This window comes from Pseudomonas sp. MWU13-2517 (genome assembly GCF_023242545.1).
Lineage (GTDB): Bacteria > Pseudomonadota > Gammaproteobacteria > Pseudomonadales > Pseudomonadaceae > Aquipseudomonas.
On the sequence record NZ_JALMFA010000012.1, the window covers coordinates 57,672 to 173,014 of the forward strand.

The following is a 115,343-nucleotide window of genomic DNA, read 5'->3' on the forward strand; positions in this document are numbered from 1 at the left end:
GCCTATGCAGTTGATCAAGGAGAACATGGACAAGCAGTTGGAGTGCTGCGACGAGGCGCCGTTCTACACCCTTGGCCCGCTGACCACCGACATTGCGCCGGGTTACGATCACATCACGTCCGGTATCGGTGCCGCGATGATCGGCTGGTTCGGTTGCGCCATGCTCTGCTACGTCACGCCCAAGGAACACCTGGGCTTGCCGAACAAGGATGACGTGAAGACCGGGATCATCACCTACAAGATTGCCGCTCACGCCGCCGACCTGGCCAAGGGGCATCCGGGCGCGCAGATTCGCGATAACGCCTTGAGCAAGGCACGCTTCGAGTTCCGTTGGGAAGACCAGTTCAACCTCGGTCTGGACCCGGACACCGCGCGCTCTTATCACGATGAAACCCTGCCGAAAGACTCGGCCAAAGTCGCGCACTTCTGCTCGATGTGCGGGCCGAAATTCTGCTCGATGAAGATCACCCAGGAAGTGCGTGAGTATGCAGCCAACCAGCGTATCGATGCGGTGGATGTAGACGTGGCCAAGGGCTTGGCCGAGCAGGCGGAGCGGTTCAAGCAGGAAGGCAGTCAGCTTTATAAGAAGGTATAGGCTGCAAGCTGCAAGCTTCAAGCTTCAAGCTTCAAGCTTCAAGCTTCAAGCTGCAAGTTAAAGGCAAAGGCGGATCTGCTTTTGCTTGAGGCTTGCAGCTTATAGCTCGTCACCCATGTCCTTTCCGAGATCTCTGACTTGAACACCTATTCTCCCGATATCGCGGTCCCCGCCGATAGGCGCGTGTTCGGCGCCCGCGATCTGTTTTCCCTGTGGTTCTCCCTCGGCATCGGCCTGATGGTCCTGCAGACCGGCGCCTTGCTTGCGCCGGGCCTGGGCTTGTCCGGTTCGTTGCTGGCCATCTTCCTCGGCACCCTGGTGGGCGTGTTGTTGCTGGCGGCTGTCGGCGTGATCGGCTGCGACACCGGCCTGTCCGCCATGGCTGCCCTCAAACTCAGCCTCGGCACCCAAGGCGCGAGCCTGCCGGCGTTACTGAACCTGCTGCAACTGGTGGGCTGGGGGGCGTTCGAGATTATCGTCATGCGCGACGCCGCCAGCTTACTGGGCACGCGGGCGTTCAGCGAAAGCAGCCTGTTGGCGAGCCCTTTGCTATGGACGTTGTTTTTCGGTGGTTTGGCGACATTGCTTGCCGTCAGCGGCCCGCTGACGTTCGTACGGCAAGTTTTGCGCAAGTGGGGCATCTGGCTGCTGCTCGCCGCTTGCCTGTGGCTGACCTGGAACCTATTCGCCAAGGCCGACCTCGCTGCGCTCTGGTCCCAGGCCGGTGACGGTACGATGCCCTTCGCGGTGGGCTTCGATATCGCCATCGCCATGCCGCTATCGTGGTTGCCGCTGATTGCCGACTACTCGCGTTTCGGCAAGCGCGCAAAAGGCGTGTTCGGCGGCACCGCGCTCGGCTTCTTTATCGGTAATTTCTGGCTGATGAGCCTGGGCGTGGCCTACACCCTGGCGTTTGCGCCCAGTGGTGAAGTGAATGCGCTGTTGCTCGCGCTGGCCGGTGCTGGCCTGGGGATTCCGCTGTTGCTGATCCTGCTGGACGAGTCGGAAAACGCCTTCGCCGATATTCACTCGGCGGCGGTGTCCAGCGGGATTCTATTGCGTTGGAAGGTCGAGCACCTGGCTTTGGCCATCGGGGTGATCTGCACCCTGATCGCCTGCCTTGCACCGTTGGCGCAATACCAGAACTTCCTGCTGCTGATCGGCTCGGTGTTTGCGCCGTTGTTCGGCGTGGTGCTGGTGGACCACTTCATCCTGCGTCGCCGAGGCCATGGCACCGTCACTCACCTGCACTGGCCGGCGCTGGTGGCCTGGTTGGGCGGCATCGGCGCGTATCACCTGTTGGCCAACCTGTATCCGAATGTCGGTGCGACCCTGCCGGCGCTGGTGCTGGCAGGGGGACTGCACTTCATCCTGGGCGGGGCCTTCAGTGGCGGGCGGGCACCAGCTCAGGCTTGATTACGCCGGTGAGACGGGCGTAGGGGATGGTCATTTCGATCAGCCCCAACGCGTACGGGCCGATGGTGGCCACGTTGTACTTGAGCACCACACCGTTGCTGGTCAAGGCCACGTTTGGGGTTTTCTGGAACGGCCAGTTCTTCACGAACTCCGGGTCACGGTCCATCTGCGAGTTGATCAGCCAGCTGTTATGGGCGACTTTCGCGGTGTTCCAGAATGCCTGTTCCTGGCCTGGCAGCAACATGTCGGTCAGGCTCAGTTCCTTGTGCAGCAGGCGCGAATAGTTGATGAAGCCACGGCCCGGCTCACCGTGGGCCGCGCCGGTGTCCAGGTAACTGGATACTTCGATGATCACCAGTCCGTCATGCTGCTCACGTACCTTGGCTTGCAAGTACATGCTGTTGCGGTCTGCGGATTCGCGCAGGAACTTATCCCGGTAGGCGTTCAACGTCGGCGGCACGCTCGCACCCGGCGTGGTGCGGGTCATTTGCAGCAGGCGCTGCTCCACCAGGCTGTCGAGCTGTGGTTCGGTGGGGAAATGCACGGTATCGATGTTGACCAGCGGGCAATCCGGGCTGTTACAGCCGGGCTTGATCTGTTCCGAGGTATCCGGCCGGGTGTCCAGCGGTTTGAGATAGCTGGGTTGAAACAGACTCTGGCAGGCGCCCAGAGTCAAGGCAATGCAAGCCACGGAGGCGATTTTTAAAAGCGACATGTGCGTCCTTCGTAAATCGATGGAAAGCGAAAAGAGTAGCGCTTGGACTGCCCACGAGGCAGTCAGTTCGCCACTAGACTGATGAGAGTGAGTTTGACGTCCGCCGTCTATCCCGGCAACTGGAAAGGGGCTGCATCCAGGGGCATGAGCGCGTTAGGATGGCGCCAATTGTACGGGGATAGCAGGAGTGAATATGACGGACATTGCGAAGTCGACGCCGAGCAAGATCGAAATTGTTCAGCACGACAATGCCTACCAGGGCTTCTACAAGCTTGATCGCGTGCAGCTGCGCCATGAGAAGTTCGACGGCGGCATGAGCCGGGTGATCAATCGCGAAGTCTTCGTTCGGCATGACGCGGTGTGCGTGCTGCCTTACGACCCGCAGCGTGACGAAGTGGTGTTGATCGAGCAGTTTCGCGTAGGCGCCATGGGCCGTACCGATAACCCCTGGCTGGTGGAAATGGTCGCCGGGCTGATTGACAAGGACGAGCAACCGGAGGAGGTTGCACACCGCGAAGCCGAGGAGGAAGCTGGGCTTACGTTCTCTGCGCTGTGGCCGATCACGAAGTATTTTCCTTCGCCCGGCGGCAGTACCGAATTCGTCCACCTTTACCTGGGGCGTTGCGACAGCGCAGGGGCCGGTGGCGTCCATGGACTGGAAGAAGAGGCCGAAGATATCCGCGTCACCCGCTGGGCGTTCGAAGATGCCTTGCAAGCGGTGCGCGACGGTAAGATTTCCAATGCAGCCAGCATCATCGCCCTGCAATGGCTTGCGCTTAATCGCGCGGAAGTGAGGGGGTTATGGCAGTAAAGGCACGTGAACGATATCGAGTTGACCTGATCGGGCTTCAAGCCGCGTGCGAGGCCAACTATGCGCGGCTGATGCGTCTGCTTCCCGACATGCGTCATGCGCCCGAAGCACGCCGCATTGCCGTGACCCATGGCGACCAGATGCTCGGCGTGTTGACCCTTGAAGTCATCGTCAACTGCCCCTACACCACCACCCTGCGCGTGCGTCAGGAGCACAGCCTGCCGTGGCTGCCGGTGCCGCAGTTGGAAGTGCAGGTGTATCACGATGCACGGATGGCCGAAGTGATCAGCGCCGAGCATGCGCGGCGCTTTCGCAGCATCTATCCTTACCCGAATGTGTTCATGCACCAGCCCGATGAGAAAGCACAGCTCAATGTGTTCCTCGGTGAGTGGTTGAGCCATTGCCTGGCCCTGGGCCACGAGTTTGAAGTCGTGCGGTAGATGTGAACTGCGTCTGCTTCCCCAGGTTTCCTCTTTGCGTCCTGCCCAGCATAATCGCGCCAATCGTCCATTTTCCTGTGACTGCCTTGGGAGAGCGCCTTGCCGAGCGTATCCACTGTGAACCCTGACGCACCGGCGTTGCTGGTGCAGCTGTCCGACAGCCATCTGTTTGCCGAGGCAAATGGCACGTTGCTGGGCATGAACACCCGCGAAAGCCTTCAGCGGGTGATCGAGTTGGTGCGCGCGCAGCAGCCGCAGATCGATTTGATGCTGGCGACAGGGGACTTGTCCCAGGACGGCACGCTTGAGTCGTATCAGCAGTTTCGTGACATGACCCGGCAGCTCGACGCCCCGGCGCGCTGGATTCCCGGCAACCACGACGAACCGCAAGTCATGGCCCTCGCGGCCATGCACAGCGATTTACTGGAGCCGGTGGTCGACATCGGCAACTGGCGGGTCACCCTGCTGGACTCCGCCGTACCCGGCTCGGTGCCCGGTTACCTGCAAGACCGGCAACTGCAAGTGCTTGCCCAGGCCCTGAGCGAAGCGCCGAGCCGGCACCATCTGGTGTGCTTTCATCATCACCCTGTGCCCATCGGTTGCGCGTGGATGGAGCCGATCGGCCTGCGCAATCCGGAAGCGTTGTTTGCCGTGCTCGACCGTTTCCCGCAGGTCAGGGCTGTGCTCTGGGGGCATGTGCACCAAGAGATCGATCACGAACGCAATGGCGTGCGCCTGCTGGCCTCGCCGTCCACCTGCATCCAATTCGCCCCGGGCAGTGAAGAGTTCCAGGTCAGCGAGCAGGCGCCGGGCTATCGCTGGCTGCGCCTGCATGCCGACGGACGGTTGGAAACGGGCGTAGAGCGCATCAAGGGCTTCACCTTTACCGTGGATTACGGCAGCAACGGCTACTAAAACCGGTAAACGCCGATCAAAATGTGGGAGCAAGCCCGCTCCCACACAGGTTCTGCCGAGCCTGGATGATAGGGACTCACACACCACGCCGATCCCTGTAAACTGCGCCTCTTTGGCTGAAGCACGGAGAGCCCGGCATGTCCGCTTCGATCTTGTATATCCACGGTTTCAATAGTGCGCCTGCGTCCAACAAGGCCAGTCAGTTGATCGCCGTGATGGATAGCCTTGGCTTGGCCGACCAATTACGTGTGCCGGCTCTGCATCACCACCCGCGTCAGGCGATTCCTCAATTGGAGGAGGCCATTGCGCAGTTGGGGCGGCCACTGCTGGTCGGCAGCTCACTCGGCGGCTACTATGCAACCCATCTTGCCGAGCGCCATGGCCTCAAGGCGCTGCTGGTCAACCCGGCGGTCAGCCCTCATCGGATGTTCGACGGTTACCTGGGCACCCAGAAGAACCTTTATACCGGTGAGACCTGGGAATTGACCCACGATCACGTCACGGCGCTGGCCGAGCTGGAAGTGCCGGCTCCCCTGGATGCCGGGCGTTACCAAGTGTGGTTGCAGACCGGGGATGAAACCCTGGATTATCGCCTCGCCCAACAGTATTACCGGGCCTGCGCCTTGCGCATCCAGGCCGGTGGCGACCATGGTTACCAAGGGTTCGCCCAGCAATTGCCGGCGATGCTGAGCTTTGCCGGCATCGGTGCGGATCAGTATCAATCCTTCGACTTTGCAGCACTGTAAAGTCGCAGGTCACTTTTTAATCGAACGACTCACGACGAGACCCCATGGCCACTCCCAGCGCTAGCTCTTATAACGCCGACGCCATCGAAGTCCTCTCGGGCCTCGACCCGGTGCGCAAACGCCCCGGCATGTACACCGACACCAGTCGGCCGAACCATCTTGCCCAGGAAGTCATCGACAACAGCGTCGACGAAGCCTTGGCCGGGCACGCCAAATCGGTGCATGTCATTCTTCACGCTGACCATTCCCTGGAAGTGTCCGACGATGGTCGTGGCATGCCGGTGGACATCCACCCCGAAGAGGGAGTGCCGGGCGTCGAGCTGATCCTCACCAAGCTCCATGCGGGCGGCAAGTTCTCCAACAAGAACTACCAGTTCTCCGGCGGTTTGCACGGTGTGGGTATTTCCGTGGTCAACGCGCTGTCCACGCTGGTGCGGGTCAAGGTCAAGCGCGACGGCAACGAGTACCAGATGACGTTCGCCGATGGCTACAAGGCCACCGACCTGGAAGTGATCGGTACCGTTGGCAAGCGCAACACCGGCACCAGCGTGTACTTCGCGCCGGACCCGAAATACTTCGATTCACCGAAATTCTCCATCAGCCGCCTCAAGCACGTGCTCAAGGCCAAGGCCGTATTGTGCCCGGGCCTGCTGGTCACCTTTGAAGACAAAGGCACCGGCGAGAAGGTCGAGTGGCACTACGAAGACGGCCTGCGCTCCTACCTGGAAGACTCCGTCAGCGACTTCGAACGTCTGCCCAACGAGCCGTTCTGCGGCAGCCTGGCGGGTAATAAAGAAGCCGTCGACTGGGCGCTGCTGTGGTTGCCCGAAGGCGGCGACAGCGTGCAGGAAAGCTACGTCAACCTGATCCCCACCGCCCAGGGCGGCACCCACGTCAATGGTTTGCGCCAAGGTCTGCTGGATGCCATGCGCGAATTCTGCGAATACCGCAGCCTGTTGCCGCGCGGCGTGAAGCTGGCACCGGAAGACGTCTGGGAACGTATCGCGTTCGTGCTGTCGATGAAGATGCAGGAACCGCAATTCTCCGGCCAGACCAAAGAGCGCCTGTCGTCCCGCGAAGCGGCGGCATTTGTCTCCGGTGTGGTCAAGGATGCCTTCAGCCTTTGGCTCAACGAGCACCCGGAGCTGGGCCTGGCCCTGGCCGAACTGGCGATCAGCAACGCCGGCCGTCGCTTGAAGGCCAGCAAGAAAGTCGAGCGCAAGCGCATCACCCAGGGCCCGGCGCTGCCCGGCAAACTGGCTGATTGCGCGGGGCAGGACCCGATGCGTTCCGAGCTGTTCCTGGTGGAAGGTGATTCCGCCGGTGGGTCCGCCAAGCAAGCGCGGGATAAGGAGTTCCAGGCGATCCTGCCGTTGCGCGGCAAGATCCTCAACACCTGGGAAGTCGACGGCAGCGAAGTCCTTGCCAGCCAGGAGGTGCACAACATCGCCGTGGCCATAGGTGTCGACCCGGGCGCAGAGGACATGAGCCAACTGCGTTACGGCAAAATCTGCATCCTCGCCGACGCCGACTCCGACGGCCTTCACATCGCCACCTTGCTGTGCGCGCTGTTCGTCCAGCACTTCCGCCCGTTGGTGGAGGCCGGCCACGTCTATGTCGCCATGCCGCCGCTGTACCGTATCGACCAGGGCAAGGAGATCTTCTACGCCTTGGACGACGCCGAGCGCGATGGCATTCTCGATCGTCTGGTGGCCGAGAAGAAGCGTGGCAAGCCGCAAGTCACACGATTCAAGGGCCTGGGTGAAATGAACCCGCCGCAACTGCGTGAAACCACCATGGACCCGAACACTCGGCGTCTGGTCCAGTTGACCCTGGACGACTTCGTCGCCACCGCTGAAGTGATGGACATGCTGCTGGCCAAGAAACGCGCCGGCGATCGCAAAATCTGGCTGGAATCCAAAGGCAATCTGGCCGAGGTCCTGGGCTGATGCGCACAGGTTTCGCCCTGGCGATCCTGATGTTGAGCGGGTTGGCGAGCACCGCAGTGATTGCCGCGCCCGTGGCTGAGCTGAAGCTGGTATCCGAGCATCCGGTGGACGGTATGCGCGGCGGTAACCTGTCGGGCCTGGCCATGTGCGGCAAGGAACTGTGGACGGTTTCGGACCGTGACGACGACCAGATCTATCGCCTGGATATCAGTGCGCCGACCTGGCAGGCCGAAACGGTAAAGATTGACGTGCCGCCAGTGCCTGAGTCCGGCTTGCCCTGGGGGTTGCGTTCGCGCACCAAGGCCGCGTCCTTCATACGCGGTGGCGACCTGGATTTTGAAGGCATCACCTGCGACGCCGCGGGCAATCGTTACATTGTCAGCGAAGCCCATGCGGCGGTGCTGCAGGTACCCGTAGCTGGGGCGGCCGAGTGGCTGAAAATTGCCCCGGGCATGGTGCGTGAAGCACGCGCCAGTGGCATGTTGCTGCACTTCAATGCCTTGTTTGAGGGCCTGGCGGTGAATCCCGAAGGCAATCAGATCTGGCTGGCTGCCGAGCGCGAGCGACGTGGCCTGATCTCCATCAAGCGCGGGCAAAGCGTATGGGATTGCGACGGCGCTTGCGTGTTGTTGAGCGAAGCGGGGCAGGAAGTGCAGCCGGCGCAGTTTGAACATGCCAAGGCGGTGTCCAAGGACTTCGCCGATCTGGCGCTGTACAACGGCAAGCTGTTTACCCTGGAGCGCAATGCATTCCAGATTTGCCGGCGCGATACGCTCACCGCCAAGGTCGAACTGTGCTGGTCGTTTGCCGACGAGGCCCTGACGCCCAACCGACGTTATCCCCAGTCCTATGGCCTGGCTGAAGCACTGGTGGTGGACGCCGACGGAGCCTGGGTGGGTATCGACAACAATTTCGGTCCACGTGCCGATGGTGAAAAGCGCCCGATGGTCTATCGTTTCGCCGCCCCGGCCGGTGGCTGGAGCGCCCAGCCATGAACCACACCTTTTTTGAATTGACTCAGCGCAGCGGCAGTTCCGCTGCGCCTTACCCGACATTGATGAGGCCCGCATGAGTGACATCCTCGCAGACAGCTTAGATGGCGTAGAACGCCGGTCGCTGGCTGAATTCACCGAAAATGCCTACCTCAACTACTCCATGTACGTGATCATGGACCGTGCTTTGCCGCATATCGGCGACGGCCTGAAGCCCGTGCAACGGCGCATCATCTACGCCATGAGTGAGCTGGGCCTGGACGCTGACTCCAAGCACAAGAAATCCGCGCGTACCGTCGGTGACGTGCTCGGTAAGTTCCACCCCCACGGTGACTCGGCCTGCTACGAAGCCATGGTGCTGATGGCGCAGCCGTTCAGCTACCGCTACACGTTGGTGGACGGCCAGGGCAACTGGGGTGCACCGGATGATCCGAAGTCCTTTGCCGCCATGCGTTACACCGAGGCGCGCCTGTCGCGTTACTCGGAAGTATTGCTCAGCGAACTGGGCCAGGGCACGGCGGACTGGGGGCCGAACTTTGACGGCACCCTCGACGAACCCTTGGTGTTGCCGGCACGTTTGCCGAATATTCTGCTCAATGGCACCACCGGCATCGCGGTTGGCATGGCCACCGACGTGCCGCCGCACAACCTGCGCGAAGTCGCGACGGCTTGCGTACGTTTGCTGGATGAGCCAAAAGCGACGGTTGAGCAGCTCTGCGAGCATATCCAGGGCCCGGACTATCCCACTGAAGCGGAAATCATCACGCCGCGCGCCGATCTGCTGAAGATGTATGAAACCGGCAAGGGCTCGGTGCGCATGCGCGCCGTGTACCACATCGAAGACGGGGACATCATCGTCACCGCGCTGCCGCACCAGGTGTCTGGCGCCAAGGTGCTGGAACAGATCGCCGCGCTGATGCAGGCCAAGCCGTCAAAACTGCCGCAAGTTGCCGACCTGCGTGACGAGTCCGACCACGAAAACCCATGCCGCATCGTGATCATCCCGACCAATAGCCGGGTCGACCACGAAGTGCTGATGCAGCATCTTTTCGCCAGTACCGATCTGGAATCCAGCTACCGCGTCAACGTCAACATCATCGGTCTGGACGGCAAGCCGCAGTTGAAGAACCTGCGCAACCTGCTGGTGGAGTGGCTGGAATTCCGCGTGCAGACCGTGCGCCGCCGCTTGCAATTCCGCCTCGACAAGGTGGAGCGCCGCCTGCACCTGTTGGACGGTTTGCTGATTGCTTACCTCAACCTGGACGAAGTGATCCATATCATCCGGACCGCCGAGCACCCGAAAGCCGAGCTGATCGCGCGTTTCGAGCTGAGCGAGATCCAGGCGGACTACATCCTCGATACCCGCTTGCGTCAGTTGGCGCGGCTGGAAGAAATGAAGCTGCGTGATGAGCAGGACGCACTGCTCAAGGAGCAAGCCAAGCTGCAAGCCCTGCTGGGCAGTGAAGCCAAGCTCAAGAAGCTGGTTCGCAGCGAGCTGATCAAAGATGCGGAAACCTATGGTGATGAGCGTCGTTCGCCAATCGTCGAGCGTGCGGAAGCCAAGGCGCTGACGGAAACCGAGCTGCTGCCGAACGAGAAAATTACCGTCGTTCTGTCGGAAAAGGGTTGGGTTCGTTCCGCCAAAGGGCATGATATTGACGCCACCGGGCTTTCCTACAAAGCCGGTGATGGGTTCAAGACCGCTGCGCCTGGGCGATCCAACCAGTTTGCGGTGTTCATTGACTCCACCGGGCGTAGCTATTCGGTGGCGGCCCATACTTTGCCTTCGGCGCGGGGGCAGGGTGAACCGTTGACGGGCCGCCTCACGCCGCCGCCAGGTGCGAATTTTGAGTGTGTGTTACTGCCGGACGATGACTCGCTGTACGTGATCGCTTCCGATGCCGGTTACGGTTTCGTGGTCAAGGGTGAAGACCTGCAGGCCAAGAACAAGGCGGGCAAGGCGCTGCTGAGCTTGCCGAATAACGCCAAGGTGATATTGCCGCGCCCGGTGGATGATCGTGAGAGCAACTGGCTGGCCTCGGTGACCACCGAAGGCCGTCTGCTGGTGTTCAAGATCAGCGACCTGCCGCAGTTGGGCAAGGGCAAGGGGAACAAGATTATCGGGATTCCCGGGGAGCGGGTGGCCAGTCGCGAAGAGTACGTGACCGATATCGCCGTGATCCCGGAAGGCGCAACCTTGGTGCTTCAAGCCGGTAAGCGCACATTGTCGCTGCGCCCTGACGACCTTGAACACTACAAGGGCGAGCGCGGTCGACGCGGTAACAAGCTGCCGCGAGGGTTCCAGCGAGTGGACGCTTTGTTGGTGGAAGCGCCGGTTTAAGGCGTACTAAGGCCCTCGATCTACGATTTAACGCGTAGATCGACGCTTTGGCGCTGGAGTCATGGCGCATATTCACGGATGATATGGCCTTTCCAGCGCCGGCGTGGCCGAGCGTGTTTAGGTTATTTTTTAGTATTACGTTGTGGTTCGCCTTGTGGCAGCCACCTGGATGGGATGATGACTGCTCCACGCCTTCCTCTATTTTTGATGCTCGCTGGCCTTTTGGGGTTGGCGGGTTGCAGCACACACCAGCCGGTGTCGCTGTACCAGCTGGACAGCGGAAGTCCGGCTCAGCCTGCCCAAGCCGCAGGCATGGCTGTATTACTGGGCCCGGTTATCGTTGCCGATTACCTGCAACGCGAAACACTGCTGCAACGTCAGAACGATGGCAGCCTGCGAGGTTCAACCGACGGGCGTTGGGCGGGCAGTCTGTCGTCTGATATCAATCAGTTGATGCTGCGCCAGGTGGCCGGTCAATTGGACAGCCAGCGCGTAGTGCTGGCCCCTGCGCCAACCGGTTTCACGCCGGATGTCCAGGTTTTGCTGACGATTACCCGACTCGACTCGGGTGCTTCGCAGCCGGCGATCCTGGATGCACAGTGGCGCTTGATCGACCGCCGTGGCCAGGTACGCGATAACCGCATCGTGCACCTGCAGGAAGAGCACGTCGGCACCACCGCGTCCCAGGTCCAGGCCCAGGGCGTATTGTTGCAGCATTTGGCGCAACAGTTGTCGGTGGCGATCAAACCGCTGGCTAATCAATCGGCGGTCGCCGAGGTGCCGCGCAAAACCGCCCCGGTACGCGCCAAGCCTACAGCGCCGGAGAAGCCGAAGATGCCGATGGCCACGCCAATTCGCACGGACATGGAAGTGTTCAGGTTCTGATCCGAATCGCAGCCAAACAAAAGGCCCGCTGAATAAGCGGGCCTTTTTTGTGGTGAGCGGGCTTGCCCACCTCAGGGCTTGGTACGGGTCTCATGCATCCGTGCCAGCTGCCGTTCCAGCATCGACGGGTACGGCTCCATCAGCCGTTCCACGCAGCTTGCGCCTTCGGGGCTGGCGATTGGCCGGATACGTGCGCGCTGGCGGATCAAGGTGTCTTCGCTGATCTTGCGCTCCACCAGCAGCAAATTGCGGCTGTGTTGGGACAAGGCCAGTGCATCCTGGGCTATTTCGGTCAGCAGCAAGTCGATCTGGCTCATGCCGAACAGGTCGTCGCCAACGGTCAGGCCCAGTTGCAGTTGCAAGGTAATGCCGCTATCGGCCACTTCGATCTGCAGAGCATGGCCCAGGGCGCGCAGCAGCTCACCGCAGCAGATGGCGTTGGTCAGGTAGTCTTCGCCGCTGTCTTCGCTGTGGAACAGCATCAGCGTGCTGCCATCGTTCAGGGTGTGCAGTTCGCTTTGATACAGCGAGGCCGCCTGGTCGAGGCAGTCACGGTAGCGTTCGAGCAGTTCCGTCAGGCGGGCGCGGGGCAGGCGACGCAGTTGGTCCTGGGCACCCAGCTGCACGGCCAATACCGCACTGTGCTGGGGCTCGGTGTTCTTCACTGGAACCGGCTTGAGTGCCGCGGCTGGCGCCGCGGCCGAGGTGTCGCGCAAGTCGGCGAACGGGTCTTCGTCGTCCAGTTCGTCTTCTTCGGCCTTGACCACGTGGCGGGGCGATGCCTTCAGTCCGGCTGCCGGGGCGCTGTCGTCAAAGCCTGGGTCACGCAGGTCGCGTACTTCAAACTCGGGCTCATCGGCGTCGTCGTATTCGGGCTCGGGGGCAGGCTCGCGTACCACCGGCTCCGGTGCGAAGCTGGCGTGGAGCTGGCGGGCGAGGTCGCCGATTTCGTCCTGGCGGTCGGTGGCGGGGGTGTGTTCGTCGATATCCCGCAGCCAGATGCGCAGTTGCATCAGCGGCGTGGAGATATGCCGACCGAGGCGCAAGCTCAGGGCCAGCGCCAGCGCCAGCAGGATCGCGCTGAGAATGCCCATGCTTTGCAGGCTGATGGTCATCGGCTGCTGGAATTGCTGCATGTCCAGGCTGATACGCAACTGGCCGGCCTTCACATCCTGGAACGTGATGTTGCTCTGATACAGGCCCTCGGCCTCACCCAGCAGGCCATTCTTCGGACGCTGCCCGGCTTCGGCCATGATCCGGTTATCCACGCTGTAGATAGCGGCATGAGCCACCAGCGGATTCTTGGTCAGGTTGTTGAGCAGCACGTTCAGGCTGAGGATGTCGTTGGACACCAGCAACTCAGTCGCCGACGTGGCGGTCTGGGTCGTCAGGCTCGCGCCCAGGGCATCGGCTTGTTCATGCATGGCCTGCTTGAACTGCAAACCCATCACACAGGCGTAGATCACCAAGGCCAGGGCGACCAGGATCACGTTATGGCTGGCGATGCGTAATGCGATCGGTACACGGCGGTGGCGCAGTGCCCGGAAGATCAGCAGGAAGAAGTTATCGGTTTTTACTGGCGTGGGCCGGTTCACTTGCGCTCGGCTCTTGGTCCGTGAAGTTGACGCGCAGTATAGCGATAGCCCTAGGGCCGGCAAAGCGCTGGCTGTGCCCGATGGTCACTGAAAGTGGGTAGAATGCGGTTTTTTCCAGCCTGGGGGTGCGCTTTGCGCGAAATTGTCCTGATAAACATCACCGGTGAAGACCGCCCGGGTCTCACCGCAGCCATTACCGGTGTGCTGGCCCAGGGTGGTGTGAACATTCTCGACATCGGCCAGGCGGTGATCCACGACACCTTGTCCTTCGGCATCCTCGTCGAAATCCCGAGCACCGAACAGGCGTCTTCGGTACTCAAAGACATCCTGTTCACGGCGTATAAGCTGGATCAACAGGTGCGATTCACCCCGGTGTCCGAAGAGGATTACCAGCATTGGGTCGACGGTCAGGGTAAAAAGCGCCACATCGTGACGCTGCTGACCCGCAAGGTGACTGCCGAACAATTGCAGCGCGTCAGTTCGATCACCGCCCACTATGGTTTGAATATCGACCATATCGACCGTCTGTCGGGTCGCATGCCATTGGACACGCCAGCTGACAAAGGCAAGGGCTGCATTGAGTTCTCTGTGCGCGGCGAGCCGGCTGATCCGCAGGCATTGCGCGCCGAATTCCTGAGCGTGGCCCAGGAGTTGAACGTCGATATCGCCTTCCAGGAAGATTCGCTGTTCCGCCGCAATCGTCGTCTGGCAGTGTTCGACATGGATTCCACGCTGATCGAGGCCGAGGTGATCGACGAGCTGGCCAAGGCTGCCGGTGTGGGCGAGCAGGTCTCCGAGATTACCGAGCGCGCCATGGCCGGCGAGCTGGATTTCCGTGCCAGCTTCAAGGAGCGCCTGGCGCTGCTCAAGGGGTTGGATGTGAGCGTACTGGACTCGATCGGTGCGTCGCTGCGCCTGACCGAAGGCGCTGAAACCCTGTTCGCTGAACTCAAGCGCCTGGGTTACAAAACCGCGATCCTGTCTGGCGGCTTCACCTACTTTGCCAAGCAATTGCAGGCCAAGCTGGGTATCGACTACGTGTTCGCCAATGAACTGGAGGTGGTGGATGGCAAAGTGACCGGCGTGGCCGTGGAGCCGATTGTTGATGCACAGCGCAAGGCCGACCTGCTGAAAGAGCTGGCCCACAAGGAAGGTTTGCGTCTGGAACAGACCATCGCGGTCGGGGACGGCGCGAATGACTTGCCGATGCTGGCAATTGCCGGGTTGGGTGTGGCGTTCCGCGCCAAGCCGCTGGTCAAGCAGTCGGCCAAGCAGGCAATTTCAACCCTCGGTTTGGACGGCGTGTTGTATCTGCTGGGTTTTCGCGACCGTGACGGTCAGTTGTAAGTCGAGATCGCTGTAGCTATGCAGTAAAAATGTGGGACGGGGTAAGCCCGCTCCCACATTTGATTACCGTCAGCTTCGGATCAGGCGTTCGGCAGGGCGATGCCTTGGCCCATCTGCACCGGGGTGCCGGCTGTCAGTGCTTCTGCCCACTTCACCTGACCTGGCCCGAACAGCACGATGGCGGTCGAACCCAGTTTGAAGCGACCCAGTTCTGCGCCTTTCTCCAGATGAATCGGTGCCCGCGCCGCTTCGTCATAGCGGAAGGTCTTCAGCTCACGCTTGGGCGGCGTCACCAAGCCAGCCCACACGGTTTCAATCGACGCCACGATCATTGCACCTACCAACACAACAGCCATCGGGCCGCGTTCGGTGTCGAACAGGCAGACAACGCGCTCGTTACGTGCAAACAGCTCCGGCACGTTTTCAGCGGTGGTCTGGTTCACCGAGAAAATCCGCCCCGGCACATAAACCATCTCACGCAGCGTACCGGCCAAAGGCATGTGCACGCGGTGGTAGTCTTTCGGCGACAGGTAAATGGTGGCGAAATCACCGCCCATGAACGGCGCCGCCAATGCCGCATCGCCACCCAGCAACTCCAGTACGCTGAAGCTATGGCCTTTAGCCTGGAATACCCGGCCGTGTTCGATCGGGCCCAGCTGGCTGACGGCACCATCGGCAGGACTCAGCACGGCGCCTGGTGTTTGATCCAGCGGGCGTGCACCGTCTTTCAGTGCGCGGGTGAAGAAGGCGTTGAAGTGCTCATAGGCGGTCAGGTCTTCAACCAGGGCCTGTGACATGTCCACTTGATAACGCTTGGCGAACCAACTCGTGAAGGCGTTCTTGAACCAGCGCACGCGGCACTCGGCAACGCAGCCGGCCAGGCGCGACAGCAAGTGGTGCGGCAACAGGTACTGGCTGAGGATAAACAACTGCTTTTTCATTTACTGTCCTTAAACCTTAAATCTCAACGGGGGTGTCGGGGTGGTTGCCCCATTCGCCCCAGGAACCGGCATAACCTTTGACTCGCGGATAACCGAGCGCCTTGGCCACCAGGTAGGTGAAGCCAGAGCGGTGATGAGTCTGGCAGTGGGTGATGATTTCTTTGTCGCGGGTCAGCCCGAGGTCTTCGAGGATCTGTGGCATGTCACGGCGGATGCGCAGGTTGCGTGCCTTGTCCATGCCGGCGGTCCATTCGAAGTTCACCGCGCCGGGGATGTGACCACCCTTGGCCGCGAGGACTTTCTCGCCGGAGTACTCCAACGGGCCGCGTGCGTCCCAGATGCCCAGGTCGGCCGCGCCCAGACGGCTTTGCAGGTATTCGCGGGTGGCGGTAGGGCCGTCGTGCAAGGTCAGGCTGACCGGGCCGCCGACGGGGGCGGGCACCTCGGTGGACAGCGGGTGCTCGCCTTCCAGCCAGGCGAGCAGGCCGCCATCCAGATAGTGGTATTTCTGGTGGCCGATCACGTCGAGCATCCAGATAAAACGCCCGGCCCAGCCACCGCCTTCGTCGTCATAGACCACGTAGGTCGCGTCCGGGGTGTGGCCCAGCTCGCCGAACAGCTTTTCCAGGTCGGCCTTGCTCGGCAGCAAGCCCGGCGCTGGAGGCTGGCCCAGTTGAGTGCGCTTGGGGTCAACGAAATGCGCGCCGGGGATATGCCCTTCGGCGTAGCGGGCTGCGCTGGTGAGGTCCACCAGAATCAGGTGTTCGGCATCAAGGCGACCTTGCAGGTCGCTGGGTTCGATCACCAGCGGCAAGCCAGAGAAGTCAGGCATGTGAGGTCTCCTGGGCACAAATGTTGGCGATAAAGGACCGCGATTGTAGCGCAAGCATCAAGCGCTGCGGTTGGTAAAGCTGTGCAGCGCTTTCTCGATGCATTGAGCGGTTTTGCCGAAGGCCTGCACTGTGGTTTCAGAGAGTGGCCCGCCGCCCTGGTCAGCGATCATCAGCATGACCACTCGGCCATTGCAGCTCAGGGAGCGCAGCAATAGATGTTCGCCGGTAAACAAGCGACGCAGCACTGGCGGCAGCAGCGCGCAGAACTGTTCATGGTTATCGGGTGTGATGCGCACCTGCGCGGATTTTTCCAGAAGGCGCTGCAACAGCGTGCTGTTGACCACGTCCAGGCTCAGATTCGCGGCGTCCTTCGGCAAACCATCGGCTTGATGCACGCGCAATGTGCTCAAGGCTCGATCGGCCATGAACAACAGCACCCTTTGCATGCCGCTGGCCACCAGGGCTTCCCGTGCGCAGGTGGTCAGGTGCATGGCGTTGGCGAAGCGGCTTGGTTCAACCAGCAACTCGGTACACCGATTGCGCCACACGGCCAAGGACTCGGCAGTGGGGGGCGGCGCGGGCAGCAGGCCGCGATGGATCTTCTGCACATGCCACGGCCAGATCAGCGACAACGCTGGGTGCCAGAGGTCGGGCATCAGGGTGTGGCGGGCGCTGGTCACAGCTTGTTGGTGAACCTGTTGCTGCACTTCACCGAGGGGTTCTTGCAGGTAGAGCGCAGTCAGGTATTGCCAGCGCTCGGTGTGCGGGCAAGTCCAGGATTCCTGGGCCGACATTGCCAGGCCGTTAGCCAGTAATACCGTGTTGGCCGGCTGGTTCAGCCAGCGGCGCAGGTTGGGTTCGGCATCGAGCAACTGCTGGTGGCGCAGTGCGTCGTCTTCGCGGGCGATATGCAGCGCCTTGACCAGCAAGCGCTGTTCGCTCAGCAGCAGGTGGTAGCCTTGGGATACCCAGATAGGCAAGTGCCAGGCTTCGGTCAAGCCAAGGCACAAATCCAGCAGGCGTATGCCGAACAAATCCTGCTCGACCTGACGTGCCGGCTGGCCTTTGTGGATCACCCGTAACTCCCATTCTTCCAGGAGTTTGGGGTAGGCAATGGCCATCGGCCAGAGCGGCGACAAAAACAGCAGGCTACCCCAGTGAATGTCTTGCCACAGCCGCGCAAGGCGGCTGCCGAAGAGGCCGTTGGCTTGCTGCGAAGCGTGCTGGCTCACCAGCAGCAGTTGCCGAAAGGCCACGGGGATTTCATTGGCCGGCACTGAGGGCAGGCGTACCAGCAGTTCTTCGGCGCGTTTGAGGCCGAGGCGGTTGAGCGCCACTTCGAGGTTTTCCGCAGGTGCCGCCATGCTGCCGTGGGTGTGGCTATTGGCCTCGCGCATTACGCCGAGTACCAGCGCCGGGCTGTTTTGCATCAGCTCGGCAATATCTCGTAATGAGCTGCGGCTGTCGCGAATGGCTTTGCACACACGTTCGTGGCTGGCTTGCGGGACGGGCAGCAGGACGTCATCCAGGCGCTTGATCCAAGCCGCGAGGGTGGTCGGTTTTGCAGTTGGGACTGTCGTTTCATTAGCCATGATTGGGGCGCGATCATCACTTGCATTCAACACGCCCGGAGTGGGCTGAATTGGCTTTTCGCCTTAACGGGCTATAGTCTGGCGCAGTTTTGCCGATAAGTAGAACAAGAGTTTTTCAGCTGCACCTACTATGTCCATGAACCCGACGGCGCAAGTACCAATCTCCTATGGCTAAAATTATCGGCATCATCGTCGTCCTCGCAAGCGTGCTCGGTGGGTACGTCCTGTCCCACGGTAAGATTGCCGCACTGATCCAGCCTTTCGAAGTGCTGATTATCGGCGGCGCCGCATTTGGCGCTTTTCTGCAGGCCAACCCCGGCTACATGACCATGCATGTGATCAAGAAGTCGCTGGGCATGTTCAGCTCGCGCTTCTCCCACACCTTCTATCTGGAAGTGTTGGGATTGGTCTACGAGATCCTCAACAAGAGCCGCCGCGAAGGCATGATGGCCATCGAAGGCGACATCGAAGACGCCGCCGCCAGCCCGATTTTCGCCAAGTACCCGGCGGTGCTCAAAGATGAGCGCATGACGGCTTACATCTGTGATTACCTGCGCATCATGTCCTCCGGCAACATGGCCCCCCATGAGCTGGAAGGCCTGTTCGACATGGAACTGTTCAGCCTCAAGGAAGAGCTGGAACATCCTTCCCACGCCGTCAGCGGCGTCTCTGACGGCATGCCCGGTTTCGGTATCGTTGCGGCGGTACTGGGTATTGTGGTGACCATGGCGTCCTTGGGCGAAGGCGACCAGAAGGCCATCGGTATGCACGTGGGTGCGGCGCTGGTGGGGACCTTTTTCGGTATTCTCGCGGCCTACGGTTTCTTCGGCCCGCTGGCGACCTCTCTGGCGCACGACGCCAAGGAAGAGATCAACCTCTACGAAGCGATCAAGGCGTGCCTGGTAGCTTCGGCCTCCGGTATGCCGCCGTCGCTGGCGGTAGAGTTCGGGCGCAAGGTGCTGTACCCGAAACATCGCCCAAGTTTTGCCGAGCTGGAACAAGCGGTGCGCGGTCGCTAAGCCATGGAAAACAACCAGCCGATAATCATCAAGCGCGTCAAGCGCTTCGCTGCGGGGCACCATGGCGGCGCCTGGAAAATCGCCTTCGCCGACTTTGCGACGGCGATGATGGCGTTCTTCCTCGTGCTGTGGCTGATGTCTACCGCCACGCCGGAACAGAAGATCGCCATTGCCGGTTACTTCAAAGACCCCATTGGCTTCTCGGAAAGCGGTACACCTTTCGTCATCGACCTTGGTGGCTCACCACAGTTGGCGCCTGAGCGCACCATCAATCCGGAGGTCAAGACCGAGGCGCCGCAGGAAAAAATCCCTGTCGAGCGCGACACTGTCGAGGCCATGGCTGAACAAGTCGAGCAGGAACGCCTGGAACTGCTGTTGAAGGAATTGCAGACCAAGGTTGAAGAAAACCCGCAACTGCTGAAGTTCAAGGATCAGATCTCCTTCGAAATCACGCCTGAGGGCCTGCGCATCCAGATCACCGACGCCGCTAACCGGCCCATGTTCGACTCCGGCAGCGCGCGCCTGAAACCGTACTTCGAAGATATTCTGCTGGCCATGGCCGACACCATCAAGGCGGTGCCGAACAAGATCAGCATCAGCGGTCACACCGACGCCAAGCCGTATGCGGGCCAAGGCGACTTCGGCAACTGGGAGCTCTCGGCGAACCGCGCCAACGCCGCCCGCCGTGCGTTGGTGGCAGGCAGCTACCCGGACCCGCAGGTGGCCCGCGTGGTGGGTTTTGCTTCCTCGCAATTGTTTGATCCTGCGGACCCGTTCAACCCGGTCAACCGCCGGATCGATATCGTGGTGCTGACCAAAAAGGCTCAGCGCGCGATCGAGGGTGATCACAGTGGGGCACCTGCGCAACCGCACCAAAGCGAAGGCGCGCCAGGAGAAGCGCCGGCTGATCCGAACGCCATTCCTCCAGGGCAGGAGCCGTTACCGGCCCATGAGCTGCGACAGAAGCTGAACTTGTTTGACGATGGCGGGGTGAAGGATCCTACGGCACCTGCCCCCAAGCCGTAATCCCCATGCAAAAAGGCCGCGATGATCGCGGCCTTTTCGTTGGTGCAGGTTAGTAACTACTCTCCGGCAGACTTGCAATGATCGAGCGATAGCTGTTCATCCGCTGCTGCTGCACGCGGCCATCTTCCAGCGCCTTGAGCAGCGCACAGCCCGGTTCACGATCGTGTTTGCAGTCTCGGAAGCGGCAGGTGCCGATCAGGTCGTTGAATTCGATGAAGCCCGCTTCCACATCGCTGCGGCTGACGTGGCCGAGGCCGAACTCACGGATGCCCGGGGAGTCGATCAGCTCGCCGCCACCAGGGAAGTGGAACAGCCGCGCGGTGGTGGTGGTGTGGGTGCCCTGGCCGGACAGCTCCGACAGTGGGCCCACGCGGGTCTCGACTTCCGGCAGCAGGCTATTGACCAGCGATGACTTGCCCACGCCCGACTGTCCGACGAACACGCTGATGCGCCCGTCCAACTGCCGTTGCAGCTGTTCCATGCCATCGCCGTGATGCGCCGAAACTTCCAGCACCGGGTAACCCAGGGTGCGGTAGACCGACAGTAACGCGTTGAGCGCCGGAGCGTTCTGTTCGTCGATCAGGTCGAATTTGTTCAACAGCAACAACGGGCGGATGCCGGCATGTTCGGCCGCCACCAGATAGCGGTCGATCAGGTTGGCATGGGGCTCGGGCAACGGCGCGAACACAATCACGATCATGTCGACGTTGGCGGCCACCGGCTTGAGCTGGCCACGGCTGTCGGGGCGGCGCAGTTCGGTGGTGCGCGGCAGTTGGGCGACGATTACGCCGATGCCCTGGTTGCCGGCACGCCATACTACTTTGTCGCCGGTGACCAGCGCAGGCAGGTTGGCGCGCAGATGGCAACGGGACACCGAACCTGCGAGTTCGCCTTCCAGCGCCTCGACTTCGACCTGTACGCCGAAGTGCGCGATCACCAGGCCCGTTTGTTCGGGGCCCAGGTCGCCGCCCTCAAGTGCTTCCACTGCGGAGGATTCACGTTTGGCGGCGCGAGCGGCGCGCTCACCCTGAATCTTTTCGATGCGCCAGTTTTGGCGGCGATTGAGCTGGCGTTTGGCCATTGGTGTTCCGTGTCGATAATGCAAAGGATAGGTGAAACGGTCGCGAGTCTAGCATGCCCCCGCCTGCTAAACTGCGCAGCCACGCCAAGGTGCCAAGAGAATCAAGCCATGCAAAACCCACAGAACCTGATTTGGATCGATCTGGAAATGACCGGTCTGAACCCCGACACCGACGTCATCATCGAGATGGCGACCATTGTCACCGACAGTAACCTTAATACCTTGGCCGAAGGTCCGGTGATTGCCATTCATCACAGCGATGCAGTATTGGCCACCATGGATGAGTGGAACACCCGCACCCACGGCAACTCCGGCCTGACCCAGCGCGTGCGTGACAGCCGCGTCAGCATGGCCGAAGCCGAGGCCCAGACCATCGCTTTCCTGGAAAAATGGGTACCCAAGGGCAAGTCGCCGATCTGCGGCAACAGCATCTGCCAGGACCGTCGCTTCCTTTATACGCACATGAAGGCGCTGGAAAGCTACTTCCACTACCGCAACCTGGATGTGTCCACTTTGAAAGAGCTGGCCGCGCGCTGGGCGCCGGAAGTCAAAGACAGCTTCCATAAAGGCAGCACGCACCTGGCGCTGGATGATATCCGCGAGTCGATTGCCGAGTTGCAGCATTACCGCAAGCATTTCATCAAGGCCTGAAGGTGCAGCTTGCTCGCGAAGGATGCGACTCGCTCTTTCGCCAAGCGCCCCCTTTTGGTGCCATCAGCAAATGATTAGACTGCCGGCCTCTTTGCAAGGATCGCCATCATGCTGCTGATGCTGTACCTCATCGCCATCACTGCCGAAGCCATGACCGGCGCGCTGTCCGCCGGCCGGCGTGGCATGGATTGGTTTGGCGTAGTGCTGATCGCCTGCGTCACCGCCTTGGGCGGTGGTTCGGTGCGCGATGTGTTGCTCGGGCATTACCCGCTGACATGGGTCAAGCACCCGGAATACCTGGTGCTGACGTCCGTTGCCGCACTGGTGACGATCTTTATCGCGCCGCTGATGCGCCACCTGCGTTCGCTGTTCCTGGCGCTGGACGCCGTGGGGCTGGTGGCGTTCACCTTGATCGGCTGCATGACCGCCCTGGAAATGGGCCACGGCATGCTGGTGGCGGTGGTCAGTGGCGTGATCACGGGGGTGTTCGGCGGCATCCTGCGGGATATCTTCTGCAACGATATTCCGCTGATCTTCCGCCGTGAGCTGTACGCCAGCGTGTCGTTCCTCGCTGCGTGGTTCTACATGCTGTGCCTGTATCTGGAATTACCGAGCGAGCAGGCGATTTTGCTGACGCTGTTCAGCGGCTTTCTATTGCGCCTGCTGGCGATCCGTTTCCACTGGGAAATGCCCAAGTTCGTCTACAACGACGATGTGCACTAGCGCCTGGCGTGCTGGTCGAGTGCCCACTCGACGTGTTCGCGCACCAACTCCGATGGATAGTCCCGGCGTGCCTTCAACGCTTCGAGCACCGGGATGCTCGACGGTGCATTGCCCAGGCCCACCGCCAGGTTGCGCAGCCAGCGCTCATAACCGGCGCGGCGTAGGGGCGAGCCTTCGGTGCTGCTGAGGAATTTATCCTCGTCCCACATGAACAGCTCGGCCAGTTCGGCGTTATCCAGGTTGTGGCGCGGCTTGAAATCACCCTCGGCGGTAGGACGGGCGAAACGATTCCACGGGCAAACGATCTGACAGTCATCGCAGCCGAACACGCGATTACCGATCAACGGGCGCAGGTCTTCAGGGATCGCCGTCTTGAGCTCAATGGTCAGGTAGGAAATGCAACGCCGTGCGTCCAGCACATAGGGGCCGACGAAGGCATTGGTAGGGCAGATGTCCAGGCACGCGGTGCAGCGGCCACAGTGTTCGGTGCTATGGGGTTCGTCCACCGGCAGCGGCAAGTCAACAAACAGTTCGCTCAGGAAGAAATAGCTGCCAGCCTTGCGATTGAGTACCAGCGTGTTTTTGCCGATCCAGCCCAGCCCGGCTTGTTCGGCAATGGCTTTTTCCAGTACCGGCGCGCTGTCCACGAAGGCGCGGAAGCCAAATGGGCCGATGTGTGCCTGAATGCGGTCGGCCAGTTGCTGCACGCGCTTGCGGATCAGCTTGTGGTAGTCGCGACCCAGGGCATAACGCGAGATATAGGCTTTTTCCGGCTGGGCCAGCAATTGCGCCATTTGGGTGTCGCCGGGCAGGTAGTCCATGCGCAGCGAGACCACGCGCAAAGTGCCCGGCACCAGTTCATCCGGGTGGGAGCGCTTGCTGCCATGGGCGCCCATGTACTCCATCTCGCCGTGATAACCCGCGTCGAGCCAGCGTTGCAGGTGCTGTTCATGCTCGGCCAGGTCCAGACCGCTGATGCCGACTTGTTGAAAGCCCAGTTCGCGGCCCCAGTCTTTGATCGATTGGGCGAGGGCGGGGAGATCGGAGGTAATAGCAGGCATGAGACACGGGAAACCACGGGTTAGATGCGTATAATTCTGCCAGACATCGGAGCTTGAAGACGCATGCCGCAGACAAAACACGAAATAACCGACGTTCAGCGCTTGTTGTTCGGCCATTTGCCGCAACTGGCTGCGCGTTCTCCGCAGGCCCATAAAGGCCAGTTCGGCCACCTGCTGGTCATCGGCGGTGACCATGGCTTCGGTGGTGCAGCGCTGCTGAGCGCCGAAAGTGCCTTGCGCAGTGGTGCAGGCATGGTGTCCCTGGCGACGCGGGCTGCGCATATACCGGCAGCTCTGGCACGCTTGCCGGAGGTCATGACTGTCGGTGTCAGTTCGGCTAACCAGTTAATGGGGCTGCTGGAAAAAATCTCGGTAATTGTCATTGGTCCTGGCCTGGGTGATGCGTCCTGGGGCAAAAGCCTGTTGTCGGCCGCCGCCAACGCCAAGCAGCCGCAAGTTTGGGACGCGGACGCGTTGAATCAACTGGCGAAGGGGGCTGTCAACTTGCCAGCCGGCTCGGTCATCACCCCGCACCCTGGTGAGGCGGCGCGCTTGATGGGGCTCACGACAGCCGAGGTTCAGGCCGATCGTCTTAAGGTGGCGCGCGATTTAAGCCGGAAATTCAATGCAGTCGCTATTCTCAAGGGTGCTGGCAGTTTGATTGCCAGCCCGGATGGCCGGGTTTCCCGTTGTGACCAGGGCCATCCGGCGATGGCCACGGCCGGGCTGGGGGATGTACTGGCCGGCTTGGTCGGTGCCTTGCTGGCTCAAGGCATGCCGGCCTACGAGGCGAGCTGCCTGGCCGTGTGGCTGCACGCCTCGGCGGGAGAGCGCCAAGGCACCTTTGGTCGCGGGCTGGCTGCCAGTGACCTGATACCTGCCATTCGTCAATTGCTGGAGGAGCAATCGCCGTGTCTGAAGTAACCCTTTTTCTGGCCGATGAAGACGCAATGGTTGCGTTCGGTCTTCGCATAGCCCAGGTGACGGCGGGCGCCGGGCTGATCTTTCTCGAGGGGGACCTGGGCGCGGGCAAAACCACGCTCTCGCGCGGCATTATCCGTGGGTTGGGCCACACGGGAGCGGTAAAAAGCCCGACGTTCACTCTGGTCGAGCCCTACGAAATTGGCCAAGTGCGGGCCTTCCATTTCGACCTTTATCGCCTGGTTGACCCTGAAGAGCTGGAGTACATGGGGATTCGGGATTATTTCGACGAAGACGTGTTGTGCCTGATCGAGTGGCCAGATAAAGGCACAGGCTTTTTGCCAAAGGCGGACCTGACCATTACCATTACGCCGCATGAATCAGGACGTCAGCTGAAGTTGTTGCCCCAGAGCGTTCGTGGCCAGTCCTGGTGCGGCGCTTTGGCATTGGAATTCAAATAATTGGTGGGGTTAGGTATGCGCTTTCGCGCGTTGGTTGCTGTCGTAGGGGTATTGCTTGCGGCAATGACTTTCAATGCTCTGGCTGCTTCGCAGGTGAAAAGTGTTCGCCTGTGGCGAGCACCGGATAACACGCGACTGGTGTTCGACCTGTCTGGCCCGGTCCAGCACAGCGTCTTTACCCTGACGGCGCCCGATCGCCTGGTGATCGACATCAACGGTGCGACCCTGGGCGCGCCGCTCAAAGTGTCCACCGCCAACACTCCGATTACCTCCATGCGCTCGGCACAGCGTACGCCGACCGATCTGCGTGTTGTTATCGACCTGAAAAAGGCCGTGACCCCGAAAAGCTTCTCTCTGGCACCGAATGCCCAGTACGGCAACCGGTTGGTGGTCGATCTGTTCGACAACGCCGCCGACGCCAACCCGTCGCCGGCGCCGACCCCGAGCGTTGCCACCGTACCCGCCGTGCCGGTCAATCCGTCGCAGCCACAGGTCAAGTTGCCTCCGCCACCGCCGGCTCCGCCGGGCAAACGCGACATTATCGTGGTGATCGATGCCGGCCACGGCGGCGAAGACCCGGGCGCGTCCGGCTCGCGCGGCCAGCATGAGAAAGACGTGGTCCTGTCCATCGCCCGGGAGCTGCAGCGCCAGGTCAGTGCGATGAAAGGCTATCGTGCCGAGCTGACCCGTACCGGCGACTACTTCATTCCTTTGCGCGGCCGTACCGAAATTGCGCGCAAGAAGGGCGCCGACCTGTTTGTCTCGATCCATGCCGACGCCGCACCTTCGTCCGCAGCTTTCGGTGCCTCGGTGTTCGCCTTGTCTGATCGCGGCGCCACTTCAGAGACCGCCCGTTGGTTGGCCGACAGTGAAAACCGTTCCGACTTGATAGGCGGGGCCGGTAACGTCTCATTGGATGACAAGGACAAAATGCTCGCCGGCGTGTTGCTCGACCTGTCGATGACCGCTTCGCTGACCTCCAGCCTGAACGTCGGCCAGAAGGTACTGAGCAATATCGGCCGCGTCACTTCGCTGCACAAACAGCGTGTGGAGCAGGCTGGGTTCATGGTGTTGAAGTCGCCGGATATCCCGTCGATCCTGGTGGAAACCGGGTTTATCTCCAACTCCAACGAAGCGTCCAAGCTGGCCAGTACCAGCCACCAGCAGGCGCTGGCCCGTTCGATCAGTGCAGGTATTCGCCAGTTCTTCCAGCAGAACCCGCCACCGGGGACTTACATTGCCTGGCTGCGTGACTCCGGGAAAATCGCCCAGGGCCCGCGTGATCATCGCGTGCAGCCCGGCGACACCCTGGCCATGCTGGCTGTGCGGTTCCAGGTTTCGCCCGCGACGTTGCGCAACGCGAACAACCTGAAAACCGATGAGTTGAAAGTCGGCCAGGTGTTGACCATCCCCGGCACTGAATTGGCGGCGCAGTAATGAGTGAATCACAGTTGAACAGCGGCTCACGCATCGAACTGCTCAGCCCGCGCCTGGCCAACCAGATTGCTGCGGGCGAGGTGGTTGAGCGTCCCGCGTCGGTGATCAAGGAACTGCTGGAAAACAGCATTGACTCCGGTGCCAAGCGCATCGACGTCGATGTGGAGCAGGGCGGCGTCAAGCTCCTGCGCGTGCGCGACGACGGCAGCGGTATCTCCTCCGATGACCTGCCGCTGGCCCTGGCCCGTCACGCCACCAGCAAAATCCGCGACCTGGAAGACCTTGAACGGGTGATGAGCCTGGGGTTTCGCGGCGAGGCCCTGGCCTCTATCAGCTCCGTGGCCCGCCTGACCCTGACTTCCCGCACCCGCGACGCCGACCAGGCCTGGCAGGTAGAAACCGAAGGCCGTGACATGGCGCCTCGGGTCCAGCCGGCTGCGCATCCCGTGGGTACGTCGGTGGAAGTGCGCGATCTGTTCTTCAACACGCCGGCGCGCCGCAAATTCCTCAAGGCCGAAAAAACCGAATTCGACCACCTGCAAGAAGTGATCAAGCGCCTGGCGCTGGCGCGCTTCGACGTGGCTTTTCATCTGCGCCATAACGGCAAGTCCATCCTCAGTCTGCACGAAGCCAATGACGACGCGGCCCGCGCACGTCGTGTAGCGGCCGTTTGCGGCTCGGGTTTTCTGGAGCAGGCACTGCCGATTGAAATCGAGCGCAATGGCTTGCGCCTGTGGGGTTGGGTCGGGTTGCCGACGTTTTCCCGCAGCCAGGCGGACCTGCAGTATTTCTTCGTGAATGGTCGTGCCGTGCGCGACAAGCTGGTAGCCCACGCGGTGCGCCAGGCGTATCGCGATGTCCTGTTCAATGGGCGGCACCCCACGTTTGTACTGTTTTTTGAGGTGGACCCGTCGGTGGTGGACGTCAACGTGCACCCGACCAAACACGAAGTGCGTTTCCGTGACGGGCGCATGGTGCATGACTTCCTCTATGGCACGTTGCACCGCGCCTTGGGCGATGTACGCCCGGATGACCAGCTGTCTGCGCCGATCGTGACGGCGGTGGTACGACCTAGCGGTCCGCAAGCTGGTGAGTTCGGCCCTCAGGGAGAAATGAGCCTGGCCGCCAACCTGCTGCAATCGACGCAGCCGCAACCTTCGTATACGGCTTCAAGCTCTGGTTCTGGCTCAGGTGCCGGCGCGGGTTATCAATATCAATACACTCCGCGTCCGCAGTCGGCGGTGCCGGTGGCGGAAGCCCAGGCGGCCTATCGCGAGTTCTTTGCGCCGTTGCCGGGGGCCGAGCCGGGTGCCGTTGCATTGCCGGAGGGCGGTGGTGATATTCCGCCGTTGGGTTACGCGCTGGCGCAACTCAAAGGCATCTACATCCTGGCGGAAAACGCCCATGGTCTGGTGCTGGTCGACATGCATGCCGCCCATGAGCGGATCATGTACGAACGCTTGAAGATCGCCATGGCCAGCGAAGGTCTCAGCGGCCAGCCGCTGTTGGTGCCCGAGTCCCTGGCGGTCAGCCAGCGTGAAGCCGATTGCGCCGAAGAACATCACAGCGTGTTTCAGAAACTCGGCTTCGAATTGCAGCGCCTCGGTCCGGAAACCCTGGCGATCCGCCAGATTCCTGCACTGCTCAAGCAGGCCGAAGCCAATCGCCTGGTGGCTGACGTGCTGGCGGACCTGATGGAGTACGGCACCAGCGACCGCATCCAGGCGCACATCAACGAATTGCTCGGCACTATGGCTTGTCACGGTGCCATCCGAGCCAATCGCCGCCTGGCCCTGCCGGAAATGAACGGACTGCTGCGCGACATGGAAAACACCGAGCGCAGCGGGCAATGCAACCATGGCCGGCCGACCTGGACCCAGATGGGCCTGGATGACCTGGACAAACTGTTCTTGCGCGGCCGTTGATGAGTGCCTTGCCCCCCGCAATCTTCCTGATGGGCCCCACGGCCGCCGGCAAGACCGACCTGGCCATCGAACTGACCAAGGTGTTGCCGTGCGAGTTGATCAGTGTCGACTCTGCCCTGGTTTACCGGGACATGGATATCGGTACGGCCAAGCCTTCAAAAGCGTTGTTGGCCCAGTACCCGCATCGGCTGATCGACATTATCGACCCGGCCGAGAGCTATTCGGCGGCGGATTTTCGTACCGACGCCCTGGCGGCCATGGCCGACATCACCGCGCGGGGCAATATTCCGCTGCTGGTGGGCGGCACGATGCTCTACTACAAGGCTTTGCAGGAAGGCTTGGCGGATATGCCGCCAGCTGACGCCCAGGTGCGCGCCGAGCTTGAGCAGGAGGCTGCGCGCCTTGGCTGGCAAGCCCTGCACGATCAGTTGGCGTCTGTCGATCCGGTCTCTGCCGCACGCATTCACCCTAATGACCCCCAGCGCCTCACCCGCGCCTTGGAAGTCTGGCGTGTGAGCGGTCAGACCATGACTGAACACAGGCTGAAACAAACTGCGCAAAGTGCTGATGCAGACGCATCTGGACACTCACAATTGCCCTATACTGTGGCGAATCTGGCCATTGCTCCGGCAAATCGCCAGGTGTTGCATGAACGAATTGCACAAAGATTCACAATTATGTTGGAACAGGGGTTTGTGGACGAGGTCGTAGCACTGCGTTCAAGAGGTGACCTGCATCCCGGGCTACCTTCGATACGTGCTGTAGGCTACCGCCAAGTCTGGGATCATCTGGATGGCAAGCTGACGTCGGCCGAAATGCAGGAGCGCGGCATCATTGCCACGCGCCAATTGGCCAAGCGGCAGTTCACCTGGCTGCGCAGCTGGAGCGATTTGCACTGGTTGGACAGCCTGGACAGCGACAATCTGTCACGCGCCTTGAAATACTTGGGAACGGTCTCCATATTGAGCTGAGTCCTTGCAATTGCCGTCTATCCTTGGGGGTGTGACGGCCATAAGCTATCTATTTTCCGCTTTTTTATTATTGATCCTTATAGGAGTGCGACACATGTCAAAAGGGCATTCGCTACAAGACCCTTACTTGAATACTTTACGTAAAGAGAAAGTGGGGGTTTCCATCTACCTGGTCAACGGGATCAAGCTGCAAGGCACGATCGAGTCGTTCGACCAGTTCGTGATCCTGCTGAAAAACACCGTCAGCCAGATGGTCTACAAGCACGCTATCTCGACAGTCGTTCCAGTTCGTCCAGTCCGTCTGCCTAGCGCAGGTGATGAACAGGGTGACGCTGAGCCAGGTAACGCCTGATAGGAGTCTCCTTTGTTCTTTGAGCGCCACGGTGGTGGTGAGCGAGTAATCCTCGTTCACTTGGATGGACAGGACCCTGAGGCGCGCGAAGATCCGCAGGAGTTTCAGGAGTTGGCAAATTCGGCCGGCGCCGAGACCGTTGCGTTTTTTAACGTGCCGCGTCATCGGCCAACCGCCAAATTCCTGATTGGCAGCGGCAAGGTCGAGGAACTTCGCGACCTCGTGCACGCCGAAGAAGCCGATCTGGTGATCTTCAATCACGTCCTCACACCCAGTCAGGAACGTAACCTCGAACGTGTCTTCGAGTGTCGCGTGATCGACCGTACCGGTCTGATTCTCGATATCTTCGCCCAGCGCGCCCGTACCCATGAAGGCAAGCTCCAGGTTGAACTGGCCCAGCTTGACCACATGAGCACCCGGCTGGTCCGCGGCTGGACTCACCTTGAGCGCCAGGGTGGCGGTATCGGTATGCGCGGCCCGGGTGAAACCCAGCTTGAAACCGACCGACGCCTGTTGCGGGTTCGCCTGCGCCAGATCAAGGGGCGCCTGGAGAAAGTGCGCAGCCAGCGCGAGCAGTCGCGCCGTGGCCGTTCCCGTGCGGATATCCCTACCGTTTCCCTGGTGGGCTACACCAACGCCGGTAAATCCACGCTGTTCAATAACGTGACGAAATCCGACGTGTACGCGGCCGACCAACTGTTCGCCACGCTCGACCCGACCTTGCGCCGTCTGGACCTGGATGACCTGGGGCCGATTGTCCTGGCTGATACTGTGGGTTTTATTCGTCACTTGCCCCACAAGCTGGTCGAAGCGTTTCGGTCTACGCTCGAAGAGTCGAGCAATTCGGATCTGCTGTTGCACGTGATCGATGCGGCCGAACCGGATCGCATGTTGCAGATTGAGCAGGTGATGTTGGTACTGGGCGAGATTGGTGCACAGGACTTGCCGATCCTCGAGGTCTATAACAAACTCGATTTGCTTGAAGGCGTAGAGCCACAAATTCAACGCGACGAGAACGGCAAGCCCCAGCGGGTATGGCTGTCAGCGCGTGATGGGAGTGGTTTGGAATTGCTCGAACAAGCCATTGCCGAGCTGCTGGGCAGTGATTTGTTTGTCGGTACCTTGCGCTTGCCTCAGCGTTTTGCTCGACTGCGTGCACAGTTTTTCGAGTTGGGCGCGGTACAGAAAGAAGAGCACGACGAAGAAGGTGTCAGCTTGCTGGCCGTTCGATTGCCGCGCTCGGAACTGAATCGGCTGGTCAGCCGTGAAGGCGTTGTACCGGCGGAGTTCATCGAACAACACACTTTGCAATAAAAGCCTGAGAAAGCGGTTGTGCCGCAGCAGCAGGCATTCTGTAGCATTGGTCGGCGCGCCGTGGGCGCGTCTTTGCTTTATCAGATGGAGAGCGCTATGGCTTGGAATGAGCCGGGTGGCAACTCGAATAATCAGGATCCTTGGGGTGGTAAGCGCCGCAATAATGGCGACCGCAAGGGGCCACCGGATCTCGACGAGGCCTTCCGAAAGCTGCAGGAAAGCCTGAATGGGTTGTTCGGTGGTGGGAAAAAAAGTGGTGGTGACGACGGCGGTCGCACAAGCAAGGGTGGCGGCTACGGCCTGCTCGGCCTGGGGCTTGTCGTGCTGGCAGCCGTGTGGCTGTACAGCGCGGTCTACGTAGTGGACGAGCAGGAGCAAGCCGTGGTGCTGCGCTTCGGCAAGTACTACGAGACCGTTGGGCCGGGCCTGAACATCTACTTCCCGCCAATCGACAAGAAGTACATGGAGAACGTCACGCGTGAGCGTGCCTACACCAAGCAGGGCCAAATGCTGACCGAAGACGAGAACATCGTCGAAGTGCCGCTGACCGTGCAGTACAAGATCAGCAACCTGCAGGATTTCGTGCTGAACGTCGATCAGCCGGAAATCAGCCTGCAGCACGCGACCGAAAGCGCCCTGCGCCATGTAGTGGGTTCCACTGCGATGGACCAGGTGCTGACCGAAGGTCGTGAGTTGATGGCCAGCGAAATCAAGGAGCGCCTGCAGCGGTTCCTCGACACCTATCGCACCGGTATCACCGTCACCCAGGTGAACGTACAGAGCGCAGCAGCACCGCGTGAAGTGCAGGAAGCCTTTGACGACGTGATCCGCGCCCGTGAAGACGAGCAGCGTTCGCGCAACCAGGCTGAAACCTATGCCAATGGCGTCGTGCCGGAAGCCCGTGGTCAGGCCCAGCGCATTCTCGAGGATGCCAACGGTTACCGTGACGAAGTGGTTTCTCGCGCCAAGGGTGAGGCGGATCGCTTTACCAAGCTGGTTGCCGAGTACCGCAAGGCTCCGGAAGTCACGCGTGAGCGTCTGTACCTGGACACCATGCAGGAAGTCTTCAGCAATACCAGCAAGGTTCTCGTGACCGGCAACAAAGGTGGGCAGAGCAATCTGCTGTACCTGCCGCTGGACAAGATGATCGAAAGTGGTCGTAGCGGCACCGGCGCGCCGTCTACCGGTTCGACATCGGCTGCCAACGAAGCGAGCGCCCGTTCGGCCGCTGACTTGCTGCAACAGCAAACACGTACCAGGGAGAGTCGTTGATGAGCAATAAATCGCTGACCGCCCTGATTGTGGGCGTCGTCGTGGTCATCGCTGCCTGGAACTGCTTCTACATCGTGTCTCAGACCGAGCGTGCGGTGTTGCTGCAATTCGGTCGTGTGGTACAGGCGGATGTCCAGCCGGGCCTGCATGTGAAGGTCCCCTACGTCAACCAGGTGCGCAAGTTCGACGGCCGCCTGATGACCCTGGATGCACCGACACAGCGCTTCCTGACCCTGGAAAAGAAAGCCGTGATGGTTGACGCCTACGCCAAGTGGCGCGTCAAGGATGCCGAGCGTTTCTACACTGCGACCTCCGGCCTCAAGCAGATTGCCGATGAGCGTTTGTCGCGCCGTCTGGAATCGGGCCTGCGTGACCAGTTTGGTAAGCGCACCCTGCACGAGGTGGTATCCGGTGAGCGTGATGCGCTGATGGCTGACATCACGCGTTCGCTGAATACGATGGCGGAAAAAGAGCTGGGCATTGAAGTGATCGATGTCCGGGTCAAGGCCATCGACCTGCCGAAGGAAGTGAACCGCAGCGTGTTCGAGCGCATGAGCACCGAGCGTGAGCGTGAAGCCCGTGAGCACCGCGCCAAGGGTAACGAGTTGGCCGAAGGTATCCGTGCGGATGCGGACCGTCAGCGCCGTGTACTGCTGGCGGAAGCCTATCGTGAGTCTGAAGAGGCGCGCGGTGATGGCGACGCTCAAGCGGCGGCGATCTACGCCAAGGCTTATGGTCAAGACCAGGAGTTCTACGCGTTCTACCGTAGCCTGCGTGCCTACCGTGAAAGCTTCGCGAACAAAACCGACGTCATGGTGCTGGACCCAAGCAGCGATTTCTTCCGCTACCTGGAAAAAGCCAAGTAAAAGCCTGTGACTTTAAGGCGCACTCCGTCGGGCGGCTAAAACGCCTGGCGGGGTGATCCTTTCACAAAACGGGTGTATGATGCGGCAGCCGGGAAATTCCCGGCTTTTTTGCGTCTGCGTGTTTGATTCGGCAGGCGTGACAGGTTTTTCGAGGAAAGTGCCCGACGAGGCCGCTGGCAGGCCGATCGTCACGTCGCTCTTGCGCGTGGTTTATGCAGGCGGCGGGTATTTTCTGCTTCACTCAAGGCTCGGCCGAGGGCTGGCCGCCCGGATCATAGGGGAATGGCGTAATGGCAACGGTAGACCGCTGGCTGCTGCCAGATGGCATCGAAGAAGTACTGCCACCGGAAGCTGCGCGCATTGAAGTAGCGCGTCGCCAGGTGTTGGATCTGTTCCAGAGCTGGGGTTACGAGTTTGTCGTTACCCCCCATATCGAGTACCTGGAATCCCTGCTGACCGGCGCGGGCCAGGATCTGGATTTGCGCACCTTCAAGGTCATCGATCCACAATCAGGCCGGCAGATGGGCTTCCGTGCGGACATCACGCCGCAAGTGGCGCGTATCGATGCGCACACCCTGCGTCGCGAAGGTCCGAGCCGTCTGTGTTACGCCGGCAGTGTGCTGCATGCGCAGCCTCGTGCCTTGTCGTCTTCCCGTAGCCCGATCCAGTTGGGTGCCGAGTTGTACGGCGATGCCAGCCCGAGCAGCGACGTCGAAGTAATCAGCTTGATGCTGGCGATGCTGCAACTGGCGGATGTGCCGGATGTGCACATGGACCTGGGTCATGTCGGTATCTACCGCGGCCTGGCCCGTGCGGCCGGTTTGTCCGGTGAAGTGGAACAACAGTTATTCGATGCCCTGCAACGCAAGGCCATCGATGAGGTCGTCGCCCTGACTGCTGGCGTGCCTGCCGATCTGGCCGACATGCTGCGTGCGCTGGTGAACCTGTGCGGTGGTCGTGAAGTGCTGGTGGCTGCGCGTGAGCGTCTGGCCAATGCGCCGGCGCCGGTACTCGCGGCACTGAATGACGTGCTGGCGATTGCCGAGCAGTTGTCGGCGCGTTTCCCGGAGCTGCCGCTGTACTTTGATTTGGGCGAGTTGCGCGGCTACCACTACCACACCGGTGTGGTGTTCGCTGTATTTGTACCGGGTGTTGGCCAGGCCATCGCCCAGGGTGGCCGTTACGATGATATTGGCGCCGACTTCGGTCGAGCGCGTCCGGCCACTGGCTTTTCCACCGATTTGAAAACCCTGGTGACCCTGGGGCGTGCTGAGGTCGAGCTGCCGTCTGGTGGCATCTGGATGCCTGACAGTACGGACGCAGCACTCTGGCAGCAGGTTTGCCAGTTGCGCAGCGAGGGTCAGCGTGTCGTCCAGGCATTGCCTGGGCAGCCATTGGCCGCCGCCCGTGAAGCGGACTGTGACCGGCAATTGATTCTGCAGAACGGGCTTTGGCAAGTATCGCCACTGGCTTCTTGAGTTTTCCTGCCGGCCATCGCCGGCACCAAGTTTGCGCGAATGAGGACAAGTGTTATGGGTAAGAATGTCGTAGTCCTGGGCACCCAATGGGGTGATGAGGGCAAAGGCAAGATCGTTGATCTGCTGACCGAACATGCTGCCGCCGTAGTGCGCTACCAAGGTGGCCACAACGCCGGCCACACGCTGGTCATCGACGGCGAAAAAACCGTCTTGCACCTGATCCCGTCTGGCGTGCTGCGCGAAGGCGTGCAGTGCCTGATTGGCAACGGCGTGGTAGTTGCACCTGACGCCTTGCTGCGTGAGATCACCAAGCTGGAAGAGAAAGGCGTACCGGTGCGCGAGCGCCTGCGTATCAGCCCTTCCTGCCCGCTGATCCTGTCCTTCCACGTTGCGCTGGACCAGGCTCGTGAAAAAGCCCGTGGCGAGCTGAAGATCGGTACCACCGGTCGTGGCATCGGCCCGGCTTACGAAGACAAAGTTGCGCGTCGCGGCCTGCGCGTGGGCGACCTGCTCAACATGCCGCGCTTTGAAGACAAGCTGCGTGAGTTGGTGGATTACCACAACTTCATGCTGGTGGGTTATTACAAAGAGCCGGCGATCGAGTTCGACAAAACCCTGGCTGAATGCAAGGAATACGCTGAGCTGCTCAAGCCGTTGATGCTGGACGTGACTGCTGAGCTGCACGACCTGCGCCGCGCCGGCAAAGACATCATGTTCGAAGGCGCCCAGGGTTCGTTGCTGGACATCGACCACGGTACCTATCCTTATGTGACCAGCTCCAACACCACCGCAGGTGGCGTTGCGACAGGTTCGGGCGTGGGTCCAATGTTCCTGGACTACATCCTGGGCATTACCAAGGCCTACACCACGCGTGTCGGTTCTGGCCCGTTCCCGACTGAGCTGTTCGACGAAGTCGGTGCGCACCTGGCCAAACAGGGTCACGAGTTCGGTGCGACCACCGGGCGTGCTCGTCGTTGCGGCTGGTTCGATGCCGTTATCCTGCGTCGCGCTATCGACGTGAACAGCATCTCGGGCATCTGCCTGACCAAGCTGGACGTACTCGATGGTCTGGAAACCATCAATATCTGCGTTGGCTACAAAGATGCGCAGGGCAAGGATGTTGCTCCGACTGACGCCGACAGCTACGTGGGCCTGCAGCCAGTGTACGAAGAAGTACCGGGCTGGACCGAATCGACCGTGGGTGCCAAAACCCTGGAAGAGCTGCCAGCCAACGCCCGTGCTTATATCAAGCGTGTGGAAGAGCTGATTGGCGCACCGATCGACATTATTTCGACGGGCCCGGACCGCAACGAGACAATCGTTCTGCGTCACCCGTTCGCTTAATAAGCTGTTGATGTAAAAAGCAAAGGGCTCCTTCGGGAGCCCTTTGTCGTTTTTGTCTGGCAAACGGCACGGGCCTTGCTTCGGTTCTTTCCTTCGCGGTGCTATCGGATTAATGGCACCCAGGTGGAGGGATTCCCGATGTCTGCCGTTCTTTCATTGTTACAAAGCCGTCTGTTGCGGCCGGTGTTCGTTACCCTTGGTATCGCTCTTTTGGTGCAGGTGTTGGTGGCTGTCGCTCTGACGCGGAGCACCGTCACTGCGCTTGAGGCTGATTTGGGCAATCGGCTGGGGGTCGACAGTCAGAAATTGTCGGGTGAGCTGGCGCAAGCCGGTAAAGAGGTCACGTCGAGCCTGGACAGCCTGTCTTCGAGTACGCGCCAGCGTCTCACTACCGGTTTATCTTCGCGCTTGCAGGAAGAGCAGAAGCAGCTGCGCGCGGCTTTGGAAAAAGACTTGAAGGACTCTGCCAATGACATGGCGCAACTGCTCGCTTCGGTGGCGCCTCGCGCCATGTGGGACAGTGACGTGCCGACCCTGTCGGAGTTCGCCCGACGTGCCCAGCGTAATCCCAATGTGCTGTTCGTGGTGTATGACGATGCGGCGGGGGAGCACTTGACGCGCTACCTGAATCGGGAAAACCCGATCAACCAGGCCCTGCTGGAAAAGGGTCAGGGTGACCGTGCCCTGGACAAGGTATTGAATGCTGCCAAGAACGATCCGTCGGTGTACTACGTCGAGGCGTCCATCAGCCCTAACGGTGTGGAAATCGGCAAGGTCATCATGGGGGTTTCGACTGCGTCAGTAGAGACTGACCTGGCTGCTCTGGATAAACGCTTTGCTTTGCTCATTGCCAGCAGTGATCAACTGGTGGGTGACAGCCTCAAGGGTGCAGCTGCCGACAGTGCGAGCGCAATGGGCGCACGCCTGCAGTCGGCGCAGGTCACCGCCACTCAGATGGCGGCCAATACCGCCAGTGCTGTACAGGAGGCTGCTGGCACTCTGCGCTGGCGCATCGGTATGGGGCTCGCCATTGTCGGTTTCGGCGTACTGCTGTTGGTCGCTATCGTGTTGGGGCGTCGTGTGGTCAACCGCCTGAAGCTGCTGATTGCCGCCATGGATGATCTGGCGGCGGGTGAGGGCGACCTGACCAAGCGTGTGCAGATCAACAGCCAGGACGAAATCGGCGCCATGGCCTCGGCGGTCAATCGCTTTGTGGATAAGTTGCAACCGATCGTACGCGAGGCGGGCGATGTGGCTCAGCGAACCGGCGTGGAGATCGGAGCCATGACCCTTCGCAATGCCGGTGCTGATGCGGCGGCTGGTTTGCAACGTGACGAAGTGGCCGAGAGCTTGCGCGCGCTTTCGCAGATGGCGGATGAGGCCCAGGCTGAAAGCCATGCAATGCAGGCGGCGTTGCAGCAGGTGGTGGATATCCGTCAGGCCACGGATGAGAACTCGCGGACTTCGGCGCAAGTCGGCAGCTTGATCGAAGCCTTGGCCGGGCAAGTGCAGGCCGGCTCCCAGGTGATCGAGCGGTTGGCGCAACAAAGCGAGCAGATCGAAGTGGTGCTGACGGTCATCCACGGGATCGCCGAGCAAACCAATTTGTTGGCCCTCAACGCTGCAATCGAGGCGGCGCGTGCCGGTGAGACCGGGCGCGGCTTTGCGGTCGTGGCGGATGAGGTGCGGGCCCTGGCCAGCAAAACCCAAAGCTCAACCGGTGACATCCAGGCCCATATCGTGGCGTTGCAGCAGGGCGCGCGTGAGGCGGTGGAAACCATCGGCAAAGCCGGGCGCCAGGCCAGCGAAGGGCTGTTGGTGTTGCGCGACAGCGTGCGTTTGCAGCAAACCGTGCAGGCGTCGGTTGAACAGGTGCATGCGGCGATCGGTTTGGCGACACGCGCAGCCGAGCATCAGGCCCAGGGTGCCCATGCGGTACGTGGTCGTGTCGAGGTGATCCATGCACAGGCGGAACGTGCCGCGCAGGCAGTGGTAGAGACCACCGCCAGCGGCAAGGTGCTGGACGGGTTGGCGGCGCAGTTGAAGGCGAGCCTGGGGCAGTTCCGGGCCTAGGGGTTTGTCAGCAGGGATGCTGGCAGTCCCGACGTGGCGTCAACAGGAGCGCGTAGTGCACTGTTGACGCGAATGTCAGTGCAAGCGTCACCCCCGGGCTAACGCCAGTCAGTTAAGAGTGAAGGCTGTATTTGTGGCGAGGGAGCTTGCTCCCGTTAAGCTGCGAATCGACCACGCTCTTTGTTTACAAAGCATGGGACTGCTGCGCAGTCCAACGGGAGCAAGCTCCCTCGCCACAGGTTACTTTTTGGCCTTTCTCTTTCTTAACTGACTGGCATTACACCCTTAGGCTTGTCTTCAAGAAGTGCGGGGGAGGGAGTTGCAGGGAAGGTTTTCGAACGTCAGAAACGAAAAAACCCGCTTTCGCGGGTTTGATCTGAATTTGGTGCCCAGGAGAAGACTCGAACTTCCACGACCGTAAGGTCACCAGCACCTGAAGCTGGCGTGTCTACCAATTTCACCACCTGGGCATTATCAACAACGCTTGCGCTGTTGATGGAGCGAACTATACGGAGGGCTTTTTGATCTGTAAACCCCTGATAACAAAAATATAAATCAATATTTTCGTTGAAAATCAAAGGCCTGAAACGCAAAAACCCGCTTTCGCGGGTTTTTGGGAGACTCGAGGTTGAACCTTGAGTTTGAAATTGGTGCCCAGGAGAAGACTCGAACTTCCACGACCTTGCGATCACCAGCACCTGAAGCTGGCGTGTCTACCAATTTCACCACCTGGGCAGCATCAACAACGTTGCCGTCGTCGATGGCGCGCACTATACGGAGCGATTTTTGAGCTGTAAACCCCTACTATGAAAAAAACTGGAAAATTTCGTCAATGGTGGTGCAAGGTCCCTGTCAGGGGGCTGCAAAAGACTTTTAAACACTTGTTGGCGCCTGAAATTTCCCGTTTCAATACGCGTATGCCAAACTAACCCGCATATAGACAAGGTGAAAACTCTCTAATGGCCGATTGGCAATCCCTCGATCCCGAGGCCGCTCGTGAAGCGGAAAAATACGAAAACCCAATTCCTAGCCGCGAACTGATCCTGGCGCATCTCGCCGATCGGGGTTCGCCTGCTAGCCGCGAACAATTGGTTGAAGAATTCGGTCTGACCACCGAAGACCAACTCGAAGCCCTGCGCCGCCGCCTGCGCGCCATGGAGCGCGACGCACAACTGATCTACACCCGCCGTGGTACTTACGCGCCTGTGGACAAGCTCGACCTGATCCTCGGTCGTATCGCCGGTCACCGTGACGGTTTCGGCTTTCTGATCCCGGATGACGGCAGCGACGATCTGTTCATGAGCCCGGCGCAAATGCGCCTGGTGTTCGATGGCGACCGTGCCCTGGCCCGCGTATCCGGCCTGGACCGTCGCGGTCGTCGTGAGGGCGTGATCGTAGAAGTGGTGTCCCGTGGTCACGAGACCATCGTGGGGCGTTACTTCGAAGAAGGCGGTATCGGCTTTGTGGTGCCGGATAACCCCAAGGTCCAGCAGGAAGTGCTGATCACTCCGGGCCGTAATGCCAATGCCAAGGTCGGTCAGTTCGTCGAGGTGAAAATCACCCACTGGCCAACCCCGCGCTTCCAGCCGCAAGGTGATGTCATTGAAGTGGTCGGCAACTACATGGCGCCGGGCATGGAAATCGATGTCGCGCTGCGCACCTACGATATTCCTCACGTCTGGCCTGAAGCCGTCGTGAAAGAAGCCCGCAAGCTCAAGCCGGAAGTCGAAGAGAAGGACAAAGAGAAGCGCATCGACCTGCGCCACCTGCCGTTCGTCACTATCGACGGTGAAGATGCCCGCGACTTTGACGATGCGGTCTACTGCGAAGCCAAGCCTGGCAAGTTGCGCCTGTTTTCCGGCGGCTGGAAGTTGTATGTGGCGATTGCCGACGTTTCCAGCTACGTGAAGATCGGCTCTGCCCTGGACAACGAAGCCCAGGTGCGCGGTAACTCGGTGTACTTCCCTGAGCGCGTGATTCCGATGCTGCCCGAGGAGTTGTCCAACGGCCTGTGCTCGCTGAATCCGAAAGTCGACCGTTTGGCCATGGTGTGCGAGATGACCATCTCGAAAACCGGCGAAATGACCGATTACCAGTTCTACGAAGCGGTGATCCATTCCCAGGCGCGCCTGACCTACAACAAGGTCAGCACCATCCTGGAAGCGCCGAAGACCAGCGAAGCCAAGGCTCTGCGTACCGAATACGCAGGTGTTGTGCCGCACCTCAAGCAGCTGTATGCGCTGTACAAGGTATTGTTGGGCGCACGTCATACACGTGGCGCGATCGATTTTGAAACCCAGGAAACCCGGATTGTCTTCGGTTCCGAGCGCAAGATCGCCGCGATCACCCCGACCACCCGTAACGATGCGCACAAGCTGATCGAGGAATGCATGCTGGCGGCCAACGTGGCCACCGCTGAGTTCCTGAAGAAGCACGAAATCCCTGCGTTGTATCGTGTGCACGATGGTCCGCCACCTGAGCGTTTGGAAAAACTGCGCGCGTTCCTCGGCGAGCTCGGCCTGTCCCTGCACAAAGGCAAGGATGGCCCGACGCCGAAGGATTACCAGGCTCTGCTGGCCAGCATCAAGGATCGTCCGGATTACCATGTGATCCAGACTGTCATGCTGCGCTCCCTGAGCCAGGCGGTGTACAGCGCCGACAACCAGGGGCACTTCGGCCTGAATTACGAGGCGTACACCCACTTCACCTCGCCGATTCGCCGTTACCCGGACTTGTTGACGCACCGGGCGATCCGCAGCGTGATCCACTCCAAGCAGAACACCCCGCACGTCAAACGCGCTGGTGGCATGACCATTCCGAAGGCGCGGATCTATCCGTACGACGAAGCGGCCCTGGAACAGTTGGGCGAGCAGTGCTCCATGAGCGAGCGCCGTGCCGACGAAGCGACCCGCGACGTGGTGAACTGGCTCAAGTGCGAGTTCATGAAGGATCGCGTAGGCGAGTCGTTCCCAGGCGTGATCACGGCCGTGACCGGTTTTGGTTTGTTCGTCGAGTTGACCGACATCTACGTCGAGGGTCTGGTGCACGTAACCGCCTTGCCGGGTGACTACTATCACTTCGATCCGGTGCATCACCGCCTGGCAGGCGAGCGCACCGGTCGCAGCTTCCGTTTGGGCGACACCGTGGAAGTGCAGGTCATGCGCGTCGACCTCGACGAGCGCAAGATCGACTTCGGCATGTCCGACAAACCCGCCGAATCACCGGGCAACCATAAAAAGCGTGGCAGCGAAACCGCTACGCCAGCCTCCAAGGGCAAAAGCGCTCCTGCAAAAGCAGCAGAGCCTGAGCCGGCCAGGGCCGGTCGTCGTTCGTCCACCAAGGACAAGGCCGCCGAAGCCTACCGCCCAAGCGATGCCGCTGCGAAAAACGCTGAGCTGCGCAAGAGCCGTGAGTTGAAGCAGCAGTTGCTCAACGAAGCCAAAAATGGTGGTAAAGCGGCGTCTGGGGGAAAGTCCCGCGCGGCGGAAAATCCGTCAAGCAAACCGAGTAAACACCGTAAAGGCCCGCCTAAAGCGGGTTCGGCCCCCGCGAAAAGCGGCGGGTCGCGCAAACCTAAGGCCAAGTCATGAGTCTGGAAAAAATCTACGGCGTGCACGCCGTAGAAGCACTGCTGCGTCACCATCCCAAGCGCGTCAAGCAGGTATGGCTGGCAGAAGGCCGCAGCGAGCCGCGTGTGCAAGCGCTGGTCGAACTGGCCAACGAAAACCGCGTCGCCATCGGCCAGGCCGAACGTCGTGAAATGGATGCGTGGGTGGAAGGCGTTCACCAGGGTGTGGTTGCGGACGTCAGTCCGAGCCAGGTCTGGGGCGAAGCGATGCTTGATGAGCTGCTCGACCGTACTGAAGGCGCACCACTGCTGCTGGTGCTGGACGGCGTGACCGACCCGCACAACCTCGGTGCTTGCCTGCGCTCGGCGGATGCCGCCGGTGCGCTGGCGGTGATCGTGCCTAAAGACAAGTCGGCGACCCTGACGCCGGTGGTGCGTAAAGTCGCCTGTGGCGCGGCCGAAGTGATTCCGCTGGTGGCCGTGACCAACCTGGCGCGTACCCTGGAGAAACTCCAGCAGCGTGGCCTGTGGGTTGTGGGTACGGCAGGGGAGGCTGAGGTCAGCATTTATGACCAGGACCTCACCGGCCCGACTATCCTGATCATGGGCGCCGAAGGCAAGGGCATGCGCCGCCTCACCCGTGAGCACTGCGATTACCTGGTGCACCTGCCGATGGCTGGTAGCGTCAGCAGCCTCAACGTGTCGGTCGCCACCGGCGTGTGCCTGTTCGAAGCGCAGCGTCAGCGGTCCGCTACGCGAAAGCGCTGAGTTTCCAGCTCTAAGCTGCAAGTTTGAACGCTCGGTGGCATTACCACTTGTAGCGTGCAGCTTGCAGCTTCCCCCCTGCTCCTCTACTATTGCGCCCCTTGCCTTCCTGGCAGGCACCGATGTGCCTCTCTGCGGCAAGATCCATAAGTGTCATTCACTCCTTGTCTGACCGTTTTTGAGCGGCAGGCTACAACCCGTAAGGAGCATTCATGCGTCATTACGAAATCATCTTTTTGGTCCACCCGGATCAAAGCGAGCAAGTCGGCGGCATGGTTGAGCGTTACACCAAGCTGATCGAAGAAGACGGCGGCAAAATCCACCGTCTGGAAGATTGGGGCCGTCGTCAACTGGCCTACGCAATCAACAATGTTCACAAGGCTCACTACGTGATGCTGAACGTTGAGTGCACTGGCAAGGCCCTGGCCGAGCTGGAAGACAACTTCCGCTACAACGATGCAGTGATCCGTAACCTGGTCATCCGTCGCGAAGAAGCCGTTACCGGCCAATCCGAGATGCTCAAGGCTGAAGAAAACCGCAGTGAGCGCCGTGAGCGTCGCGACCGTCCTGAGCACGAAGGCGCTGATAGCGCTGATAGTGATGACAGCGACAACAGCGATAACGCTGACGAGTAATCCACGGACCTTTTAAGGAGCCTATCAAATGGCACGTTTCTTCCGTCGTCGTAAATTCTGCCGCTTCACCGCTGAAGACGTGAAAGAGATCGATTACAAAGATCTCAACACTCTGAAAGCCTACGTATCCGAGACCGGCAAAATCGTTCCAAGCCGTATCACCGGTACCAAAGCTCGTTATCAGCGTCAGCTGGCCACCGCTATCAAGCGCGCCCGCTTCCTGGCCCTGCTGGCCTACACCGACAGCCACGGCCGCTGAGACCGGGCAGTCGACAAGTAGTAAGGGATTGAATGCATGCGCGCCTTAGCTGAGTTCATCATGCGCGGCCGTGTGCAGGCCACTCTGGTAGTGGCTGGCTGTGCGGCATTGCCGTTGTTTTATTGGTTGGGTGCTGCTGCGGGTTGCCTTGTGCTCCTGCGGCGCGGTTTGAAGGACGCCGTTGGCGTTCTTGCCTTGGGATTGTTGCCGGCCTTGATCTGGTGGCTGCAATTCGGTGATCCACGGGTACTTCTGGTACTGCTGGGGTCATCGAGCCTTGCGTTGGTTTTACGCGCAAGCGAGTCCTGGGTCCGTACGCTGCTGGTCAGCGTGGCATTGGGTTTGGTGTACTCGGTGATGCTTGGCGCGGCTTTCCGCCCGCAGATCGAGGCGCTGGCGCAAGAGATCGTCAAGATCCTGCCGCTGGCCCTCGGGGATATCTACCAGCAATTGTCGGTAGATGAGCGAGCGCGGTTTGTGTCACTGATTGCTCCGGTCCTGACCGGCCTGATTGCGGCACTGTTGCAGGTTGTCAGCGTGATGAGCCTGATTCTTGGGCGTTACTGGCAGGCGTTGTTGTACAACCCGGGTGGTTTTGGTCGCGAATTCCGCAGTATCAGAATCCCGGCCGGGCCGGCGATGTTGCTGCTGGCGTGCATGGTTGTCGGGCCGAACTTCGGTCCTCAGATGGCCTTGCTTGCGCCGATTTGCAGCGTACCGCTGGTGTTTGCCGGACTGGCCTTGATCCATGGGCTGGTTGCGCGAAAGCGCCTGGCCAAGTTTTGGCTGGTGGGGTTGTACGTCACGTTGTTGCTGTTCATGCAGCTGATCTATCCGTTACTCGTGGTTTTGGCCATTGTCGACGGCCTGATTGATTTTCGCGGTCGTCTGGCGCCGAAAGACGCCGATAGCGCGAACGGTGAAGGTTAAAAGTTAGAGGATTTTCACATGCAACTGATCCTTCTGGAAAAAGTCGCCAACCTGGGCAACCTGGGCGACAAAGTGAACGTTAAGGCCGGCTACGGTCGTAACTACCTGCTGCCATACGGCAAAGCCACTGCTGCAACCGCTGCCAACCTGGCTGCGTTTGAAGAGCGTCGTGCTGAGCTGGAAAAAGCAGCAGCAGACAAAAAAGCTTCGGCTGAAACCCGCGCTGCCCAACTGGCTGAGCTGGAAGTGACTATCACTGCCACCGCTGGTGACGAAGGCAAGCTGTTCGGTTCGATCGGCACCCACGACATCGCTGATGCACTGACCGCCTCGGGCGTTGAAGTGCAGAAGAGCGAAGTTCGTCTGCCGAACGGCACCATCCGCAACGTAGGCGAATTCGACGTAGCCGTGCACCTGCACGCTGAAGTTGAAGCCACCGTACGCGTTGTCGTGGTAGCAGCTTAAGTCGCACCTAACTGGCTGGCACCTCGTGTGCCAGACGGTTAACATCGGGCACGATCCTGTTTACAGGTCGTGCCTTTTGTTTTTCTACACACCCCCAATTCCAAGTGGCCATGAACGATATTTCAGCTCCCGAGCAATACGATCTGCAAACCGCTGCCCTGAAGGTGCCGCCGCATTCCATCGAGGCCGAACAGGCCGTGCTCGGTGGCTTGATGCTGGACAACAACGCCTGGGAACGCGTGCTGGATCAGGTTTCGGACGGCGATTTCTATCGGCATGACCACCGCCTGATTTTCCGCGCCATCGCCAAGCTGGCCGACCAGAACTCGCCGATCGACGTGGTGACCCTGGCCGAGCAACTCGACAAGGAAGGCCAGACCTCCCAGGTCGGCGGTCTCGGTTACCTGGGAGAGCTTGCGAAAAATACGCCGTCCGTCGCCAACATCAAGGCCTATGCCCAGATCGTTCGCCAACGGGCCACTCTGCGTCAGTTGATCGGTATCAGCACCGAAATCGCCGACAGCGCCTTCAACCCCGAAGGGCGCACGGCCGAAGAAATTCTTGATGAGGCCGAGCGCCAGATCTTCCAGATCGCTGAAGCGCGGCCCAAAACCGGCGGGCCGGTAGGCGTCAACGAGCTGTTGACCAAGGCCATCGACCGCATCGACACCCTGTTCAACACCGATGCCGCCATTACCGGTATTTCCACCGGCTACACCGACCTCGACGAGAAAACCAGCGGCCTGCAACCGGCCGACTTGATCATCGTCGCCGGCCGTCCGTCGATGGGTAAGACCACCTTCGCGATGAACCTGGTGGAAAACGCCGTATTGCGCAGTGACAAGACGGTATTGGTGTACTCCCTCGAGATGCCTGGCGAATCGCTGATCATGCGTATGCTCTCGTCACTGGGGCGCATCGACCAGACCAAGGTGCGTTCCGGCCAACTGGAAGACGATGACTGGCCGCGCCTGACCTCGGCGGTCAACCTGCTCAACGACCGCAAGCTGTTCATCGATGACACCGCCGGCATCAGCCCGTCGGAAATGCGCGCGCGTACCCGCCGCCTGGTGCGTGAGCACGGTGACATCGCGCTGATCATGATCGACTACCTGCAGTTGATGCAGATCCCGGGCTCCAGCGGCGACAACCGTACCAACGAGATTTCCGAAATCTCCCGATCCTTGAAAGCCCTGGCCAAGGAATTCAACTGCCCGGTAGTGGCGCTGTCCCAGCTCAACCGCTCCCTGGAGCAACGCCCCAACAAGCGTCCGGTGAACTCCGACTTGCGGGAATCCGGAGCGATCGAGCAGGACGCCGACGTAATCATGTTCGTGTATCGCGATGAGGTGTATCACCCCGAGACCGAACACAAAGGCATCGCCGAAATCATTATCGGCAAGCAGCGGAACGGCCCCATCGGTTTCATCCGGTTGGCCTTCATCGGCAAGTACACGCGTTTCGAGAATCTGGCGCCGGGTAGTTACAACTTCGACGACGACGAGTAAGCCCTCTGCTCAATTCCGACCGTTATCGTCGGAATTGGTCAAAATTTGTGCTATATTCCGCGCCCGCGATTTCTCATCTCAGTTTTTTCATCTCAACACCGGTCATCGTCATGCAAACAGCCAAGCCGTTATTTGACTATCCCAAGTACTGGGCCGAGTGTTTCGGTCCAGCGCCGTTCCTGCCGATGAGCAGGGAGGAGATGGATCAGCTTGGCTGGGATTCCTGCGACATCATCATCGTCACCGGTGATGCCTACGTTGACCATCCGTCGTTCGGCATGGCGATCATCGGCCGGCTGCTGGAGTCCCAGGGCTTTCGCGTCGGGATCATTGCCCAGCCGAACTGGCAGTCCAAAGACGACTTCATGAAGCTCGGCGAGCCGAACCTGTTCTTCGGCGTCGCGGCCGGCAACATGGACTCGATGATCAACCGCTACACCGCCGACAAGAAAATCCGCTCCGACGACGCCTACACCCCCGGCGGCATGGCCGGCAAGCGCCCGGACCGCGCGAGCCTGGTGTACAGCCAGCGTTGCAAGGAAGCCTACAAGCACGTGCCGATCGTGCTCGGCGGCATTGAAGCCTCCCTGCGCCGGATCGCCCACTACGACTATTGGCAGGACCGGGTGCGCAACTCGATCCTGATCGACGCCAGCGCCGACATCCTGCTGTACGGCAACGCCGAGCGGGCCATCGTCGAGGTTGCCCAGCGCCTGTCGTGGGGGCACAAGATCGAAGACATCACCGATGTGCGCGGCACCGCGTTCATACGCCGTGACACGCCTGCCGGCTGGTACGAAGTGGACTCCACGCGTATCGATCGTCCGGGCAAGATCGACAAGATCATCAACCCGTACGTGAATACCCAGGACACCCAGGCCTGCGCCATCGAGCAGGAAAAGGGGCCCGTTGAAGATCCGTCGGAAGCCAAGGTCGTGCAGATCCTGGCCAGCCCGAAGATGACCCGCGACAAGACCGTGATCCGCCTGCCCTCGGTGGAAAAGGTACGCAATGACGCCGTGCTCTACGCCCATGCCAACCGCGTGCTGCACCTGGAAACCAACCCGGGCAACGCCCGCGCCCTGGTGCAGAAGCACGGTGAAGTGGACGTGTGGTTCAACCCGCCGCCCATACCGATGACCACCGAAGAAATGGATTACGTGTTCGGCATGCCTTACGCACGTATTCCGCACCCGGCGTATGGCAAGGAAAAAATCCCGGCCTACGACATGATCCGTTTCTCGGTGAACATCATGCGGGGCTGCTTCGGCGGCTGCACGTTCTGCTCGATCACCGAGCATGAAGGTCGCATCATCCAGAACCGTTCCGAAGAGTCGATCATTCGCGAGATCGAAGAGATCCGCGACAAGGTTCCGGGTTTTACCGGGGTCATCTCCGACCTCGGCGGCCCGACCGCGAACATGTACCGGATTGCCTGCAAGAGCCCGGAAATCGAATCTGCGTGCCGCAAGCCATCGTGCGTGTTCCCGGGCATCTGCCCGAACCTGAACACCGACCACTCGTCGTTGATCCAGCTGTATCGCAGCGCCCGTGCATTGCCGGGTGTGAAGAAGATCCTGATCGCTTCCGGCCTGCGCTATGACCTGGCCGTGGAGTCGCCGGAGTATGTGAAAGAGTTGGTCACGCACCACGTCGGTGGCTACCTCAAGATTGCTCCGGAACACACCGAGGAAGGCCCGCTCAACCAGATGATGAAGCCGGGCATCGGCAGCTATGACAAGTTCAAGCGCATGTTCGAGAAGTACACCAAGGAAGCGGGCAAGGAGCAGTACCTGATTCCTTACTTCATCGCGGCTCACCCCGGCACCACTGATGAAGACATGATGAACCTGGCCCTGTGGCTCAAGGGCAACGGCTTCCGTGCCGACCAGGTGCAGGCGTTCTACCCGTCGCCGATGGCCACCGCCACGGCGATGTACCACTCGGGCAAGAACCCGCTGCGCAAGGTCACCTACAAGAGCGATGCGGTGACCATCGTCAAGAGCGAGGAGCAGCGCCGTCTGCACAAGGCGTTCCTGCGCTATCACGACCCTAAAGGCTGGCCGATGCTGCGTGAGGCATTGACCCGCATGGGCCGTGCCGACCTGATCGGGCCGGGCAAGGACCAATTGATTCCGCTGCACCAGCCGTCCACCGACAGCTACCAGAGTGCCCGTCGCAAGAACTCGACACCGGCAGGCAGCCACAAGGTCGCCAAGGAAACCACCACCCGGATCCTCACCCAGCACACCGGCCTGCCACCCCGTGGCAGCGACGGCAGCAACCCGTGGGACAAGCGCGAGCAAGCCAAGGCCGCGGCCCAGGCGCGCAACAAGCAGGCCGCCAAGGAACGCACCGATGCGGCCAAGGGCAAAGGCAAGAAGCCTGCCCGCAAGCCGGTCGTGCCGCGTTGATCGCCGCCTGAAACGCAACACGCCAGCCGAGTGCTGGCGTTTTGCTTTCTAGCGGGTAGGTAACCTGTTTGTTAAGGTGGCGGCCGTTAAATCGCCTTTGCGGGCTTGCTCGCGAAAGCGCCAGTTCAGTCTCCACCCATTTCAAGGAAGAACACCCCATGGGCAGCCCCCTGGCCGGTATCGGCACGGACTCGAACCGCTCGCAGTTCATGGCGCGCCAGCGCATTGAAAGCCAGATGAACCTGCCGCGCCTGTTTGCCGCCATCGACGCCGACCCCGGTATTGTGGGGGCGGGTGTGGTGTATATCGATGCCGACTTCAATGTCGTCACCCTGCGCGAATTCCAGCCCATCTGCAGCATCGCACCCAAGCGTGTGATCCTGCGTGAGGCGCAGAAGTACATCGCGCCAACGCAATTCGCCCAGCAGGTGCAAGACAACCCACGTGAGTCCCGATTAGTGGACGAAGCGGTCAATACCACGCTGTCGTGTGGTGGCGCGGTCATCGGTTGGATTGTGGTGCTTAGTGGCTCCGTCGCGGTCCCGTTTTCGGCAGGGGCCAGTTCGGTGGTCGTGGCGCTCGGCTACACAGCCGCGGCAGCCAGTTCAGTGCAGTGTTTTGCCAGCGGCTATCGCACGGTCAATGAGATCCGCAACCCCGCGCGCAACGATCAGCTCGACAGTGAGGAGTGGTACCAATACACCATGATTGCCCTGGATGCGGCGTCTTTGGTTGGGGTGGGTTCATCGGCGTTGGCAACGGTCAAGCTGGTGCGGCTGAATAAGGCCGCTACCGGAAAAAGTGTGAGAGAGGTACTCAGGGGGCTGAACCGACAGGAACGCGCCAAATTGACCAAAGAACTGCTGAGCATCAACGACCCACGCCTGACGTCCAAGATGCTCAAGTTGAAGCAGTTGTCGGGTGAGTTGCCCAAGCGGTTCACGCCTACCGAGGTCAGGCATGCAACCGTTACGGCGATCAAGGATGCCGTGGGCGCGACCGTCGGTTTTACCGGCAGTGCGGTGTCAGGGAACGTGCGCACGATCGCCGTAGGGCTGTATGAGGAGATCAAAGAATGAACGAGCTGCCCAGCATTCGCAGTTTTCTGTCGACGTATTTTCCGGTCTTCATGGGGGCGATATTTGCCTGCATTTTCACCCTCGTGCTTGCGGTTCCGGTGTTCTTCGACAGCTATATGCCAAGCTTGTCCATGGCAGATAACGCCAAGTACTCCTTCCTGCTGGGTATCGCGCTCACGCTAGTGATTGTTCACTGCAATTTCATGATTGCACGCGGGCGTCCCCAATGGACGTGGCCGTTGGTGGTGCTTTTGGGGGTGTGCTTTGTGGGTGTATTGCCAACCCTCAATGATCAACCGAACGGGGTGATGTATTCCTTGAGTCTGTTGTTGCCATTGCTTGGGCTATTGCTGCTCAACAGCAAACGCCACCGCGAAATGCGTCAGAAACTGATCGAAGTCCGCCGCCTGCGCCAGGCCATGATTGCCCGACACAAACACCGTTGACTGGGTAGATTCACCACCCCACCCTCACACGTATGCCACAAATATGTGCGAGCCTCGCACCACGTCACCACCCCTGGCGCCGTTTTGGTGCTGTACTGCACCGGGTCTTACGATAAAGCGCAATGGCTGCCGCTCTGGCATAAGTCTTGCGCGCGTTGTTTCCATGCCCTGGCTCGCAGGAGGCCGCCGTGTCGATTCATGTCGCGTTGCACCACGTTACGCATTACCGCTACGAGCGGGCTGTCGAACTCGGCCCGCAGATCGTACGTTTGCGCCCCGCAGCCCACAGCCGCACGCGGATATTGTCCTATGCGTTGAAAGTGCTGCCCGAGCAGCATTTCATCAATTGGCAGCAGGACCCCCAGGGCAATTACCTGGCGCGCCTGGTGTTTCCGGAAAAAACTGACGAGCTGCGTATCGAAGTCGATCTGGTCGCCGAAATGGCGGTGTTTAACCCGTTCGACTTTTTCCTCGAGCCCTACGCCGAAAAAATCCCGTTCGCCTACGCCGCCGATGAGCAGCGCGAACTGGCGCCGTACCTGGAAACCCTGCCGCTGACGCCGACGTTTGCCGCCTACCTGGCCGGCATCGACCGTACGCCATTGCCGGCAGTGGACTTCCTGGTAGGGCTCAATCAGCGCCTGGCTGCCGATATTGCTTACCTGATCCGTATGGAACCCGGCGTGCAGACGCCGGAGTTCACCCTGGAAAACGCCTCCGGTTCATGCCGCGACTCGGCCTGGCTGCTGGTGCAATTGCTGCGCAACCTCGGGTTGGCGGCGCGATTTGTGTCCGGCTACCTGATCCAGCTGACTGCCGACGTCAAAGCCCTGGACGGCCCGTCCGGCACCGAAGTGGACTTCACCGACCTGCATGCCTGGTGCGAAGTGTATTTGCCCGGTGCGGGATGGATCGGCCTGGATGCCACTTCCGGTCTGTTTGCCGGTGAGGGGCATATCCCTTTGGCTTGCAGTCCCGATCCATCCTCTGCCGCGCCGATCAGTGGGTTGGTGGAACCCTGCGAGTGCGAATTCACCCATGAAATGTCGGTGGAGCGCATCTGGGAAGCGCCACGGGTGACCAAGCCCTACACCGAAGAGCAGTGGCTGGCGATCCAGGCTCTGGGCCGGCAGATCGACAGTGACCTGCTCAAGGATGACGTGCGCCTGACCATGGGCGGCGAACCGACTTTCGTCTCCATCGACGACCCCGACGGTGCCGAGTGGAACACCGCCGCCCTGGGGCCGGATAAGCGACGCTTGTCCGCCGAGCTGTTCCAGCGCATGCGCAAGCACTACGCGCCGCAGGGCCTCGTGCATTTCGGCCAGGGCAAGTGGTACCCCGGCGAGCAATTGCCGCGCTGGTCGCTCAACTGCTACTGGCGCCGCGACGGTGTGCCGATCTGGCACAACACTGCCCTGATCGCCGATGAGCAAGAGGACTATGGCGCTGATGACGCAATGGCCGGGCGCTTCCTGGCCAGCGTCGCCGAGCGACTCAAGTTACCCACCCGTTTCGTGTTCCCGGCCTTCGAGGACAATTTCTACTACCTGTGGCGCGAGGGCGCGCTGCCGCAAAACGTCACCGCCCAGGACTCGCGCCTGGGCGACGAGCTGGAGCGCGAACGCCTGCGCAAGGTATTCGGCCAGGGCCTGGATAAAGTCATCGGCCACGTGCTGCCGCTGGCGCGCACGGCGGCCAATGATCGTTGGCAGAGCGGGCGCTGGTACTTGCGTGATAATCACTGCCGGCTCGTGCCGGGGGATTCGCCGCTCGGCTATCGCCTGCCATTGGCGTCGCAGCCATGGGTGAGTGCGGCGGAGTATCCGTTCGTGCATCCGACTGACCCGAATCAGGATCAACCTGAGCTGCCGTCCCATGGGCAGCTGCAGAGTCTCGGCGAACCCGCCCCCAGCGCCGAGCGCGTGCCTAACGTGGATGAGTCCGCCGATTGGCTGACCCGCACCGCACTGTGTGCTGAAGCGCGGGGAGGGCGCCTGTATCTGTTCATGCCGCCGCTGGAACGCGTCGAGGATTACCTGGCGCTGGTGGCCGTCATCGAAACCACCGCCGAAGAGCTGCATTGCCCGGTCCTGCTGGAAGGCTACGAGCCACCGTTTGACATGCGCCTGAGCAACTTTCGTATCACGCCGGACCCGGGTGTGATCGAGGTCAACGTGCAACCGTCCGCCACCTGGGACGAGTTGGTGGAGCGCACCGAATTCCTCTACGAAGAAGCGCGGCAAACCCGCCTGACCACCGAAAAGTTCATGATCGACGGGCGCCATACTGGTACCGGGGGCGGTAATCACTTTGTGTTGGGGGGCGCGACGCCCAAGGATTCACCGTTCCTGCGCCGGCCTGATCTGCTGCGCAGCCTGATCAGCTACTGGCACAACCATCCGTCGCTGTCCTACCTGTTTTCCGGGCTGTTTATCGGCCCGACCTCCCAGGCGCCGCGGGTGGACGAGGCGCGTAACGATGCTCTCTATGAGCTGGAGATCGCTTTTGCGCAAATGCCTGCGCCGGGCGAAGAGTGCCCGCCGTGGTTGGTCGATCGCCTGCTGCGCAACCTGCTGATCGACGTGACGGGTAACACCCATCGCGCGGAATTCTGCATCGACAAGCTCTATTCGCCCGACGGTGCCACTGGCCGGCTGGGCCTGCTGGAACTGCGTGCCTTTGAAATGCCGCCCCATGCGCGCATGAGCCTGACCCAGCAATTGCTGTTGCGTGCACTGGTCGCACGTTTCTGGCGCGAACCCTATGCGCCGCCGAAGCTGGCGCGTTGGGGCACTGAGCTGCACGACCGTTTCCTGCTGCCGCACTTTATCGAGCAGGACTTTGCCGATGTGATCGTCGAGCTGAATGCCGCCGGTTATCCGCTGCGTGCCGAATGGTTTGCGGCGCACCTGGAGTTTCGTTTCCCCAAAGTCGGCGACTACGCGGTCGGTGGCATCGAGCTGGAACTGCGCCAGGCCCTCGAACCCTGGCACGTGCTGGGTGAAGAGGGCGCGGTGGGCGGCACGGTGCGCTACGTGGATTCGTCTTTGGAACGTCTGCAAGTGAAGCTCAACGGGCTGCCGCCGCAACGCTACCTGCTGACCTGCAACGGCATCCCGGTGCCGCTGCAAGCCACCGGGCGGGTGGGTGAGTTTGTCGCCGGCGTGCGCTACCGCGCCTGGCAACCGGCCAACTGCCTGCAACCGACGATCCCGGTGCATGCACCGCTGGTGTTCGACGTGCTCGACACCTGGATGCAGCGCTCCCTGGGCGGTTGCCAGTATCACGTGGCCCATCCGGGCGGGCGTAATTACGACAGCTTGCCGGTGAATGCCAATGAAGCCGAGAGCCGGCGCATGGCGCGGTTTTTCCGTTTGGGGCATAGTCCCGGAAAGCTCCCTGTACCTTCTCTGGTGATTAACGACGAGTTGCCCATGACCTTGGACCTGAGACGCTTCCCCCATAAAAATGACTGACGCCGATCAACGATGAGAACACGCTTCCGTGGCGAGGGAGCTTGCTCCCGCTGGAGTGCGAAGCGCTCCCTGGATCTCTGGGACCGCTACGCAGCCCAGCGGGAGCAAGCTCCCTCGCCACACAGTGCTTGTCCACATTAGACTGCGGTGACTTTGACCTTCCTTGCCCTGCCGAGCGTTCCATGTCCGATTTGCTCGACCGTTACCCGCTGACTGCGGGCACTTATCACGAACTGCTGGACGACAGCGGCACGGTGCGCGCCCATTGGCAGCGCCTGCTCGACCACTTGCAACGCAGTACGCCCGCGCAACTGGCCCAGCGTCAGGCGCTGTTGACCCGGCAGATCCAGGAAAACGGCGTGACCTACAACGTCTATGCCGACCCCAAGGGCGCCGACCGCCCGTGGGAACTGGATTTGCTGCCCCATGTGCTGGCTGCCGATGAATGGCAGCACCTTGCTGCGGGAATCGCCCAGCGTGCGCGCTTGCTCAATGCCGTGCTGGCCGACCTCTACGGCCCGCAACGCTTGATCAAGGAGGGCCTGCTGCCGGCCGAGCTGGTGTTCGGGCATAACAACTTCCTATGGCCGTGCCAGGGTATCCAGCCGCCGGAGGGCGCTTTTCTGCACCTGTATGCCGTGGACCTGGCGCGCACACCGGATGGGCGCTGGTGGGTCACCGCCGACCGGACCCAGGCGCCGTCGGGGGCGGGTTACGCGTTGGAAAACCGCACCATCGTGTCCCGTGCCTTCCCCGACTTGTACCGCGATCTGCAAGTGCAGCACCTCACCGGTTTCTTCCGCACCCTGCAGGAAACCTTGGCTCGACAGGCGCCTGGCGATGACCAACCGCCGCTGGTCGTGCTACTCACCCCTGGGCGATTCAACGAAAGTTATTTCGAACACCTCTACCTCGCACGCCAATTGGGTTACCCGCTGGTGGAGGGTGGCGACCTGACCGTGCGCGACAGCACGGTCTTCCTCAAAACCCTGAGTGGCCTGCGTCGGGTGCACGCGATCATGCGCCGGCTGGATGACGACTTCTGCGACCCGCTGGAGTTGCGCACCGACTCGGCTCTCGGCGTGCCCGGCCTGCTGGATGCCGTGCGCCAGGGCAACGTGCTGGTGGCCAATGCCTTGGGCAGCGGTGTGTTGGAATCCCCGGGTCTGCTCGGTTTCCTGCCGAAGATCAACGAGTTCCTGTTTGGCGAGGAACTGATCCTGCCGTCCATCGCCACCTGGTGGTGCGGTGAGGGGCCGGTGCTTGCAAAAGCCTTGGAAAAACTTCCGGAGCTGCTGATCAAACCGGCGTTTCCTTCGCAAAGTTTCACCCCGGTATTCGGTCGCGACTTGAACGACGAACAACGCGAGGCCCTGGCCGAACGCATGCGTGCGCGTCCCTACGCCTATGTCGCCCAGGAGCTGGCGCAACTGTCCCAGGCACCGGTGTGGCATACCGTGGATGACCATCTGCAACATCGTGCCATTGGCATGCGTGTGTACGCCGTGGCGAGTGATGAAGGCTATCGTGTGCTGCCTGGCGGGCTGACCCGCGTAGCGGCCGAGGCGGATGCCGAAGTGGTGTCGATGCAACGCGGTGGCGCCAGTAAAGACACCTGGGTGCTCGGCGAACGTGCCGCGGGTGGCGAGCATTGGCGTGCGCAACGGGCAATCGGCGTGCATGACCTGGTGCGCCGCGACCCTTATCTGCCGTCACGGGTGGTGGAGAACCTGTTCTGGTTTGGCCGTTATTGCGAGCGCTGTGATAACAGCGCGCGCTGGCTGCGCATCGTGTTGGCGCGGTATGTCGACGGCGACGACCCTCGGGCGTTGCAGGCGGCGGTCGAGCTGGGTGACAGCCTGCGCTTGCTGCCGGAGGAGGGTGAGTTACCTGAGCGCCTGTTGGCAGCCTTGCTCGGCGATGACTGGCCGTCGAGCCTGCGGGCCAATCTGCAGCGTTTGCAATGGGCGGCGTCCCAGGTGCGCGGTAAGTTGTCCCGGGAAAACTGGCAGGCGCTGGTGGAGCTGCAGCGCGAAGCCCTGGAGTTGGAAAGCGAAGTGCCGGATTTCGGCGAGTTGCTGGACTTCCTCAATCGTCTGGTGATGTCGCTGGCGGCGCTGTCCGGGTTTGCCCTGGACGATATGACCCGCGACGAAGGCTGGCGCTTCTTGATGATGGGGCGGCGTATCGAACGCCTGCAATTTCTCAGCGGCAGCCTCGCGGCGTTCCTGCGTGGCATGGCGGTCTTCGATCAGGCGGGGTTGGAGTGGTTGTTGGAACTGGGTAACAGCAGCATCACCTACCGTTCTCGCTACCTGGCGGTACCGCAGTTGATCCCGGTGCTCGACTTGCTGCTGCTGGATGAGCAGAACCCCCATGCCGTGCTGTTCCAGCTCAAATTGGTGAGCCGGACCCTGCGCCGCCTCAATGATGACTTCGGGGTGCCGCGAGAACTCGGCCTTGGGCCGTTGGTGGAGCGCCTGACGCGTTTCGACTTGGGCTGCCTGGAGAACCCGCTGTTCGGCGAGTCCAGTGTACGCGCCGCGTTGGACGGCCTGGCCGACCTGCTGCAAGCGGTGGCCGATGAGAGTGGGCAGGTGTCGGATCGCCTGGCGTTGCGTCACTTCGCCCATGTGGATGATGTCAGCCAACAGACGGTGTCGGTGTGATGAGTGCGCGCTACCAGATTTTCCATGATACCCATTACCACTATGACAGCCCGGTGTCCCTGGCCCAGCAACTGGCACATCTATGGCCTCGGCCCTGTGCCTGGCAGCGCTGCAGCTTGCAGCAACTGGACATCAGCCCGCAGCCATCCTCGCGGCGTGATGAGCTGGACGTGTTCGGCAACCCGATCACCCGTCTTGCGTTTGAACGGCCTCATGACGAGTTGCTGGTGAACGCAGGGCTGACCGTGGAGGTGCTGGCGCGGCCGGCGCTGGACTTTCAGCAGTCGCCGGCCTGGGACCAGACCCGTGACAGCCTGACCTACAGCAGCCAGCCGATGTCGGCACAACTGATCGAAGCCTGCCGCTATCGCTTTGAATCGCCTTACGTGCACTTGAAGAAAACCTTCGTTGAGTTCTCCGAAAGCTGTTTCCCCCCAGGTACGCCATTATTGTTGGGGGCGCGAGCGCTGATGGAGAAGATCTTCAGTGAGTTCACGTTCGATGCCGAAGCCACCCAGGTCGCCACACCGCTGGTGGAAGTGCTGGAGCGCCGTCGCGGTGTCTGCCAGGACTTCGCGCACCTGATGCTCGCCTGCCTGCGTTCGCGTGGCCTGGCGGCGCGCTACATCAGCGGCTACCTGCTCACCCAGCCGCCGCCTGGTCAGCCACGCCTGATCGGCGCCGATGCGTCCCATGCCTGGGTTTCGGTGTATTGCCCGGTGTCGGGCTGGGTGGATTTCGATCCGACGAATAATGTGCAGCCGGCACTGGAGCACATCACCCTGGCCTGGGGCCGGGACTTTTCCGATGTGTCGCCGTTGCGAGGGGTGATTCTGGGAGGAGGGAGCCATGACCCGGAAGTGCGGGTGACGGTGATGCCGCTGGAGTAGCAGATTGTGGTGAGCCGGGCGGGCCTGCTCACCACAAAGGAATTTATTCAGCCGGATCTTTTGGTGTTTCAGACGCGTCGTTCGTCTCTTCAGTATCCACATCCTGGTTCAGACCGTCGGTCTCTCCTTCTGCAGCGGCTTTCTTGCGTTGCAGTTTTTCCTCTTTCTTCTGCTCCTTGGCCAGGTCTCTCTGACGTTTGGCGAAGGAGTAATTAGGTTTGGCCATGGGCGATCCTCTAGGGTCGAAGGTGAGGGTGGCGGCGTGCAGCTGCCTTGGGTTGCCATGGTATCAGCTTAGCAGCGCGCTTGGCCTTCACTTACCGCAGGCGTAGGCAGCGAACAGGCCGTTGAAGAGTTGGTTGAGGTGCATGGCTCGGACTCCAGTGGGTGATGGGCCGATCATAGTCAGCGTGTGGCACTTTGGCTGGTTGATTGTGTCGATAAGTCTGATAGCCTAAAGTTGTATACAATTTGTTGACTCAGGTCATACACATTTCTGCCTGCTTGAGGCACCCTTGTCGCAATACGCGTTTTTTAAACCCTGCCTTGGAGATTCACATGTTTGCCAAACTCGTTGCTGTTTCCCTGCTGACTCTGGCGAGCGGCCAGTTGCTTGCTGCAGAGTGCAAGGTCACCGTCGACTCCACTGATCAGATGTCCTTTAACACCAAGGCCATTGAAATCGACAAAAGCTGCAAGACGTTCACCGTGGAACTGACCCACTCCGGCAACTTGCCGAAAAACGTCATGGGCCATAACTGGGTGCTGAGTTCGGCTGCCGACATGCCTGGCGTTGCCAGCGACGGCATGGCCGCCGGTATCGACAAGAACTACCTGAAAGACGGCGACACCCGCATCATCGCCCACACCAAGATCATCGGTGCCGGCGAGAAAGACTCGGTGACGTTCGACGTGTCGAAGCTGGCGGCGGGTACTGATTACGCGTTCTTCTGCTCGTTCCCAGGCCACATCTCGATGATGAAAGGCACTGTGACCGTCAAGTAACACCGCGTTATCGTTATTTATTTGCGAGCAAGCCCGCTCCCACACCTGACCGAGTTCCAGCATGAGAACGCGGCCAAATGTGGGAGCGGGCTTGCTCGCGAATGCGCTCTGACAACCTCTAGGAGACTGTCTGGTTCACCTCACGGCGCAAACGGCATGACCCGCTTGTGCTCGGTTTTGCGATAGGTGTCGCAGATGATCTTGAACGCTTCCTCGCGTACCGGCTCACCGTGCAGGAACGCATCGATCTCGGCGTACGTCACCCCGTGGGACGCCTCGTCCGGCTTGCCCGGCGACAGGTCTTCCAGGTCGGCAGTCGGAACCTTCTCCACCAACGACTCCGGCGCGCCAAAGTGGCGTGCAATCGCTCGTACCTGATTTTTCACCAGCCCGCTCAACGGTGCCAAATCACAGGCCCCGTCACCGAACTTAGTGAAAAAGCCCATTACCGCTTCTGCCGCATGGTCGGTGCCAATCACCAGGCCACCTGCCGCGCCGGCGATGGTGTATTGCGCCACCATCCGCATGCGTGCCTTGGTATTGCCCAGCACGAAATCGCGGGACACCGCCGCCTTGCCTTCAAACGCCGCCACTTCATTGGCCAGGGCTTTCACCGCCGGGCCGATGTTCACGGTGTGGCGCTCATCCGGCTCGATAAAGTCCACCGAAGCCTGGGCATCGAGTTCGTCGAACTGGGTTTCGTAAGGCAGGCGCACGGCGATAAAGCGGTAGGCCTCGTCACCGGTGGTGGCGCGCAGTTCCTTCATGGCGCGCTGGGCCAACAGGCCTGCGGTCAGGGAGTCGACGCCGCCGCTGATACCCAGCACCAACGTCTTGAGCCCGGAATTGCGCAGGCAATCCTGGATAAAAGCCACGCGGCGAGCCACTTCGGCCTCAAGGGCGGCCTGGTCTTTGAACGGCGCTTGGACCTTGAGCTGCTGCGCAATCTCACGCTGTACGGCTTGCATGATTCACTCCTTGCTGGATAGGGCAGGTACTTTGAAAACGTGACGCAAATAGGCGACGAAGTTCGGATCGGTGCAATGAGTCTTGCCCGCTTCATCAGAGATTTTCGCGACGGGCTGGCCATTGCAGGCCGTCATTTTAAGCACGATGCTCATCGGCTCAACCCCTGGAATATCACAGGTCAGGTTGGTGCCGATGCCGAAGCTCACATTGATCCGACCTCGCAGCGCCCGGAATATCTCCAGGGCCTTGGGCAGTGTCAGGCTGTCGGAGAACACCAGGGTCTTGCTCATCGGCTCGATACCGAGCTTGTGGTAGTGGGCGATGGCTTTCTCGGCCCATTGCACAGGGTCGCCGGAATCGTGGCGCAGGCCATCGAACAGCTTGGCGAAATACAAATCGAAGTCGCTGAGGAACGCGTCGGTGGTGATGCAATCGGTCAGGGCGATGCCCAATAGACCACGGTATTCGCGGACCCAGCAGTCGAGCGCGGCGATCTGGCTGTCGATCAGGCGCGGGCCCAGTTGCTGGTGCGCCATGATCCACTCATGGGCCATGGTGCCCAACGGTTTCATGCCCAGCTCCCGGGCCAGGTGCACGTTGCTGGTGCCGACGAATCGACCGGGGAAGTCGTGCTTGAGCACATTGACCACTTCTTCCTGCACCCGGTACGAGAAGCGTCGGCGCGTGCCGAAGTCGGCCACTTGCAACTCCGACAGCTCGTCGCTGCTGGCGTTGTCGGTGAGCCAGTCGAATTTGCGATACAACTGCTCGCGGGCCTGTTCGAGGATCACGGTCTGGTAGCGATAGCGGTTACGCACTTCGCTGACGATGGCCAGCATCGGCACTTCAAACAGGATCACGTGCAGCCACGGCCCGCGCAGGCGGATGAACAACTCGCCGTTCTCGATGCCGGTCTGCACGTAACGCAGGTTGAAGCGGAATAGCCCGAGAAAGCGCAAAAAATCCGGCTTCATGAAGCTGATGCGCTCCAGGAAGCCTAGTTGGTCCTGGCTCAGGCTCAGTTCGGCGAGACGCTCGATCTGGTAGCGGATTTCCGCCAGGTACGGGCGCAGGTCTTCGCTGTTACGGCAACGGAATTCCCATTCAACTTCCACGTTTGGGTAGTTGTGCAGCACCGCCTGCATCATGGTCAGCTTGTAGAAGTCGGTGTCGAGCAGGTTCTGCACGATGCGATCGGCAAACACACTCTCGCTCATTATGGGAGTCTCCAAATGGGTCGGCGATGGGCGCCGGCCTTTACGCTCTATTAAGGAATGGCACTAGTGGCGCATAGACCCGTGGGGTTTTGCCAGTCATTTTTTTGCCAAGGCCACTGGCTTGCAGGCGACGTGCCTCAAACTGATTCGACTTGCTCCATCATCCACTTCACAAACTCGCGGACTTTCGGCACCTCCGCCGAATGCTCCGGATAGGCCAGGTAATACGCATCCTGGCTTGGCATTGCATGCTGCCAGGGAATTACCAGCTTGCCCTCGGCCAATTCCTCCTCCACCAGAAAACGCGGCAGCAGCGCCACGCCACAACCCACCTGCGCCGCACGAATGCACATATAGAACGTGTCGAAACGTGGCCCATGGTAGCTGTGTTCGGTCTGGTAGCCCTGGCTGGCGAACCAGTCGTGCCAGCCCTGGGGGCGTGAGGCGTTTTGCAGCAGGACCAGCTCGCTCAGTTGGGTGGGATCGCTGAACGGTTTGGCCGGCAGGCTCTCCGGCGCGCACACCGGTACCAGTTCCTCGCTGAACAGTCTCAGGCTCTCGGTGCCGGGGCGTGAGCCCTGGCCGAAGTAGAAGGCCATGTCGGCCTTGCCTTGCAGCAGTTCATCGGGGTCCTGTTCGTTGCACAGGTCGAGGTGGATCTGCGGATGGCGCAGCCGCCAACCCTTCAGGCGTGGCACCAGCCAGCGTGCGCCGAAGGTGTAGGGCGTGGATACGCGCAACACCTCGGTCTCGCCGCCGTAGGAGCGCAGGTAGTGGGTGGACATCTCCACCTGCGTAAGGATCTTGCGCACTTCCACCAGGTACAGATCCCCCGCCGGCGTCATCTGCAGGCGGCGGCGCACGCGGCGGAACAGCAGGTGTTGCAGCAGTTCTTCCAACTGCGCCACTTGCTTGCTCACCGCGCTCTGCGTGAGGTTCAACTCCTCCGCCGCGCGGGTAAAGCTCAAATGGCGGGTGGCGGCTTCGAAACACTGCAGGGCGGTGATCGAGGGCAAATGTCTTTTGTTCAGCACGGCGTGCCTCTTTTTATGCTTTGCATGAATAAACGGAATGATATCTCGCCTAATCGTCGTTTGTTGGCAAGTCTTGGGCCAGCTACAAATAAGCTCTGGATCGCCGTGCTGGCCGCGGCGCGAATTTTCTGTTTGCAGATTGAAGGAGCGACCCATGGTTGCCGCATTGCTTGACCGTCTCGGGGTAAACCCGGCGTTGTACCAGTCGGGTAAACAACCCGTGCATTCGCCGATCGATGGCAGCCGTATCGGCAGCGTGCATTGGGAAGGTGCCGCCGAGGTAGAGCAACAGGTCAGTCGCGCCGAGCATGCATTCGAAGCCTGGCGCAAGGTGCCGGCCCCGCGGCGTGGCGAGCTGGTGCGCCAGTTCGGTGATGTGCTGCGCGAATACAAGGCCGACCTGGGCGAGCTGGTGTCGTGGGAGGCGGGCAAGATCACCCAGGAAGGCTTGGGTGAAGTGCAGGAGATGATCGATATCTGCGATTTCGCCGTCGGCCTGTCCCGCCAGTTGTATGGCTTGACCATCGCCTCCGAGCGCCCCGGCCACCACATGCGGGAAACCTGGCACCCGCTGGGCGTGGTCGGTGTGATCAGCGCGTTCAACTTCCCGGTGGCCGTGTGGGCGTGGAACACGGCGCTGGCGCTGGTGTGCGGTAACGCGGTGATCTGGAAACCGTCGGAAAAGACCCCGCTCACCGCCCTGGCCTGCCAGGCGCTGTTCGAGCGCGTACTGAAGAATTTCAGCGATGCACCGCCGTACCTGAGCCAAGTCATCATCGGCGGCCGCGATGCTGGCGTCGCGCTGGTGGATGACCCGCGTGTAGCACTGATCAGCGCCACCGGCAGCACCCGCATGGGCCGCGAAGTGGCACCCAAAGTCGCCGCGCGGTTTGCCCGCAGCATCCTCGAACTGGGCGGTAACAACGCCATGATCCTCGGCCCGAGCGCCGACCTGGACATGGCCGTGCGTGCCATCCTGTTCAGCGCCGTCGGCACCGCCGGGCAGCGTTGCACCACCTTGCGTCGCCTGATCGCCCATGAGTCGGTCAAGGAAGAAATCGTCACCCGTCTCAAGGCCGCCTACTCCAAAGTGCGCATTGGCCACCCGCTGGAAGGCAACCTGATCGGGCCGCTGATCGACAAGCACGGTTTTGAGAATATGCAGGACGCCCTGGAGCAGGCCCTGAGTGAGGGCGGCAAGGTATTCGGCGGCAAGCGTCAGTTGGAAGACAAATTCCCCAACGCCTATTACGTGTCGCCCGCCATCGTGGAAATGCCCGAGCAAAGCGACGTGGTGTGCACCGAAACCTTCGCGCCGATCCTGTATGTGATCGGCTACAGCGACTTCAACGAGGCCCTGCGCCTGAACAACGCCGTGCCGCAAGGGTTGTCCTCGTGCATCTTCACCACTGACGTGCGCGAAGCTGAGCAGTTCATGTCGGCGGTGGGCAGTGACTGCGGCATCGCCAACGTCAACATCGGCCCGAGCGGCGCGGAAATCGGCGGCGCGTTTGGCGGTGAGAAAGAGACCGGTGGCGGGCGCGAATCGGGTTCGGATGCCTGGCGCGGGTACATGCGCCGCCAGACCAACACCGTCAACTACTCGCTGGAGTTGCCGCTGGCCCAAGGCGTCACTTTCGACTGACCCCTGTCGAAACGCGGTTAAAAATGTGGGAGCGGGCCCGCTCCCACATTGATTGGTTTACCAGGTCGAAACTGAATTCAGTTGTTTGTTAGGTCTCATCGGAGTCTGGCAATGGCACTACGCGAAGCATGTTTGTGGGAACACCTCACGCCCGGCCGGCCCGATCGCGCTGCGCTCAGCGGCGAACTCAAGGTGGATGTGTGCGTAATCGGCGCCGGGATCACAGGGTTGTCGGCTGCCGTTCACTTGCTGGAGCAGGGCAAAAGTGTCGCCGTACTGGAAGCTCATCGCACCGGCCACGGCGGTTCGGGGCGTAACGTCGGGCTGGTCAACGCCGGCATGTGGATCCCGCCGGACGAGATCGAAGCCGGTTTCGGCGAAGCGGTGGGCAGCCAGCTCAACCGCATGTTGGGCGCGGCGCCGTCCCTGGTATTCAGTCTGGTCGACAAATACAACATCGATTGCCAATTGCGCCGTGAAGGCACCTTGCACATGGCGCACAACGCTCGTGGTGAGGCGGATTTGCGCAGTCGTGAAGAACAATGGAAGCGCCGTGGCGCGCCGGTCGAGTTGCTCACCGGGCAGGCTTGCGAACAGGCCACGGGCACCCGCAAGATCGCCGCCGCGCTGCTGGATCGACGTGCCGGCACCTTGAACCCAATGGCCTACACCACGGGATTGGCGAATGCCGCGGTGGGCCTGGGTGGGCAGCTGTTTGACCATTCTCCGGTCACCCGGCTTGAGCGCCAGGGCGCGCAGTGGTCCGTGCAGACCGCGCAAGGCGCTGTGCAGGCGGCACAGGTGGTGATCGCGTCCAATGCCTACACCGAGGGTGAATGGACCGAGCTGCGCCGCAACTTTTTCCCCGGTTATTACTACCAGGTCGCTTCGGCCCCGCTGACGGACGACGTCGCCCAACAAATCCTCCCCGGTGGGCAGGGCTCTTGGGATACGCGGCAGGTGCTCAGCAGCATCCGTCGCGATGCCGACGGGCGCCTGTTGCTCGGCAGCCTGGGCAACGGCAGTCAGAAACCGACGTGGTTCCTCAAGGCGTGGGCCGATCGGGTGCAGCAGCACTACTTCCCGTACCTCAAATCGGTGCAGTGGGAATACACCTGGACCGGCTGCATTGCCTTCACCCCGGACCATTTGATGCGGCTGTTCGAGCCTGCCCCGGGCCTGGTGGCCGTCACGGGCTATAACGGGCGTGGCGTGACCACCGGCAGCGTGGTCGGCAAGGCGTTCGCCGACTACCTGTGTCACCAGAATCCCCAGGCGTTGCCGATTCCCTTTGCACCGATGCAACCGTTGGCCGGGGTGGGCCTGCGCAGTTGCCTGTATGAAGCCGGATTCTCGCTGTATCACGCGGGGCAATGCCTAAGGATCGTGATCTGATCGGCGAGATACCTGTCAAAAGCCTGCATTTTCTTAGCAGGCTACCCATCTGTATTGGTGCAAGTCGTAGCAATCGCGCACTGTAAATGTGCAGTTCCGTTACGCACGTTGTTACAGCTGTAGGAACTGTCGTTTATCGGTCTGGTTGCAGGTGCGACCTGCTTGGGTTGTACTTTTTCGCTGCAAAGGTTGCACCTCCTCAAGCTAGACGGTTGCACGTCCTGGCGAAAGGAGCCGAAACGCCCGCAATAACAATGACACCGTGTCTTTTTGAAGAATAAAAACGTAATGGCACGCGCCTTGCTCTGGGCTTTAAGTGGAAAGTTTGAATGCAAGTTGTCGTGCCAAAAATCAAAAATATCGGAGCACCACTCATGTCCCAGACGTTTTACAAGAAAGGTTTTCTGGCTCTCGCCGTCGCAGCGGCGCTGGGTGTTTCTACGTTTGTTCAAGCTGATGTGAAGATTGGCGTGGCCGGCCCGATGACGGGCGCCAACGCAGCTTTCGGTGAGCAGTACATGAAGGGTGCCCAGGCGGCGGCCGATGTCATCAACAAGGCCGGCGGTATCAACGGCGAGCAGATCAAGCTGGTAGCCGGTGATGACGCGTGTGAGCCCAAGCAGGCCGTGGCCGTTGCCAACCGCCTGGCTGACCAGGACAAAGTGATCGGCGTGGTCGGGCACTTCTGCTCGTCCAACACCATCCCGGCATCCGAGGTCTACGACGAAGCGGGCATCATCGCGATTACCCCAGGCTCCACCAACCCACAAGTGACCGAACGCGGCCTGGGCGCCATGTTCCGTATGTGCGGGCGGGACGACCAGCAAGGTATCGTCGCCGGCGATTACATCGTCGACGTGCTCAAGGGCAAGAAAGTCGCCGTCATCAACGACAAGGACACCTACGGCAAAGGCCTGGCCGACGCCACCGCTGCCCAGTTGACCAAGCGCGGCGTGAAGCCTGTGCTGGAAGAAGGTCTGACCCGTGGCGAGAAAGACTTCAGCGCCCTGGTCACCAAGATCCGCTCCCTGGACGCCGACGTTGTGTACTTCGGCGGCCTGCACCCGGAAGCCGGTCCTTTGGTTCGTCAGATTCGTGAAGCGGGCCTCAAAGCCAAGTTCATGTCCGATGACGGCGTAGTGACAGACGAACTGGCGAAAACGGCCGGCGGCAACCAGTACGTAGACGGTGTCCTCATGACGTTCGGCGCCGACCCGCGCTTGCTGCCTGACAGCAAAGCCGTGGTGGATGAGTTCCGTAAGGCCGGTTATGAGCCGGAAGGCTACACCCTGTACGCCTACGCCTCGATCCAGGCCCTGGCCGCCGGCTTCAACGGTGCCAAGTCCAACAAGGGCGAAGACGCCGCCAAATGGCTCAAGGCTCACCCGGTGAAAACCGTCATGGGCGAAAAAGCCTGGGATGCCAAGGGCGACCTGAAAGTCTCCGACTACGTGGTTTACGAGTGGGATAAAGACGGCAAATACCATCAGTTGGAAAAGCAGAAGTAAGCCTGAGCACCCCAGTTCCAATGTGGGAGGAGCTTGCTCGCGATAGCGCAGTGTCAGCCGCACATGCATGACTGACCCAACGCAATCGGGAGCAAGCCCCCTCCCGCAGGAAGTGGGGTTGTTATTGAGATCTGTTTTTTCCTCCAGAAGTGCCGCACACCCACCGGTGTGCAGGTGCTCACCGCGTGAGATTGCGTTATGGATGGTATTTTCCTGCAGCAACTGGTCAACGGCCTGACCCTCGGGTCGGTCTATGGCCTGATCGCCATCGGCTACACAATGGTCTATGGCATCATTGGCATGATCAACTTCGCCCACGGCGAGGTTTATATGATTTCCGCTTACCTCGCGGCGATCAGTCTGGCACTGCTGGCTTACTTCGGCATCGAATCCTTCCCGCTGCTCATTCTCGGCACCTTGATCTTCACCGTGGTCGTCACTGGCGTTTACGGTTGGGTCATCGAGCGTGTCGCCTACAAACCCCTGCGTAACTCCACCCGCCTGGCACCGCTGATCAGCGCCATCGGGATCTCCCTGATCCTGCAGAACTACGCGCAGATCGCCCAGGGCGCCAAGCAACAAGGTATTCCGACCCTGCTGGCCGGGGCCTGGCGTGTCGACATCGGCAGCGGGTTCGTCCAGCTCACGTACACCAAGGTGTTCATCCTGGTCGCTGCCTTTGCGGGCATGGCTCTGCTGACCTACGTGATCAAGTACACCAAGCTCGGCCGCATGTGCCGCGCCACCCAGCAAGACCGCAAGATGGCCTCGATCCTGGGCATCAACACCGACCGGGTGATCTCCTACGTGTTCGTCATCGGCGCCGCCATGGCCGCGCTGGCCGGCGTGCTCATCACCCTCAACTACGGCACCTTCGACTTCTACGCCGGCTTCATCATCGGCATCAAGGCGTTCACCGCAGCGGTACTCGGCGGCATCGGCTCCCTGCCTGGGGCGATGTTGGGCGGGATCATCCTCGGTATCTCCGAGTCGTTGTTCTCGAGGTTGATCAACTCTGACTACAAAGACGTGTTCAGTTTCTCCCTGCTGGTGGTGATTCTGATTTTCCGTCCCCAGGGCCTGCTTGGTCGCCCACTTGTGGCGAAGGTGTAAACATGTCTGCTGCCAAATCTATCGATATCAAGAAAAGTGTGGTCGATACGGTCCTCGCCGGGCTGATTTCGCTGATCGTGTTCGGTCCCATCGTCGGCGTGGTCCTCGACGGCTACAGCTTCAACCTGGAACCGGCCCGCGTGGGCTTGCTGGTCGCCATCGTGATGGCCGGTCGCTTCGCCATGAGTCTGTTCCTGCAAACCCCTAAGGGCGTGAAGATCCTGCAGGGTTTCGAGAGCAGCGGTTCCGGCGTGCACGTGCTGGCACCGGATTACAAGTCGCGGCTGCGCTGGATCATCCCGGCACTGATCGTGATTGCCATCGTGTTCCCGATTTTCGCCAACAAGTACCTGCTGACCGTGGTGATCCTCGGGCTGATCTACGTATTACTGGGCCTTGGCCTCAATATCGTGGTGGGGCTGGCCGGTTTGCTCGACCTGGGTTACGTGGCGTTCTACGCCATCGGTGCCTATGGCTTGGCGCTGGGTTATCAATACCTTGGGCTGGGGTTCTGGACGGTGCTGCCATTGGCGGCCATCGCGGCGGCATTGGCGGGGTGCATTCTCGGGTTCCCGGTGTTGCGAATGCACGGTGACTACCTGGCTATCGTGACCCTGGGCTTCGGTGAAATCATCCGGCTGGTGCTGAACAATTGGCTGTCGTTCACCGGTGGCCCGAACGGCTTGCCGGTGCCATCGCCTACCTTTCTCGGCCTCGAATTCGGCAAGCGTGCGAAGGATGGCGGGGTGCCGTTCCACGAGTTCTTCGGCATCGACTACAACCCCAACATCAAATTCATGTTCATCTATATCGTGCTGTTCCTGGTGGTGCTGGCCGTGCTGTACATCAAGCATCGCCTGACCCGCATGCCGGTCGGCCGTGCTTGGGAAGCGCTGCGTGAAGACGAGATCGCCTGCCGCTCCATGGGCCTGAACCATGTGCTGGTCAAGCTCTCGGCGTTCACCATCGGTGCTTCCACTGCCGGTTTGGCCGGGGTGTTCTTTGCCAGCTACCAGGGTTTCGTCAACCCGTCGTCGTTCACCTTTTTCGAGTCGGCGCTGATCCTGGCCATCGTGGTATTGGGCGGCATGGGTTCGACGGTGGGCGTGGTCATCGCGGCGTTCGTCCTGACTGTCGCGCCGGAACTGCTGCGTAGCTTCTCCGAATACCGCGTGCTGCTGTTTGGCGTGTTGATGGTGGTGATGATGATCTGGCGCCCACGCGGCTTGATTCGGATCAGCCGCACGGGTGTGACGCCACGCAAGGGGGTCGCACCATGAGCAAGGAAATCGTGCTGTCCGTGGAAAACCTGATGATGCACTTCGGTGGCATCAAGGCCTTGAGCGATGTGAGCCTCAAGGTCGAACGCAACTCGATCTTCGCCCTGATCGGCCCCAATGGTGCGGGCAAGACCACCGTGTTCAACTGCCTCACCGGTTTCTATAAAGCCAGCGGCGGCAAAATCGAACTCAACGTGCGCGGCAAGCAGACCAACGTGATCCAGTTGCTCGGTGAACGCTTCCAGCCCGTCGACTTCGTATCGCCGAAAAGCTTCTTCAGCCGGGTGTACTACAAGATGTTCGGCGGCACCCACCTGGTGAACCGTGCAGGTCTGGCACGCACCTTCCAGAACATTCGCCTGTTCAAGGAAATGTCGGTGGTGGAAAACCTGCTGGTGGCCCAGCACATGTGGGTCAACCGCAATATGCTCGCGGGCATCCTCAACACCAAGGGCTACCGTAAGGCCGAAAGCGACGCATTGGACCACGCCTTCTACTGGCTGGAAGTGGTGGACCTGGTGGACTGCGCCAACCGCTTGGCCGGCGAGCTCTCCTACGGCCAGCAGCGCCGCCTGGAAATCGCTCGTGCCATGTGCACCCGGCCGCAGATCATCTGCCTGGACGAACCGGCAGCAGGCCTCAACCCCCAGGAAACCGAAGCCCTCAGCGCGATGATTCGCCTGCTGCGCGACGAACACGACCTCACGGTGGTGCTGATCGAACACGACATGGGCATGGTGATGAGTATTTCCGACCACATCGTGGTGCTCGACCACGGTAACGTGATTGCCGAAGGGGGGCCGGACGCGATCCGCAACGACCCGAAAGTGATTGCCGCCTATCTGGGCGCCGACGAGGAGGAGCTGGCATGAGTGCACCTATCCTCGAAATGAAAGACCTGGACGTGTACTACGGTCCGATCCAGGCCCTGAAGAAAGTCTCGCTGCACATCAATGAAGGCGAAACCGTCAGCCTGATCGGCTCCAACGGCGCGGGGAAATCCACGCTGCTGATGTCGATCTTCGGCCAGCCACGGGCCGAGTCGGGCCAGATCCTCTACAACGGCATCGACATTACCCACAAGTCGTCTCACTACATCGCCTCCAATGGCATTGCACAGTCGCCGGAAGGGCGGCGGGTGTTCCCCGACATGACCGTTGAGGAAAACCTGCTGATGGGCACCATCCCCATTGGTGACAAGTACGCGCAGGAAGACATGCAGCGCATGTTCGAACTGTTCCCGCGGCTCAAGGAGCGGCGTACCCAACGTGCGATGACCATGTCTGGCGGCGAACAGCAAATGCTCGCTATCGCCCGTGCGCTGATGAGCCGGCCCAAGTTGTTGCTGTTGGATGAGCCGAGCCTGGGCCTGGCGCCCATCGTGGTGAAGCAGATCTTCTCCACCCTGCGCGAGCTGGCGTCCACCGGGATGACCATTTTCCTGGTGGAGCAGAACGCCAACCATGCGCTGCGCCTATCGGACCGAGCCTATGTGATGGTCAACGGGGAGATTCGCCTGACAGGCACCGGTAAGGAATTACTGGTGAATGAGGAAGTGCGCAACGCTTACCTGGGTGGCCACTGATCTGAATAACCACGCAGTACCCTGTGGGAGGGGGCTTGCTCCCGATGGCGGTGTATCAGTCAGCACACCTGATGCTGACACCGTTATCGGGAGCAAGCCCCCTCCCATATTGGTTTTTTGGGTTGCTTTCGAAATTGTGGAAAACAAATCCAGCCACCCTCCAAAGCGCGACATATAGCCGCCGCAAATCCCTGTTTTGTCACAGTTTTGACTTGTCCCCATCCGCTGTGGAACCGGCTGTGGGTAACGTGGTAGTAGCTGTCTGGAGGCCTTTAACGGCGTGGCTTGTAGCGCGATGGTCATTTTTTGATCAGGGTCTTTTTCGCGACAACTCATGAGGTTTGTCAACCTGTTTAAAGACACAGGTATATGACCGGTTTGTGTCGGTAAGGCCTGTGGATAAGTCTGTGATTAAACTCTGGAAAGACTGCCGCAGAGGCCGAACTGACTGGCCTGGAGCCATCGCTCGGATTTTCTCTTTCATCCCGGGCCTACATACGCCCCCGCTCAGGTCAAGCAAAAAACTTTCTAAAACAGTCTGGAGCCCTTGTGTAGAGCGGCCTGAGCTGTTTTTACTTGCCCCCAAAGACTGTGGGCGCAGCTGTGGATAACCTGCGTGCATGTAGCTGCAGGCCACGGTTCATAGGGGTTTGCTTGATATGGTTAAAAAGTGATCAGCTGTGGCGCAAAGTGTGTGCTTAACGGTTGCCGCAATCCCGGGGTAAGGGCATTCTGCTGGCTGATTTTTTCCCCTCGATGCCCGCAAGGAGAACACCATGTCCGACACGCTGTTTATTACTGGCGCAACTTCAGGTTTTGGCGAAGCCTGTGCCCGTCGTTTTGCCGACGCCGGTTGGAAACTGGTGCTCACCGGCCGTCGTGCCGACCGCTTGAATGCTCTGGTCGAAGAGCTTTCCAAGCAGACTGAAGTGCACGGCCTGGTGGTGGACGTACGGGATCGCAAGGGTATGGAAGACGCCATCGCCAATTTGCCGCCTTCGTTCGCCAAGCTGCGCGGGCTGATCAACAACGCCGGTCTGGCTGTGGGGACCGACCCTGCGCCCAAGTGCAACCTCGACGATTGGGAGACCATGGTCGACACCAACATCAAGGGCCTGTTGACCACCACCAACCTGCTGCTGCCACGCCTGATCGCCTACGGCCGCGGTGCCGGTATCATCAACCTGGGCTCCATCGCCGGTAACTACCCGTACCCTGGCAGCCATGTGTATGGCGGTTCCAAGGCATTCGTGAAGCAGTTCTCGCTGAACTTGCGTTGCGACCTGCAAGGTACCGGCGTGCGTGTGACCAATATCGAGCCGGGCTTGTGTGAGAGTGAGTTTTCGTTGGTGCGCTTCGGCGGGGACCAGGCGCGCTACGACGCTACTTATGCGGGCGCCGAGCCGATCCAGCCGCAGGACATTGCCGACACGATCTTCTGGGTGATGAACACGCCGGCGCATGTGAACATCAACCGCCTGGAGCTGATGCCGGTGAGCCAGACCTGGGCTGGTTTTGCGATTGAGCGCGGGGCCAAGTAAGCCTTTAGACCGTGTCGCTGTCATCCTGTAGGAGTGAGCTTGCTCGCGAGAAACGTCAACGATAACGCGTGTTGCCTGGATGAACACGGCGCCTGTGAGTTTTTCGCGAGCAAGCTCGCTCCTACAGAAGGTCTCGACTGACTGGCCATCGGGCTTGCTCCCGATGGCGTCAAATCGGCCAAAACACGGCATAAGGTATACTCCGCCGCCTGAAAGCCCCTCCGCATCGTGCGGATTCAGGTTTTGACGGGAGGAAATGTGAGTAACCGAGGTGAGCAGGCACTGCTCAAACAATCGACCATCCTGATGTTCGCCGTGGCGATCGCCGGGATTGTCACGGGTGTGATTTCTGGCGCCCAATCCATTTTATTCGACGGCTTTTTCTCGCTGATCGCCACCGCCATCAAGGTGTTGATGCTGATCACGGCCAAGCTGATCGCCAAAAAAAGCAACGAGCGCTTCCAGTTCGGCTATTGGCACTTGGAGCCCATGGTCCTGCTGATCGAAGGCAGTTTCCTGCTGCTGATCGCCATTTATGCGTTCCTCAATGGCGTGTTCGGCATTATCAATGGTGGACGCGAGATCGAGTTGGGGTTGGTGATCATTTATGCGGCGGTGTTTACCGTCGTCGAATTCGCCTACTTCTTCTACGTGCGCTACCGCAATCGCACGCTGAAATCTTCACTGATCCAGTTCGACAACATCAGTTGGCTGGTGGATGCGATGCTGTCGGTGGGCTTGCTGATCAGCTTTCTCGCTGCCCTGTTGCTCAAGTCCCAGGGCTACGGCGAGTGGGCCGTGTATGTCGACCCATTGATCTTGATTCTACTGGCCCTGAGCATGCTGGCCCCGGCCTTCAAGATCCTGCGCCCGGCGCTGCGTGAGGTATTGGGGATCGCCCCCGACCAGTTGGACGACAAAGTACGCGAAGTGATGGACGCGGCCCAGGCCAGGCATGGCTTCGACGACTACGTGTCTTACGTGCAAAAGCACGGGCGGGCGCGGTTTATCGAGATTCACGTGGTGCTGCCGGCGGATTACCCGGTGGATAACATCGCAACCCTCGACCGGCTGCGCGAAGAGATATCCACAGGGCTCGGCACGCCGGATGCGGCGCGCTGGCTGACGATCAGCTTTACCGCAGATCGTAAGTGGATTGCATAAGTCCCTGGTAGCAGGTCGCCAAGTGATACGGCGTGGTCGACGGCATGTCCCGTCGGCTCACGTCGCCCTTGGCATCCAGGCATTCATGCCAGCCTTTTTCATGCAGGAAGCGTTGTTGCAGCGCCAGCAATTGGCGTTGCAACACGGCCTCGCTGCCTGGCCGCAAGGTCAGTGCGCGCAGGTATTCAGCCTGCGCCCAGATCCGTTGGGTGCCGTCGCGCACGCTGCCGTCGAGGGCAAGCATGCCACTGACCGCGCCGCTGGATTTATCCACACCCTTGAGCTCGGCGTAGGCAAATGCCCGCGTCAACGATGCATGCAGCGGCGTGCCGCGCAGGACGTCTGACGATTCCAGCAAAAAGAACCATTCGAACTGGTGCCCTGGCTCAAACCAGTTATCCACAGCACCCAGTGGCTTCTCCATCATCACGCCGTGCTGACGATCGATAAAACGCTTCTGCAGAGCGCTTGCCAAATCCAGCAGCGCGTCTTGTGTGACAGCGTCTTCACGCACCGCCAGCGTGGCGAGGAAGCCTTCGGCCAGGTGCATCAGCGGGTTTTGCAACGGGCCGGATTGGAGGGATGACCAGTTGCGTTCCACTACCGCTTCGTACAGGCCGTCGCCGGTAGCGAAACGTTCGGCGACCACCGCCAGGGCGGCATTCAGCACCGACTCCACCAACGGCTCGCGCACCTTCGCCCAGTAGTGGGCGCAGGCGAAGATGATGAAGGCGTGGGTGTACAGGTCTTTGCGCTTGTCCAGCGGCTGGCCGGCCGCGTCGATGCTGTAGAACCAGCCACCGTGCTCGGCGTCGTGGAAATGCCGTTGCAGGGAGCGGAACAGCGCCGCTGCGCGCTCTTCGGCAAAGGCGCTGTCGGGCTCACCGATCAGGCTGGCGAACAGGTACAACTGCCGGGCACAGGCCATGGCGCGGTAGCGTTGCGGGGGCAGTGGCCGGTGGTCGGCATCCAGCGCCTCGTAGGGCAGCGCGAGGTCGGCGTTCCAGCCCGGGCCTTGCCAGAGGGGCACGATCAGGTCATGGAAGTGCGTGAGCACGGAATTCAAGGAAGGTTGGGAAGCGATGGGCATCAGCTGGCGTCGTCACGGCAGGGGTGTAGGCGCGCATGGTAGCAGAGGGGCCGTCGCAAGTTGTTAGCGGCAAGCTGCAAGTAAGCGCAAATCAGCTTTTACTCGCAGCTTGCAACTTGCAGCTTTTAGCCGAAAAGCAGCCACCCCCCAGTCGCCGCCGACGCTGCCCCGGCCACCCGCACCAACGGCGCTGCCGCCGTCGGCAGGAAGCGCACCACGGCATAACCGGCAGCGTGCAGTGCCGCAGTCGCACCGACGAACCCAGCTGCATACGCCCAAGGGCTGGACATATCCGGCAGTTCCAAACCATGCGCCACACCATGGAACAGCGCAAACAACGCCGTCGCCCCGACGGCCACGAACAACGGCGGCCGCACCGCCAGTGCTACGGCCAGGCCCAATGCCAGCACCGAGGCGGCAATCCCGCTTTCCAGTGCCGGCAACTGCAGCCCTTCGAAGCCCAGCAGGCCGCCGATCAGCATGGTGCCGACAAAGGTACAGGGCAGTGCCCAGCGCGCATTGCCTTTTTGCTGCGCCGCCCATAGGCCGACCGCAACCATCGCCAGCAAATGGTCGATACCGCCCAGTGGGTGGCTGATGCCGGCCACCAGGCCGTTGTCGCCGTGGCCCGGGTGGGCGAACGCGAGGGCGGGGGCCAGCAGCAGGCTGGCGGCGGCGAAGAGTTTCTTGAGGTTCATAACAGACTCCTTGTGGGGGATCAGGCGGCAGTCAGCAAACCCTGACGTTCGATAAAGGCGACGATGTCATCCAGGCCGACGCCGGTTTTCTGGTTGCTGAATACAAAGGGTTTACCGTTGCGCATGCGCTGGGTATCGCTGTTCATCAATTCCAGCGAGGCGCCCACCAGCGGCGCCAGGTCGATCTTGTTGATCACCAACAAGTCGGATTTGCAGATACCCGGCCCGCCTTTGCGCGGCAGTTTGTCGCCGGCGGACACATCGATCACATAAATGGTCAGGTCCGACAGCTCCGGGCTGAACGTCGCCGACAGGTTGTCGCCGCCGGACTCCACCAGAATCAAGTCCAGGCCGGGGAAACGCCGGTTGAGCTGGTCCACCGCCTCCAGGTTGATCGAGGCATCTTCACGAATCGCCGTGTGCGGGCAGCCGCCGGTTTCCACGCCGATAATGCGTTCGGGGGCCAAAGCCTGGTTGCGCACCAGGAAGTCGGCATCTTCGCGGGTGTAGATGTCATTGGTGACCACCGCCAGGTTGTAGCGATCGCGCAGCGCCAGGCACAGGGCCAGGGTCAGGGCCGTCTTGCCGGAGCCCACCGGGCCGCCGATGCCGACACGCAGGGGTTGTGTGTTCATGTGTCTCTCCAAAATAAACCGCTCCTAAGAGCGGAACAGGCGGCTGTACTGGCGCTCATGGGCCATACATGCCAGGGACAGGCCGAAAGCGGCGCTGCCGAGGTGGTTGGGGTCGATATCGGTGGCATCCTGCTGGGCCTGTTGCAGCAACGGCAGCAATTGGCTGGTCAGGCGTTGAGCTGCCTGCTGCCCCAACGGCAGGGTTTTCATCAGCACGGCCAATTGGTTTTCCAGCCAGCTCCACAGCCAGGCGGCCAGGGCGTCGCCGGGGCTGATGTTCCAGGCGCGTGCCGCCAGCGCCCAACCCAGGGCGAGATGCGGTTCGGCGCACGGTTCAAGAAATGTACGGGCTGCGTCGTCCAGTTCGGGCAGGCCGTTGAGTAGTTGTTGCAGGGAATAGCCCATCTGACGGCTTTCCTGATACAGCTCGCGGGTCTCACGGCTGGCGCGGTGTTCTTCATACAACTGCGCGAGGCGCGGCCAATCCTGCGCAGCGGCTGCGTTGCAATGGGCGAGCAACAGAGGGGCTTCGAAGCGGGCGAGGTTGAGCAGCAACTGGTCGCTGATCCATCCATGGGCGCTGGCCGCATCCTTGACCCGGCCATTTTCCACGGCCATCTCCAGCCCCTGGGAATAGCTGTAGCCGCCAATCGGCAATTGCGGACTGGCCAGACGCAGCAGCGCCCAGGCTGGGTTCATAGACGCACGCCGAACTGGTGCAGCTTGGGCGGGTAGTTGAAATCTTCATCGCCATGGCGCGAGTGATGATGACCACCGCCATAGGCACCATGCTCCGGTTGAAAGGGCGCTTCGATGGTTTGCGTTTGCGCACCCAGGTGTTCGAGCATGGCCTTGAGCACATAGTCATCGAGCAGGCGCAGCCAGCCGTCGCCTACCTGCAATGCCACATGGCGGTTGCCCAGGTGGTAAGCCGCACGCGTCAATTCAAAGGCACTGCTGCAGGTGACGTGCAGCAGTTGTTCAGGCCGGGCACACACGCGTACGACGCGTCCGTCTTCAGCCTGCAGGAATTCGCCATCGTGCAGCGGTGGCTGACCACGCTCCAGGAAAAGGCCGACGTCTTCACCGTCGGCACTGAAACAGCGCAGGCGGCTTTTGCTGCGCGCCTCAAAGTTCAGCAGCAACTCGGCGGCCCAGAGGGCTTGTGGGGCGATTCGGCGGTGGATCACCAGCATCAGAGAGCTTCCAGCTATGAGCGATGAAACAGCTAGAGCAAGGGGCTTGCCAACCTCGAGGGGGAGTAGGAATTGCCTGTAGGTAAGTACAGCGACGCCACCTAATAGGGCGTCGGTGGATTCCTTGGGCGCTCTAAATTGGTGCGTGAATTGGCCTGATGCACCCACTGTGGGCGTTTTCGGATTTGCCCTACAAGCCTTCAGGATTCTCCGTTCAAAACATTACCGACATGATCATTAGGCTGTGCGCCGTGTTTAATCCACTGCGACGTTCATCATGTTTAGATCATTGTGTTGTTTAGTGCTTATCAGCCTGTCTTTTGTCATTTCATCGGCTTCGGCTTCCTTGCAGCCCCACCCCACCTTCAGTACCTCGCTGAAGGAAACGGCCATCGACGATGTCGTCGACCGCGCCCATGAACTGCTGGGCACACCTTACAAATGGGGTGGCACTTCGGTGCAACAGGGCTTCGATTGCAGCAGCTTTCTGGTCTACCTGTTCAAGACGCAAGCCCGTATCCAGATACCACGCACCACGGCGGCGATGCACCGTTCCTCGGCCCCGACCATCAAACGCAACGCCCTCAAGCCTGGGGACGCGGTGTTTTTCAAAGGTAACGGGCGCGGTCAGGTCAGCCATGTGGGTCTTTATATAGGCGAGGGCAAATTTATCCATTCGCCGCGCACCGGCAAGAACATCCGTATCGATTCGTTGAGCAACCGTTACTGGAACAAGAACTACACCACGGCCAAGCGCTTTCACCCGGCGGGGTGATGGCGTCATTCGGTGCTGCCCAGGCCTTGCCAGTGCTTCAAGCCGATGAAGATAAAGCGCAATTGCTGGGTGATTTTCGCCTGGGGCGTGAGGTGCGGCGGTAGCGCGTGGGCGGGCGGATCAATGATGTCGGGCAGGGTGGCGAAGACACTTTTGACGATCAAGTCGGCCATCACGTGCAAGCCTTCGGCGTCGAGGTGTTGCAACTTGGGCATCAGCGTGAGATCCGCGGCCAGGTCGCGGGTGATGTCTTCGCGCAGTGCGCCGATAGCTTGACGCACGGCCAGGCAGCCACCGTATTGCTCGCGTGCCAGAAACAGGAACTGCGAGCGGTTGGCCGACACCACATCCAGAAAGATCCGCACCGAGGCATCGATAATGCCGCCCATCACGAATTCATTGTGGCGCACCAGGCGAATCGTGGCGCGGAAGGTCTGGCCGACTTCACTCACCAGCGCCAGCCCAAGCTGGTCCATATCGGCAAAGTGCCGGTAGAAACCGGTGGGCACGATCCCCGCCTTCTTGGTCACTTCCCGCAGGCTCAGGCTGCCGAATCCTCGGCCACACTCCATCAGATGGCGGGCTGCGTCCATCAGGGCGAGGCGGGTCTGTTGCTTCTGTTCGGCGCGGGGCAGCATGAGCGGGAGGGCTTAGTCGGCAAGTACAGCGATGCACTCTAGCAAAAGCGCTTTGCCGGCGTCGAACTTGGCGGGAGCAAGGCGTGATGCGGTCTATATAAAAGCAAAAGCCCGATCGGCTGATCGGGCTTTTTTCCGGGCCACCACGGGCTCAGCTCTGTGCTTGATGCAGTTCTTGCAGACGGTCTGCACCGCCTTCAGCAACGCCGTCGGTGTAGGCACGTTTGTTGGCTTGTTCAGCGCCGCCTTCTACCAAACCTTTCTCTTGCAGGCGATCATAGCCACCTTCAGCAACGCCTTCGGTGTAGGCGCGTTTGTTGGCGTGTTCCGAACCGTTTTCAGCAACAGCACCTTTGGCGTAGTCGCGGTTCTCTTCTTCTTGCGAACCGCTGCGGGCCAGGGTCTGGCTGGATTGCATGACTTGAGCTTTGTTCTGTGGGGTGGCTTGTTCGGCGGCTGGCAAGGCAAACGCACTGGAAGCCAGGACGGACAGCAACACGGTAGCGAGTAGTTGGCGTTTCATGAGAGTTGCTCCTTGGGAGGGCGATAAAGTGGGTACAGAGCTAATGCTACTCTTGATAAGTCGATATAAAAGTTCATAAACACAATGGTAATAATCAACAGAATTGATTGTTCCGTGCAGAGGCTCTAGCGCGGGCCTCTCAAGCCCGCGGTTTTGCACCGTGGTGGGTATTTTCGACACGAGCCCGGGTAACAATGGTGCGCCGTTGATGATTGAAACTGTCGGTTCGGTCAGGAAAACGGCTTTTTTCGGCTAAAACCGCAGACCGGTTAAACCCCCGGGCGGTTTGCCAGTCACAGCTTTATAAGTTGCTCCAATGGAGTAGCCTTGCCAGTCGTATTCAGGAGTCCTGTGCAATGACGCGCACTCGTAAAATTGTGGTTTGGAGCTGCGCCAGCTTCGTTCTGTTAATCGCCGTGGTGGTAATGGTCCTGGCATTTTTTGACTGGAACCGCATCAAGCCGCCCCTCAACGCCAAAGTCTCGGAAGAGCTGCATCGCCCGTTCGCCATCAATGGCAACCTTGCGGTGGTGTGGCAACGTGAGCCCGATGAAGGCGGCTGGCGTGCCTGGGTGCCGTGGCCCCACGTGATCGCCGAAGACCTGACCCTGGGCAACCCCGACTGGTCGAAAAAACCGCAGATGGTCACGCTCAAGAAAGTGGAGTTGCGCATTTCGCCCTTGGCGTTGCTGGTGCAGCGTGTGGTCATCCCACGCATTGACCTCACCGAGCCGAGTGCCGACTTGCAGCGCCTGGCCGATGGCCGCGCCAACTGGACCTTCAAGTTCGACCCCAAGGATCCCAATGCCGAACCTTCAAACTGGGTGGTAGACATCGGTGCCATCGGCTTCGACAAAGGCCATGTGACCCTTGATGACCAGACGCTGAAGACCCAGCTGGACGTCATCATTGACCCGCTCGGCAAACCCATCCCCTTTGGCGAGATCGTCGGTGATGCCGATGCGAAGAAGGCCCTGGAAAAAGGCTCGGCGCCCCAGGACTATGCGTTCGGTCTCAAGGTCAAAGGCCAGTATCACGGCCAGAAACTCGACGGCACCGGCAAGATCGGTGGCCTGCTTGCGCTGCAGGACGCGGCCAAGCCTTTCCCGCTGCAGGCTCAGGTGAAGGTGGCCGACACCAGTATCGCCCTGGCCGGCACCCTCACCGATCCGCTGAACCTTGGAGCCCTGGACCTGCGCCTGAAGCTCTCCGGCAGCAGCCTGGGCAACCTGTACCCGTTGACCGGTGTGACCCTGCCGGACTCGCCGGCCTATTCCACCGACGGCCATCTGATCGCCAAGCTGCATGAAACCAGCGGCGCGTCCTTTCGCTACGAAAACTTCAACGGCAAGATCGGCAACAGCGATATCCACGGTGACCTGGGCTACGTAGCCAGCCAGCCACGGCCAAAGCTCACCGGTACCTTGATCTCCAACCAACTGTTGATGGCCGATCTTGCCCCCTTGATCGGCGCAGACTCCAACGCCAAGCAAAAAGCCCGTGGCGGCGCGAGCAAGCAGCCGGCAACCAAAGTGCTGCCGGTGGAAGAGTTCCGCACCGACCGCTGGCGCGATATGGACGCCGACGTGGAGTTCACCGGCAAACGCATCGTGCACAGCGCCGAGCTGCCCTTCACCGACCTCTATACCCACTTGGTTCTCAATGACGGCCAGCTCAGCCTCGAACCCCTGCGTTTCGGCGTGGCGGGCGGCAAGCTGGACGCGCAGATCAGCCTGAACGGCCGTACCACGCCGATGGAAGGCCGTGCCAAGCTCACCGCGCGCAACTTCAAGCTCAAGCAGTTGTTCCCAACCTTCGAACCGATGAAAACCAGCTTCGGCGAGCTCAACGGCGATGCGGATATTTCCGGGCGTGGCAACTCCGTGGCGGCGCTGCTGGGCACTTCCAATGGCGACCTGAAGATGTTGATCAACGATGGCGCCATCAGCCGTGGCCTGATGGAAATCGCCGGGCTCAACGTGGGCAACTACGTGGTGGGTCGATTGTTCGGCGACAAAGAAGTGAAGATCAACTGCGCGGCTGCCGATTTCGGCATCAAGACGGGCTTGGCGACCACGCGGCTGTTTGTGTTCGACACCGAGAACGCCATTATCTACATCGACGGCACCGCGAATATGGCCACGGAGCAGTTGGACCTGACCATCACGCCGGAGTCTAAAGGCTTCCGCCTGTTCTCCCTGCGTTCGCCGCTGTACGTCAACGGGCCGTTTATCAAGCCCAACGCCGGGGTCAAGGCCATTCCGCTGGCATTGCGGGGGGCGGGCATGGTTGCGCTGGGTGTGATTGCCGGTCCGGCTGCCGGCTTGTTGGCGTTGGTCGCACCGAGCGGTGATGAACCCAACCAATGTGCGCCGCTACTGCAGCAGATGAAGGAAGGTAAAGCGCCGAAAACCGTTAAGTAACGGTGGTAACCGAGAAACTGATGTGGGAGGGCAAGCCCTCCCACATAGGTATTGCGATGTTAACGATTACAGGCTTTCGAGGATATCCGCCATGTCGTCGGCATGCTCTTCTTCCTGCGCCAGAATCTCCTCGAACAGGCGGCGGGTGGTCGGGTCTTTATCGCCGATGTATTGGATGATTTCGCGATAGCTGTCCACCGCAATACGCTCCGCCACCAAGTCCTCGTAGACCATTTCCTTGAGGTCCTTGCCGGCCACGTATTGAGCGTGGGAGTTTTTCGACAGCAGGTCGGGGTTGAACTCCGGCTCGCCACCCAACTGCACGATGCGTTCGGCGAGTTTGTCGGCGTGCTCGGCTTCCTGGGTCGCGTGCTCAAGGAACTCATCGGCGGCGACGGAGGCTTTGATACCGCTGGCCATGAAGTAGTGACGCTTGTAACGCAGCACGCAGACCAGTTCAGTGGCCAACGACGCGTTGAGCAAGCGGATGATTTCTTCGCGGTCGGCCTCATAGCCTTCGGTCACGGCGCCGTTTTCAACGTTCTGGCGGGCGCGGCTGCGTAGGGTCGCGACGTCAGTCAGGTTTGCTTGGTTCATCTCAATCTCCTGGGACTAATCCGGTTTTGCGCCACGCTCTGCTGGCGTGGTAGCTCCAAGTTGTGAGTCCTGAGTGAAGCAAAAAGTTTTATCGGATTTACCGACAACGTCATAATGCGGACTTGAGGTTGGGCTAGGCTGCTGGGATCAGGTTTGGAGGATGCCCGTTTCATGTCGCAGTCGTTGGCCACGCGTTATCCCTTGGTGCTGGTGCCAGGCATGCTGGGCTTTGTGCGCCTGGGGTGGTTTCCCTACTGGTACGGCATCGTTCCGGCGCTGCAGGCGGGCGGGGCGCAGGTATTTCCTGTGCAGGTGGCGCCGCTCGACTCCAGCGAGGTGCGTGGCGAGCAATTGCTGGCGCACATCGAACGCATTCGTCGCGAGACCGGCCTCGCCAAGGTCAACCTGATCGGCCACAGCCAGGGCGCGCTCACGGCGCGTTATGCTGCGGCCAAGCGCCCCGAATGGGTGGCATCGGTGACGTCGGTGGCCGGGCCCAACCATGGCTCCGAACTGGCCGACCATTTCCACCTGCATTACCCGCCCGACGGAGTTAAAGGCCGCATCATCAGTGCGCTGTTTCATCTGGTCGCCTGGGTGATGGGTGTGCTGGAAACCGGCTATCGCGGGCCGCGCTTCAAGGCGGACCTGCGGGCCTCGCATCTTTCCCTCACCCGCGAAGGGGTGGCGCTGTTCAATCGCCAGTACCCACAAGGTCTGCCGCAGACATGGGGCGGGCAGGGCCCGGAGGAGGTCAACGGCGTACGCTATTACTCATGGTCGGGCACCTTGCAACCGGGTATCACCGACCGTGGGCGCAACCTGTTCGATGGGAGCAATCGAAGCTGCCGCTTGTTCGCGCGCAGCTTCGTGCGGGAGAAGGGCCAGTGCGACGGCATGGTCGGGCGCTACAGCTCGCACCTTGGGTTGGTGATCGGTGATGACTACGCCCTGGACCACTTCGATATCGTCAACCAGTCCATGGGCCTGGTGGGTAAGGGCGCCGAGCCGATCCGGTTATTTGTCGAGCATGCCGCGCGCTTGAAGGACGCCGGGCTTTAATGGGGGAGGGGCTCAGGCGGCCCTGACCGGCGTCGTCCAACGCTCCGACAGAATCACCCCGCCCAGCGTCAGCAAGCCGCCCACCAGGTGATACAGCGCCAGCTCTTCCTTCAGCACCACCGCCGCAATCAACGCGGTGATCAACGGCAGCAGGTTGAAAAACAACGTGGTGCGGCTCGGGCCCAAGGTCTTCACCGAATGCATCCAGGCCAACGGCGCCGCCATTGACGCCAGCAAGCACGCATACAGCACCAGTGGAATATTCGCCCAGCCCAAACCCGCCTTGGCCGAGAACAGGAACAGCGGAAACAGCACCACCACGGCCACCAGCACCTGCAGGTACAGCAAGACCAACGGTGGCAGGCGCAACTGCCATTTTTTCAGCAGGGTGCTGTAGATCGCGTAGGCGAGGGTGGCCACCAGCATCATGCCGTCGCCCAGGTTGACCCCGTGTTGCAGCAGCGCGCCCAGGCTGCCGGCCGACACCACGACGACCACGCCGGCAAACGACAGCACCGCGCCGGCCAGTGCGCCGAAGGTGAGACGCTGGCCGAGGCTGATGATTGCGGCGGTCAGTGCCATCAAGGGCATCAGCGACAAGATGATGCCCATGTTGGTCGCGGTCGTCAGGGACGCGGCGTAATACGCCAGGCTTTGGTACACGGCCATACCGAGCACGCCGAGGATGAAGACCTTGCCCAGGTTCGCGCGGATGTTCGACCAATGGGCAATCACGGGCTTGAGCATGAACGGCGTGAACAGCAGTGCCGCCAGCAGCCAGCGATAAAAGCCGATCTCCGCCGGGAAAAGCGAGCCCACGGCCAGTTTGTTGACAACGGTGTTGCCGGCCCAGATAAAAATGGCCAGCAGTGGATACGCGTATTGCATCGAGGAAAACCTGGTGTGTTGACGAGACGGGATTATCCGCTGTCTGGATAGAAGCTTATACTGCGAACCAGACAACCGACCCCTGTATCCAGACAACATGGCCAGACATACCGTACGCCTCGCGGATTTCCGCCGGCTGCCAAGCCCCGTGTACTTCCGTTACTCCGATTTCGCCCCCGATACCGAGTGCACGCCACATGAGCACTTCTGGGGATCGCTGGATTATTCCTCCAGCGGCGTGATGCGCATGGAAGTGGCCGGCAGCCGCTTCATGTCGCCGCCGCAATACGCGGTGTGGGTGCCGCCGCATACCGAGCACAGTTCCTACAATGCCGAGGCGATTGTCTACCACTCGGTGGGCTTGGCTCCTGAGCTCTGTGAACAACTGCCGCCGCAGCCGTGCACTCTGGCCATCAGCGACATCCTCAAGGCCATCCTGCGCGACTTCGCCCGGCGCGGCGTCAATATTCCGCGGGCCGACGCCGATATCCGCCTGGCCCAGGTGCTGGTGGACCAGCTCAAACAGGCGCCGATTCACGATTGCTTCCTGCCTTACGCGCGCAACCCGGGGCTGCTGGGTGTGCTGGAAGGCCTGCAGGCCGACCCCGGTGATAATCGACCGTTGGCGCAATGGGCCGAGCAGGTGCACGTCAGCGAGCGCACCTTGGCGCGGCAATTTTTGCGGGAGTTGGGCATGAGCTTCGGCGAATGGCGCCAGCGTTTGCGCTACCTGGCCGCCATCGAGGCGTTGGACAGCGAGCGCAGTGTGCAACATGTCGCCTTCGACCTGGGCTACAGCACGGCGTCGGCCTTCATTGCCATGTTCCAGCGCCACGCCGGTTGCACGCCGGAGCAGTACCGCCGGTCAAATATCCGCGGACGCTGAAGATGTAACAGGTTTTGGCTACACTGCTCGTAGGCCTTGCCCCTCCGGCACGGTAACAGGGAGAAAACTCCATGAAGATGTTGCGTGTTCCGCTGTTGATGATCGGTTTGCTGCTGTGTTCCCAAAGCTTTGCCGAGACCGCTCAGCAAAACAAAATGACCACCTGTAACGCCGATGCCACCACCAAGGCGCTCAAGGGCGATGAGCGCAAGGCCTTCATGAGCACGTGCCTCAAGGCCGCCCCGGCGCCGGCCGCCAAGACCCTGACCCCTCAGCAGCAAAAGATGAAAGATTGCAATGCGTCGGCGAAAACCCAGGCCTTGGCCGGCGATGCGCGCAAGACTTTTATGAGCACTTGCCTGAAGAAGTAATAGCCCCAAGCCATAGAAGGCTGCGACACTCGCACACAGCCCTCTGCTGCCGGAGCCGGTTACCTTGTTCCGGCAGCAACATCCTTTAACGTCGTTCGTTTTGAGGCTGTATGCCAACGTTTTCTCAGCGTCACGTATTGTTGTTGGTCAGTTGCATCATCATTTTTGGCGGGTTGTTGCTGGTCCTGCCGTTGAGACTGCTGCCTAGCCTGTTGGCCGGTTTGTTGGTGTACGAACTGGTCAATATGCTCACCCCCCAATTGCAACGGCTGATCGAAGGGCGACGTGCGCGTTGGCTCGCCGTGGCATTGCTTGGCACATTGATTGTCAGCGTACTGGCGCTGATTTTCGCCGGCGCCATCAGCTTTTTGCTCCACGAAGCGGAAAACCCCGGGGCTTCCCTCGACAAGTTCATGGGCGTGGTCGACCGTGCACGCAGCCAGTTGCCGCCGTTCCTCGATGCCTACCTGCCCGCCAGCGCCGCTGAGTTCCGCGTAGCCATCGGCGACTGGCTGAGCAAACACCTGAGCGAACTGCAACTGGTGGGCAAAGATGCCGCCCACATGTTTGTCACGCTGCTGATCGGTATGGTGCTCGGTGCGATCATCGCCCTGCAGCGCGTGCCCGACCTGACCAAGCGCAAACCCCTGGCCGCTGCGTTGTTCGACCGCCTGCACCTGCTGGTCCAGGCCTTCCGCAATATCGTCTTCGCCCAGATCAAGATTGCAGCGCTCAACACCGCCTTCACTGCCATATTCCTCGCCGTGGTACTGCCCCTGTGTGGCATCCACCTGCCGCTGACCAAGACCCTGATCGTGCTGACGTTCCTGCTGGGGCTGCTGCCGGTGATCGGCAACCTGATGTCCAACACCCTGATCACGATCGTGGCGTTGTCGCTGTCGATTTGGGTGGCGGTGGCGGCGTTGGGGTATCTGATCGTGATCCACAAGGTCGAGTACTTCCTCAACGCGCGCATTGTGGGCGGGCAGATCAGTGCCAAATCGTGGGAGTTGTTGTTGGCGATGTTGGTATTTGAAGCCGCGTTCGGCTTACCCGGTGTTGTAGCTGGGCCGATTTACTACGCGTACCTCAAGAGTGAGCTCAAGCTCGGCGGGATGGTTTAAGCCTGCCCCCGACGGGCAAGCCCTTATGCTGTAGGAGCGAGCTCGCTCGCGAAAACGTCAGCGATAACGCGTGTTGCCTGAATCAACGCGGCGCCTGTGGTTTTTTCGCGAGCAAGCTCGCTCCAAGGTATCAGGCGCCGTAGACCTCCAGCTGAAACTCAGTAGCCGTAGCGCTTACTGGCTTCAATCGCCAGGCCACTGCCGATACTGCCGAAGATATTCCCTTCCACATGCCGTGCATTCGGCAGCATCGCCGAGATGCTGTGGCGCAGTGCGGGGATGCCGCTGGAGCCGCCGGTAAAGAACACCGTGTCCACTTGCTCGACGCCTACGGATGCGTCGCTAAGCAACTGCGTCACGCTGCCGCGCACCCGCTCCAACAGATTGTCGATGGACGACTCGAACAAGGCGCGGCTGAGGTCGACGCTCAGGCCTTTTTCGATACGGTCCAGCGCCACATGGCGGTTGTCTTCTTGGGTCAGCTGGATCTTGGTCTCTTCCACTTCCATCGCCAACCAGTGCCCGGCGCGCTGTTCGATCAGCTTGAACAGGCGGTCGATGCCGCCCGTGTCTTCGATGTCGTAGCGCATGCTGCCCAACGCCAGCTGGGATTTTTGCGAGTACACCGAGTTGATGGTGTGCCAGGTGGCCAGGTTCATGTGATGGCTGGTAGGCATATAGGCGCCGCTTTTCATGCGGCTGCCGTAACCGAACAGCGGCATCATGCCGGCCAGCGACAGTTGCTTGTCGAAGTCGGTGCCGCCGATGTGCACGCCGCCGGTGGCGAGGATGTCGTCGTGGCGGTTATCGACGGTGCGGCGTTCCGGGCTCAGGCGCACAAGGGAAAAGTCGGAGGTACCACCGCCGATATCGACGATCAGCACCAACTCTTCTTTTTCGATGGTGGACTCGTAGTCGAATGCCGCCGCAATCGGTTCGTACTGGAACGAGACTTCCTTGAAGCCCAGCTTGCGTGCCACGTCCACCAAGGTGTCTTCGGCTTCTTTGTCGGCCATCGGGTCGTCATCGACGAAGAACACCGGGCGGCCCAACACAACCTCTTCGAACTCGCGACCGGCGGTGGCTTCAGCGCGGCTTTTGAGCTGGCCGATAAACAGGCCCAGCAGGTCCTTGAACGGCATTGCAGTACCTAGCACGCTGGTGTCGTGCTTGATCAGCTTGGAACCCAGCAGGCTCTTGAGCGAACGCATCAAGCGCCCCTCGTAGCCTTCGAGGTACTCGTGCAGGGCCAGGCGACCATAGACCGGACGACGCTCCTCGATGTTGAAGAACACCACCGACGGCAGGGTAATCTTGCCGTCTTCCAGCGCGATGAGCGTTTCCATGCCGGGACGGATCCAGCCGACGGTGGAGTTGGACGTGCCAAAGTCGATGCCGCAGGCACGGGCTGGAGATGGGCTGTTCATGTCTATCGGGTTCCGGTCGAAAAAACGGCCGCGCAGTGTATGCCAGTCGAAGGCGGATGCGTAGGCCAACTCGCTGTTAAATCGCGCTTGAAAGTACGCAATTTGCCCCCACATCTGTTGCATACGGCAAGCGCCGATAACACTTTGACGCACTCCCAGGCCACAAGACTCAACAGGTGCAAAGCAGCGCACGTTGTGCCCCGGGCTGTGCGATCTCGATTGAGGATGGTGAACCGCCGATGGATTTCAAAGACTACTACAAGATATTGGGCGTTGAGCCGAGCGCGGACGACAAGGCAATCAAGGCCGCGTATCGCAAGCTTGCGCGCAAATATCATCCGGATGTGAGCAAGGAAAAAGACGCCGAAGAGAAATTCAAGGACGCGTCCGAAGCCTACGAAGCGCTGAAAAGCGCCGACAAACGTGCCGAGTACGACGAACTGCGCAAGTACGGCCAGCATGGCCAGCCGTTTCAAGGGCCACCGGGCTGGCAGAGCCGTGGCGGTTTTGGCGGCGGCCAGGATGCGGGCGACTTCTCGGATTTCTTCAGTTCGATCTTCGGCTCGCGTGGCGACGCTTTTGGCGGTGGTCAACGCCGACCTGCTGGGCGTAAAGGTCAGGACGTTGAGATGCAACTGACGGTGTCCCTTGAGGAGACGCTGTCTACCGAGTCCAAGCAGATCAACTTCCAGGTGCCGCAATACGACGCCTCGGGCCGGCACGTCAGCAACACCACCAAGAGCCTGAATGTGAAGATCCCCGCCGGTGTGGCCGACGGCGAGCGCATCCGCCTCAAGGCGCAGGGTGCGCCAGGTATTGGTGGCGGGGCCAATGGCGATCTTTACCTGATCATCAAGTTTGCACCGCACGCAAGATTTGAAGTGGACGGCGAAAACCTGGTGATCAACCTGCCGCTGGCGCCTTGGGAACTGGCGCTGGGTACCGAGGTGGCGGTGCCGACCCTTACCGGCAAGATCAACCTCAAGGTACCGGCCGGCAGCCAGAACGGCCAGCGCATGCGTGCCAAAGGCCACGGTTTGCTGAACAAGGCCGGGCAGCGGGGTTACCTGTTCGTGCAGCTCAAGGCGGTGATGCCGAAAGTGGCTGACGATGAGGTCAAGGCACTGTGGCAGGAACTGGCGCAGAAAGCCGCGTTCAACCCGCGCGAGAATTTCTGACCCTTATTGCAGCGCCCTGACCGGGGTGCTGCATGGCTGCAACTATCTACGACCGACCGTCGCTGTCGACGTGATGTGCTGGTGCTCCAATCTTCTGGAGCGACACCATGCCCGACATCACCCTCCCCGCCGTTTCACCCGGCATTCACAGCGCTTTACTCGAGCGTGCTATCCCCGCCTGGTTTTCCCAGGCCCGTCTGCCCCGCCAGCAGGAGTTGGCCAACCATTCGCTGGTAGTGCCCGCCTGGTACATAAATGCCTCGCAGACACAAAAAAACGCCCTGTCCGCCAGCCACGCCCAATACCGCACGATCTTCAATCAGGTCGATGCGACGCTCGCGACGATCCAGGACGTCCAGGCATTCGCCGAACCTTTGCTCAAGGCGGCGATCAAGGAGCGCTTCAAGCTGGATATCGACGTGCGCAACGTCTACCTCGCGCGCAAATTCGCGCCGGCCAGCCGCAATGACTTTTATGGTTTTTTCATCCTGGACCACACCCGTAATTCACGGCTGAATGAGGAGTACCGGGGCGTCTCGTTGCTGGAGGCTGCCCTGGCCAACTTCCTGCCCGGAGAAGAGCAGGCTTCACGTTGCGCCGACTGCGAAATCATCACCGGCTGGGGCAGTTACGACGGCGGCGTCATTCCTGATTTTGCGACGGTCAACTCCCAGGTCAAACCCATTGCGCCGCCCGCGTTCGCCAAACTGTGCCGCAGCCTCGACCTGGGCCGCCTGTACCAGCAACATATCAAGGACATCCTGCAACCCAGGGAGCAAGAAAAACGCCAGGCGCTCATCAGGCAGTTGCAGGAACATCAGCGTCAGCAACTGGTGCTGAGCACCGAAATCGCCTGGCAGCAATTCGCCACAAAGCCCAACAGCTACCTGGTCGGTGCAGGCATCAGCCATGATGTCTACCAGATGCTCAAGCAGGTTCTCGCCGCCAAACCCGAGCCGATGCTGGATGGTCGCCCGGTCACTTTCGCCAACCTGCAACTACTGGGTGTGGAGCTGGTCGGGCCGTTGTTGATCGGGCCAAGGCGCAAACGCGCGCCGCGGGTCGAGCGCCTGGTGGTGTACTTGCCCGATGACCCGCAGCAACCGCTGAAGGAATACGCCAACCTTTACGAGTTTCTTGCCGACTTGGGCGAACGCTTGAAGAGCATGGAGTACCGGCGCTTTTTCAGCCGGTTTGTGCCGGTGTCCAGACAAGGGGCGTTCTTCAACAAAATCGATGCCCTGTGCCGGCCATCGCGGACGGTCAAACCGGCTGAGCTGGAGATGGACGAAGCGACCGTCAAAGGCGATCTGTGGCAGCACCGCTACCAGGCGAGCGTCGACAAAATCCTTGCCGATGCACGCGCCGTGGCGGTACCCACCGGTGACGAAGACGCCAAGGCCCGCGCGGCACGCCTGGAGGGTTTCAAGGACGCCGTGCTCAGCGTGTTCAACCTGGCCGCCTTCGTGGTGCCGGGGCTGGGCCCGATCATGCTGGCGGTGGGCGCCGTGCAGATGTGCGAGGAAGTGTACGAGGGCATAGAAGCCTGGGAGCAAGGCGAAACCCGTGAAATGTGGGCGCACTTTTCCGGCGTTGCGCTGAACGTCGCCCTGCTCGGCAGCGGTGCCACTGTGCTGCCCCATGTACAAATGTCCGGTGTGGTGGATGCCCTCAAGCCGGTGCTCCTGGCCGACGGCAAGCAAAAGCTGTGGTCCCCGGACTTGTCTCGCTACAAAACCAATATTCAGTTGGCCGCGGATGCCAAAACCGACGGCCTCGGCCTGTACCGCCACGAGGGAAAACCCGTGTTGGCCCTTGACGGTGAGTGCTATCGGGTCGAGCAGGAAACTGCTACCGGCCAGTACCGTGTACAGCACCCAACCCGCGAGGATGCCTATCGCCCCCTGCTGGAGCACAACGGTGAAGGCGCCTGGACCCATGAAGGCGAAGACCCGCTGGCATGGGATGAGGCCACCCTGCTGCGGCGGTTGGGCCAACCTGCCGCCGGCCTGAGTGCCGAGCGGTTGCAGCAGGCGCGCCTGGCCAGTGGAGTCGAGACCGAGGCCCTGCGTGAAATGTGTTTCGACCAGCAGGCCACGCCGCTGTTGCTGGCCGACAGCTTCAAGCGTTTCACCTTGCATCGCGAGCTGGAAATCTGCATCGAACAACTGCGCAGTAGTGACCCAGCGACCTACGCCAAGGCCGATCCGGCAATGCAACTGGACCTGATGAAACGCCGCGGCATGCTCTCCAGCGAGCCCTCGCTACGTGTGCTCGGCAGTGACGGACGCGAATTGTGGAACGACCCTGCGCCCGCGCCAGAGCTTCGCCGGGTCGTCGCGCTCGACGCGGCGCAACAGGCCCGCGGTGAGTTACTCGAGCAGGTGCTGCACACCCTGCAAGCCAGCGATCCCGTGCTTCAGGAAATACCCGGCGAGGCCTCGCGGTCGCTCGGCGAGCGCGCTGGCCAATTACGCCTCTCCCTGGCCGACGCCGCCGAGCAGCTCAAGGGTTCGCTGCTGGAGGAGCGCTACAAGGCGCAGAACTGCTGCGCCGACGTTGATGTACAGCGCGTGCTCAACAGTTATCCCCAATTACCGGCACCGGTAGCCAGGCTGTTGCTTGACGCGATGAGCGCCGACGACCTGCAAGGTTTTCGCAGCCATCGGCGCCTGCCCGGGCCGATCAATGAGCTTCTGCGCTGGAGCGATCAGGAGGTCCGCGTATCCCGTGCCTACGAAGGCCTGTTTCTCGATTCGATGGGCAATCTCGACAGTGATCGCCTCGTGCTGCGCACCCTGGAACTGTTGCCGGGCTGGCTGCGCGGTACCCGTCTGGAGCTGCGTGAGTATTTTGCCGAAGGCCAGGTGCTGGATGCCATCGGCCATCCCCAGGCCACTGCGTCGCGGCCCTTGGTGCGCGATGCCGAAGGGCAGTTTCAAGGCCGCGACGTCTACACCGCGCTTTGGCAGGTGCTCACCCCGGCGGAACGGCAGGCGCTGAATTTCACCCGCGTGACGCAGTTAAAATCGGCGATCCTGCGCAACCCTTTGCCTCGGGAGCCGTTGCGTACGGTGCTGCTCGAGCACCCGTTGCGCCGTCCGGTCATTGACCCCACGATGCGCCTGCTCGGTGGTGGGCGCGGTTTCAAGCAACTGCTGAACACGCTGCGCAGCGACGAGTCGCGGGTGCGACGCTTGTTTCCGTCGTTTTCCGACGCCGATGTCGGCGCATACGTCCAGTCCCTGGGCGCCGATGTGCGCATCCGGTTGACGCAATTGGAGGCCGATTATTTCAACCTGAAGCAAAGCCTGAAGACCTGGGTACGAGCCACCGACGCCCAGCCCAACGGCAGTGCCGCGCAGCTCGCCGCGCAAATCCTCCGGTGTTGGCGGTGCGAGACCGGCGACGAATTGGATCTGTCGACTACGGTTCTGAGCAGCTTGCCGGCACTGACCGCCGGTTTCAGCCATGTGCAGGAGCTGACCCTCGGCAAAGTCATCTGGAATGCCGACACTCAGACCTTCCTGAAAAACTTCATGCACATCCGCGAGCTGCGCATCAGCGATACCGGTCTGACGGAGCTACCCGATATTGTCGGCGACCTGCGCCAGTTGACGCATCTGCGCTTGCGCGGCAACCGCATTCGCCTGACCGACGCCAGCGCCGAAAAACTCGCCGGGCTCGATCAGTTGCAAAGCCTTGACCTGGCAGGCAACCCGCTGCACATGACGCTGGATTTCAGCGCCCTGCAGCGCCTCAAATTCCTCGACCTGAGCAATACCGGCATCAGCCAGTGGCCCCGCGGCCTGCTTAGCCAGACCGAGCTGCAACGGGTGGACCTGCGCAACAACCAACTGAGCGATATCCCCAGAGAACACCTCTACCCGCAGGCCGAGCACTTCCAGCGGATTATCCAGATCAATAACGCGACGGTGATCGGCGGCAACCCATTCTCCGAGGCCTGCATGGTTGAAGTGGATAACTATTGGAAGCGCTTGGGCGAGGTAGCACCTGAGCTGGCACAGAGCAGCATTGCCGATGCGTTTTCCGTCGAGTCTCCGGCCATTGTGACGGTGCAGCGCATGTACCCGGACAAAACCATCAAGGCTGCCAGAGAGCTGATCTGGAGCCTGGGCGAGGGCGCCGACGCGGAGTTGGCGCGACGAGCGACCGAGTTCGACAGGCTGACCGAACAGCTCAACGCCTGGGCCTTCTCGGGTGGCGGCGCAAGTGAGCGCTATATTCGCTCCGATCAACTGCGCAGCAACGCGACGACGCGGGATGACCGCTACATTGCCAAATCACGCATCCTGCAATGCTGGCGCCGCGAAACACCGATGAAACTGGCCAATGACGGGACTCCATTCGGCCTGGAACTGGACCTGAGCAATCTACGGTTGCCAAGCCTGCCGGACCTGGATGCGGATTTTTCCCATGTCGGTTCACTCAAGCTCAGCGGGATGGCGTTGAGCGCCTCTCCCGAAGGCTTCCTGGCGCGCTATCGCGGCGTGCGCTGGCTGGACCTGTCGAATAACCAACTGCGCGAACTGCCACCGGCCCTGGGTGAGATGCACGGGCTGACGCGCTTGTTCTTGCAGAGCAACCAGATTCAGTTGACCGCGCAGACCGCCGAGGTCCTGGCCGGACGCACCAGCCTGCGGGCGTTGTGGATGGATAACAACCCATTGGGCATCGCGCCGGATTTCAGCCGGATTGCCGATATGCGTTCGCTGGGCCTGAAAAACACCGGCATCGACGTCTGGCCGCCCGGGCTGGCCGAGCAGCCATTGCTGGACCTGCTTGACCTGAGCGGTAACCGCATCACCACGCTGCCGGACTTCGTCGTCGCGCCGCTACCCGAGCAACTGGCGCAATCGGTACGGCTGACCCAGGTGGCCAACCTGACCGGTAACCCCTTGAGCGAGGCGACGCGGGTGCAGATCCGGGCTTATTCCGAACGTCTCGAACAGAACGTGCCGGTTGTACCGGGCCGCCCGAATCTGTTGGTGGAGTCGGCCTTGCGCATTGCCCACCGTGAACGCCTGGAGGTGGCCCCGGGCGTTGATTTCGAACACTGGAACCTGGGTTTCTCCGCGGAGCAAACGGCGACGCGCAGGGCCCAATGGCTGGCATTGCGGGAGCAGCCGGGGAGCGAGGGGTTTTTCCGGATGCTGTCCGATCTGACGGTGGTCAGCGAGCGCCATGCCAACCTGCAGGACCGGGTCTGGGAGGTGATCGACTGCATCACGCAAAACAGCAGCGAGTCGGAGCGCCTGCGCGAGCAGATGTTCGACTGGGCCGGTCGGCCGGCGTGTTGTGACCGGGCGGCGTTGTCGTTCAGCAACGTCGAAGTCATGGCGATGGTCTACAGGGCCCGGGCAGTCGCCACCGATGCGACCCAGGGCGCGGCGTTGCGCACACTGGCGCGGGGGTTGTTCCGCCTGGACGAGGTAGAAAAAATCGCCCTCAACGACATTGCCGAACGGACCGCTGCGATCAATGCCACAGCGCATTTGAGCGATGCAGAGAAAGCCCGGCGCATAGGTCGCCTGGAAGAGGTCGAAATCCGCCTGGCTTATCGGTTCGGCCTCAAGGGCACGGACCAGCTCGACTTGCCTGGTCAACCCGAGCAGGTACGCTTCACCGGCATGGGCAAGGTCAGCCAGGCGATGCTCGACAGCGCTCGCACCCGGGTGCTCGAACTCAACGACTCGCCGCAGGAGTTCGAAGCGCTGCTGTCCCGGGATTTCTGGCTTGACTACGTGACGCATAAATACCGCACGCAGTTTGACGCCTTGACCAAGCCGTATCAGGAGCGTCTTTCGGTGCTGCACGAGCAGTCCGCGACCGGCCTGCTGACCGCCGACGAATACGCGGCGCAGGCCAGGGATCTGCAGGCACAACTGGCGATCGAAGAAGCCGGCCTGATCGAAGCATTGACCCGCGAGGAGCTTGACGCGGGTTAAAACAGAAAATAGCGCTGCGCCATCGGCAGCGTTTCCGCCGGCTCGCACCACAGCAATACGCCGTCGGCCTTGACCTGATAGGTTTGCGGGTCGACGTCGATGTGCGGCAGGTAGTCGTTATGGATCAGGTCGGTTTTCTGTACCGTGCGACAGCCCTTGACCACGCCGATCTGTTTCTTCAGCCCCAGCGTCGCGGGTAACCCGGCGTCGTACGCCGCCTGGCTGATAAACGTCAGGCTGGTGGCCTGCAGCGAGCTGCCGAAGCTGGCGAACATTGGGCGGTAGTGCACCGGTTGCGGTGTGGGAATCGACGCGTTGGCGTCGCCCATCAGGCTCGATGCAATCGCCCCGCCTTTGAGAATCAAGGTCGGCTTGACCCCGAAAAACGCCGGGCGCCACAGCACCAGGTCGGCCCACTTACCCACTTCGATCGAACCTACTTCATGGCTGATACCGTGAGTGATCGCCGGGTTGATGGTGTACTTGGCGATATAGCGCTTGATGCGGAAGTTGTCGTTGCCCGCGCCGTCGCCGGGCAAGGCGCCGCGCTGCTTTTTCATCTTGTCGGCGGTCTGCCAGGTGCGCGTGATGACTTCGCCGACGCGGCCCATGGCCTGGCTATCGGAGCTGATCATGGAGAACGCGCCGAGGTCGTGCAGGATATCTTCGGCGGCGATGGTTTCGCGCCGGATACGGCTTTCGGCAAACGCCACGTCTTCGGCAATGCTCGGGTCCAGGTGATGGCAGACCATCAGCATGTCGAGGTGCTCGTCGATGGTGTTGCGCGTGAAAGGTCGCGTCGGGTTGGTGGAACTGGGCAGCACGTTGGGGAAACCGCAGGCCTTGATGATGTCCGGCGCATGGCCGCCACCGGCACCTTCGGTGTGGTAGGTGTGGATGGTGCGTCCCTTGAGCGCGGCGAGCGTGGTTTCGACGAAGCCGGACTCATTGAGCGTGTCGCTATGGATCGCCACCTGCACGTCGTATTCATCGGCCACGCTGAGGCAGTTGTCGATACTCGCCGGGGTGGTGCCCCAGTCTTCATGCAGCTTCAAGCCGATGGCCCCAGCCCTGACCTGTTCGATCAACGGCTCCGGCAGGCTCGCATTGCCTTTGCCGGTAAAACCGATGTTCATCGGGAACGAGTCGCTGGCCTGGAGCATGCGCGCCAGGTGCCATGGCCCGGAGGTGCAGGTGGTGGCGTTGGTGCCGGTGGCAGGTCCGGTGCCGCCACCGATCATGGTGGTGACGCCGCTGGTCAGCGCTTCTTCGATCTGCTGCGGGCAAATGAAGTGCACATGGCTGTCGATGCCGCCGGCGGTGAGGATCATGCCTTCGCCGGCGATCACTTCGGTGCTGGCGCCGATGGCGAGGGTCACGCCGGGCTGGATATCCGGGTTGCCGGCTTTGCCGATGGCAGCGATACGTCCGTTCTTCAAACCGACATCGGCCTTGACGATGCCCCAGTGGTCGATGATCAGCGCATTGGTAATCACGGTGTCGACCACTTCATGGGCCAGCAACTGGCTCTGGCCCTGGCCATCGCGGATCACCTTGCCGCCGCCGAATTTCACTTCTTCGCCGTAGGTGGTGAAGTCCTGTTCCACTTCGACGAACAGCTCGGTATCGGCCAGGCGGACCTTGTCGCCCACGGTGGGGCCGTACATGTCGGCGTAGGCTTGGCGGCTGATTTTCATGTGTGTGCCCTGAAATATTTGCGTTGAATGTGAAACCGCTATCGCGGCAAGTCGAATCGTCGCACCGCCCCGATGAGGCCCTAAAGGTCGCCCATGATCCGACCGGCGAACCCAAATACCCGCCGCCCACCGCTCAAATCCACCAACTCGACCTCGCGACTCTGTCCCGGCTCAAACCGCACCGCCGTGCCCGCCGGGATATTCAGGCGCATGCCACGGCTGGCGGCGCGGTCAAACGTCAGCGCGTCATTGGTCTCGAAAAAATGATAATGCGAGCCGACCTGGATCGGCCGGTCACCGCTATTGGCCACGCTCAGGCTGACGGTGCGCCGGCCCACATTGAGTTCGATCTCGCCAGGCTGGATCTGATATTCGCCAGGAATCATGCAGGTTGCCCCAGGGTCTTGAAGTAGATGGCGGTCGGGCTGTAGCGCCCGTCCGGGCTTTGGCAGTAATTGGGCAGCTCACCAACCTTGGTGTAGCGCAGTGCCTGGTAGAAGGCTTCGGCGGCCGAGCCGGCTTCGGTGTCCAGGTACAGCAGGCCGCGTTTATGCTGGCGGGCGGTGAGTTCCAGGGTGTTCATCAGTTGTTGGCCCAGGCCATGACGCCGCGCGCTGCTGTGCACCAGCAGCTTCTGCACTTCGGCGCGGTTCAGGCCGTTGGCCTTCTGGCAGAGCGCCAACTGCACGCTGGCGATCACCTGTTCATCACGTACCACCACCCACAGCAACAGGCTGCCTTCCTCGATACTGGCCTGCACGCCGCTCAGATAGGCGCGGGCCTGGGCATCATCAACGTCGGCCATGAACCCTACGCTGGCGCCGTGCTTGACCGCGTCGAGCAACAGCTCAATCAGGCCCTGGCGGTAATGGGCAAAACTTTCGGCATTCACTCGACGCAGATGCGTGGCGCTCATCGATGTCACTCCTTGGGTGGCTCGGCACCCGGGTTCAGAGCCAGTTGCATAAAGGTCAGGTCCAGCCAGCGGCCAAATTTGATACCCACTTGGGGCATCTGCCCGGTCGTTATGAAACCCTGGCGTTCATGCAGGCGGATCGAGGCCTGGTTGCCGCTTTCGATGGCGGCGACCATGACGTGTTTGCCGCAGGTCCGCGCGCGCTCGATCAGGGCCTCCATCAGGCGTGGACCGACGCCTTTGCCGCGTTGGTCGCTGCGCACGTATACCGAGTGCTCGACGCTGTAGCGAAAACCTTCGAAGGGCCGCCAGTCGCCGAACGAGGCGTAGCCGGTGACTTCGTCGTTTTCGATGGACACCAGCACCGGATAACCCTGGGCCTGGCGCGCAGTGAACCAGGCCAGGCGGTTGGCCAGGTCCACCGGTTGTTCGTTCCAGATCGCCGTGGTGTTGCGCACCGCATCGTTATAGATATCGCGGATCGCCGGCAGATCCTGTTCGGTTGCATCACGAATCATGGTCGTGCCTCAGGCGATGGGTTGGTGGACGGTGACCAGCTTGGTGCCGTCGGGGAAGGTCGCTTCCACCTGGATATCCGGGATCATCTCCGGGATGCCCTCCATCACTTGCTCACGGCTGAGCAGGGTGGTGCCGTAGTGCATCAGGTCGGCCACGGTGCGGCCGTCGCGGGCGCCCTCCATCAAGGCGGCGGAGATGTAGGCGATGGTTTCCGGGTAGTTGAGCTTTACGCCGCGCGCCAGACGCCGTTCGGCGACCAAGCCTGCGGTGAAGATCAGCAGTTTGTCTTTTTCCCGTGGGGTCAGGTCCATGGTTCAGGTGCTCCAGATTCGCGGTGAAACGGCTTCCCGGCCCAGCGTCGCCGGGCGCAGCAGCCGCCATAAATCGATCAGCCAGGCACGCGCCAGCAGCGCTTCGCTGGCCAGGCAGCGGGCGACCAGCAGGCCAGGCAATTGGGTCAAGTCGCCGCGCACCGCGTGGGGCAGGGCGCGGCAGGTTTCCAGTAATTCAGGGGTGATGTCGGCGGTCAGCAGCAACGTCGCGAATACCGGCTGCCCGTCCAGGCCGATGGGCGAGTCGAGCAAGCCGTCGGCACCCACAATGCGCTGGCGCTCATGCCAGAGCAACTGGCCGTCGCGGCGGATATCCAGGTGCGATTGAAAGTGGCCGAGGTCGAAGCGTTCGTGGCTGGCCGGGCGGCCCAGGGCGACCACGTCCCAGTAGAACAGACGAGCGTCACCGTGCAGGTCGATCCGGGTGCTGAGCTCGGCTTGGGCGGCGCTGAACACGATGGTTTCCTGGGGCAGCCATTCCAGTGTCGCGCCGGCTTCGACGGTCAAGGCCAGGTGCTGGAATGCCGGGCTGCCGGCGCGGTACCACTTCGCCGCGCCGGGGCTGGTCAACTGGGCCCAGGCGCCTTCACCCACTCGTGCGCTGATCGCCAGGCGGTCGCCCCCGGCGATACCTCCCGGCGGGTGCACGATGATGTGCTGGCACACCTCGGGGCCTTCAGCATACAAGTGCTTCTGCACCCGCAGCGGGCCGAGGTGGCGACGCATCACCGGGCGTGTGGTGTCGCCGAAACGCGCGTAGCCGAGTTCCAGCGCGGCATGCCAGCTGGGGGTGAACAGGGCAGGAGAAACGGGCTGGTTCATGGTTGATGCTTATTATTCGGACACTGGAGAGTAGAACGTAACGGGCGTGCGCACAGCTTGAGCAGGAAGATTTCATGCGTGCCTGATACCGCGTTGCAAGCCTTGTGCCCGTGGCACCTGCCCAGCGGGTGGGGGGCCGACAACGGCGCGGCTCGCGCTTTTGCACTGAAAGTGTGCGTGGCAGCTCCATGTTGGTGCGCGCCGTGCTTCCTGCGCAGCCCGCCGTTCATGGGCCTCGACGATGCGGCGCTACGCCGTGGTGCAAAGGTGCACAGGATGTGGCTGTTCACGGATGGGCCGGCCATGAAGCCGCGATACCGTTCCGTGGGCAGGTCCCTTAGATGGTTACCAGGCCGCGCACGCCCTCGCTTTCCATATGTTCACCGCGCCCCTGCTGGACGATTTCGCCACGGGACATCACCAGGTACTGATCGGCCAGCTCCGCGGCGAAGTCATAGAACTGCTCGACCAGCAGGATCGCCATGTCACCGCGTGCGGCCAGTTGCTTGATAACCGCGCCAATCTCCTTGATCACCGACGGCTGGATGCCTTCGGTGGGCTCATCGAGAATCAGCAGACGGGGGCGGCTGGCCAAGGCCCGGCCTATGGCGAGCTGTTGCTGCTGGCCGCCGGACAAGTCGCCGCCGCGCCGATGCTTCATTTGCAGTAATACCGGGAACAACTCGTAGATAAACGCCGGCACTTCCTTGGCTTCGGCGCCTGGAAAGCGTGAAAGCCCCATCAGCAGGTTTTCTTCCACCGTCAGGCGCGCAAAAATCTCCCGGCCTTGGGGCACGTAGGCGATACCGGCGTGTACGCGCTGGTGCGGCTTGAACCCGGTGATGGCCTTGCCCTCCCAATTGACTGCGCCTTCCTTGGCCGGCAACAGGCCCATCAGGCACTTGAGCAGGGTCGTCTTGCCCACGCCATTGCGGCCGAGCAGGCAAGTCACTTCGCCGATCTTCACCTCGAAGGACAGCCCGCGCAGGATGTGGCTACCGCCGTAATATTGATGCAGGTGTTGTACTTGTAGCATTGGAACTCCGTTAGTTGGGCTTCAAGCGGCAGGCTTCAAGCGGCAAGTGAGCGCGGGTGTTTTTTAGTTGTTGCCTTTACTTGCCGCTTAAAGCTTGCCGCTCGAAGCGGGCCAATGTTCACCGTCCCAAATACACCTCGATAACCCGCTCATCGGCCTGTACCTGCTCCAGCGACCCTTCCGCCAGCACGCTGCCCTGGTGCAACACGGTGACGTGGTCGGCAATCGAGCCGACAAAGCCCATATCGTGTTCCACCACCATCAGCGAATGCTTGCCCGCCAGACGCTTGAACAGTTCGGCGGTGAATTCGGTTTCGGCATCCGTCATACCCGCCACCGGCTCGTCCAGCAGCAACAGTTGCGGGTCTTGCATCAGCAGCATGCCGATTTCCAGAAACTGCTTCTGGCCGTGGGACAAGAGCCCGGCCGGGCGCTGCACCGAGGCGGTGAGGCGGATGGTGTCGAGGACTTCGTCGATACGGTCTTTCTGTTCGCCGCTCAAACGCGCGCGCAGGCTGGCCCATACCGACTTGTCGGTCTTTTGCGCCAGCTCCAGGTTTTCGAACACGCTGAGGGCTTCGAACACTGTGGGTTTCTGGAATTTGCGGCCGATACCGGCCTGGGCGATCTGTACTTCGCTCATGCCGGTCAAGTCCAGGGTTTCGCCGAACCAGGCATTGCCGTGGCTGGGGCGGGTCTTGCCGGTGATCACATCCATCAGCGTGGTCTTGCCCGCGCCGTTGGGGCCGATGATGCAGCGCAGTTCACCTACGCCGATGTACAGGTTCAGGTCGTTGAGCGCCTTGAAGCCATCGAAGCTCACGCTGATGCTTTCAAGGGTCAGAATGGTGCCGTGGCGGGTATTCAGGCCCTTGCCTGCAGCCTGACCAAGGCCGATGGCGTCGCGGCCACTGCCGGCGTCGAAAATGGGTTCAAGCATGACGTTCCTCATTTCTTCAGCAAGCCGATAACGCCCTTGGGCAGGTACAGGGTGACGATGATGAACAGCGCCCCGAGAAAGAACAGCCAGTATTCCGGGAATGCCACGGTGAACCAGCTCTTCATGCCGTTGACCACGCCGGCACCGAGCAGCGGGCCGATCAGCGTGCCGCGCCCGCCCAAGGCCACCCACACAGCCGCTTCGATGGAGTTGGTCGGCGACATTTCGCTGGGGTTGATGATGCCCACTTGCGGCACATATAACGCCCCGGCCAACCCACACAGCACCGCGCTCAATACCCACACGAACAGCTTGAAGCCACGCGGGTCGTAGCCGCAGAACATCAGGCGGTTTTCCGCGTCACGCAGGGCCGTGAGCACCCGGCCGAACTTGCTCTTGGCCAACCGCCAGCCGATGAACAGACTCGCCACCAGCAACAGCACCGTTGCGACAAACAACACGGCTCGCGTGCCGGGCTCAGTAATGCCGAACCCGAGGATGCTGCGAAAGTTGGTGAAGCCGTTGTTGCCGCCAAACCCGGTCTCGTTGCGAAAGAACAGCAGCATCCCGGCAAAGGTCAGGGCCTGGGTCATGATCGAGAAATACACGCCCTTGATCCGCGAGCGAAAGGCGAAGAAACCGAATACCAGCGCCAGCAGGCCCGGCGCCAATACCACCAGGCACAGCGCCCAGAGGAAGTGTTCGGTGCCGACCCAGTACCAGGGCAGTTCGGTCCACGACAAAAAGGTCATGAACGCCGGTAGCTCATCCCCGGAGGCTTGGCGCATCAGGTACATGCCCATCGCGTAACCGCCCAGCGCAAAGAACAGGCCGTGACCGAGAGACAACATGCCCGCGTAACCCCACACCAGATCCAGCGCGAGGGCGACGATGGCATAGCAGAGGATCTTGCCCACCAGGGTCAAGGTGTAGGCCGAAACATGCAAAGCGTTTTCCGGCGGCAGCAATGACAGCAGCGGCAGGGCGAGCAGCACGGCGAGGATCAACCCGCCCAGCGCAATCGTCAGCGTGGGGCCGGCCTTTTGCGTGGCCGTCAGCATCAATGGTTGGTTCATCAGTCGATCACCCGTCCTTTCAGTGCGAAGAGTCCCTGCGGGCGTTTCTGGATAAACAGAATGATCAGCGCGAGGATCAGGATCTTGCCGAGCACCGCACCGATCTGCGGTTCAAGGATCTTGTTGGCGATGCCCAGCCCGAAGGCTGCCGTCACGCTGCCGGCCAGTTGGCCGACACCGCCGAGCACCACCACCAGGAACGAGTCGATGATGTAGCTCTGGCCCAGGTCCGGGCCGACGTTGCCGATCTGGCTCAGCGCCACGCCACCCAAGCCTGCGATGCCGGAACCCAGGCCAAAGGCGAGCATGTCCACACGCCCGGTGGGCACACCGCAGCAGGCGGCCATGTTGCGGTTCTGGGTGACGGCGCGCACGTTCAGGCCCAGGCGCGTCTTGTTCAGCAGCAGCCAGGTCAGTACCACCACGCACAGGGCGAAGGCGATGATCACGATGCGGTTGTAGGGCAGCACCAGGTTGGGCAACACTTGGATACCACCGGACAGCCACGCGGGGTTGGACACTTCGACGTTCTGGGCGCCGAACACCAAACGCACCAGTTGGATCAGCATCAGGCTGATGCCCCAGGTGGCGAGCAGGGTTTCCAGCGGGCGGCCATAGAGGTGACGAATCACCGTGCGTTCCAGGGCCATGCCGATGGCGGCAGTGACAAAAAATGCCACCGGCAGTGCAATCAATGGGTAGAACTCGATCGCTTGCGGCACATAGCGCTGCATCATCAGTTGCACCACGTAGGTCGAGTAGGCGCCGAGCATCAGCATCTCACCGTGGGCCATGTTGATCACGCCGAGCAGGCCAAAGGTGATCGCCAGGCCGAGCGCCGCGAGCAACAGGATCGAGCCAAGCGACATGCCGCTGAACGCCTGGCCGAGCAGTTCGCCCACCATCAATTTACGCTTGACCTGCGCCAGGCTGGTTTCGGCGGCGGTGTGCACGGCCGCATCGGTTTCCGCGCCGGGAGCGAGCAGCGCCTCGAGGCGGGTGCGCGCCAGCGGGTCTCCGGTGCTGCCCAGCAAACGCACGGCCGCCAGGCGCACTGCGGGGTCGGGGTCGACCAATTGCAGATTGGCCAGGGCCAGGCTCAGGGCAGTGTGCACGCCTTCATCCGTTTCGGCGGCGACGCGTTGGTCGAGGAATTTGAGTTGCGCCGGTTGCGCGCTTTTTTGCAGGGTAATGGCTGCGGCCAAACGCAGCTTGGGGTCGGCGGCGAGCAGTTGCTGGCTGGCTTGTACGTTGTCGATCAGGCCGCGCAGGCGGTTGTTCAGGCGCACGCTCCGGGTTTCACCGTTGAGCGTGAGCTGGCCTTGTTGCAGGGCATCCACCAGTTCGATGCGCGCAGGGTCGGGCTGGGCGGCCCAGTCCTGGAGCAGCTTGGCTTGCTGCGTGGGGTTGGCGTTGATGAAGTCTTCGGCGTCGCTGGCGTGTGAGGTCAGAGGCAGCAGCAGCAAGGCCGCGAGGATGAAGCGGTACAGGGCAGTAGGCATAACAGAATGTCCTGATCATGCGCGGTCAATTGCGGGAGAGGGCGCGCGCCCTCCCGCATTGATCTGTGGTGGGACTCAGTTGCTCTTCACTGCGTAATCCGGCTTCTTGTCATTGCCCGGAATGTAAGGGCTCCACGGCTGGGCGCGGATCGGCTCCTGGGTCTGCCACACCACCGAGAACTGACCATCAGCCTGGATTTCGCCGATCATCACCGGCTTGTGCAGGTGGTGGTTGGTCTTGTCCATGGTCAGGGTGAAGCCCGACGGTGCGGCGAAGGTCTGGCCGGCCAGGGCTTCACGCACTTTATCGACATCGGTGGACTTGGCCTTCTCGGCGGCCTGCGCCCACATGTGGATGCCCACGTAGGTGGCTTCCATCGGGTCGTTGGTCACCGCTTTATCCGCGCCCGGCAGGTTGTGCGCCTTGGCATAGGCTTTCCAGTCGGCGACGAATTTCTTGTTCACCGGGTTCTCTACCGACTGGAAGTAGTTCCAGGCGGCGAGGTTGCCCACCAGCGGTTTGGTGTCGATGCCGCGCAGTTCTTCTTCACCGACGGAGAACGCGACCACTGGCACCTCGGTGGCTTTCAGGCCCTGGTTGGCCAGCTCTTTGTAGAACGGCACGTTGGAGTCGCCGTTGACGGTAGAGATCACAGCGGTCTTGCCGCCGGCGGAGAACTTCTTGATGTTGGCGACGATGGTCTGGTAATCGGCGTGGCCGAACGGTGTGTAGACCTCTTCGATGTCTTTATCGGCTACGCCTTTGGAATGCAGGAACGAGCGCAGAATCTTGTTGGTGGTGCGCGGATACACGTAGTCCGTGCCCAGCAGGAAGAAGCGCTTGGCACTGCCGCCTTCTTCGCTCATCAGGTATTCCACTGCAGGGATCGCCTGCTGGTTCGGTGCCGCACCGGTGTAGAACACGTTTGGCGACATCTCTTCGCCTTCGTATTGCACCGGGTAGAACAGCAGGCCGTTGAGTTCTTCGAACACCGGCAGTACGGATTTACGCGACACCGAAGTCCAGCAGCCGAACACCACGGCGACCTTGTCCTGGGTCAGCAACTGCCGGCCTTTCTCTGCGAACAGGGGCCAGTTCGACGCCGGATCGACTACCACGGGTTCGAGCATCTTGCCGTTCACACCGCCCTTGGCGTTGATTTCGTCGATGGTCATCAACGCCATGTCTTTGAGCGACGTTTCGGAGATGGCCATGGTGCCGGACAGCGAGTGCAGGATGCCGACCTTGATGGTCTCGGCGGCCTGCACGGTCCAGGTCAGGCCCATGGCGGCAATGGATGCCGAAAGAGTGAAAGCCTTGATCAAGCTGCGACGCTTCATAGTGCGTTCTCCGTGAACCCGAGTTTTTGTTGGACAGATGACAAGGCTTTTGCAAGGGGCATGCCTGCTTTGTCCGCCTGCGCATTCAACGCACCGGGCACGCGGGCAGGACTGCGCCGTGCACTGTATCGGCGCTCGCGTTCGAGCGTGGTTCGTGCGTTGCACAGTGCTGGTGCGGGCCGGTTAACTATCTAACGCCTGGGGGAAGTTGAGGTGTTCAGGATGTCGGGCTACTCGAAGATCCACCCAAGGAACCCCCATGGACGACTCTCTTTCCCGTGACAAGCGCGCCGCACTGCCCCAGGGGCACGCCAAGCTGCGTACCCTGTCTCCGGCCTTTATCAGCGCCGACGATGTGGCGCGTTATCTTCATGAGCGCATTGGCACTCGGCAGCAGACGGAATACGGCAGCGTGATCCTGCAGCGGCGCTCGGATCAGCTGTACGTAGGCACCGAGCCACTGGCGGATCGGCCGACGACGTTTGAATACACACTGTTGCTCGACCGTGTCAGCGCCGATGGCGAATACCGCCAGCCTGACGGCTATACGCTGGTCGCCACATTGCATTCGCATCCCGACACCCAGGCCCTCACCCAGAAGCAGAACCCGCGCTTTACCGCGCAGCAGGTCAAGGCCTTCATGAGTTTCTATTCCACCCCGGATGTGATCCTCACCCAGCAAAACCGCCTGACGTTGCCCTATGCATATCTGTGCGGTCCGGACGGCACATTGCTGCGCTATCAGGTCAGTTATTCCGAGGACGAGGCGCAGTATGTGCGCTGGCTGTCCGAAAACGGCCCGTGGAGCTCGCCCCACGCCCATGACGGCAGCCTGGAAGGGGTGTTCAAAAAGCTGGCTTCGGTCGGCACCTTGCGTTTTTTGCGCTCCAGCCCCACCTGGGGCGGTTCGGTGGGGGACGTGCCCGCCGATTGGCAGCCCTACCAACCATTCAATGCTGCGCCGTTGCCAATCCCTTGTGGCCCGGTATTCGCCAGCCAGGAGCAGGCCCTGGCCTATGCCTGGACGCGAATCCAGCGCCAGCCCACCGTACGCCAGCAGGTGTTGCTGTTGCAGCACAGCGTAAAAGGCCTGTATATCGCCGCGGAGCCGCAACCGCCCGGGCAGCTCAAGCAACTGCCGACCCTGCCGGAAGGCTTTCACCTGCACGGTGTGTACGTGCATTCGCGGCCCTTGCCCGGCAACTACCCCGAGCTGGAAGCCTGGCTGTACAAGAACTTCATCAGCCCGCTGGAGCTGGCGCAATACATTACCCAGTTCCGTGGCTATGCGCTGGCACCGTCCTCGACCCTGGGCGCCTCGCTGTTCATTCGCCTGCGCGATGAAGCGCTGTTGCGCTACCGTTTCTCAGGCTCGGCGGACGAGTCACTGTTGTTTACGACCGAGGCCGATGGCACGGTCCGCGATCAGGGCCTGCAGGCGCAGTTGGCCAACGGTGCATTGCTGACCCGGGACTATGTACTGCGCGTGGCCAGGGCCGGCGAGTTGAGTGTGGAAAAAACCAGTGCCCTGTGGGATCGCCTCGGGGTGGTCGATGCACACTGGCGTCCTTATTCGAACCGCACAGTGACGCCGCTCACGCGGGCTTTCCTGTCGGCTGACGACGCTGCCCGGCATGCGCACCTGCACATCGACGAACAGCGCGAGCACGCCTATGGCGGTCTGATCCTGCAGCGCAGCGACGGGCGTTTCGTGGCCACTGACCCGGTGCGGGCCCAGGGCTCCCCGTTCACGCTGGATGGCGGCTACCCGAAGGACCGCCAGGGTGGTCTGATCGTTCTGCACGCCGGCCATCGTCTGCATGCGCGGTATGGATCGCGCCAGGCCTTATCGAAAAATGATCGTACCCAGGGCTCCCGGCTCAAGTGGAGCCACCAGGAAGCTGAGTTGCATGGGCAAATGTTCAGCGACCTGGATATACAGGCGATCCTGCAATCCAATTGTCCGGGCTACCTCTCGGGAACGCAGGACAGCCTGATCGCGTTCCAGCCGGGCGAGGCCACATCGGCTTGGCGTCAACAGTGGCAGGCCACGGCAACTGGCGGCGTAAGCCCGATCGCCGGGCGTCTGGACAGCGGCGCGATCAAGCCTGCCGATATCGTGCGCATCCTGGCTGAGCCAGGCACCTTGCGCGTGATGACGGCCAGCGCGCTGTGGGGGCCGGCGGAAAAAGTCGAGACGGACTGGGCGCCATTCGTACGAGCGGTGGAGTTCCACAGGCCCGACGAGTTGAGCTATGGTGCCCTGTTCGACAGTGCCGACGCTGCGGCGCTGGACCTGCAGAGCCGGCAGCCGGAACGCGCTCATCCGCGTTATGCCAACACGTTCTTCGCGTTCATCTTCAAACACCAGGCCCGCGAGGAATATGTCGCCAGCGAGTGGGTGCCGGCCACCCAGAAAACCCCGCTGCTGTCGCTGCCCGGCGTGTCCGATAACCCGGTGCCTGAGGGCTTTGCCTGCCAGGGCGTGTACTTCACCCGGCAAACGGCGGGCAGGGGGCCGAATGCATGGCTGGAGCGGTTGCTTATCCTACCCGACGATTTGAGCACGGCCATTATCCAGGGGCGCACCGCCGTGCCGTCATCGCTTGGCGCGCCAACGATCTACATTGCGCCGCCGGAAGGGGCTTTGCTGAGTTTTCGCTCATCCTCCACCGATAGCCTGTTCGAGGCCGGGAGCAATGGCGACAGCGTCGAGCAGATCATGGCCAAGCTGAGTTTCGGTACCCTGTCCCCGCTCGGGTTCGTACATCAAGTGGCGGCAGCGGGAGACCTGCGTGTGATCGCCACCAGCCCCTGCTGGGATCGCCTGGGCGCTGTTGCGGGCACTTGGGAGGCCTATGCGCACCTGACGCGTCGGCGTATGAGCGCGGCGTTCCTGTCGATGGACGATGCCGCACGCTACGTTCACCGCAGGGTGCCGCTGGGCGGTGGGAAAAGCTATGGCGGGGCGATTCTCAGGCGCGACGACGGCTGGTTTATCGCCAGCGAACCGTTGCCGCTCGCCGACGAGGTATTCGGCAGGGACTGGCTGTTCCCCGACGAACTGGTGGCCCGTGGGCTTTATCCAGAGCGTTGCACGTTGGTGGCCTACTATCATTCACGCCCGTCAAGGGCGCTACCGTTCCTGCTGACCCGCGAGCAGGCTACGGTGTACGGCAACATGTTTTCTACGCGCCTTTTGGCCCACGCGATGGGTGAAGGCCATAAGGGCATCACGCATTACTCACTGGGGCAGGACGGCTCATTGATTCGCCTGTTGGCGACGGCACGGGTCAAGTATCCGCCGATCACCCAGGCCAACCTGATCATGCGTGCACACAACCGTCGCGACTGGCTCTATGGCCAGACTGAGCGCGCGTTGCGTTCCGCTGAGTTGACGCCTGTGGAATACGTCAACCGTGTCGCCGCGTCGTTCTCCCTGGACGTGGTGCAGGGCGGCGCATTGTGGGGCGTGCAGGGACCGGTGTCGGGTTGGGTGCCCTACGCCACGCCCCAGGGCGCCGAGCCCAATTACACGCGGGCACGGCAGGACCCGGCGTTTGGTCCTGTCTGTACGCAACTGGACGATGCTGCGCGGTCGCTGTCCTCGACACTGACGACGTGCGACGAGTTGCAGCTTGGCTATCTGCTCAAGTCCCAGGACGGACACTTCGTCGCGACCTTGCCGATCAAGGACAGTGGTGCGCGGTTTGCCCACCGACGGGTGTTCAGTGACGCGGGTTACCCGCGTGGCTACACAATGGCCGGGCTGTATTTTTGCGTTTCGCAGCCCATAGAGTTGAGTCCCCGTGGGACCTTCATCGGTGGCGACGAGATTTACCAGGGGCTGTTTTCGCCCTACGACCTCAAGGACGCGCTGTATCAGGTCAGTGCCACTCGGACACGCGGCAGTTTGCCGCTGTACATCTTCTGTGCCGACGGCGCGTTACTCAAGTACGTGGTTGTCGACCCGCGATTCGTCCAATACCGCGACCATTCGGACTTGCACGTAAGGGTGCTGAGCCCGCGCGATTTCATCCGGCGCATGGCCGCGGCCGGCGACTTGCGCATTTTGCGTTCCAGTACCAACTGGCCGGGCCTGGGCAGGGTCGACAGCCAGTGGCAGCCCGGGCGTTCGCAAGGCATGCCGGAGCTGGACGATCACACCTTGAGCCTGGGGCCGGTCTACCTCCATGCCGAGGATGCGGCGCTGCATACCCATACACTGGCCGGGCAGTTCGCCGGCAAACAGTACCTGGGGGCACTCTTGGAAAACACCCAAGGCAGTGACTACCTGCCGGTCGTCCCGGCGCTGGACCAGGGTTATCCGTCCGCCGTCGCTGAACGCCTGTTCCCCGAGGCTTTCAAGGGCATCGGCCCGGCCCGCATGGCGCCGCAGTTGCCCGCGGATTACCGGTTCTGCGCTGCGCACCTGGTGTTTCACAGCGGGCTCGACCAGCCTGAAAGGGCCGGTGAAGATGCCTACCGTATGACCTTCGTCTCGTGGCGTGAAGTGGGTTTTTACCTTCACACCTTGAAAAGTGCCGGGGTGGCGGTCAACGCGTTGTACCTCTCGACCCGTGATGGTGCCCTGTTGGGCTATCTGCCGAGCTTCAGCAATGAGGAGTACAACCTGCTCGACAGCCACCTCAAATGGTCCAAGGCCGACGGCTACACCGCTTATGCGCCAGCGCCCTCCCATGTGGTTTTCGAGCTGGCGCGTCTGGGCGAGTTGCGGGTGATTCACCCGTCGGCGTTCTGGCGTGTCCGCGGAAAACTGGGCGCGGACCTGGCAGCGACGGTCGGCGAGAGGGTTCTGGTGCCGACCAAAGACGAGTTATGAGCCGCTCGTGCTTTGCCAGAAAAACCTGGACAACACCAGCCGATCCAGGACCCCTATCACCACCAGCGAAACGCCCACCAGCGGGAAAAGGAGCGCCAGGCAGAACATAATCACCATGGCGGTTTTCCACTTCGGCAGGTCATGACGCAGTGGTGGAACACCCAGGCCGCCAGCCGGGCGGCGCTTCCACCAGATCACCAGGCCACTGACCGCGCTCAGCAGAATCATCAGGCAAATCAGCAGGACGATGATCTGGTTCACCACACCGAACATCTTGCCCTCGTGCAGCATCACGCCGGCCTCGGTAGCGCGAGCGACGGCGTTGTAGTGTTCCCAACGTACGTCGGCCAGGACTTTGCCGGTGTATTGGTCCACATGCAGGGTGGCGTCGTTGCGCGGGTCATTGGCAAATACCGCGACGGTGAACACACCCTCGGCGGTGGTCGGGAAGGTGATGCTGTAGCCGGGCTCGACCTTGCGGGCGTTGGCCAGGTCGACCACTTGTTGCAGGCGCACCGTGGGTGCGGCGGGGCCTGCGTGCAGGGCGCCGTGGTTCATGTGTTCGGCATGGTCGCCGGACATCGGCATGGGCGTGTTTTCCATGGCCCACGGCACGGTCTGTTGGCTGGCGGTATTGAGGGCACGTGCCTGTTGGTCGGACTGCGGCACGTTATTCCACATGGCTGCCGGGAAGCGGTTCCACAGCTCGGCATACTGCTTGCCCCAGAAGCCGGTCCAGGTCATACCGCTGAGCAACATCACCAACAGAAACGCTGCGCCCCAGAAGCCGGCGACGGCATGCATATCGCGCCAGAACACGCGGCCCCGCGCACTGAAACGGGGCCACAGCACACCGGCCGATGACTTGCCGCGCGGCCACCACAGATACAGGCCCGACACCACCAGCATCACGCCCCAACCGGCGGCAAGTTCCACCAGGCGATCGCCGACGGTGCCGATCATCAGCTCACCGTGCAGGGCTCGAGCGATGGCTTGCAGGTTGTATTTGGCATCCTGTTGGCCGAGCACGGTGCCACGATACGGATCGATGAATACCGTCACTTCGCGGCTTTCGTTGTGCACCACGAATTGCGCGCTGCTGGTGGCGTCGGCCGGTGGCAGGTACTTGGTGATAGTGCCTTGGGGGTATGCCGCTTTGGCCCGTTGCAGTTGTTCATCGGCACTCAGTGCGTGCTCGGCGCTTTGCACCTTGAGCAAGTCGCCATACATCAACGGGTCGAGTTGAGGTTTGAACAAATAGATGATGCCGGTAAGGGCCAGCAGCAGCATGAACGGGGCGACGAAAAGGCCGGCGTAGAAGTGCCAGCGCCAGGCCAGGTTGTAGAAGGAAATCTTTTGAGTGGTCATTATTGGGCTCCGCAAGGCTTTGAATTTTTTTGTTGATTACACTGCTATCGCAGGCAAGCCAGCTCCCACAGTTGGAGTGCATCCCCGTGTGTGGGCTGGCTTGCCTGCGATGCTGTCAGAAGCTCATATCGACTTTGGTCCAGAGCGTACGCCCCGGCTCCTTGATGGCCTGCGGGTCGTTGGCCGGGTAACCGAACCCGGCGTTACCGGCCAGGTTCAGGTGCTCGGCATAAGCCTTGCCGAACAGGTTGTCGACGCCGGTGCTGACCTTGAAGTTTTTATTGATGCGGTACGCGGCGTTCAGCGAGAACACGCCAAAGCCGCTGCTCTTGTCGAAGTCCTTGCCGACCACGTTGCCCTTGTTCTGGTCGATGCGGTTTTGCGCCGCGACCACCCGCCACAAGGCGCCGGCGCTCCAGTCATCTTCGCTGTAGGTCAGGCCGAAGCGGGCATCGAGCGGTGGCATTTGCGGCAACGCCTTGCCATCGCTGGTGTTCTTGCCCCAGGCGTAAGCGAGGGTGGCGTCGGCTTTCCAGTTGCGCGTCAGCTTGTACGCCGTGCCGAGTTCACCGCCCATGATGCGTGCATCGACATTACGCGCTTGGGAGGTGGTGCCCATCATGCCGGGCTGGTAGTCGAACAGAATGAAGTCCTGCACCCGGCCGATGTAACCCGAGGCCCAGGCTTCCAGGTCGGCCGTTTTGTATTGCGCGCCGAAGTCGAGTTGGGTGGTTTTCTCCGGCTTGACGCCATCGAAGGCGTTGACCGAACCGACCGCGCCGGTGTTGGGGGAAAACAGCTCCCAGTAGTCCGGGAAACGTTCGGCGTGGCCCAAGCCCGCATAGACCGTGGTGGGGGTGTTGGCCAAGTCGTGCTCGTAGCGTACAAAGCCCGACGGCAAGGTATCGGCGCGGGTGTCGTCGGCGGTCGGGTTGGGGCGGGACATCATTGTGGAGCCCGTGCGCTGGCGGAAGTCCTTGGCGGACGCGCGGTCCAGGCGTGCGCCGGTAATCAGGCGGTCGCGGTCGGCGGCATACCAGGTCAGCTCGCCAAACACGCCGTAGTTGTGGAAGTTGGCGTCCTTGTCGCGTGGCAGGTTTTTATAGGTGTCGATGCCCATGCTGCTGCGCTGGCGGTGTTCGTTGGTTTGCGCATCCAGCCCGCTGATCAATTGCACATCGGCCCAGCGCCAGGTGGCCTTGATGCGGGCGCCGAGGGTACGGCGGTCGACGTTGGAGGCCATCGGCCCCGCCATCATGCCGGTGCCGGACGGTACACGCAGGCTGTAGTTGTCCATCACGTGGTCGGCGTAGTTGTAGTAGACCTGAGCTTCAACCTTATCCAGCACTTCGCCGATGTTGGACTTTTCGAAACGCAGGCCCAGGCTTTCGCGCAGGAACTGCGAGCCGTCCATGCCGCGCCCGGCGTAACGTGCTTCGCCATCACCCCGGCCGGCGGTGAGTTCCAGCAGGGTGTCGGCATCGGGGGTAAAACCCACGGCCACATCGCCGTTCCACTTGTCGTAGCGTGAGGCGACCGTGTTGTTATTGCCGTCCTTGTAATCATCGGCGTGGGCTTGGTTGCCGATCACCCGCACATAGCCCAGCGGCCCACCGGCCGCGGCGTCGATGACCTTGTCGAAACGTCCGTTCGAGCCGGCCAGCACACTGGCGTTGACCCGCGTCCCCAGCGCACCGAACTGCTCCGGCTCGCGGTCGAACAGGATGGTGCCGGCCGATGCGCCTGGCCCCCAGAGTACGGTTTGCGGGCCTTTGATCACGGTCAGTTTGTCGTAGGTTTCCGGCGCGATGTATGAAGTGGGCGCATCCATGCGCCCGGGGCAAGCGCCGAGCATCATGCCGCCGTTGGTGAGGATATTCAGGCGCGAGCCGAACATGCCGCGCAGCACGGGGTCGCCATTGGTGCCGCCGTTGCGCACCAGGGCGAAGCCGGGGATGGTCTTGAGGTAGTCGCCGCCGTCGCTGGCGGGGACGGGCTGACGTGGGTCCTTGGGGTTGGTGACCACGGTCAGCGGCGAGCTGGGCGCGACCGCCGTGATCACGGTAGGGCTCAGCTCGTGCTCGTCAGCATGGGCCTGTGGCATCAGCAGTGCGCCGCACAGAACGGCGACAGCGGGGGTGCATCCCAAACGGGAGTCAGCAGAAAACCTGGACATGAAAAATTCCATCAATCATTCGTAAACAACACGGCCAGCAGCCTGCGGCTGTCTGTCTAAAGTCGGCCGGGGTGAAGTAACGGTGCTCAGTGCGCTTACGTAGGGATGGGCGGTGCTCGGCTACGGGCGCCGGGGAAGATGCTTTGCCGGGCATGGCCCAGGCGTGTGGCGGGGGTCAGGGCGTTAGCGGGCGGCGGGGTGTCCAGGATGACTGGGGAGACACTGCCGGGCAGGGCCGGGCAACTGAAGAGCAGGTCGCAATAGCCGCACTTGGCCCAGAGCGCGTGGTGCTCATCGGGCGCTTTTGGGTGATGAGAGGCGCCATGCTCCATCGGCATGCTCATCGACATACCGGCGTGGTGATCCATCGGCATCGCTTGGGAAATCAGCGGACCGATAAAGATCATCAGCATGGCGAACAGGCTGATCCAACTGCCGCGCGTCACGCGGCGGTGTGGGCTTGGCCTGGCGCGATGGGCGCCCATCGAGTTTTAGCCTACTGAGCGTGCATATGCTCGTGTCCGGCCATCGGCGGTGCTTTTTGCACCGAAACCTGCACCTGCACCTTGCCGGCTTTTTCGAAGGTCAATATCAATGGGAACTGCTTGCCATCGGCCAACAGGCTGCGGTCTTTGAGCCCCAGCAGCATCACGTGATAGGCCATCGGTGCGAAGGTCAGGTCTCCCTTGGCCGGCACCGCCACGCTGGGCACTTGCTGCATCTTCATCAAGTCGCCCTGCATCACATGCTCATGCAGCTCGGCCTTGTCCGCCACCGGCGTTTGCGCGCTGAGCAGGCGGTCCGGTGTTTCACCGGTGTTATGAATCACAAAGTACGCCGCCACGGTGGGCGCATTGGGCGGCAACTCCTGGGACCAGGGATCGCTGACCAGCAGAGTGCCGGCCTTGTAGTCATCGGCATTGGCAGCGACGCACACCGGCAGCAACAATGCAGCCAGAAGCAGGGAAGATTTGAGCATGGCAGTTCTCCAGAACGGTTCTAAACGCAGTTCACTTGCGAAGAAATCAGGCCGTTGGAGAGGCTCGGGGGTTGAGGCTGGGCCATTGCTGGCGCGGGGTCGGGTTTTGCAGCTGGGGCGGCGGCAAGCTTTGTACGGCGTCGAACCGCGTGACATACAGCTGCGGCACATGCCCCGGCAGAGCCACCAACGGCGCCGAGCCCGAGCAACACCAGCAGTGCTGCATGGTGGAGTGATCGTCCTGCTGCGGCGCTGGAATATCCAGCTTGCCCAGGGCAATGGTCTTCAGGCTGGCGCCATTGGCGGAGCAGAAACTGCCCCACAGCAATTGCTGCACAGGGTCCTGGGACTGTTGCATCGCTCCGGCCATCGGCATGGCAAAGGCGTTGAACAGCACTGCAAGGCAGGCGATCCAGGCAATTGCGAAGCGTTGACGGGCCATGGCGGACAATCCGTAGGGTTTAACGATCAGGCGGGTATTTAGCCTGATCGGGGGGGATAAGTAAAAAGCGGCGGTGTGGTTTGGTGTCGCAGTGGGTCAGCCCGCCGTTGCGTGAAGCTTGAGGCCCAGAGCTTTCATGACTTTCATGATAGTCGCGAACTCAGGATTGCCAGTGCTGGAAAGGGCTTTGTACAAACTTTCTCTTCCGAGGCCGGCGTCGCGGGCTACTTGGGTCATGCCTTGGGCGCGGGCGATATTGTTGAGGGCTGAACGAATCAATAAGCCGTCGCCAGAGTCTTCTTCGAAAGACGCTTCAAGATACTCGGCCATGTCTTCCGGGGTTTTAAGGTGCTCAGCTACGTCGAAATCTCGAAACTCAGTCATGGGTCACTCCTTTTGCCAAATTCATCAGCAATCTGTTTAGCGCGCTGGATATCGCGTTTTTGCGTTGATTTATCGCCTCCGATCAACAGCAGGTAAACCACCTCACAGGATGGCAAGTTGCGATGCGCTGCAAAAGCAGTGCATCCCCATCGCGGACACTGATGCAAAACCGCGAGTGGAGAGGTTAGGGCGAGGGCTTTTGGCGAAGCGAGCCAGCTGGTTCGGAAGTGTTTGTAGGTAGATTCGACTTTGGGCGGAGAAGCCAAATAGTGGGTCATTCGGCTAATGCCAGTCAGTCAAGAAGGAGAAAGGCTAAAAAGTAACCTGTGGCGAGGGAGCTTGCTCCCGTTGGACTGCGCAGCAGTCCCATGCTTTGCAAACAAAGAGCGGGGCCGCTTCGCGGCCCCACGGGAGCAAGCTCCCTCGCCACACATACAGCGTTCACCCTTAACTGACTGGCATTAGTCATTTGGCTGGCTATTAGTACAAACAGAAATTTCCGACAAGTCTTTGAGGTTGTCCCTAGGAAGGTAGGACTCTAGTCTCCGTACACCGCTGCAAACTCAGCGGTCGGGCGTCGCGGCCCGGATTTTCTAAGAGCAAAAGCGCTATCGTCTGCTTTCCGTTGACGCTGTTTTATCGTCTACTGTGCGGCGCAATGGTGGCTGTGCGCGGGATACCTTCGGGTATGCCGGGTTGCCTTGGGACCGGTCCGCGAACCTGCGTACAGCTGCCACCCCATCGCGTCGCGGCGAATCAGTGGCAGCTCCACTTTTCCAAGGAGCTTCACAATGATTAAACCCACCCCAAATCCCCCCGTCCGGCTATTCACCGTAGCC

General features: G+C 61.1%; 98 protein-coding genes, 2 tRNA genes and 1 pseudogene (2 of these 101 cut by a window edge). 60 read left to right on the forward strand and 41 right to left on the reverse strand.

Annotation, left to right across the window (positions count from 1 at the left end; genetic code table 11):
* Both thiC and cytX read left to right on the forward strand, forming a co-directional pair.
* A protein-coding gene (thiC, locus tag M5B97_RS18240) for a phosphomethylpyrimidine synthase ThiC (RefSeq protein ID WP_123716140.1) crosses the window boundary here: on the forward strand, positions 1–595 show its end. It extends 1,310 nt beyond the left edge of the window; 595 of the gene's 1,905 nt are visible here — the last part of the coding sequence; its start codon lies beyond the left edge, outside the window; the stop codon is at positions 593–595.
* Between the two features lie 138 nt (positions 596–733).
* Positions 734–2,011 (forward strand): putative hydroxymethylpyrimidine transporter CytX, encoded by a 1,278-nt coding sequence (cytX, locus tag M5B97_RS18245; protein ID WP_248732246.1) that lies wholly within the window; start codon positions 734–736, stop codon positions 2,009–2,011.
* Here the strand turns inward: cytX and M5B97_RS18250 are convergent.
* A complete protein-coding gene (locus M5B97_RS18250; protein ID WP_123716138.1) occupies positions 1,980–2,726 on the reverse strand; it encodes an RsiV family protein in 747 nt (248 codons plus the stop codon). The two genes, cytX and M5B97_RS18250, sit on opposite strands and share 32 nt — an antisense overlap.
* Before the next feature lie 193 nt (positions 2,727–2,919).
* On the opposite strand from M5B97_RS18250, the gene M5B97_RS18255 reads away from it, so the two are divergent.
* The 8 genes from M5B97_RS18255 to M5B97_RS18290 all read left to right on the forward strand — a co-directional run bounded on the left by M5B97_RS18255 (position 2,920) and on the right by M5B97_RS18290 (position 11,805).
* Positions 2,920–3,537 carry an NUDIX domain-containing protein gene (locus M5B97_RS18255; RefSeq protein ID WP_123716137.1) on the forward strand — a complete coding sequence of 206 codons (618 nt, stop codon included), beginning with the start codon at positions 2,920–2,922 and terminating at the stop codon, positions 3,535–3,537.
* The gene (locus tag M5B97_RS18260; protein WP_017138485.1) at positions 3,528–3,977 is read left to right on the forward strand and encodes a DUF1249 domain-containing protein; all 450 of its coding nucleotides are present in this window, start codon (positions 3,528–3,530) and stop codon (positions 3,975–3,977) included. Before M5B97_RS18255 ends, M5B97_RS18260 begins: the two co-directional genes overlap by 10 nt.
* 99 nt (positions 3,978–4,076) lie before the next feature.
* Positions 4,077–4,892: a 3',5'-cyclic-AMP phosphodiesterase gene (gene cpdA, locus M5B97_RS18265; protein ID WP_248732247.1), complete on the forward strand. Its 816-nt coding sequence runs from the start codon at positions 4,077–4,079 to the stop codon at positions 4,890–4,892.
* Between the two features lie 137 nt (positions 4,893–5,029).
* Complete coding sequence (locus M5B97_RS18270) at positions 5,030–5,638, forward strand: YqiA/YcfP family alpha/beta fold hydrolase (RefSeq protein WP_123716134.1); 609 nt, start codon at positions 5,030–5,032, stop codon at positions 5,636–5,638.
* Between the two features lie 44 nt (positions 5,639–5,682).
* Positions 5,683–7,587, forward strand: coding sequence for a DNA topoisomerase IV subunit B (parE, locus tag M5B97_RS18275; protein WP_123716133.1), 1,905 nt, complete (start codon positions 5,683–5,685; stop codon positions 7,585–7,587).
* A complete protein-coding gene (locus tag M5B97_RS18280; protein WP_248732248.1) occupies positions 7,587–8,582 on the forward strand; it encodes an esterase-like activity of phytase family protein in 996 nt (331 codons plus the stop codon). Before parE ends, M5B97_RS18280 begins: the two co-directional genes overlap by 1 nt.
* A gap of 73 nt (positions 8,583–8,655) precedes the next feature.
* Complete coding sequence (gene parC / locus M5B97_RS18285; RefSeq protein WP_123716131.1) at positions 8,656–10,920, forward strand: DNA topoisomerase IV subunit A; 2,265 nt, start codon at positions 8,656–8,658, stop codon at positions 10,918–10,920.
* Between the two features lie 174 nt (positions 10,921–11,094).
* Entirely contained in the window at positions 11,095–11,805 is a 711-nt protein-coding gene (locus M5B97_RS18290) for an ABC-type transport auxiliary lipoprotein family protein (protein WP_248732249.1), read from the forward strand.
* 71 nt (positions 11,806–11,876) lie between these two features.
* On the opposite strand, the gene M5B97_RS18295 is transcribed toward M5B97_RS18290, so the two are convergent.
* Positions 11,877–13,400 carry a HAMP domain-containing protein gene (locus tag M5B97_RS18295; protein WP_134661012.1) on the reverse strand — a complete coding sequence of 508 codons (1,524 nt, stop codon included), beginning with the start codon at positions 13,398–13,400 and terminating at the stop codon, positions 11,877–11,879.
* Positions 13,401–13,532: 132 nt separating this feature from the next.
* On the opposite strand from M5B97_RS18295, the gene serB reads away from it, so the two are divergent.
* A complete protein-coding gene (gene serB / locus M5B97_RS18300) occupies positions 13,533–14,747 on the forward strand; it encodes a phosphoserine phosphatase SerB (protein WP_123716128.1) in 1,215 nt (404 codons plus the stop codon).
* An 80-nt stretch (positions 14,748–14,827) separates the two neighbouring features.
* Here serB and asd read toward each other — a convergent pair whose 3' ends face one another.
* The 3 genes from asd to M5B97_RS18315 are packed head-to-tail and all read right to left on the reverse strand — an operon-like array spanning position 14,828 to position 18,113.
* Positions 14,828–15,688: an archaetidylserine decarboxylase gene (asd, locus tag M5B97_RS18305; protein ID WP_134661011.1), complete on the reverse strand. Its 861-nt coding sequence runs from the start codon at positions 15,686–15,688 to the stop codon at positions 14,828–14,830.
* Positions 15,689–15,704: 16 nt separating this feature from the next.
* Positions 15,705–16,520 carry a thiosulfate sulfurtransferase gene (rhdA, locus tag M5B97_RS18310; protein WP_134661010.1) on the reverse strand — a complete coding sequence of 272 codons (816 nt, stop codon included), beginning with the start codon at positions 16,518–16,520 and terminating at the stop codon, positions 15,705–15,707.
* A gap of 57 nt (positions 16,521–16,577) precedes the next feature.
* Positions 16,578–18,113, reverse strand: coding sequence for an HDOD domain-containing protein (locus tag M5B97_RS18315; protein WP_248732250.1), 1,536 nt, complete (start codon positions 18,111–18,113; stop codon positions 16,578–16,580).
* Between the two features lie 167 nt (positions 18,114–18,280).
* On the opposite strand from M5B97_RS18315, the gene motA reads away from it, so the two are divergent.
* Together motA and motB are read left to right on the forward strand one after the other, a co-directional pair.
* Positions 18,281–19,132: a flagellar motor stator protein MotA gene (gene motA, locus M5B97_RS18320; RefSeq protein ID WP_134661008.1), complete on the forward strand. Its 852-nt coding sequence runs from the start codon at positions 18,281–18,283 to the stop codon at positions 19,130–19,132.
* Positions 19,133–19,135: 3 nt separating this feature from the next.
* Complete coding sequence (gene motB / locus M5B97_RS18325) at positions 19,136–20,158, forward strand: flagellar motor protein MotB (RefSeq protein WP_123716123.1); 1,023 nt, start codon at positions 19,136–19,138, stop codon at positions 20,156–20,158.
* Between the two features lie 49 nt (positions 20,159–20,207).
* On the opposite strand, the gene rsgA is transcribed toward motB, so the two are convergent.
* Positions 20,208–21,239: a small ribosomal subunit biogenesis GTPase RsgA gene (gene rsgA / locus M5B97_RS18330; protein WP_248732251.1), complete on the reverse strand. Its 1,032-nt coding sequence runs from the start codon at positions 21,237–21,239 to the stop codon at positions 20,208–20,210.
* Between the two features lie 108 nt (positions 21,240–21,347).
* Between rsgA and orn the strand changes: the two genes are divergently transcribed.
* Positions 21,348–21,890, forward strand: coding sequence for an oligoribonuclease (orn, locus tag M5B97_RS18335; protein ID WP_123716121.1), 543 nt, complete (start codon positions 21,348–21,350; stop codon positions 21,888–21,890).
* 105 nt (positions 21,891–21,995) lie between these two features.
* Positions 21,996–22,613: a trimeric intracellular cation channel family protein gene (locus tag M5B97_RS18340; RefSeq protein WP_185021886.1), complete on the forward strand. Its 618-nt coding sequence runs from the start codon at positions 21,996–21,998 to the stop codon at positions 22,611–22,613.
* On the opposite strand, the gene queG is transcribed toward M5B97_RS18340, so the two are convergent.
* Positions 22,610–23,674, reverse strand: a complete 1,065-nt coding sequence (queG, locus tag M5B97_RS18345) for a tRNA epoxyqueuosine(34) reductase QueG (protein WP_134661006.1) — start codon at positions 23,672–23,674, stop codon at positions 22,610–22,612. The genes M5B97_RS18340 and queG overlap by 4 nt on opposite strands.
* A gap of 63 nt (positions 23,675–23,737) precedes the next feature.
* Between queG and M5B97_RS18350 the strand changes: the two genes are divergently transcribed.
* The 12 genes from M5B97_RS18350 (at position 23,738) to M5B97_RS18405 (ending at position 38,088) form a co-directional block, all read left to right on the forward strand.
* Positions 23,738–24,598, forward strand: coding sequence for an NAD(P)H-hydrate dehydratase (locus M5B97_RS18350; RefSeq protein WP_248732252.1), 861 nt, complete (start codon positions 23,738–23,740; stop codon positions 24,596–24,598).
* Entirely contained in the window at positions 24,586–25,056 is a 471-nt protein-coding gene (tsaE, locus tag M5B97_RS18355) for a tRNA (adenosine(37)-N6)-threonylcarbamoyltransferase complex ATPase subunit type 1 TsaE (protein WP_248732253.1), read from the forward strand. Before M5B97_RS18350 ends, tsaE begins: the two co-directional genes overlap by 13 nt.
* A 15-nt stretch (positions 25,057–25,071) precedes the next feature.
* Complete coding sequence (locus tag M5B97_RS18360; RefSeq protein WP_248732254.1) at positions 25,072–26,493, forward strand: N-acetylmuramoyl-L-alanine amidase; 1,422 nt, start codon at positions 25,072–25,074, stop codon at positions 26,491–26,493.
* Between the two features lie 14 nt (positions 26,494–26,507).
* Positions 26,508–28,418 carry a DNA mismatch repair endonuclease MutL gene (mutL, locus tag M5B97_RS18365; RefSeq protein ID WP_167659650.1) on the forward strand — a complete coding sequence of 637 codons (1,911 nt, stop codon included), beginning with the start codon at positions 26,508–26,510 and terminating at the stop codon, positions 28,416–28,418.
* Entirely contained in the window at positions 28,418–29,389 is a 972-nt protein-coding gene (miaA, locus tag M5B97_RS18370) for a tRNA (adenosine(37)-N6)-dimethylallyltransferase MiaA (RefSeq protein ID WP_123716116.1), read from the forward strand. The genes mutL and miaA overlap by 1 nt, the downstream gene beginning before the upstream one ends.
* A gap of 94 nt (positions 29,390–29,483) precedes the next feature.
* Positions 29,484–29,741: an RNA chaperone Hfq gene (hfq, locus tag M5B97_RS18375; RefSeq protein WP_123716115.1), complete on the forward strand. Its 258-nt coding sequence runs from the start codon at positions 29,484–29,486 to the stop codon at positions 29,739–29,741.
* A 12-nt stretch (positions 29,742–29,753) separates the two neighbouring features.
* A complete protein-coding gene (hflX, locus tag M5B97_RS18380; protein ID WP_010213610.1) occupies positions 29,754–31,055 on the forward strand; it encodes a ribosome rescue GTPase HflX in 1,302 nt (433 codons plus the stop codon).
* Positions 31,056–31,151: 96 nt separating this feature from the next.
* Positions 31,152–32,327 carry an FtsH protease activity modulator HflK gene (gene hflK / locus M5B97_RS18385; RefSeq protein ID WP_248732255.1) on the forward strand — a complete coding sequence of 392 codons (1,176 nt, stop codon included), beginning with the start codon at positions 31,152–31,154 and terminating at the stop codon, positions 32,325–32,327.
* Positions 32,327–33,193 (forward strand): protease modulator HflC, encoded by an 867-nt coding sequence (gene hflC, locus M5B97_RS18390; protein ID WP_105695167.1) that lies wholly within the window; start codon positions 32,327–32,329, stop codon positions 33,191–33,193. The genes hflK and hflC overlap by 1 nt, the downstream gene beginning before the upstream one ends.
* A gap of 290 nt (positions 33,194–33,483) precedes the next feature.
* A complete protein-coding gene (locus tag M5B97_RS18395) occupies positions 33,484–34,671 on the forward strand; it encodes an ATP phosphoribosyltransferase regulatory subunit (protein ID WP_123716113.1) in 1,188 nt (395 codons plus the stop codon).
* 54 nt (positions 34,672–34,725) lie between these two features.
* Positions 34,726–36,015 carry an adenylosuccinate synthase gene (locus tag M5B97_RS18400; protein ID WP_248732256.1) on the forward strand — a complete coding sequence of 430 codons (1,290 nt, stop codon included), beginning with the start codon at positions 34,726–34,728 and terminating at the stop codon, positions 36,013–36,015.
* 138 nt (positions 36,016–36,153) lie between these two features.
* Complete coding sequence (locus tag M5B97_RS18405) at positions 36,154–38,088, forward strand: methyl-accepting chemotaxis protein (RefSeq protein ID WP_248732257.1); 1,935 nt, start codon at positions 36,154–36,156, stop codon at positions 38,086–38,088.
* A 383-nt stretch (positions 38,089–38,471) separates the two neighbouring features.
* On the opposite strand, the gene M5B97_RS18410 is transcribed toward M5B97_RS18405, so the two are convergent.
* Positions 38,472–38,558, reverse strand: a tRNA-Leu gene (locus M5B97_RS18410).
* Positions 38,559–38,736: 178 nt separating this feature from the next.
* A tRNA-Leu gene (locus M5B97_RS18415) sits at positions 38,737–38,823 on the reverse strand.
* A gap of 224 nt (positions 38,824–39,047) precedes the next feature.
* Here M5B97_RS18415 and rnr point away from each other — a divergent pair.
* From rnr to M5B97_RS18480, 13 genes are all read left to right on the forward strand, one after another.
* The gene (gene rnr, locus M5B97_RS18420) at positions 39,048–41,678 is read left to right on the forward strand and encodes a ribonuclease R (RefSeq protein ID WP_248732258.1); all 2,631 of its coding nucleotides are present in this window, start codon (positions 39,048–39,050) and stop codon (positions 41,676–41,678) included.
* On the forward strand, positions 41,675–42,424 hold the full coding sequence (gene rlmB, locus M5B97_RS18425) for a 23S rRNA (guanosine(2251)-2'-O)-methyltransferase RlmB (RefSeq protein WP_248732259.1): 750 nt from the start codon (positions 41,675–41,677) through the stop codon (positions 42,422–42,424). Before rnr ends, rlmB begins: the two co-directional genes overlap by 4 nt.
* Positions 42,425–42,633: 209 nt before the next feature.
* Positions 42,634–43,056 carry a 30S ribosomal protein S6 gene (gene rpsF, locus M5B97_RS18430; RefSeq protein ID WP_003236224.1) on the forward strand — a complete coding sequence of 141 codons (423 nt, stop codon included), beginning with the start codon at positions 42,634–42,636 and terminating at the stop codon, positions 43,054–43,056.
* A 28-nt stretch (positions 43,057–43,084) separates the two neighbouring features.
* Complete coding sequence (rpsR, locus tag M5B97_RS18435; RefSeq protein ID WP_002551829.1) at positions 43,085–43,315, forward strand: 30S ribosomal protein S18; 231 nt, start codon at positions 43,085–43,087, stop codon at positions 43,313–43,315.
* Positions 43,316–43,351: 36 nt separating this feature from the next.
* On the forward strand, positions 43,352–44,245 hold the full coding sequence (locus M5B97_RS18440; protein ID WP_123716110.1) for a hypothetical protein: 894 nt from the start codon (positions 43,352–43,354) through the stop codon (positions 44,243–44,245).
* 18 nt (positions 44,246–44,263) lie between these two features.
* A complete protein-coding gene (gene rplI, locus M5B97_RS18445) occupies positions 44,264–44,710 on the forward strand; it encodes a 50S ribosomal protein L9 (RefSeq protein ID WP_003171376.1) in 447 nt (148 codons plus the stop codon).
* A gap of 110 nt (positions 44,711–44,820) precedes the next feature.
* On the forward strand, positions 44,821–46,218 hold the full coding sequence (gene dnaB / locus M5B97_RS18450) for a replicative DNA helicase (RefSeq protein WP_034095616.1): 1,398 nt from the start codon (positions 44,821–44,823) through the stop codon (positions 46,216–46,218).
* Between the two features lie 110 nt (positions 46,219–46,328).
* On the forward strand, positions 46,329–48,632 hold the full coding sequence (locus tag M5B97_RS18455; RefSeq protein ID WP_123716109.1) for a YgiQ family radical SAM protein: 2,304 nt from the start codon (positions 46,329–46,331) through the stop codon (positions 48,630–48,632).
* A 158-nt stretch (positions 48,633–48,790) separates the two neighbouring features.
* Complete coding sequence (locus M5B97_RS18460) at positions 48,791–49,711, forward strand: NAD synthetase (protein ID WP_248732260.1); 921 nt, start codon at positions 48,791–48,793, stop codon at positions 49,709–49,711.
* A complete protein-coding gene (locus M5B97_RS18465) occupies positions 49,708–50,157 on the forward strand; it encodes a hypothetical protein (RefSeq protein ID WP_134660999.1) in 450 nt (149 codons plus the stop codon). Before M5B97_RS18460 ends, M5B97_RS18465 begins: the two co-directional genes overlap by 4 nt.
* A gap of 188 nt (positions 50,158–50,345) precedes the next feature.
* Positions 50,346–53,636 carry a transglutaminase family protein gene (locus tag M5B97_RS18470; protein ID WP_248732261.1) on the forward strand — a complete coding sequence of 1,097 codons (3,291 nt, stop codon included), beginning with the start codon at positions 50,346–50,348 and terminating at the stop codon, positions 53,634–53,636.
* Positions 53,637–53,818: 182 nt separating this feature from the next.
* Positions 53,819–56,305: a circularly permuted type 2 ATP-grasp protein gene (locus M5B97_RS18475; RefSeq protein ID WP_248732262.1), complete on the forward strand. Its 2,487-nt coding sequence runs from the start codon at positions 53,819–53,821 to the stop codon at positions 56,303–56,305.
* Positions 56,305–57,195, forward strand: a complete 891-nt coding sequence (locus M5B97_RS18480) for a transglutaminase family protein (RefSeq protein ID WP_123716104.1) — start codon at positions 56,305–56,307, stop codon at positions 57,193–57,195. Before M5B97_RS18475 ends, M5B97_RS18480 begins: the two co-directional genes overlap by 1 nt.
* A 43-nt stretch (positions 57,196–57,238) precedes the next feature.
* Here the strand turns inward: M5B97_RS18480 and M5B97_RS18485 are convergent, their stop codons facing one another.
* Positions 57,239–57,421: a hypothetical protein gene (locus tag M5B97_RS18485; protein ID WP_134660994.1), complete on the reverse strand. Its 183-nt coding sequence runs from the start codon at positions 57,419–57,421 to the stop codon at positions 57,239–57,241.
* A 332-nt stretch (positions 57,422–57,753) separates the two neighbouring features.
* Here M5B97_RS18485 and azu point away from each other — a divergent pair, with 332 nt between their 5' ends.
* Entirely contained in the window at positions 57,754–58,200 is a 447-nt protein-coding gene (gene azu, locus M5B97_RS18490; protein WP_123716102.1) for an azurin, read from the forward strand.
* Between the two features lie 140 nt (positions 58,201–58,340).
* On the opposite strand, the gene nadE is transcribed toward azu, so the two are convergent.
* From nadE to M5B97_RS18505, 3 genes are all read right to left on the reverse strand, one after another.
* Positions 58,341–59,168 carry an ammonia-dependent NAD(+) synthetase gene (gene nadE / locus M5B97_RS18495; RefSeq protein WP_123716101.1) on the reverse strand — a complete coding sequence of 276 codons (828 nt, stop codon included), beginning with the start codon at positions 59,166–59,168 and terminating at the stop codon, positions 58,341–58,343.
* Positions 59,169–59,171: 3 nt separating this feature from the next.
* The gene (pncB, locus tag M5B97_RS18500) at positions 59,172–60,386 is read right to left on the reverse strand and encodes a nicotinate phosphoribosyltransferase (RefSeq protein WP_248732263.1); all 1,215 of its coding nucleotides are present in this window, start codon (positions 60,384–60,386) and stop codon (positions 59,172–59,174) included.
* 137 nt (positions 60,387–60,523) lie between these two features.
* A complete protein-coding gene (locus tag M5B97_RS18505) occupies positions 60,524–61,420 on the reverse strand; it encodes a LysR family transcriptional regulator (RefSeq protein ID WP_123716099.1) in 897 nt (298 codons plus the stop codon).
* Between the two features lie 154 nt (positions 61,421–61,574).
* On the opposite strand from M5B97_RS18505, the gene M5B97_RS18510 reads away from it, so the two are divergent.
* The 9 genes from M5B97_RS18510 to M5B97_RS18550 all read left to right on the forward strand — a co-directional run bounded on the left by M5B97_RS18510 (position 61,575) and on the right by M5B97_RS18550 (position 72,651).
* Positions 61,575–63,065 carry an aldehyde dehydrogenase family protein gene (locus M5B97_RS18510; protein WP_248732264.1) on the forward strand — a complete coding sequence of 497 codons (1,491 nt, stop codon included), beginning with the start codon at positions 61,575–61,577 and terminating at the stop codon, positions 63,063–63,065.
* Between the two features lie 111 nt (positions 63,066–63,176).
* Positions 63,177–64,460, forward strand: coding sequence for an FAD-binding oxidoreductase (locus M5B97_RS18515; RefSeq protein ID WP_248732265.1), 1,284 nt, complete (start codon positions 63,177–63,179; stop codon positions 64,458–64,460).
* A 374-nt stretch (positions 64,461–64,834) separates the two neighbouring features.
* Entirely contained in the window at positions 64,835–65,968 is a 1,134-nt protein-coding gene (locus M5B97_RS18520) for a branched-chain amino acid ABC transporter substrate-binding protein (protein ID WP_123716294.1), read from the forward strand.
* A gap of 198 nt (positions 65,969–66,166) precedes the next feature.
* A complete protein-coding gene (locus M5B97_RS18525) occupies positions 66,167–67,081 on the forward strand; it encodes a branched-chain amino acid ABC transporter permease LivH (protein ID WP_248732266.1) in 915 nt (304 codons plus the stop codon).
* Between the two features lie 2 nt (positions 67,082–67,083).
* Positions 67,084–68,361: a high-affinity branched-chain amino acid ABC transporter permease LivM gene (gene livM / locus M5B97_RS18530; RefSeq protein ID WP_123716096.1), complete on the forward strand. Its 1,278-nt coding sequence runs from the start codon at positions 67,084–67,086 to the stop codon at positions 68,359–68,361.
* Positions 68,358–69,233 carry an ATP-binding cassette domain-containing protein gene (locus M5B97_RS18535; RefSeq protein ID WP_060755080.1) on the forward strand — a complete coding sequence of 292 codons (876 nt, stop codon included), beginning with the start codon at positions 68,358–68,360 and terminating at the stop codon, positions 69,231–69,233. The genes livM and M5B97_RS18535 overlap by 4 nt, the downstream gene beginning before the upstream one ends.
* Entirely contained in the window at positions 69,230–69,946 is a 717-nt protein-coding gene (locus tag M5B97_RS18540) for an ABC transporter ATP-binding protein (RefSeq protein ID WP_248732267.1), read from the forward strand. The genes M5B97_RS18535 and M5B97_RS18540 overlap by 4 nt, the downstream gene beginning before the upstream one ends.
* A 776-nt stretch (positions 69,947–70,722) precedes the next feature.
* Positions 70,723–71,487, forward strand: a complete 765-nt coding sequence (locus M5B97_RS18545) for an SDR family oxidoreductase (protein WP_134660987.1) — start codon at positions 70,723–70,725, stop codon at positions 71,485–71,487.
* A 258-nt stretch (positions 71,488–71,745) separates the two neighbouring features.
* Positions 71,746–72,651, forward strand: coding sequence for a cation diffusion facilitator family transporter (locus M5B97_RS18550; RefSeq protein WP_123716093.1), 906 nt, complete (start codon positions 71,746–71,748; stop codon positions 72,649–72,651).
* On the opposite strand, the gene M5B97_RS18555 is transcribed toward M5B97_RS18550, so the two are convergent.
* From M5B97_RS18555 to ureE, 5 genes are all read right to left on the reverse strand, one after another.
* Positions 72,623–73,741, reverse strand: a complete 1,119-nt coding sequence (locus tag M5B97_RS18555; RefSeq protein WP_248732268.1) for an AGE family epimerase/isomerase — start codon at positions 73,739–73,741, stop codon at positions 72,623–72,625. The two genes, M5B97_RS18550 and M5B97_RS18555, sit on opposite strands and share 29 nt — an antisense overlap.
* A 125-nt stretch (positions 73,742–73,866) precedes the next feature.
* Positions 73,867–74,439: a HupE/UreJ family protein gene (locus M5B97_RS18560; RefSeq protein WP_248732269.1), complete on the reverse strand. Its 573-nt coding sequence runs from the start codon at positions 74,437–74,439 to the stop codon at positions 73,867–73,869.
* 20 nt (positions 74,440–74,459) lie between these two features.
* A complete protein-coding gene (gene ureG, locus M5B97_RS18565) occupies positions 74,460–75,074 on the reverse strand; it encodes an urease accessory protein UreG (RefSeq protein ID WP_003188109.1) in 615 nt (204 codons plus the stop codon).
* Positions 75,075–75,098: 24 nt separating this feature from the next.
* Positions 75,099–75,773, reverse strand: a complete 675-nt coding sequence (locus M5B97_RS18570; RefSeq protein WP_248732270.1) for an urease accessory protein UreF — start codon at positions 75,771–75,773, stop codon at positions 75,099–75,101.
* Positions 75,770–76,270, reverse strand: a complete 501-nt coding sequence (gene ureE / locus M5B97_RS18575; RefSeq protein ID WP_248732271.1) for an urease accessory protein UreE — start codon at positions 76,268–76,270, stop codon at positions 75,770–75,772. The genes M5B97_RS18570 and ureE overlap by 4 nt, the downstream gene beginning before the upstream one ends.
* A gap of 277 nt (positions 76,271–76,547) precedes the next feature.
* Here ureE and M5B97_RS18580 point away from each other — a divergent pair, with 277 nt between their 5' ends.
* Complete coding sequence (locus tag M5B97_RS18580; protein WP_123716089.1) at positions 76,548–77,045, forward strand: C40 family peptidase; 498 nt, start codon at positions 76,548–76,550, stop codon at positions 77,043–77,045.
* Between the two features lie 5 nt (positions 77,046–77,050).
* On the opposite strand, the gene M5B97_RS18585 is transcribed toward M5B97_RS18580, so the two are convergent.
* Positions 77,051–77,683, reverse strand: coding sequence for a TetR family transcriptional regulator (locus M5B97_RS18585; RefSeq protein WP_123716088.1), 633 nt, complete (start codon positions 77,681–77,683; stop codon positions 77,051–77,053).
* 151 nt (positions 77,684–77,834) lie between these two features.
* The gene (locus M5B97_RS18590; RefSeq protein ID WP_123716087.1) at positions 77,835–78,206 is read right to left on the reverse strand and encodes a hypothetical protein; all 372 of its coding nucleotides are present in this window, start codon (positions 78,204–78,206) and stop codon (positions 77,835–77,837) included.
* A gap of 356 nt (positions 78,207–78,562) precedes the next feature.
* On the opposite strand from M5B97_RS18590, the gene M5B97_RS18595 reads away from it, so the two are divergent.
* Positions 78,563–80,629, forward strand: coding sequence for an AsmA family protein (locus M5B97_RS18595; RefSeq protein WP_123716086.1), 2,067 nt, complete (start codon positions 78,563–78,565; stop codon positions 80,627–80,629).
* 66 nt (positions 80,630–80,695) lie between these two features.
* Here the strand turns inward: M5B97_RS18595 and M5B97_RS18600 are convergent, their stop codons facing one another.
* Positions 80,696–81,226: a ferritin-like domain-containing protein gene (locus M5B97_RS18600; RefSeq protein ID WP_134660980.1), complete on the reverse strand. Its 531-nt coding sequence runs from the start codon at positions 81,224–81,226 to the stop codon at positions 80,696–80,698.
* A 171-nt stretch (positions 81,227–81,397) separates the two neighbouring features.
* Between M5B97_RS18600 and M5B97_RS18605 the strand changes: the two genes are divergently transcribed.
* Complete coding sequence (locus M5B97_RS18605) at positions 81,398–82,288, forward strand: triacylglycerol lipase (RefSeq protein ID WP_248732272.1); 891 nt, start codon at positions 81,398–81,400, stop codon at positions 82,286–82,288.
* 12 nt (positions 82,289–82,300) lie between these two features.
* Here the strand turns inward: M5B97_RS18605 and M5B97_RS18610 are convergent, their stop codons facing one another.
* Complete coding sequence (locus M5B97_RS18610; RefSeq protein ID WP_248732273.1) at positions 82,301–83,176, reverse strand: DMT family transporter; 876 nt, start codon at positions 83,174–83,176, stop codon at positions 82,301–82,303.
* A gap of 97 nt (positions 83,177–83,273) precedes the next feature.
* On the opposite strand from M5B97_RS18610, the gene M5B97_RS18615 reads away from it, so the two are divergent.
* The 3 genes from M5B97_RS18615 (at position 83,274) to M5B97_RS18625 (ending at position 85,557) form a co-directional block, all read left to right on the forward strand.
* Positions 83,274–84,062 carry a helix-turn-helix transcriptional regulator gene (locus M5B97_RS18615; RefSeq protein ID WP_248732274.1) on the forward strand — a complete coding sequence of 263 codons (789 nt, stop codon included), beginning with the start codon at positions 83,274–83,276 and terminating at the stop codon, positions 84,060–84,062.
* Positions 84,063–84,133: 71 nt separating this feature from the next.
* Positions 84,134–84,433 carry a PsiF family protein gene (locus tag M5B97_RS18620; protein ID WP_123716081.1) on the forward strand — a complete coding sequence of 100 codons (300 nt, stop codon included), beginning with the start codon at positions 84,134–84,136 and terminating at the stop codon, positions 84,431–84,433.
* 110 nt (positions 84,434–84,543) lie between these two features.
* Positions 84,544–85,557, forward strand: a complete 1,014-nt coding sequence (locus M5B97_RS18625; RefSeq protein ID WP_123716080.1) for an AI-2E family transporter — start codon at positions 84,544–84,546, stop codon at positions 85,555–85,557.
* Between the two features lie 158 nt (positions 85,558–85,715).
* On the opposite strand, the gene M5B97_RS18630 is transcribed toward M5B97_RS18625, so the two are convergent.
* Positions 85,716–86,984: an Hsp70 family protein gene (locus tag M5B97_RS18630; protein ID WP_248732275.1), complete on the reverse strand. Its 1,269-nt coding sequence runs from the start codon at positions 86,982–86,984 to the stop codon at positions 85,716–85,718.
* A gap of 239 nt (positions 86,985–87,223) precedes the next feature.
* Between M5B97_RS18630 and M5B97_RS18635 the strand changes: the two genes are divergently transcribed.
* Positions 87,224–88,162, forward strand: a complete 939-nt coding sequence (locus tag M5B97_RS18635; RefSeq protein WP_248732276.1) for a DnaJ C-terminal domain-containing protein — start codon at positions 87,224–87,226, stop codon at positions 88,160–88,162.
* A gap of 107 nt (positions 88,163–88,269) precedes the next feature.
* Positions 88,270–94,131 carry a DUF6543 domain-containing protein gene (locus M5B97_RS18640; RefSeq protein ID WP_248732277.1) on the forward strand — a complete coding sequence of 1,954 codons (5,862 nt, stop codon included), beginning with the start codon at positions 88,270–88,272 and terminating at the stop codon, positions 94,129–94,131.
* Here M5B97_RS18640 and ureC read toward each other — a convergent pair.
* From ureC to urtA, 11 genes are all read right to left on the reverse strand, one after another.
* The gene (gene ureC / locus M5B97_RS18645; protein ID WP_248732278.1) at positions 94,128–95,828 is read right to left on the reverse strand and encodes an urease subunit alpha; all 1,701 of its coding nucleotides are present in this window, start codon (positions 95,826–95,828) and stop codon (positions 94,128–94,130) included. The genes M5B97_RS18640 and ureC overlap by 4 nt on opposite strands.
* Positions 95,829–95,908: 80 nt before the next feature.
* Positions 95,909–96,214, reverse strand: a complete 306-nt coding sequence (locus M5B97_RS18650) for an urease subunit beta (protein WP_123716077.1) — start codon at positions 96,212–96,214, stop codon at positions 95,909–95,911.
* Positions 96,211–96,744: a GNAT family N-acetyltransferase gene (locus M5B97_RS18655; RefSeq protein WP_248732279.1), complete on the reverse strand. Its 534-nt coding sequence runs from the start codon at positions 96,742–96,744 to the stop codon at positions 96,211–96,213. The genes M5B97_RS18650 and M5B97_RS18655 overlap by 4 nt, the downstream gene beginning before the upstream one ends.
* 5 nt (positions 96,745–96,749) lie before the next feature.
* Positions 96,750–97,262, reverse strand: a complete 513-nt coding sequence (locus tag M5B97_RS18660) for a GNAT family N-acetyltransferase (RefSeq protein WP_248732280.1) — start codon at positions 97,260–97,262, stop codon at positions 96,750–96,752.
* A 9-nt stretch (positions 97,263–97,271) separates the two neighbouring features.
* The gene (ureA, locus tag M5B97_RS18665) at positions 97,272–97,574 is read right to left on the reverse strand and encodes an urease subunit gamma (protein ID WP_003171437.1); all 303 of its coding nucleotides are present in this window, start codon (positions 97,572–97,574) and stop codon (positions 97,272–97,274) included.
* Between the two features lie 3 nt (positions 97,575–97,577).
* A complete protein-coding gene (locus tag M5B97_RS18670) occupies positions 97,578–98,417 on the reverse strand; it encodes an urease accessory protein UreD (RefSeq protein WP_248732281.1) in 840 nt (279 codons plus the stop codon).
* Positions 98,418–98,754: 337 nt separating this feature from the next.
* Complete coding sequence (gene urtE / locus M5B97_RS18675) at positions 98,755–99,453, reverse strand: urea ABC transporter ATP-binding subunit UrtE (protein ID WP_123716074.1); 699 nt, start codon at positions 99,451–99,453, stop codon at positions 98,755–98,757.
* 118 nt (positions 99,454–99,571) lie between these two features.
* Positions 99,572–100,405, reverse strand: a complete 834-nt coding sequence (gene urtD / locus M5B97_RS18680; protein ID WP_123716073.1) for an urea ABC transporter ATP-binding protein UrtD — start codon at positions 100,403–100,405, stop codon at positions 99,572–99,574.
* Positions 100,402–101,469, reverse strand: coding sequence for an urea ABC transporter permease subunit UrtC (gene urtC, locus M5B97_RS18685; RefSeq protein ID WP_248732282.1), 1,068 nt, complete (start codon positions 101,467–101,469; stop codon positions 100,402–100,404). Before urtC ends, urtD begins: the two co-directional genes overlap by 4 nt.
* Positions 101,469–102,971 carry an urea ABC transporter permease subunit UrtB gene (gene urtB / locus M5B97_RS18690; RefSeq protein WP_248732283.1) on the reverse strand — a complete coding sequence of 501 codons (1,503 nt, stop codon included), beginning with the start codon at positions 102,969–102,971 and terminating at the stop codon, positions 101,469–101,471. The genes urtC and urtB overlap by 1 nt, the downstream gene beginning before the upstream one ends.
* Positions 102,972–103,046: 75 nt before the next feature.
* On the reverse strand, positions 103,047–104,312 hold the full coding sequence (gene urtA / locus M5B97_RS18695) for an urea ABC transporter substrate-binding protein (protein WP_060755047.1): 1,266 nt from the start codon (positions 104,310–104,312) through the stop codon (positions 103,047–103,049).
* Positions 104,313–104,571: 259 nt separating this feature from the next.
* Here urtA and M5B97_RS18700 point away from each other — a divergent pair, with 259 nt between their 5' ends.
* Positions 104,572–109,155, forward strand: a complete 4,584-nt coding sequence (locus M5B97_RS18700) for a DUF4329 domain-containing protein (RefSeq protein WP_248732284.1) — start codon at positions 104,572–104,574, stop codon at positions 109,153–109,155.
* Here M5B97_RS18700 and M5B97_RS18705 read toward each other — a convergent pair.
* The 7 genes and pseudogenes from M5B97_RS18705 to M5B97_RS18735 all read right to left on the reverse strand — a co-directional run.
* A complete protein-coding gene (locus M5B97_RS18705; RefSeq protein ID WP_248732285.1) occupies positions 109,150–110,523 on the reverse strand; it encodes a PepSY domain-containing protein in 1,374 nt (457 codons plus the stop codon). The genes M5B97_RS18700 and M5B97_RS18705 overlap by 6 nt on opposite strands.
* 115 nt (positions 110,524–110,638) lie before the next feature.
* Positions 110,639–112,699 (reverse strand): TonB-dependent copper receptor, encoded by a 2,061-nt coding sequence (locus tag M5B97_RS18710; RefSeq protein ID WP_248732286.1) that lies wholly within the window; start codon positions 112,697–112,699, stop codon positions 110,639–110,641.
* A 95-nt stretch (positions 112,700–112,794) separates the two neighbouring features.
* Positions 112,795–113,184: a DUF2946 domain-containing protein gene (locus tag M5B97_RS18715; protein ID WP_248732287.1), complete on the reverse strand. Its 390-nt coding sequence runs from the start codon at positions 113,182–113,184 to the stop codon at positions 112,795–112,797.
* Between the two features lie 11 nt (positions 113,185–113,195).
* Complete coding sequence (locus M5B97_RS18720; protein ID WP_123716067.1) at positions 113,196–113,678, reverse strand: copper chaperone PCu(A)C; 483 nt, start codon at positions 113,676–113,678, stop codon at positions 113,196–113,198.
* Positions 113,679–113,724: 46 nt separating this feature from the next.
* On the reverse strand, positions 113,725–114,120 hold the full coding sequence (locus M5B97_RS18725; protein ID WP_248732288.1) for a DUF2946 domain-containing protein: 396 nt from the start codon (positions 114,118–114,120) through the stop codon (positions 113,725–113,727).
* Positions 114,121–114,216: 96 nt separating this feature from the next.
* Positions 114,217–114,504, reverse strand: a complete 288-nt coding sequence (locus M5B97_RS18730) for an addiction module antidote protein (protein ID WP_123716065.1) — start codon at positions 114,502–114,504, stop codon at positions 114,217–114,219.
* Positions 114,501–114,608: pseudogene (locus tag M5B97_RS18735) on the reverse strand (type II toxin-antitoxin system RelE/ParE family toxin); the annotation flags it as partial. The gene M5B97_RS18730 and the pseudogene M5B97_RS18735, both read right to left, overlap by 4 nt.
* 687 nt (positions 114,609–115,295) lie before the next feature.
* On the opposite strand from M5B97_RS18735, the gene M5B97_RS18740 reads away from it, so the two are divergent.
* On the forward strand, positions 115,296–115,343 hold the 5' end (the start) of the coding sequence (locus M5B97_RS18740) for a DUF6124 family protein (protein ID WP_248732289.1). The gene runs 204 nt beyond the window's last position; only the first 48 of its 252 coding nucleotides appear in the window; its start codon is at positions 115,296–115,298; its stop codon lies off the right edge, out of view.

What these genes read in the sequence shown, in the direction of transcription:
- M5B97_RS18250 (WP_123716138.1), bottom strand. Translation starts at nt 2,726, where the DNA reads ATGTCGCTTTTAAAAATCGCCTCCGTGGCTTGCATTGCCTTGACTCTG.
- M5B97_RS18255 (WP_123716137.1), top strand. Translation starts at nt 2,920, where the DNA reads ATGACGGACATTGCGAAGTCGACGCCGAGCAAGATCGAAATTGTTCAG.
- M5B97_RS18260 (WP_017138485.1), top strand. Translation starts at nt 3,528, where the DNA reads ATGGCAGTAAAGGCACGTGAACGATATCGAGTTGACCTGATCGGGCTT.
- M5B97_RS18270 (WP_123716134.1), top strand. Translation starts at nt 5,030, where the DNA reads ATGTCCGCTTCGATCTTGTATATCCACGGTTTCAATAGTGCGCCTGCG.
- parE (WP_123716133.1), top strand. Translation starts at nt 5,683, where the DNA reads ATGGCCACTCCCAGCGCTAGCTCTTATAACGCCGACGCCATCGAAGTC.
- M5B97_RS18280 (WP_248732248.1), top strand. Translation starts at nt 7,587, where the DNA reads ATGCGCACAGGTTTCGCCCTGGCGATCCTGATGTTGAGCGGGTTGGCG.
- parC (WP_123716131.1), top strand. Translation starts at nt 8,656, where the DNA reads ATGAGTGACATCCTCGCAGACAGCTTAGATGGCGTAGAACGCCGGTCG.
- M5B97_RS18290 (WP_248732249.1), top strand. Translation starts at nt 11,095, where the DNA reads ATGATGACTGCTCCACGCCTTCCTCTATTTTTGATGCTCGCTGGCCTT.
- asd (WP_134661011.1), bottom strand. Translation starts at nt 15,688, where the DNA reads ATGAAAAAGCAGTTGTTTATCCTCAGCCAGTACCTGTTGCCGCACCAC.
- rhdA (WP_134661010.1), bottom strand. Translation starts at nt 16,520, where the DNA reads ATGCCTGACTTCTCTGGCTTGCCGCTGGTGATCGAACCCAGCGACCTG.
- M5B97_RS18315 (WP_248732250.1), bottom strand. Translation starts at nt 18,113, where the DNA reads ATGGCTAATGAAACGACAGTCCCAACTGCAAAACCGACCACCCTCGCG.
- motA (WP_134661008.1), top strand. Translation starts at nt 18,281, where the DNA reads ATGGCTAAAATTATCGGCATCATCGTCGTCCTCGCAAGCGTGCTCGGT.
- motB (WP_123716123.1), top strand. Translation starts at nt 19,136, where the DNA reads ATGGAAAACAACCAGCCGATAATCATCAAGCGCGTCAAGCGCTTCGCT.
- rsgA (WP_248732251.1), bottom strand. Translation starts at nt 21,239, where the DNA reads ATGGCCAAACGCCAGCTCAATCGCCGCCAAAACTGGCGCATCGAAAAG.
- orn (WP_123716121.1), top strand. Translation starts at nt 21,348, where the DNA reads ATGCAAAACCCACAGAACCTGATTTGGATCGATCTGGAAATGACCGGT.
- queG (WP_134661006.1), bottom strand. Translation starts at nt 23,674, where the DNA reads ATGCCTGCTATTACCTCCGATCTCCCCGCCCTCGCCCAATCGATCAAA.
- M5B97_RS18350 (WP_248732252.1), top strand. Translation starts at nt 23,738, where the DNA reads ATGCCGCAGACAAAACACGAAATAACCGACGTTCAGCGCTTGTTGTTC.
- M5B97_RS18360 (WP_248732254.1), top strand. Translation starts at nt 25,072, where the DNA reads ATGCGCTTTCGCGCGTTGGTTGCTGTCGTAGGGGTATTGCTTGCGGCA.
- miaA (WP_123716116.1), top strand. Translation starts at nt 28,418, where the DNA reads ATGAGTGCCTTGCCCCCCGCAATCTTCCTGATGGGCCCCACGGCCGCC.
- hfq (WP_123716115.1), top strand. Translation starts at nt 29,484, where the DNA reads ATGTCAAAAGGGCATTCGCTACAAGACCCTTACTTGAATACTTTACGT.
- hflK (WP_248732255.1), top strand. Translation starts at nt 31,152, where the DNA reads ATGGCTTGGAATGAGCCGGGTGGCAACTCGAATAATCAGGATCCTTGG.
- hflC (WP_105695167.1), top strand. Translation starts at nt 32,327, where the DNA reads ATGAGCAATAAATCGCTGACCGCCCTGATTGTGGGCGTCGTCGTGGTC.
- M5B97_RS18395 (WP_123716113.1), top strand. Translation starts at nt 33,484, where the DNA reads ATGGCAACGGTAGACCGCTGGCTGCTGCCAGATGGCATCGAAGAAGTA.
- M5B97_RS18400 (WP_248732256.1), top strand. Translation starts at nt 34,726, where the DNA reads ATGGGTAAGAATGTCGTAGTCCTGGGCACCCAATGGGGTGATGAGGGC.
- M5B97_RS18405 (WP_248732257.1), top strand. Translation starts at nt 36,154, where the DNA reads ATGTCTGCCGTTCTTTCATTGTTACAAAGCCGTCTGTTGCGGCCGGTG.
- rnr (WP_248732258.1), top strand. Translation starts at nt 39,048, where the DNA reads ATGGCCGATTGGCAATCCCTCGATCCCGAGGCCGCTCGTGAAGCGGAA.
- rlmB (WP_248732259.1), top strand. Translation starts at nt 41,675, where the DNA reads ATGAGTCTGGAAAAAATCTACGGCGTGCACGCCGTAGAAGCACTGCTG.
- rpsF (WP_003236224.1), top strand. Translation starts at nt 42,634, where the DNA reads ATGCGTCATTACGAAATCATCTTTTTGGTCCACCCGGATCAAAGCGAG.
- rpsR (WP_002551829.1), top strand. Translation starts at nt 43,085, where the DNA reads ATGGCACGTTTCTTCCGTCGTCGTAAATTCTGCCGCTTCACCGCTGAA.
- M5B97_RS18440 (WP_123716110.1), top strand. Translation starts at nt 43,352, where the DNA reads ATGCGCGCCTTAGCTGAGTTCATCATGCGCGGCCGTGTGCAGGCCACT.
- rplI (WP_003171376.1), top strand. Translation starts at nt 44,264, where the DNA reads ATGCAACTGATCCTTCTGGAAAAAGTCGCCAACCTGGGCAACCTGGGC.
- dnaB (WP_034095616.1), top strand. Translation starts at nt 44,821, where the DNA reads ATGAACGATATTTCAGCTCCCGAGCAATACGATCTGCAAACCGCTGCC.
- M5B97_RS18455 (WP_123716109.1), top strand. Translation starts at nt 46,329, where the DNA reads ATGCAAACAGCCAAGCCGTTATTTGACTATCCCAAGTACTGGGCCGAG.
- M5B97_RS18460 (WP_248732260.1), top strand. Translation starts at nt 48,791, where the DNA reads ATGGGCAGCCCCCTGGCCGGTATCGGCACGGACTCGAACCGCTCGCAG.
- M5B97_RS18465 (WP_134660999.1), top strand. Translation starts at nt 49,708, where the DNA reads ATGAACGAGCTGCCCAGCATTCGCAGTTTTCTGTCGACGTATTTTCCG.
- M5B97_RS18475 (WP_248732262.1), top strand. Translation starts at nt 53,819, where the DNA reads ATGTCCGATTTGCTCGACCGTTACCCGCTGACTGCGGGCACTTATCAC.
- M5B97_RS18480 (WP_123716104.1), top strand. Translation starts at nt 56,305, where the DNA reads ATGAGTGCGCGCTACCAGATTTTCCATGATACCCATTACCACTATGAC.
- M5B97_RS18485 (WP_134660994.1), bottom strand. Translation starts at nt 57,421, where the DNA reads ATGGCCAAACCTAATTACTCCTTCGCCAAACGTCAGAGAGACCTGGCC.
- azu (WP_123716102.1), top strand. Translation starts at nt 57,754, where the DNA reads ATGTTTGCCAAACTCGTTGCTGTTTCCCTGCTGACTCTGGCGAGCGGC.
- nadE (WP_123716101.1), bottom strand. Translation starts at nt 59,168, where the DNA reads ATGCAAGCCGTACAGCGTGAGATTGCGCAGCAGCTCAAGGTCCAAGCG.
- pncB (WP_248732263.1), bottom strand. Translation starts at nt 60,386, where the DNA reads ATGAGCGAGAGTGTGTTTGCCGATCGCATCGTGCAGAACCTGCTCGAC.
- M5B97_RS18510 (WP_248732264.1), top strand. Translation starts at nt 61,575, where the DNA reads ATGGTTGCCGCATTGCTTGACCGTCTCGGGGTAAACCCGGCGTTGTAC.
- M5B97_RS18515 (WP_248732265.1), top strand. Translation starts at nt 63,177, where the DNA reads ATGGCACTACGCGAAGCATGTTTGTGGGAACACCTCACGCCCGGCCGG.
- M5B97_RS18520 (WP_123716294.1), top strand. Translation starts at nt 64,835, where the DNA reads ATGTCCCAGACGTTTTACAAGAAAGGTTTTCTGGCTCTCGCCGTCGCA.
- M5B97_RS18525 (WP_248732266.1), top strand. Translation starts at nt 66,167, where the DNA reads ATGGATGGTATTTTCCTGCAGCAACTGGTCAACGGCCTGACCCTCGGG.
- livM (WP_123716096.1), top strand. Translation starts at nt 67,084, where the DNA reads ATGTCTGCTGCCAAATCTATCGATATCAAGAAAAGTGTGGTCGATACG.
- M5B97_RS18535 (WP_060755080.1), top strand. Translation starts at nt 68,358, where the DNA reads ATGAGCAAGGAAATCGTGCTGTCCGTGGAAAACCTGATGATGCACTTC.
- M5B97_RS18540 (WP_248732267.1), top strand. Translation starts at nt 69,230, where the DNA reads ATGAGTGCACCTATCCTCGAAATGAAAGACCTGGACGTGTACTACGGT.
- M5B97_RS18545 (WP_134660987.1), top strand. Translation starts at nt 70,723, where the DNA reads ATGTCCGACACGCTGTTTATTACTGGCGCAACTTCAGGTTTTGGCGAA.
- M5B97_RS18555 (WP_248732268.1), bottom strand. Translation starts at nt 73,741, where the DNA reads ATGCCCATCGCTTCCCAACCTTCCTTGAATTCCGTGCTCACGCACTTC.
- M5B97_RS18560 (WP_248732269.1), bottom strand. Translation starts at nt 74,439, where the DNA reads ATGAACCTCAAGAAACTCTTCGCCGCCGCCAGCCTGCTGCTGGCCCCC.
- ureG (WP_003188109.1), bottom strand. Translation starts at nt 75,074, where the DNA reads ATGAACACACAACCCCTGCGTGTCGGCATCGGCGGCCCGGTGGGCTCC.
- M5B97_RS18570 (WP_248732270.1), bottom strand. Translation starts at nt 75,773, where the DNA reads ATGAACCCAGCCTGGGCGCTGCTGCGTCTGGCCAGTCCGCAATTGCCG.
- ureE (WP_248732271.1), bottom strand. Translation starts at nt 76,270, where the DNA reads ATGCTGGTGATCCACCGCCGAATCGCCCCACAAGCCCTCTGGGCCGCC.
- M5B97_RS18580 (WP_123716089.1), top strand. Translation starts at nt 76,548, where the DNA reads ATGTTTAGATCATTGTGTTGTTTAGTGCTTATCAGCCTGTCTTTTGTC.
- M5B97_RS18585 (WP_123716088.1), bottom strand. Translation starts at nt 77,683, where the DNA reads ATGCTGCCCCGCGCCGAACAGAAGCAACAGACCCGCCTCGCCCTGATG.
- M5B97_RS18590 (WP_123716087.1), bottom strand. Translation starts at nt 78,206, where the DNA reads ATGAAACGCCAACTACTCGCTACCGTGTTGCTGTCCGTCCTGGCTTCC.
- M5B97_RS18595 (WP_123716086.1), top strand. Translation starts at nt 78,563, where the DNA reads ATGACGCGCACTCGTAAAATTGTGGTTTGGAGCTGCGCCAGCTTCGTT.
- M5B97_RS18600 (WP_134660980.1), bottom strand. Translation starts at nt 81,226, where the DNA reads ATGAACCAAGCAAACCTGACTGACGTCGCGACCCTACGCAGCCGCGCC.
- M5B97_RS18605 (WP_248732272.1), top strand. Translation starts at nt 81,398, where the DNA reads ATGTCGCAGTCGTTGGCCACGCGTTATCCCTTGGTGCTGGTGCCAGGC.
- M5B97_RS18610 (WP_248732273.1), bottom strand. Translation starts at nt 83,176, where the DNA reads ATGCAATACGCGTATCCACTGCTGGCCATTTTTATCTGGGCCGGCAAC.
- M5B97_RS18615 (WP_248732274.1), top strand. Translation starts at nt 83,274, where the DNA reads ATGGCCAGACATACCGTACGCCTCGCGGATTTCCGCCGGCTGCCAAGC.
- M5B97_RS18620 (WP_123716081.1), top strand. Translation starts at nt 84,134, where the DNA reads ATGAAGATGTTGCGTGTTCCGCTGTTGATGATCGGTTTGCTGCTGTGT.
- M5B97_RS18625 (WP_123716080.1), top strand. Translation starts at nt 84,544, where the DNA reads ATGCCAACGTTTTCTCAGCGTCACGTATTGTTGTTGGTCAGTTGCATC.
- M5B97_RS18630 (WP_248732275.1), bottom strand. Translation starts at nt 86,984, where the DNA reads ATGAACAGCCCATCTCCAGCCCGTGCCTGCGGCATCGACTTTGGCACG.
- M5B97_RS18635 (WP_248732276.1), top strand. Translation starts at nt 87,224, where the DNA reads ATGGATTTCAAAGACTACTACAAGATATTGGGCGTTGAGCCGAGCGCG.
- M5B97_RS18640 (WP_248732277.1), top strand. Translation starts at nt 88,270, where the DNA reads ATGCCCGACATCACCCTCCCCGCCGTTTCACCCGGCATTCACAGCGCT.
- ureC (WP_248732278.1), bottom strand. Translation starts at nt 95,828, where the DNA reads ATGAAAATCAGCCGCCAAGCCTACGCCGACATGTACGGCCCCACCGTG.
- M5B97_RS18650 (WP_123716077.1), bottom strand. Translation starts at nt 96,214, where the DNA reads ATGATTCCTGGCGAATATCAGATCCAGCCTGGCGAGATCGAACTCAAT.
- M5B97_RS18655 (WP_248732279.1), bottom strand. Translation starts at nt 96,744, where the DNA reads ATGAGCGCCACGCATCTGCGTCGAGTGAATGCCGAAAGTTTTGCCCAT.
- M5B97_RS18660 (WP_248732280.1), bottom strand. Translation starts at nt 97,262, where the DNA reads ATGATTCGTGATGCAACCGAACAGGATCTGCCGGCGATCCGCGATATC.
- ureA (WP_003171437.1), bottom strand. Translation starts at nt 97,574, where the DNA reads ATGGACCTGACCCCACGGGAAAAAGACAAACTGCTGATCTTCACCGCA.
- M5B97_RS18670 (WP_248732281.1), bottom strand. Translation starts at nt 98,417, where the DNA reads ATGAACCAGCCCGTTTCTCCTGCCCTGTTCACCCCCAGCTGGCATGCC.
- urtE (WP_123716074.1), bottom strand. Translation starts at nt 99,453, where the DNA reads ATGCTACAAGTACAACACCTGCATCAATATTACGGCGGTAGCCACATC.
- urtD (WP_123716073.1), bottom strand. Translation starts at nt 100,405, where the DNA reads ATGAGGAACGTCATGCTTGAACCCATTTTCGACGCCGGCAGTGGCCGC.
- urtC (WP_248732282.1), bottom strand. Translation starts at nt 101,469, where the DNA reads ATGAACCAACCATTGATGCTGACGGCCACGCAAAAGGCCGGCCCCACG.
- urtB (WP_248732283.1), bottom strand. Translation starts at nt 102,971, where the DNA reads ATGCCTACTGCCCTGTACCGCTTCATCCTCGCGGCCTTGCTGCTGCTG.
- urtA (WP_060755047.1), bottom strand. Translation starts at nt 104,312, where the DNA reads ATGAAGCGTCGCAGCTTGATCAAGGCTTTCACTCTTTCGGCATCCATT.
- M5B97_RS18700 (WP_248732284.1), top strand. Translation starts at nt 104,572, where the DNA reads ATGGACGACTCTCTTTCCCGTGACAAGCGCGCCGCACTGCCCCAGGGG.
- M5B97_RS18705 (WP_248732285.1), bottom strand. Translation starts at nt 110,523, where the DNA reads ATGACCACTCAAAAGATTTCCTTCTACAACCTGGCCTGGCGCTGGCAC.
- M5B97_RS18710 (WP_248732286.1), bottom strand. Translation starts at nt 112,699, where the DNA reads ATGTCCAGGTTTTCTGCTGACTCCCGTTTGGGATGCACCCCCGCTGTC.
- M5B97_RS18715 (WP_248732287.1), bottom strand. Translation starts at nt 113,184, where the DNA reads ATGGGCGCCCATCGCGCCAGGCCAAGCCCACACCGCCGCGTGACGCGC.
- M5B97_RS18720 (WP_123716067.1), bottom strand. Translation starts at nt 113,678, where the DNA reads ATGCTCAAATCTTCCCTGCTTCTGGCTGCATTGTTGCTGCCGGTGTGC.
- M5B97_RS18725 (WP_248732288.1), bottom strand. Translation starts at nt 114,120, where the DNA reads ATGGCCCGTCAACGCTTCGCAATTGCCTGGATCGCCTGCCTTGCAGTG.
- M5B97_RS18730 (WP_123716065.1), bottom strand. Translation starts at nt 114,504, where the DNA reads ATGACTGAGTTTCGAGATTTCGACGTAGCTGAGCACCTTAAAACCCCG.